The sequence below is a fragment of the Nonomuraea sp. NPDC049028 genome, from assembly GCF_043197735.1.
Taxonomy (GTDB): Bacteria; Actinomycetota; Actinomycetes; order Streptosporangiales; family Streptosporangiaceae; genus Nonomuraea.
In genome coordinates this window covers 227,841-339,384 of sequence record NZ_JBICTR010000001.1, presented here as the reverse complement: position 1 = coordinate 339,384, position 111,544 = coordinate 227,841, and the positions used below count along the sequence as shown (strand labels likewise).

At 70.4% G+C, this 111,544-nt stretch carries 112 protein-coding genes, 1 pseudogene and 1 riboswitch (2 of these 114 only partly in view); of the genes and pseudogenes, 55 read left to right on the top strand and 58 right to left on the bottom strand.

Translation table 11 applies throughout. From position 1 onward, the window contains the following. Window positions 1-774: the 5' portion of an ABC transporter substrate-binding protein gene (locus ACGFJ2_RS01565; RefSeq protein WP_393463552.1), read on the bottom strand. Its footprint begins 468 nt before the window's first position; 774 of the gene's 1,242 nt are visible here — the first part of the coding sequence; the start codon lies at window positions 772-774; the stop codon falls past the left edge of the window. A 102-nt stretch (window positions 775-876) separates the two neighbouring features. Next, window positions 877-2,025 (bottom strand): DegT/DnrJ/EryC1/StrS family aminotransferase, encoded by a 1,149-nt coding sequence (locus ACGFJ2_RS01560; RefSeq protein ID WP_393463550.1) that lies wholly within the window; start codon window positions 2,023-2,025, stop codon window positions 877-879. 30 nt (window positions 2,026-2,055) lie between these two features. Here ACGFJ2_RS01560 and ACGFJ2_RS01555 point away from each other — a divergent pair, with 30 nt between their 5' ends. Further along, window positions 2,056-3,291, top strand: coding sequence for a hypothetical protein (locus ACGFJ2_RS01555; RefSeq protein ID WP_358175462.1), 1,236 nt, complete (start codon window positions 2,056-2,058; stop codon window positions 3,289-3,291). Window positions 3,292-3,377: 86 nt separating this feature from the next. On the opposite strand, the gene ACGFJ2_RS01550 is transcribed toward ACGFJ2_RS01555, so the two are convergent. The 6 genes from ACGFJ2_RS01550 to ACGFJ2_RS01525 all read right to left on the bottom strand — a co-directional run bounded on the left by ACGFJ2_RS01550 (window position 3,378) and on the right by ACGFJ2_RS01525 (window position 10,800). Then, a complete protein-coding gene (locus ACGFJ2_RS01550; RefSeq protein WP_357941221.1) occupies window positions 3,378-4,433 on the bottom strand; it encodes a dihydrodipicolinate synthase family protein in 1,056 nt (351 codons plus the stop codon). A 37-nt stretch (window positions 4,434-4,470) separates the two neighbouring features. Then, on the bottom strand, window positions 4,471-5,475 hold the full coding sequence (locus ACGFJ2_RS01545; RefSeq protein WP_393463547.1) for an NAD-dependent epimerase/dehydratase family protein: 1,005 nt from the start codon (window positions 5,473-5,475) through the stop codon (window positions 4,471-4,473). Between the two features lie 179 nt (window positions 5,476-5,654). Further along, window positions 5,655-6,542, bottom strand: coding sequence for a Gfo/Idh/MocA family protein (locus ACGFJ2_RS01540; RefSeq protein ID WP_393463545.1), 888 nt, complete (start codon window positions 6,540-6,542; stop codon window positions 5,655-5,657). Between the two features lie 72 nt (window positions 6,543-6,614). Next, window positions 6,615-8,423, bottom strand: a complete 1,809-nt coding sequence (locus ACGFJ2_RS01535) for a hydantoinase B/oxoprolinase family protein (RefSeq protein WP_357941215.1) — start codon at window positions 8,421-8,423, stop codon at window positions 6,615-6,617. After that, window positions 8,416-10,422, bottom strand: a complete 2,007-nt coding sequence (locus ACGFJ2_RS01530; protein ID WP_393463543.1) for a hydantoinase/oxoprolinase family protein — start codon at window positions 10,420-10,422, stop codon at window positions 8,416-8,418. The genes ACGFJ2_RS01535 and ACGFJ2_RS01530 overlap by 8 nt, the downstream gene beginning before the upstream one ends. A 6-nt stretch (window positions 10,423-10,428) precedes the next feature. Beyond that, window positions 10,429-10,800, bottom strand: a complete 372-nt coding sequence (locus ACGFJ2_RS01525; protein WP_357642639.1) for a hypothetical protein — start codon at window positions 10,798-10,800, stop codon at window positions 10,429-10,431. A gap of 76 nt (window positions 10,801-10,876) precedes the next feature. On the opposite strand from ACGFJ2_RS01525, the gene ACGFJ2_RS01520 reads away from it, so the two are divergent. Beyond that, on the top strand, window positions 10,877-11,512 hold the full coding sequence (locus tag ACGFJ2_RS01520) for a thymidine kinase (RefSeq protein WP_357941209.1): 636 nt from the start codon (window positions 10,877-10,879) through the stop codon (window positions 11,510-11,512). A 107-nt stretch (window positions 11,513-11,619) separates the two neighbouring features. Here the strand turns inward: ACGFJ2_RS01520 and ACGFJ2_RS01515 are convergent, their stop codons facing one another. Continuing rightward, window positions 11,620-12,024, bottom strand: a complete 405-nt coding sequence (locus ACGFJ2_RS01515; protein WP_393463541.1) for a MarR family winged helix-turn-helix transcriptional regulator — start codon at window positions 12,022-12,024, stop codon at window positions 11,620-11,622. A gap of 59 nt (window positions 12,025-12,083) precedes the next feature. On the opposite strand from ACGFJ2_RS01515, the gene ACGFJ2_RS01510 reads away from it, so the two are divergent. Beyond that, window positions 12,084-12,953, top strand: a complete 870-nt coding sequence (locus ACGFJ2_RS01510) for an LLM class flavin-dependent oxidoreductase (protein WP_393463539.1) — start codon at window positions 12,084-12,086, stop codon at window positions 12,951-12,953. A gap of 32 nt (window positions 12,954-12,985) precedes the next feature. On the opposite strand, the gene ACGFJ2_RS01505 is transcribed toward ACGFJ2_RS01510, so the two are convergent. The 5 genes from ACGFJ2_RS01505 to tnpA all read right to left on the bottom strand — a co-directional run bounded on the left by ACGFJ2_RS01505 (window position 12,986) and on the right by tnpA (window position 17,328). After that, entirely contained in the window at window positions 12,986-13,657 is a 672-nt protein-coding gene (locus tag ACGFJ2_RS01505; protein ID WP_357941203.1) for a DsbA family oxidoreductase, read from the bottom strand. 172 nt (window positions 13,658-13,829) lie between these two features. Next, entirely contained in the window at window positions 13,830-14,726 is an 897-nt protein-coding gene (locus ACGFJ2_RS01500; protein ID WP_357941201.1) for a hypothetical protein, read from the bottom strand. 136 nt (window positions 14,727-14,862) lie between these two features. Further along, window positions 14,863-15,555, bottom strand: coding sequence for a carbon monoxide dehydrogenase subunit G (locus tag ACGFJ2_RS01495; protein WP_357941199.1), 693 nt, complete (start codon window positions 15,553-15,555; stop codon window positions 14,863-14,865). Between the two features lie 78 nt (window positions 15,556-15,633). After that, on the bottom strand, window positions 15,634-16,923 hold the full coding sequence (locus tag ACGFJ2_RS01490) for an RNA-guided endonuclease InsQ/TnpB family protein (RefSeq protein WP_393463536.1): 1,290 nt from the start codon (window positions 16,921-16,923) through the stop codon (window positions 15,634-15,636). 6 nt (window positions 16,924-16,929) lie between these two features. After that, window positions 16,930-17,328 carry an IS200/IS605 family transposase gene (gene tnpA / locus ACGFJ2_RS01485; RefSeq protein ID WP_357941194.1) on the bottom strand — a complete coding sequence of 133 codons (399 nt, stop codon included), beginning with the start codon at window positions 17,326-17,328 and terminating at the stop codon, window positions 16,930-16,932. Window positions 17,329-17,502: 174 nt separating this feature from the next. Here tnpA and ACGFJ2_RS01480 point away from each other — a divergent pair, with 174 nt between their 5' ends. The 3 genes from ACGFJ2_RS01480 (at window position 17,503) to cydB (ending at window position 20,818) form a co-directional block, all read left to right on the top strand. Further along, entirely contained in the window at window positions 17,503-18,441 is a 939-nt protein-coding gene (locus ACGFJ2_RS01480) for a polysaccharide deacetylase family protein (protein ID WP_393463534.1), read from the top strand. A 144-nt stretch (window positions 18,442-18,585) separates the two neighbouring features. Continuing rightward, entirely contained in the window at window positions 18,586-19,929 is a 1,344-nt protein-coding gene (locus tag ACGFJ2_RS01475; RefSeq protein WP_393463532.1) for a cytochrome ubiquinol oxidase subunit I, read from the top strand. A 1-nt stretch (window position 19,930) separates the two neighbouring features. Next, window positions 19,931-20,818: a cytochrome d ubiquinol oxidase subunit II gene (gene cydB, locus ACGFJ2_RS01470; RefSeq protein WP_393463530.1), complete on the top strand. Its 888-nt coding sequence runs from the start codon at window positions 19,931-19,933 to the stop codon at window positions 20,816-20,818. Window positions 20,819-20,822: 4 nt separating this feature from the next. Here the strand turns inward: cydB and ACGFJ2_RS01465 are convergent, their stop codons facing one another. Beyond that, the gene (locus ACGFJ2_RS01465) at window positions 20,823-21,731 is read right to left on the bottom strand and encodes a MerR family transcriptional regulator (protein ID WP_357941186.1); all 909 of its coding nucleotides are present in this window, start codon (window positions 21,729-21,731) and stop codon (window positions 20,823-20,825) included. 128 nt (window positions 21,732-21,859) lie between these two features. Then, window positions 21,860-22,621: a class I SAM-dependent methyltransferase gene (locus ACGFJ2_RS01460; RefSeq protein WP_393463528.1), complete on the bottom strand. Its 762-nt coding sequence runs from the start codon at window positions 22,619-22,621 to the stop codon at window positions 21,860-21,862. 83 nt (window positions 22,622-22,704) lie between these two features. Here ACGFJ2_RS01460 and ACGFJ2_RS01455 point away from each other — a divergent pair, with 83 nt between their 5' ends. Further along, on the top strand, window positions 22,705-23,442 hold the full coding sequence (locus ACGFJ2_RS01455) for a hypothetical protein (protein WP_393463526.1): 738 nt from the start codon (window positions 22,705-22,707) through the stop codon (window positions 23,440-23,442). A 402-nt stretch (window positions 23,443-23,844) separates the two neighbouring features. Here ACGFJ2_RS01455 and ACGFJ2_RS01450 read toward each other — a convergent pair. After that, a pseudogene (locus ACGFJ2_RS01450) lies at window positions 23,845-24,006 on the bottom strand (MarR family transcriptional regulator); the annotation flags it as partial. 370 nt (window positions 24,007-24,376) lie between these two features. Between ACGFJ2_RS01450 and ACGFJ2_RS01445 the strand changes: the two are divergent. Then, window positions 24,377-25,930, top strand: coding sequence for a PHB depolymerase family esterase (locus tag ACGFJ2_RS01445; RefSeq protein WP_393463524.1), 1,554 nt, complete (start codon window positions 24,377-24,379; stop codon window positions 25,928-25,930). A gap of 619 nt (window positions 25,931-26,549) precedes the next feature. Here ACGFJ2_RS01445 and ACGFJ2_RS01440 read toward each other — a convergent pair. The 5 genes from ACGFJ2_RS01440 to ACGFJ2_RS01420 are packed head-to-tail and all read right to left on the bottom strand — an operon-like array spanning window position 26,550 to window position 31,413. After that, on the bottom strand, window positions 26,550-28,523 hold the full coding sequence (locus tag ACGFJ2_RS01440) for an FAD-dependent oxidoreductase (protein WP_393463522.1): 1,974 nt from the start codon (window positions 28,521-28,523) through the stop codon (window positions 26,550-26,552). A gap of 13 nt (window positions 28,524-28,536) precedes the next feature. Then, window positions 28,537-29,076 carry a nuclear transport factor 2 family protein gene (locus ACGFJ2_RS01435; RefSeq protein WP_357941174.1) on the bottom strand — a complete coding sequence of 180 codons (540 nt, stop codon included), beginning with the start codon at window positions 29,074-29,076 and terminating at the stop codon, window positions 28,537-28,539. 20 nt (window positions 29,077-29,096) lie between these two features. After that, window positions 29,097-30,593 carry an aldehyde dehydrogenase family protein gene (locus ACGFJ2_RS01430; protein WP_393463520.1) on the bottom strand — a complete coding sequence of 499 codons (1,497 nt, stop codon included), beginning with the start codon at window positions 30,591-30,593 and terminating at the stop codon, window positions 29,097-29,099. A 15-nt stretch (window positions 30,594-30,608) separates the two neighbouring features. Next, entirely contained in the window at window positions 30,609-31,043 is a 435-nt protein-coding gene (locus ACGFJ2_RS01425) for a hypothetical protein (protein WP_393463518.1), read from the bottom strand. After that, the gene (locus tag ACGFJ2_RS01420; protein ID WP_357941168.1) at window positions 31,027-31,413 is read right to left on the bottom strand and encodes a hypothetical protein; all 387 of its coding nucleotides are present in this window, start codon (window positions 31,411-31,413) and stop codon (window positions 31,027-31,029) included. The genes ACGFJ2_RS01425 and ACGFJ2_RS01420 overlap by 17 nt, the downstream gene beginning before the upstream one ends. 207 nt (window positions 31,414-31,620) lie before the next feature. Here ACGFJ2_RS01420 and ACGFJ2_RS01415 point away from each other — a divergent pair, with 207 nt between their 5' ends. Both ACGFJ2_RS01415 and ACGFJ2_RS01410 read left to right on the top strand, forming a co-directional pair. Then, window positions 31,621-31,758, top strand: a complete 138-nt coding sequence (locus ACGFJ2_RS01415) for a hypothetical protein (RefSeq protein ID WP_393463516.1) — start codon at window positions 31,621-31,623, stop codon at window positions 31,756-31,758. Window positions 31,759-31,792: 34 nt separating this feature from the next. Next, entirely contained in the window at window positions 31,793-32,593 is an 801-nt protein-coding gene (locus ACGFJ2_RS01410) for a GntR family transcriptional regulator (RefSeq protein WP_357941164.1), read from the top strand. Between the two features lie 166 nt (window positions 32,594-32,759). Here the strand turns inward: ACGFJ2_RS01410 and ACGFJ2_RS01405 are convergent, their stop codons facing one another. Further along, on the bottom strand, window positions 32,760-33,785 hold the full coding sequence (locus ACGFJ2_RS01405) for a LacI family DNA-binding transcriptional regulator (protein ID WP_357941161.1): 1,026 nt from the start codon (window positions 33,783-33,785) through the stop codon (window positions 32,760-32,762). Between the two features lie 160 nt (window positions 33,786-33,945). Here ACGFJ2_RS01405 and ACGFJ2_RS01400 point away from each other — a divergent pair, with 160 nt between their 5' ends. The 6 genes from ACGFJ2_RS01400 to ACGFJ2_RS01375 all read left to right on the top strand — a co-directional run bounded on the left by ACGFJ2_RS01400 (window position 33,946) and on the right by ACGFJ2_RS01375 (window position 39,884). Then, window positions 33,946-34,761, top strand: coding sequence for an ABC transporter permease (locus ACGFJ2_RS01400; RefSeq protein ID WP_357941159.1), 816 nt, complete (start codon window positions 33,946-33,948; stop codon window positions 34,759-34,761). Window positions 34,762-34,800: 39 nt separating this feature from the next. Then, on the top strand, window positions 34,801-35,823 hold the full coding sequence (locus tag ACGFJ2_RS01395) for an ABC transporter substrate-binding protein (protein WP_393463513.1): 1,023 nt from the start codon (window positions 34,801-34,803) through the stop codon (window positions 35,821-35,823). Beyond that, window positions 35,820-36,608, top strand: a complete 789-nt coding sequence (locus ACGFJ2_RS01390; RefSeq protein ID WP_393463511.1) for an ABC transporter ATP-binding protein — start codon at window positions 35,820-35,822, stop codon at window positions 36,606-36,608. Before ACGFJ2_RS01395 ends, ACGFJ2_RS01390 begins: the two co-directional genes overlap by 4 nt. A gap of 40 nt (window positions 36,609-36,648) precedes the next feature. Then, entirely contained in the window at window positions 36,649-37,380 is a 732-nt protein-coding gene (locus tag ACGFJ2_RS01385) for a hypothetical protein (RefSeq protein ID WP_357941153.1), read from the top strand. 114 nt (window positions 37,381-37,494) lie between these two features. After that, window positions 37,495-38,949, top strand: coding sequence for a PQQ-dependent sugar dehydrogenase (locus ACGFJ2_RS01380; RefSeq protein ID WP_358175416.1), 1,455 nt, complete (start codon window positions 37,495-37,497; stop codon window positions 38,947-38,949). Beyond that, window positions 38,946-39,884 (top strand): hypothetical protein, encoded by a 939-nt coding sequence (locus ACGFJ2_RS01375; protein WP_393463508.1) that lies wholly within the window; start codon window positions 38,946-38,948, stop codon window positions 39,882-39,884. Before ACGFJ2_RS01380 ends, ACGFJ2_RS01375 begins: the two co-directional genes overlap by 4 nt. A gap of 44 nt (window positions 39,885-39,928) precedes the next feature. Here the strand turns inward: ACGFJ2_RS01375 and ACGFJ2_RS01370 are convergent, their stop codons facing one another. The 8 genes from ACGFJ2_RS01370 to ACGFJ2_RS01335 form a co-directional block, all read right to left on the bottom strand. Then, entirely contained in the window at window positions 39,929-40,384 is a 456-nt protein-coding gene (locus ACGFJ2_RS01370; protein ID WP_357941147.1) for a hypothetical protein, read from the bottom strand. 111 nt (window positions 40,385-40,495) lie between these two features. Next, the gene (locus ACGFJ2_RS01365; RefSeq protein ID WP_393463506.1) at window positions 40,496-41,548 is read right to left on the bottom strand and encodes a leucine-rich repeat domain-containing protein; all 1,053 of its coding nucleotides are present in this window, start codon (window positions 41,546-41,548) and stop codon (window positions 40,496-40,498) included. Between the two features lie 67 nt (window positions 41,549-41,615). Continuing rightward, the gene (cutA, locus tag ACGFJ2_RS01360) at window positions 41,616-43,994 is read right to left on the bottom strand and encodes an aerobic carbon-monoxide dehydrogenase large subunit (RefSeq protein ID WP_393463504.1); all 2,379 of its coding nucleotides are present in this window, start codon (window positions 43,992-43,994) and stop codon (window positions 41,616-41,618) included. Window positions 43,995-43,996: 2 nt separating this feature from the next. Then, window positions 43,997-44,479 carry a (2Fe-2S)-binding protein gene (locus ACGFJ2_RS01355; RefSeq protein WP_357941142.1) on the bottom strand — a complete coding sequence of 161 codons (483 nt, stop codon included), beginning with the start codon at window positions 44,477-44,479 and terminating at the stop codon, window positions 43,997-43,999. An 11-nt stretch (window positions 44,480-44,490) separates the two neighbouring features. Beyond that, window positions 44,491-45,414: an FAD binding domain-containing protein gene (locus ACGFJ2_RS01350; protein WP_357941140.1), complete on the bottom strand. Its 924-nt coding sequence runs from the start codon at window positions 45,412-45,414 to the stop codon at window positions 44,491-44,493. Next, complete coding sequence (locus tag ACGFJ2_RS01345; RefSeq protein WP_393463501.1) at window positions 45,411-46,775, bottom strand: uracil-xanthine permease family protein; 1,365 nt, start codon at window positions 46,773-46,775, stop codon at window positions 45,411-45,413. The genes ACGFJ2_RS01350 and ACGFJ2_RS01345 overlap by 4 nt, the downstream gene beginning before the upstream one ends. Before the next feature lie 277 nt (window positions 46,776-47,052). Beyond that, window positions 47,053-47,256 carry an RNA-binding S4 domain-containing protein gene (locus tag ACGFJ2_RS01340; RefSeq protein ID WP_357941136.1) on the bottom strand — a complete coding sequence of 68 codons (204 nt, stop codon included), beginning with the start codon at window positions 47,254-47,256 and terminating at the stop codon, window positions 47,053-47,055. Window positions 47,257-47,267: 11 nt separating this feature from the next. Beyond that, entirely contained in the window at window positions 47,268-48,908 is a 1,641-nt protein-coding gene (locus ACGFJ2_RS01335; RefSeq protein WP_393463499.1) for a PucR family transcriptional regulator, read from the bottom strand. Window positions 48,909-49,039: 131 nt separating this feature from the next. On the opposite strand from ACGFJ2_RS01335, the gene ACGFJ2_RS01330 reads away from it, so the two are divergent. From ACGFJ2_RS01330 to ACGFJ2_RS01315, 4 genes are all read left to right on the top strand, one after another. After that, window positions 49,040-49,969, top strand: coding sequence for a DUF2877 domain-containing protein (locus ACGFJ2_RS01330; protein ID WP_393463497.1), 930 nt, complete (start codon window positions 49,040-49,042; stop codon window positions 49,967-49,969). Continuing rightward, complete coding sequence (locus ACGFJ2_RS01325) at window positions 49,966-51,315, top strand: FdrA family protein (protein WP_393463495.1); 1,350 nt, start codon at window positions 49,966-49,968, stop codon at window positions 51,313-51,315. The genes ACGFJ2_RS01330 and ACGFJ2_RS01325 overlap by 4 nt, the downstream gene beginning before the upstream one ends. Continuing rightward, a complete protein-coding gene (locus tag ACGFJ2_RS01320; RefSeq protein WP_393463493.1) occupies window positions 51,312-52,694 on the top strand; it encodes a DUF1116 domain-containing protein in 1,383 nt (460 codons plus the stop codon). Before ACGFJ2_RS01325 ends, ACGFJ2_RS01320 begins: the two co-directional genes overlap by 4 nt. A gap of 226 nt (window positions 52,695-52,920) precedes the next feature. Further along, entirely contained in the window at window positions 52,921-55,242 is a 2,322-nt protein-coding gene (locus tag ACGFJ2_RS01315; protein ID WP_393463491.1) for a protein kinase, read from the top strand. A 67-nt stretch (window positions 55,243-55,309) separates the two neighbouring features. Here the strand turns inward: ACGFJ2_RS01315 and ACGFJ2_RS01310 are convergent, their stop codons facing one another. Further along, a complete protein-coding gene (locus ACGFJ2_RS01310) occupies window positions 55,310-56,092 on the bottom strand; it encodes an alpha/beta hydrolase family protein (protein WP_393463489.1) in 783 nt (260 codons plus the stop codon). A 122-nt stretch (window positions 56,093-56,214) separates the two neighbouring features. On the opposite strand from ACGFJ2_RS01310, the gene ACGFJ2_RS01305 reads away from it, so the two are divergent. After that, window positions 56,215-57,030, top strand: coding sequence for an MOSC domain-containing protein (locus ACGFJ2_RS01305; protein ID WP_393463487.1), 816 nt, complete (start codon window positions 56,215-56,217; stop codon window positions 57,028-57,030). Window positions 57,031-57,179: 149 nt separating this feature from the next. Next, on the top strand, window positions 57,180-58,469 hold the full coding sequence (locus tag ACGFJ2_RS01300) for an MFS transporter (protein WP_393463485.1): 1,290 nt from the start codon (window positions 57,180-57,182) through the stop codon (window positions 58,467-58,469). Window positions 58,470-58,480: 11 nt separating this feature from the next. Here ACGFJ2_RS01300 and ACGFJ2_RS01295 read toward each other — a convergent pair whose 3' ends face one another. Together ACGFJ2_RS01295 and ACGFJ2_RS01290 are read right to left on the bottom strand one after the other, a co-directional pair. After that, window positions 58,481-60,046: a bifunctional 3'-5' exonuclease/DNA polymerase gene (locus ACGFJ2_RS01295; protein ID WP_357941119.1), complete on the bottom strand. Its 1,566-nt coding sequence runs from the start codon at window positions 60,044-60,046 to the stop codon at window positions 58,481-58,483. A gap of 21 nt (window positions 60,047-60,067) precedes the next feature. Continuing rightward, the gene (locus tag ACGFJ2_RS01290) at window positions 60,068-61,555 is read right to left on the bottom strand and encodes a metallophosphoesterase family protein (RefSeq protein ID WP_393463483.1); all 1,488 of its coding nucleotides are present in this window, start codon (window positions 61,553-61,555) and stop codon (window positions 60,068-60,070) included. Window positions 61,556-61,702: 147 nt separating this feature from the next. On the opposite strand from ACGFJ2_RS01290, the gene ACGFJ2_RS01285 reads away from it, so the two are divergent. Further along, a complete protein-coding gene (locus tag ACGFJ2_RS01285) occupies window positions 61,703-62,113 on the top strand; it encodes a hypothetical protein (protein ID WP_357941115.1) in 411 nt (136 codons plus the stop codon). A gap of 53 nt (window positions 62,114-62,166) precedes the next feature. Here ACGFJ2_RS01285 and ACGFJ2_RS01280 read toward each other — a convergent pair whose 3' ends face one another. Then, on the bottom strand, window positions 62,167-63,807 hold the full coding sequence (locus ACGFJ2_RS01280) for an FAD-binding oxidoreductase (RefSeq protein WP_393465271.1): 1,641 nt from the start codon (window positions 63,805-63,807) through the stop codon (window positions 62,167-62,169). Window positions 63,808-63,838: 31 nt separating this feature from the next. Here ACGFJ2_RS01280 and ACGFJ2_RS01275 point away from each other — a divergent pair, with 31 nt between their 5' ends. The 4 genes from ACGFJ2_RS01275 to ACGFJ2_RS01260 all read left to right on the top strand — a co-directional run bounded on the left by ACGFJ2_RS01275 (window position 63,839) and on the right by ACGFJ2_RS01260 (window position 67,292). Then, window positions 63,839-64,348, top strand: coding sequence for a helix-turn-helix domain-containing protein (locus ACGFJ2_RS01275; RefSeq protein ID WP_357941113.1), 510 nt, complete (start codon window positions 63,839-63,841; stop codon window positions 64,346-64,348). Next, the gene (locus tag ACGFJ2_RS01270) at window positions 64,341-65,903 is read left to right on the top strand and encodes a glycerol-3-phosphate dehydrogenase/oxidase (RefSeq protein WP_393463481.1); all 1,563 of its coding nucleotides are present in this window, start codon (window positions 64,341-64,343) and stop codon (window positions 65,901-65,903) included. The genes ACGFJ2_RS01275 and ACGFJ2_RS01270 overlap by 8 nt, the downstream gene beginning before the upstream one ends. Before the next feature lie 106 nt (window positions 65,904-66,009). Next, entirely contained in the window at window positions 66,010-66,879 is an 870-nt protein-coding gene (locus ACGFJ2_RS01265) for a sucrase ferredoxin (RefSeq protein ID WP_357941109.1), read from the top strand. 101 nt (window positions 66,880-66,980) lie between these two features. Beyond that, window positions 66,981-67,292, top strand: a complete 312-nt coding sequence (locus tag ACGFJ2_RS01260; protein WP_080036407.1) for a WhiB family transcriptional regulator — start codon at window positions 66,981-66,983, stop codon at window positions 67,290-67,292. A gap of 293 nt (window positions 67,293-67,585) precedes the next feature. Here the strand turns inward: ACGFJ2_RS01260 and ACGFJ2_RS01255 are convergent, their stop codons facing one another. Further along, window positions 67,586-67,819: a DUF397 domain-containing protein gene (locus tag ACGFJ2_RS01255; RefSeq protein WP_225289364.1), complete on the bottom strand. Its 234-nt coding sequence runs from the start codon at window positions 67,817-67,819 to the stop codon at window positions 67,586-67,588. Window positions 67,820-67,935: 116 nt separating this feature from the next. Next, complete coding sequence (locus ACGFJ2_RS01250) at window positions 67,936-68,823, bottom strand: helix-turn-helix transcriptional regulator (RefSeq protein WP_357941107.1); 888 nt, start codon at window positions 68,821-68,823, stop codon at window positions 67,936-67,938. A 131-nt stretch (window positions 68,824-68,954) separates the two neighbouring features. Here ACGFJ2_RS01250 and ACGFJ2_RS01245 point away from each other — a divergent pair, with 131 nt between their 5' ends. After that, window positions 68,955-69,431 (top strand): ATP-binding protein, encoded by a 477-nt coding sequence (locus tag ACGFJ2_RS01245; RefSeq protein ID WP_357941105.1) that lies wholly within the window; start codon window positions 68,955-68,957, stop codon window positions 69,429-69,431. 221 nt (window positions 69,432-69,652) lie between these two features. On the opposite strand, the gene ACGFJ2_RS01240 is transcribed toward ACGFJ2_RS01245, so the two are convergent. Further along, complete coding sequence (locus ACGFJ2_RS01240; RefSeq protein ID WP_393463478.1) at window positions 69,653-70,285, bottom strand: phosphoribosyltransferase; 633 nt, start codon at window positions 70,283-70,285, stop codon at window positions 69,653-69,655. A 17-nt stretch (window positions 70,286-70,302) separates the two neighbouring features. Beyond that, entirely contained in the window at window positions 70,303-71,400 is a 1,098-nt protein-coding gene (rsgA, locus tag ACGFJ2_RS01235; RefSeq protein WP_393463476.1) for a ribosome small subunit-dependent GTPase A, read from the bottom strand. A gap of 323 nt (window positions 71,401-71,723) precedes the next feature. On the opposite strand from rsgA, the gene ACGFJ2_RS01230 reads away from it, so the two are divergent. The 6 genes from ACGFJ2_RS01230 to ACGFJ2_RS01205 all read left to right on the top strand — a co-directional run bounded on the left by ACGFJ2_RS01230 (window position 71,724) and on the right by ACGFJ2_RS01205 (window position 77,127). Next, window positions 71,724-72,245, top strand: a complete 522-nt coding sequence (locus ACGFJ2_RS01230) for a sigma-70 family RNA polymerase sigma factor (protein ID WP_393465268.1) — start codon at window positions 71,724-71,726, stop codon at window positions 72,243-72,245. Continuing rightward, window positions 72,242-72,964 (top strand): zf-HC2 domain-containing protein, encoded by a 723-nt coding sequence (locus ACGFJ2_RS01225; RefSeq protein WP_357941096.1) that lies wholly within the window; start codon window positions 72,242-72,244, stop codon window positions 72,962-72,964. The genes ACGFJ2_RS01230 and ACGFJ2_RS01225 overlap by 4 nt, the downstream gene beginning before the upstream one ends. Before the next feature lie 169 nt (window positions 72,965-73,133). Further along, window positions 73,134-74,435: a CHRD domain-containing protein gene (locus tag ACGFJ2_RS01220; protein WP_393463474.1), complete on the top strand. Its 1,302-nt coding sequence runs from the start codon at window positions 73,134-73,136 to the stop codon at window positions 74,433-74,435. A gap of 258 nt (window positions 74,436-74,693) precedes the next feature. Then, window positions 74,694-74,966, top strand: coding sequence for an IclR family transcriptional regulator C-terminal domain-containing protein (locus tag ACGFJ2_RS01215; protein ID WP_393463472.1), 273 nt, complete (start codon window positions 74,694-74,696; stop codon window positions 74,964-74,966). Further along, entirely contained in the window at window positions 74,963-75,967 is a 1,005-nt protein-coding gene (locus tag ACGFJ2_RS01210) for a serine hydrolase domain-containing protein (RefSeq protein WP_393463470.1), read from the top strand. The genes ACGFJ2_RS01215 and ACGFJ2_RS01210 overlap by 4 nt, the downstream gene beginning before the upstream one ends. Continuing rightward, on the top strand, window positions 75,964-77,127 hold the full coding sequence (locus ACGFJ2_RS01205; protein ID WP_393463468.1) for a hypothetical protein: 1,164 nt from the start codon (window positions 75,964-75,966) through the stop codon (window positions 77,125-77,127). The genes ACGFJ2_RS01210 and ACGFJ2_RS01205 overlap by 4 nt, the downstream gene beginning before the upstream one ends. A gap of 86 nt (window positions 77,128-77,213) precedes the next feature. On the opposite strand, the gene glyA is transcribed toward ACGFJ2_RS01205, so the two are convergent. From glyA to ACGFJ2_RS01180, 5 genes are all read right to left on the bottom strand, one after another. Next, window positions 77,214-78,467: a serine hydroxymethyltransferase gene (gene glyA, locus ACGFJ2_RS01200; protein WP_393463466.1), complete on the bottom strand. Its 1,254-nt coding sequence runs from the start codon at window positions 78,465-78,467 to the stop codon at window positions 77,214-77,216. A 25-nt stretch (window positions 78,468-78,492) separates the two neighbouring features. Further along, window positions 78,493-78,574, bottom strand: a riboswitch (ZMP/ZTP riboswitch). A 45-nt stretch (window positions 78,575-78,619) separates the two neighbouring features. Next, window positions 78,620-80,269, bottom strand: coding sequence for a serine/threonine-protein kinase (locus ACGFJ2_RS01195; RefSeq protein ID WP_393463464.1), 1,650 nt, complete (start codon window positions 80,267-80,269; stop codon window positions 78,620-78,622). Between the two features lie 15 nt (window positions 80,270-80,284). After that, window positions 80,285-81,220 carry a YihY/virulence factor BrkB family protein gene (locus ACGFJ2_RS01190; protein ID WP_357642581.1) on the bottom strand — a complete coding sequence of 312 codons (936 nt, stop codon included), beginning with the start codon at window positions 81,218-81,220 and terminating at the stop codon, window positions 80,285-80,287. 60 nt (window positions 81,221-81,280) lie between these two features. Beyond that, entirely contained in the window at window positions 81,281-81,655 is a 375-nt protein-coding gene (locus ACGFJ2_RS01185; RefSeq protein WP_357941088.1) for a YccF domain-containing protein, read from the bottom strand. A gap of 33 nt (window positions 81,656-81,688) precedes the next feature. Beyond that, on the bottom strand, window positions 81,689-82,465 hold the full coding sequence (locus ACGFJ2_RS01180; protein WP_358175978.1) for a TIGR03084 family metal-binding protein: 777 nt from the start codon (window positions 82,463-82,465) through the stop codon (window positions 81,689-81,691). A gap of 242 nt (window positions 82,466-82,707) precedes the next feature. On the opposite strand from ACGFJ2_RS01180, the gene ACGFJ2_RS01175 reads away from it, so the two are divergent. The 5 genes from ACGFJ2_RS01175 (at window position 82,708) to ACGFJ2_RS01155 (ending at window position 86,283) form a co-directional block, all read left to right on the top strand. Then, on the top strand, window positions 82,708-82,791 hold the full coding sequence (locus ACGFJ2_RS01175) for a putative leader peptide (protein ID WP_311132608.1): 84 nt from the start codon (window positions 82,708-82,710) through the stop codon (window positions 82,789-82,791). Window positions 82,792-82,899: 108 nt separating this feature from the next. Next, entirely contained in the window at window positions 82,900-84,573 is a 1,674-nt protein-coding gene (locus tag ACGFJ2_RS01170; protein ID WP_357941087.1) for a nitrite/sulfite reductase, read from the top strand. Next, window positions 84,570-84,740, top strand: coding sequence for an Insertion element protein (locus tag ACGFJ2_RS01165; RefSeq protein WP_357941086.1), 171 nt, complete (start codon window positions 84,570-84,572; stop codon window positions 84,738-84,740). Before ACGFJ2_RS01170 ends, ACGFJ2_RS01165 begins: the two co-directional genes overlap by 4 nt. After that, window positions 84,737-85,465, top strand: coding sequence for a phosphoadenylyl-sulfate reductase (locus ACGFJ2_RS01160; protein ID WP_357941085.1), 729 nt, complete (start codon window positions 84,737-84,739; stop codon window positions 85,463-85,465). The genes ACGFJ2_RS01165 and ACGFJ2_RS01160 overlap by 4 nt, the downstream gene beginning before the upstream one ends. A gap of 8 nt (window positions 85,466-85,473) precedes the next feature. Further along, entirely contained in the window at window positions 85,474-86,283 is an 810-nt protein-coding gene (locus ACGFJ2_RS01155; RefSeq protein WP_393465265.1) for a sirohydrochlorin chelatase, read from the top strand. Between the two features lie 3 nt (window positions 86,284-86,286). Here the strand turns inward: ACGFJ2_RS01155 and ACGFJ2_RS01150 are convergent, their stop codons facing one another. Next, window positions 86,287-86,847 (bottom strand): TetR family transcriptional regulator, encoded by a 561-nt coding sequence (locus tag ACGFJ2_RS01150; protein ID WP_357941081.1) that lies wholly within the window; start codon window positions 86,845-86,847, stop codon window positions 86,287-86,289. Window positions 86,848-86,933: 86 nt separating this feature from the next. Between ACGFJ2_RS01150 and ACGFJ2_RS01145 the strand changes: the two genes are divergently transcribed. Next, window positions 86,934-87,329 (top strand): nuclear transport factor 2 family protein, encoded by a 396-nt coding sequence (locus ACGFJ2_RS01145; protein WP_357941079.1) that lies wholly within the window; start codon window positions 86,934-86,936, stop codon window positions 87,327-87,329. A 5-nt stretch (window positions 87,330-87,334) separates the two neighbouring features. Here the strand turns inward: ACGFJ2_RS01145 and ACGFJ2_RS01140 are convergent, their stop codons facing one another. After that, window positions 87,335-88,039: a DUF1707 domain-containing protein gene (locus ACGFJ2_RS01140; protein WP_358175365.1), complete on the bottom strand. Its 705-nt coding sequence runs from the start codon at window positions 88,037-88,039 to the stop codon at window positions 87,335-87,337. A gap of 162 nt (window positions 88,040-88,201) precedes the next feature. On the opposite strand from ACGFJ2_RS01140, the gene ACGFJ2_RS01135 reads away from it, so the two are divergent. Continuing rightward, a complete protein-coding gene (locus ACGFJ2_RS01135; protein WP_357941075.1) occupies window positions 88,202-89,548 on the top strand; it encodes an ankyrin repeat domain-containing protein in 1,347 nt (448 codons plus the stop codon). Window positions 89,549-89,619: 71 nt separating this feature from the next. Here ACGFJ2_RS01135 and ACGFJ2_RS01130 read toward each other — a convergent pair whose 3' ends face one another. Beyond that, on the bottom strand, window positions 89,620-90,516 hold the full coding sequence (locus ACGFJ2_RS01130) for a maleylpyruvate isomerase family mycothiol-dependent enzyme (protein WP_393463459.1): 897 nt from the start codon (window positions 90,514-90,516) through the stop codon (window positions 89,620-89,622). Then, the gene (locus ACGFJ2_RS01125; protein WP_225289339.1) at window positions 90,516-91,073 is read right to left on the bottom strand and encodes a sigma-70 family RNA polymerase sigma factor; all 558 of its coding nucleotides are present in this window, start codon (window positions 91,071-91,073) and stop codon (window positions 90,516-90,518) included. Before ACGFJ2_RS01125 ends, ACGFJ2_RS01130 begins: the two co-directional genes overlap by 1 nt. A gap of 152 nt (window positions 91,074-91,225) precedes the next feature. Between ACGFJ2_RS01125 and ACGFJ2_RS01120 the strand changes: the two genes are divergently transcribed. Then, on the top strand, window positions 91,226-91,651 hold the full coding sequence (locus ACGFJ2_RS01120) for an OsmC family peroxiredoxin (RefSeq protein WP_357941071.1): 426 nt from the start codon (window positions 91,226-91,228) through the stop codon (window positions 91,649-91,651). A 33-nt stretch (window positions 91,652-91,684) separates the two neighbouring features. Next, the gene (gene glgX, locus ACGFJ2_RS01115; RefSeq protein WP_393463456.1) at window positions 91,685-93,790 is read left to right on the top strand and encodes a glycogen debranching protein GlgX; all 2,106 of its coding nucleotides are present in this window, start codon (window positions 91,685-91,687) and stop codon (window positions 93,788-93,790) included. A 199-nt stretch (window positions 93,791-93,989) separates the two neighbouring features. Here the strand turns inward: glgX and ACGFJ2_RS01110 are convergent, their stop codons facing one another. Beyond that, window positions 93,990-94,394: a hypothetical protein gene (locus tag ACGFJ2_RS01110; RefSeq protein WP_357941068.1), complete on the bottom strand. Its 405-nt coding sequence runs from the start codon at window positions 94,392-94,394 to the stop codon at window positions 93,990-93,992. A gap of 165 nt (window positions 94,395-94,559) precedes the next feature. Between ACGFJ2_RS01110 and ACGFJ2_RS01105 the strand changes: the two genes are divergently transcribed. The 5 genes from ACGFJ2_RS01105 to ACGFJ2_RS01085 all read left to right on the top strand — a co-directional run bounded on the left by ACGFJ2_RS01105 (window position 94,560) and on the right by ACGFJ2_RS01085 (window position 98,693). Then, entirely contained in the window at window positions 94,560-95,045 is a 486-nt protein-coding gene (locus ACGFJ2_RS01105) for an NAD-dependent epimerase/dehydratase family protein (RefSeq protein ID WP_393463454.1), read from the top strand. 47 nt (window positions 95,046-95,092) lie between these two features. Next, complete coding sequence (locus tag ACGFJ2_RS01100; RefSeq protein WP_393463452.1) at window positions 95,093-96,247, top strand: serine hydrolase domain-containing protein; 1,155 nt, start codon at window positions 95,093-95,095, stop codon at window positions 96,245-96,247. A 114-nt stretch (window positions 96,248-96,361) separates the two neighbouring features. After that, window positions 96,362-97,084 (top strand): pyrimidine reductase family protein, encoded by a 723-nt coding sequence (locus tag ACGFJ2_RS01095; RefSeq protein ID WP_357941064.1) that lies wholly within the window; start codon window positions 96,362-96,364, stop codon window positions 97,082-97,084. A gap of 167 nt (window positions 97,085-97,251) precedes the next feature. Continuing rightward, complete coding sequence (locus tag ACGFJ2_RS01090) at window positions 97,252-98,319, top strand: ATP-dependent DNA ligase (RefSeq protein WP_393465262.1); 1,068 nt, start codon at window positions 97,252-97,254, stop codon at window positions 98,317-98,319. A 26-nt stretch (window positions 98,320-98,345) separates the two neighbouring features. After that, complete coding sequence (locus ACGFJ2_RS01085) at window positions 98,346-98,693, top strand: hypothetical protein (protein ID WP_393463450.1); 348 nt, start codon at window positions 98,346-98,348, stop codon at window positions 98,691-98,693. Window positions 98,694-98,793: 100 nt separating this feature from the next. Here the strand turns inward: ACGFJ2_RS01085 and pgeF are convergent, their stop codons facing one another. From pgeF to ACGFJ2_RS01050, 7 genes are all read right to left on the bottom strand, one after another. Beyond that, complete coding sequence (gene pgeF, locus ACGFJ2_RS01080; protein ID WP_357941058.1) at window positions 98,794-99,501, bottom strand: peptidoglycan editing factor PgeF; 708 nt, start codon at window positions 99,499-99,501, stop codon at window positions 98,794-98,796. Between the two features lie 113 nt (window positions 99,502-99,614). After that, on the bottom strand, window positions 99,615-100,385 hold the full coding sequence (locus ACGFJ2_RS01075) for an enoyl-CoA hydratase/isomerase family protein (protein WP_393463447.1): 771 nt from the start codon (window positions 100,383-100,385) through the stop codon (window positions 99,615-99,617). Beyond that, window positions 100,382-101,875, bottom strand: coding sequence for a tripartite tricarboxylate transporter permease (locus ACGFJ2_RS01070; protein WP_393463445.1), 1,494 nt, complete (start codon window positions 101,873-101,875; stop codon window positions 100,382-100,384). Before ACGFJ2_RS01070 ends, ACGFJ2_RS01075 begins: the two co-directional genes overlap by 4 nt. Beyond that, window positions 101,876-102,355 (bottom strand): tripartite tricarboxylate transporter TctB family protein, encoded by a 480-nt coding sequence (locus ACGFJ2_RS01065; RefSeq protein WP_393463443.1) that lies wholly within the window; start codon window positions 102,353-102,355, stop codon window positions 101,876-101,878. Further along, window positions 102,352-103,329 (bottom strand): tripartite tricarboxylate transporter substrate binding protein, encoded by a 978-nt coding sequence (locus tag ACGFJ2_RS01060; protein WP_393463441.1) that lies wholly within the window; start codon window positions 103,327-103,329, stop codon window positions 102,352-102,354. Before ACGFJ2_RS01060 ends, ACGFJ2_RS01065 begins: the two co-directional genes overlap by 4 nt. Then, the gene (locus ACGFJ2_RS01055) at window positions 103,326-103,712 is read right to left on the bottom strand and encodes a thioesterase family protein (RefSeq protein WP_393463439.1); all 387 of its coding nucleotides are present in this window, start codon (window positions 103,710-103,712) and stop codon (window positions 103,326-103,328) included. The genes ACGFJ2_RS01060 and ACGFJ2_RS01055 overlap by 4 nt, the downstream gene beginning before the upstream one ends. Then, on the bottom strand, window positions 103,709-104,923 hold the full coding sequence (locus ACGFJ2_RS01050; RefSeq protein ID WP_393463437.1) for a CaiB/BaiF CoA transferase family protein: 1,215 nt from the start codon (window positions 104,921-104,923) through the stop codon (window positions 103,709-103,711). Before ACGFJ2_RS01050 ends, ACGFJ2_RS01055 begins: the two co-directional genes overlap by 4 nt. Window positions 104,924-105,041: 118 nt before the next feature. Here ACGFJ2_RS01050 and ACGFJ2_RS01045 point away from each other — a divergent pair, with 118 nt between their 5' ends. From ACGFJ2_RS01045 to ACGFJ2_RS01015, 7 genes are all read left to right on the top strand, one after another. Next, entirely contained in the window at window positions 105,042-105,779 is a 738-nt protein-coding gene (locus tag ACGFJ2_RS01045) for a GntR family transcriptional regulator (protein ID WP_393463435.1), read from the top strand. Further along, entirely contained in the window at window positions 105,772-106,179 is a 408-nt protein-coding gene (locus ACGFJ2_RS01040) for a MaoC family dehydratase N-terminal domain-containing protein (RefSeq protein WP_393463433.1), read from the top strand. Before ACGFJ2_RS01045 ends, ACGFJ2_RS01040 begins: the two co-directional genes overlap by 8 nt. A gap of 9 nt (window positions 106,180-106,188) precedes the next feature. Continuing rightward, window positions 106,189-106,569 carry a MaoC/PaaZ C-terminal domain-containing protein gene (locus ACGFJ2_RS01035; protein WP_393463431.1) on the top strand — a complete coding sequence of 127 codons (381 nt, stop codon included), beginning with the start codon at window positions 106,189-106,191 and terminating at the stop codon, window positions 106,567-106,569. A gap of 3 nt (window positions 106,570-106,572) precedes the next feature. Then, window positions 106,573-107,508 (top strand): hypothetical protein, encoded by a 936-nt coding sequence (locus ACGFJ2_RS01030; RefSeq protein WP_393463429.1) that lies wholly within the window; start codon window positions 106,573-106,575, stop codon window positions 107,506-107,508. A 155-nt stretch (window positions 107,509-107,663) separates the two neighbouring features. Beyond that, entirely contained in the window at window positions 107,664-108,128 is a 465-nt protein-coding gene (locus tag ACGFJ2_RS01025) for a hypothetical protein (protein ID WP_393463427.1), read from the top strand. A 120-nt stretch (window positions 108,129-108,248) separates the two neighbouring features. Further along, window positions 108,249-109,688: an aldehyde dehydrogenase family protein gene (locus ACGFJ2_RS01020; RefSeq protein ID WP_357941050.1), complete on the top strand. Its 1,440-nt coding sequence runs from the start codon at window positions 108,249-108,251 to the stop codon at window positions 109,686-109,688. Between the two features lie 17 nt (window positions 109,689-109,705). Further along, complete coding sequence (locus ACGFJ2_RS01015; RefSeq protein ID WP_357941048.1) at window positions 109,706-110,584, top strand: tetratricopeptide repeat protein; 879 nt, start codon at window positions 109,706-109,708, stop codon at window positions 110,582-110,584. A gap of 10 nt (window positions 110,585-110,594) precedes the next feature. Here the strand turns inward: ACGFJ2_RS01015 and ACGFJ2_RS01010 are convergent, their stop codons facing one another. Both ACGFJ2_RS01010 and ACGFJ2_RS01005 read right to left on the bottom strand, forming a co-directional pair. After that, window positions 110,595-111,224, bottom strand: a complete 630-nt coding sequence (locus ACGFJ2_RS01010) for a response regulator transcription factor (RefSeq protein WP_357941046.1) — start codon at window positions 111,222-111,224, stop codon at window positions 110,595-110,597. Further along, a protein-coding gene (locus tag ACGFJ2_RS01005; protein WP_357941491.1) for a sensor histidine kinase crosses the window boundary here: on the bottom strand, window positions 111,221-111,544 show its end. Its footprint extends 816 nt past the window's final position; the window shows 324 of its 1,140 coding nt (coding positions 817-1,140); the start codon falls outside the window, past its right edge — the gene reads right to left on this strand; it ends in the stop codon at window positions 111,221-111,223. Before ACGFJ2_RS01005 ends, ACGFJ2_RS01010 begins: the two co-directional genes overlap by 4 nt.

Sequence of the window (111,544 nt, the reverse complement as noted above, 5' to 3'; positions counted from 1 at the left end):
ACCCGCCAGGGCGCCGCCCTCGATCTCGTTGCCCTTGCTGGCGGCGTCGGCGGGCAGGCCGCCCGCGGCCTTCAGGTCGAGCAGGAGTTGCAGACTGTCGACGCCTTGCGGGCCGTTGAAGGCCACCTTCTTGCCGTCGGGGGCGAAGACGCTGCCGCCGTTGGCCCACAGGATGGGGTAGAAGCTCTGGTTGAGGCTGACCTCGGGCTTGCCGGGGTAGTCGAGCACGGCGACCTTCTTGGCGGCCAGCTTGGGCGCCGCCGCCTTGAGCTCGGCCAGCGTCTCGGGCACCTTGTCGACGCCCGCCTCGGCGAACAGCTTCTTGTTGTAGATGGGGGCGGTGATCGTCTGGTAGATCGGCACGCCGTACAGCTTGCCGTTCACGGTCAGCGCGGTGAGCGCGCTGGGCAGGTAGGTCGCCTTGTCCTTGCCCACCACGTCGTCGACGGCGTCGATGGTGCCCTGCTGGGCGTACTGCGGGATCTGGTCGGGACCCAGGACGACGAGGTCGAAGCCCTTCTTCGAGACCAGTGCCGTGGTGACCTTCTCCTGACGGCCCTCCCACGGCTGCTGGTCGATCTTGATGTCGATCGTCGCGTTCTTGGCCTCGAAGTCCTTCTCGACCTTGGCCCAGAACGCCTGGCTCTTGGCCTGGTCCCCGATGACGGGGTACATCCAGAGGGTCACGGTGCTCTTGTCCGAGCCGCTGGATCCGCACCCGGCGGCGGCGAGGGCCAGGGCGGCCGTCAGGCCGAGTGCCGCTGTCTTCCTCATCGGCGGATTCCTTTCGAGTAATACCGGTCCTGACCGAAACCTAATGACGAGGACCTCGTGCGGTCAATGGGCGATACCTGAACGTAACTACGGCCTCCACCGTTAACGCGCGGTGAATCGGGTGATCTCGCGGGCGACGGCGTCGGCGTGCTCGGCCGTGTAGTTCTCGTTCCAGTCGATGATCAGCAGCGTCTCGGCGACCAGCCGCTCGGCCTCGGGACACGGGTTCGGGACGTACCCGTCGAGCGGGTAGCGCGAGGAGCCGTAGATGGGCCGATCCCACAGTGGGGCGCGGTTCAGCGGCTCCTCCAGGTAACCGGCCCGCGCGGGTATCCCGGCCGCGGCCAGGTGCGCGGCCAGCTCCCGGGCGTCACCCTCCGGCCGCACGATGGGGAACAGCCACCAGGCGTGCCCCTCCGGGCGCGGCAGCCGTACCCCTGGCAGACCCTGAAGGGCGTCGAGCAGCCGTACGGCCGTGCTCCGGCGGGCCGCGACGACGCCGGGCAGCTTGGCGAGCTGGGCCCGCGCCACGGCGGCCTGCAGCTCGGTCATGCGGTAGTTCAGGCCGAAACCGGCGTGCGAGCGCCCGGCCGCCCGGTCCCAGCCCTTGTCGGCGAACAGCCGCATCCGGCGCGCCAGCTCGTCGTCCTCGGTGAGCGCCAGGCCGCCGTCGCCGCAGGTGATGTGCTTCCACTGCTGCAGGCTGAGGGTGGCGACGTCGCCCACCGTGCCCGCCGGCCGGCCGTCCGGCAGCTCGGCGAGCCACGCCTGGGCACAGTCCTCGATCAGCGCCAGGCCGTGCTCGTCGGCCAGCGCCCGCAGCTCGGCCACGCGGGCGGGCGCGCCGAACAGGTGGACGGCCATGATCGCCCGCGTTCGCGGGCCGATCAGCTTGGCCACCGCGCCGGGGTCGAGATTGCCGTCCGAGGGATCTACATCCGCGAAGACAGGGACCGCGTTCTGCGCCAGGATGGGGGCCACGGTCCCGAAGTCGGTGATCGGCGTCGTGATGATCTCGTCTCCGGGGTCCGGCGCAGCCGCCACGACCGACAGATGGAGGGCCGCGGTGCCGGAGCCGCACGCGACCGCGTGGCGCACGCCGTACAAGGCGGCGACCTCGCGTTCGAGCGCTCTGGTCTCGGTCCCCCAGACGGAGCTGAGCATGCCCGAGCGGATCACCCGCGCCGCGGCGGCGACCTCTTCGTCGCCGAGCGTACGGCCGGCGGCCTCGGCCATGGACGGGAACTTCACAGGGGCACCTCACAAGTTATAATTGCGGTCTTGACCGAAAACAGCGAGAGGGAGGCGTGGGTGGGAATCGTCATCGGGGTCGTCGGCCCGCATGATCTGGTCGACGACGTCGCGGCCACCTGCGAGGAGCAGCCCGGGGTCACCGCGCTGCGCCTCGACTACGACCACGAGTCGCAGGCGCCCGCGATCGTCGAGGCGCACGCCGCCGCCGTGGAGGGATGGCTGTTCACCGGCATCGTCCCCTACATGCTCTCCCGCGACGCCGAGGTGCTGAGCCGGGCCGCCGCGTTCGTCGACTACTCGGGCGCGACGCTGCTCAGCGCCCTGGTACGCCTGCAGCACGAGGGCCAGGACGTCACCGGGCTGTCCATCGACACGCTGCCCGCGGCCGACGTGGTGGCCACGTTCGCCGAGGCCGGGCTGCCCGCCGACACGCTCAGGACGCTGCCCTACCGGCCGGAGATGACCTCCAAGAAGGCGATCGCCTTCCACCGGCGCGGCCCCGCCCATCCGGTGATCACCTGCCTGAGCTCGGTGCACGAGGCGCTGCGCGGTGAGATGCACGTGCTGCGCCTGGCGCCGTCCGTCCACTCGGTCCGGGTGGCGCTGCGCCAGCTGCTGCTGACCGCCGAGGGGCAGGCGCAGGAGGACGCGCAGATCGCGCTCGGGCTGATCGAGGTCGAGAACGAGGAGGGACTGCTGCGCGAGGCCACCGCGCTCGGCGGCACACTGGCCGCCTTCCGGGGCGGCACCCATCTCCTGGTGACCACCCGGGGCCCGCTGTACGACGCCACGGGCGGCTTCACCGGCCTGCCCATGCTGAGCCGCCTCGCGGCGCAGAATCAGGTGGTACGCGTGGGTTTCGGGCTGGGCCGCAGCGCGGCGGAGGCCGAGAGCCTGGCCCGCCGGGCCCTGGCCCGCGCCCGGCGCATCGGCGAGGTCGCGGCGGTGCTGTCGCTGCGCGCCGACACCGACATCGTCCTGGAGTCGGTCGCCGGCGTCCCGGAGTCGGAGCGCAACCTCTCGGTGATCGCCCGCCGCGTGGGGCTGTCGGTGGCGACGATCGAGCGGCTGCTGGAGGCGCGGTCGGCGGCGGGTGACGAGCCGCTGACCACCAGGGAGATCGCCGACCGCCTCGACGTCCAGCAGCGCACGGCCCGGCGCATGCTGCACCGGCTGGAGCTGGCCGGGCTGGCCGAACGCACGGGCAACCTCACCAGCGGCTCCAGCGGCCGCCCCCTGACCCTGTACCGCCTCACACTCTGAGGCGGCAGGCTCGGGGACGGCCGTTTTGGGGACGGCCGGCTCGGGGACGGCCGGCTCGGGGACGGTGCCGCTGGCTCGCATGAGGGTCAGGCGAGCCAGCGGGACAGGCCGGCGCTGACGAAGTCGTCGTCCCGTAGCCACGGGTAGGCGGCCCAGATCCGGTCGAGCTCCGCGAGCTGCCCCGGTGAGAGCTCCTCCGCCGGGTCCAGGCACCAGCGCCCCGCCAGCAGCCCCTGGCGGCGCAGCACCTCGTGGATGCCGGGGATGCAGCCGTGGAAGGCGTTGGCCGAGTCGAAGATGGCGGCGTTGGCGTCGGTGAGGTGGCCGTCGAGGGTGAGCAGCCGCCGCATGGCCGCGTCGTCGCCCGAGCGGGCCAGCTTGGCCTCCTCCAGCAGTTCGACCGCCCGCCGTACCCAGACCGCCCACTGACCGAGCAGCCCGCCGACGAACTCGATCTCCACCTCGTGGCCGTCCACGACGACCCGGTGGGTGGTGACGAGATCGGCCAGGATGTGGTCGTCGTTGCCGGTGTAGAGTGCGACCTCGGCCGCGCGACCGGCCCGGACCACGCCGTGGAGCACGTCGAGCGTGCGATAGCGGTCGAAGGGGGCGACCTTGATGCCCACCACGGACTCGATCGCCGCCAACCGGGTCCAGAAATTTCGTGACAAAGGGCGTCCGCCGACCGCGGTCTGCAGGTAGAAGCCGATGACCGGCAGCACCTCGCCCACCGCCCGCGCCCGCTCGATCAGCCCGTCCTCGTCCAGCTCCCGGCACGGGCTCAGCAGCACCATGTGGTAGCCGAGCGACCTGGCCAGCTCGGCCTCCGCCACGGCCTGCCGCGTGGTCCCGGTCGCGCCCGCCACCAGGACCACCTCGCGCTCGTACTCCCCCGCGGTCCGCGCGGCCAGCTCCAGCACCGGCGGCAGCAGGTCGGTGCCGTGGATGGCGAACTGCGTGGTGTGCACGCCCACCGCCAGCCCGCCCGCGCCGGCCTCGACGTAGTAGCGGGTCAGCGCCCGCTGCCGCCGCTCGTCCAGCTTCCGGTCCTCGGTCAACGCCAGCGGGTGCGCCGGAATCACCAGGCCGCGCCGGAACAGCTCGCGCACGGACGTCTGCGCCTCTGGAATCGTGCTGAGCACGTCGGATCCCCCTTGGGTCAATGAACCGGGCACGCGGTTAGAAGCGGCCGTCACGGCGTTCGAACTTGGTGGGCTTGCCGAGCAGCGGGCCGCCGTCGGCCACCCAGCGCGCCGTGTGCTCGATCAGCTCGGCGGGCGTGAGCTCGGGGTAGCCGAACAGGCGGTGGCACTTGCCGGCGTTCGACAGCAGCGCCGTGGGCGCCTCCTCGCCGCTGAACACCGGCTCCTTGCCCAGGGCCGCGCCGAGGTCCAGCGCCGCCTGCCGGACCGAGACCAGCTCGGGCCCGGTCACGTTGAGCACGTACGGCGGTGACTCGGCGAGCAGCAGCGAGCGGAGCACGACCTCGTTGGCGTAACCCTGCCAGACCACGTTGACCTGGCCGGTGGCCAGATCGATCGGCTCCCCGGCCAGGATCTTCCCGGCCAGGTCGACGAGCACGCCGTAGCGCAGCTCGACGGCGTAGTTGAGCCGCAGCAGCGACATGCGGGTGCCGTACGCCTCCGCGAAGTGCGACAACACCCGCTCCCGGCCGAGGCAGCTCATCGCGTAGTCGCCGACCGGCCCGGTCGGCGAGCCCTCCGTGCTGCCGCCGCCCACGGGGACCAGCGGGTAGACGTTGCCGGTGGACAGGGCGGCGATCCTGGCGTCCCTGAACCTGTCGGCGACCCTGCCCGGCAGGTACGCGTTGGTGAACCAGGTGGCGTGCTCCCGGCCCTCGGTGCCGAACTTGGCGCCGACCAGGAACACCACGTTCGGCGCTTCGGGGAGCTCGCGCAGTGCCCCCTCGTCGGCCACGTCGGCGGCCACCACGGTCGCGCCGTCGTCCTGGAGCGCCTGGGCCAGCCCGGGTTCGGAGAACCGGGACACCGCGGTGATCCGCCGGTCGCCACGCGTGGCGTTGAGCGCCAGCCGGACCAGGCTCGGGCCGAGCTTGCCGCCCGCGCCGAGGATCAGGATGTCGCCGTCGAGCCTGCTCAGGTCGTCGACGAGGGCGGCGCTCGGCCGCGCCAGCCGTTCCTCGAGTTCCGCTGTCGTCCGCACGCGGTCTACCTCCGTTACGTCATTTACGGTCCAGACCGTAACTGCGGCGGAGTTCGGCTGTCAATGGGCGCCCTCGGACGCCTGTCGGCGGGCGTCCTCGGACGCCTGTCGGCGGGCGTCCTCGGACGCCGGGCAACGGGTGGTTCGCGCGCCGGTCGTTGGGCGCTCTCACGAGCCGGTCATTGGGTGGTTTCGCGGGCCGCGACCAGTACCTCCAGGATGGCCCGGGTCTGCGCCCACGGGACCGGGCTCGGCGCGCCCCCGATCATCGCCAGGAACGCCTCGATCGTCCCCTCGTAGCCCAGGCCCTTGACGTGGTCGTCGCCGCCTTCGATCACGACGGTGTCGGTGCCGCCGCGCCGATGGATGGTGACGGAGTAGGACTCCTCGTCGGAGACGCCGAGGATCTCGACCGTGCCGGTGACGCCGCTGTCCCAGCGCAGGGCCATGACGCCGGTGTCCTCCGAGCGCAGGCCCGCGTAGTGCCTGGTGGCCGAGGCCGCGCCGGCCAGCCGTACGTCCGGGCCGAACAGCGAGACCAGCAGCTCCACGCCGTGGATCCCCATGGTCACCATCGTCCCGCCGCCCTCGCCGGGGGTGTCCTGCCAGGCGTTGTAGCCATTGGCCCAGAGGCCGACGTCATGCCGTACGGTGGCCCGGACCGCGAGCACGTCGGCGGGGTCCACCCGCAGCCCCGCGAAGGCCGGGGCGAAGCGGAGCACCGAGCTGGACAGCACGCGGTCGTGGATCCGCAGCCGGTCCAGCTCGCGCAGCTGGGCGCGGGTGGCGACGGCGGGCTTGTTCACGAAGCAGGCCGCGCCGGTGTCGAGCACGGCCGCCAGCGCCCCGGGCACGCGCGGGCTCGGCACGGTCAGCACCACGCCGTCCGGCTCGGCGGCCAGCAGCGCGGCCAGGCTCGGCAGCACCTCGGCGCCGGGGTGCTCGCCGGTGAAGCGGCTCAGCCGTTCCGGGTCCTCCTCCCACACCAGCAGGTCCGCGTGGCGGGCCAGGGTACGGGCGTCGGTGAAGGGATGGCTGGTGGCGAGACCGGCTAGGGCGACACGCATGGCTGGCTCCATTTCACGACATTTCAGGAAATCTCAGAAAATCTCAGGAAATGGAGCCCATCATGGCATCCGCTAGAGCTCGTCCACCTCCGCGTGGGAGCGGCCGCCCGACAGCTTCGGGTAGCCGGGGCCGCGGTCGAAGAAGCGGCCCGCCGGCGGGCGCAGGTTGGCGCGGAGCTGGGCGGTGCCCTGCTCGTCGATGCGGTCGCCGTCCAGCACCACGCCGTAGTCGCCCAGGGCGCCGGCGATCGACACCTTCCCGTCGCGGACGTCCGCCGCCACGGCGCGCGGGTCCCGGTCGTACGGTGAGCCCCAGCCGCCGCCCCCGGTGGTGCGGATGCGGATGGTCTCGCCCGCCTGCACCTGGTAGTCGTCCACCAGGCCTTCCATCTCCTTGCCCGCGATCTCGACCCGGAACGGCCGCCCGGCCAGCCCGCCGTTGACGCCCCAGCACGACAGGATCGACCGGTCGGCGATCGACATGTACGAGGCGTCCCTGAGCATCCTGATGTGCTTGTCGTAGCCGAGCCCGCCCCTGAACATGCCCGGCCCGCCCGAGTCACAGGCCAGCGCCAGCCGCTCGACCCGGAACGGCCAGCGCGCCTCGGCGAACTCCACCGGGATGTTGCGCGAGTCGGGCACCACGTGGATGGTGTCCTCGCCGTCGGCGTACCAGCGCCCGCCGGAGCCGCCGCCGAGGACCTCCCTCATCAGGTACGGGACGCCGTCGGCGTCGGCGCCGTGGACGCCGGTGTAGCGGATCGTCTCCTGGTCGGCCGGCATGCGGCCGCCGGTGGCCTTGGCCAGCACGCCCGCGAGCACGCCGAGCAGGCGCAGGATCACGAACGTCCGCGCGTTGGTTGGCGCGGGGAAGATCGGGGTGAGCAGCGTCCCCTTCTCCGGGAAGACCATCTCGATCAGGGGGACGACGCCCTCGTTGACGTCCAGCTCGGCCATGCGCTCCGGGGTGTCGGCGAGGTTGCGCAGGATGGGGGCCAGCCACTTCTTCAGGAACACCCCGTCGGCGTAGTCGCCCGCGTGGTTGATCGGCCCCTTGGCCTGCGGTGACGTGCCGGTGAAGTCGATCTTCAGCGGGGCGTCCGCCGCGTGGTCGACGGTGAGCGTGATCCGCTGGGCGTGCAGCCGCGGCTCGTCCACGCCGTCGTGCTCGGCGTAGTCCTCCCAGGTGTAGGTGCCCTCGGGGATCTTGGCCAGCAGCTCGCGCCGGAACGTCTCCGTCGTCTTGCCGATGATCGCGTCGAAGCACGCCTCGACCTCGGCCCGGCCGTACCTGTCGAACAGCTCGCCCAGGCGGCGCGCCCCCATGAGGCAGGCCGAGCACTCGGCGTCGAGGTCGCCCGCGAGGGAGTCGGGCATGCGCGAGTTGCGGGTCATGATGCGCAGCGCGGCCTCGTTGGGCACGCCCGCGTCCCACAGCTTGATCGGCGGGACCATCAGCCCCTCCTCGTACACGCTGCGCGCGTGCGAGGGCATCGAGCCGGGCACGGAGCCGCCGATGTCGTCGTGGTGCCCGAACGCCTGCACGAAGGCCACCACAGAGCCCTCGTGGAAGACCGGGACGGTGACGCACAGATCGGGCAGGTGGCCGATCCCGCCTTCTGACAGGTAGACGTCGTTGTGGAAGAAGACGTCGCCGGGGTTCATCTCCTCGATCGGGAAGTCGCGGACGATCGGCTGGACGAGCGCGCTGTAGGAGCGGCCGGTCAGCTTGCGCAGCCGCGCGTCGTGGATGCCCGCGCGGAAGTCGTGCGCGTCGCGGATCATCGGCGAGCGGGCCGTACGCGCGATCGCGGTCTCGACCTCCTTCTCCACGGAGGCCAGGGTGCCCTCGACGATCTCGACGAGAATCGGGTCAGCCACGCCGCACCTCCACGTTGCCGTAGTCGTCCACCTGGGCGGTGAAGCCGGGATGGATGGGGATCGTCGAGCCGTACTCCTCGATGACCGCCGGACCCTCGACCACGGTGCCCGGGTCCAGGTCGGACCGCTGGTGGATCGGCGTGTCGGCGGCCGAGTCGAAGTGCACGCTCCTGGTCGCCGCCGCGGGCCGCTCACCGGCGCCGGGCTCCCTGCGGCGGATGGCCGGGCGGGTGATGGGACCGATGCCGGAGACGCGCAGGTTGACCCATTCGACGCCGTGCCGCTCGTCGTCGCGGTAGCCGTAGCCGTAGAGCTTCTCGTGCGCCTGGTGGAAGCGGTCCAGCACCTCCCGGCGCCACTCCTCGTCCACCTCGCCCGCCGGGGCGGCCACGCTCACCTCGTACGCCTGACCGTAGTAACGCAGGTCGGCGCTGCGGGCGTAGACCGGCTCGTCGAAGCCCTCCCGGTCGAGCGCCTGCGCCGCCTCGCCCTCCAGCTCGCGGAAGATCTCCCCTGCCGTCGCCGGTGACAGGTCGCGGGTGACGTGCGTACGGACGTAGTCGTTCTTGACGTCCACCGTGAGCAGGCCGAACGCCGAGACGTTGCCCGGATCGGGCGGGACGACCACCGCGGGCAGTCCCAGGATGTCGATCAGCCGGCAGGCCAGCAGCGGCCCCGAGCCGCCGAACGTCACCAGCGGGAAGTCCCGCACGTCGAGCCCGCGCTTGACGGTGAGCTGGCGGATGGCGTTGCTCTGGTTGAACGCGCTGATCTCCAGGATGCCCGTCGCGGTCCGCTCGGCGCTGAGCCCGAGCTTGTCGGCCAGCGCCTGGATGCCGGTGCGCGCGGCCGCCACGTCGAGCGGGATCTCCCCGCCGAGCAGGTGCGGCGGGATGCGGCCGAGGAAGACGTGCGCGTCGGTGACCGTCACCTCGGTGCCGCCCCTGCCGTAGCAGAGCGGTCCGGGATCGGCCCCGGCCGACTTGGGGCCGACCTTCAGCGTGCCCTCGGGCGAGATCCAGGCGATCGAGCCGCCGCCCGCGCCGACGGTGACGATGTCGATCATCGGGATCTTGCACGGGTAGCGCCCGATGACGCCCTCGGTGGTGATGGACGGCTCGCCGTCGATCACCACGGAGACGTCGGTGGACGTGCCGCCGCCGTCCAGGGTGATCACCGACGGGTGCCCCGCCGTGGACGCGATGAGCGCCGCTCCCAGCGCCCCGGCAGCGGGCCCCGACAGCACCGTGGTGATCGGCTGGTTGACGACCTCGCGGGCCGACAGCACGCCGCCGTTGGACTTCATCACCGAGAACGGCATGCCGAGCCGGGCCGACAGGTTGGCCAGGTAGCGGCGCATCGTCGGCTTGACCGCCGCGTCCACGAGCGTGGTGACCGACCGCTCGTACTCGCGGTATTCGCGCAGCACGTCGCTCGACAGCGAGACGATCGCCTCGGGGTGCTCACGGGCCAGTACGTCCCGCATGCGCCGCTCGTGGTCCGGATTGGCGTACGAGTGCAGGAAGCACACGCCGATCGCGGTGACGCCCTTGGCCTTGAACCAGCGGGCCACCTCGGCGGCCTGCTCCTCGGCGAACGGGCGTACCTCGGCACCGGTGTGGTCCAGCCGCCCCCCGACGGTCTTGACCAGGTGGATCGGGACGATCCGCGGTGGTTTGACCCAGAAGTAGGAGTTGCCATAGCCGTCGGGCACGCTCTGCCTGGCTATCTCCAGGATGAACTCGAAGCCCTCGGTCGTGATGAACCCCAGGTTCGCGATCCGGTCCTCGAGCAGTTGATTGGTGGCCACAGTGGTGCCGTGCACGACGGAACTCGCGTCGAGCGGCCCCAGCTTCTCGATGCCCCTGACGAACCCGTCGGCCGGGTTCGCGGGGGTCGAGGGGGTTTTGGTGGTGACGATCTCACCGGTCTGGTCGTCCACGGCCACCACGTCGGTGAACGTGCCCCCGGTGTCGACTCCAATACGGACGCTACGCATGGCTCCTCAGCTTCGGCGCCGGCCGAGCACTTCATCGATGACCCGGGGCGCGTTCTCAGTGCCAACATAGGCGGCCAAGCGCACCACTAGCTCCTGTGACCTGGCAAGTTCGGCCTCGACCCTGGCCTTACCCGACTGCCCAGCCTGCACGCCGAAGTAGGCGCCGATGATCGTGCCCACCACCCCGGCCACGCCCGCGAACAACGCCGCGAACTCCTTCGTGGCGAACACGGCGGCCCCGAAGGCCACCAGCACCGCGACGATCCCCGCCACGACCACAAGGAAGCCGTACCGCCACCTCGTGGCGTCGGCCTGCGCCGCCGTGAGGTCGTCGGTCGTCATCATCGCGTCGAGCGAAGGGGGCTTCTCTGTGACCACGGTTCCTCCTGATAACTCCAGGGGAGAAATCTCCCACGAGGTCAGGTAACAAGCCAAGCCGCTAAGGTGGCCCCCTGTGACCGACACGTTTGCCCTGTCCGCCGTCCCGTCCGGCGCCCGTGATGCCGTACTGAAGTTCTACTTCGGTCCCATGGACTGCGGGAAGTCCACGCTCGCGCTGCAGATGAACTACAACCACGGCCGCCAGGGCCGGCGCGGGCTGGTCCTGACCAAGCACGACCGCTCGGGCGGACCCCAGGTCACCAGCAGGATAGGGCTCGGCCTGGACGCCATCGAGGTCGTGGACTCCCTCGACCTGGTGACGCTCGTGACCGGCCACGACAGGATCGACTACCTGATCTGCGACGAGGTCTGCTTCTACACCGTCGACCAGATCGAGCAGCTCGCCGACCTGGTGGACGACCACGGCATCGACGTCTACGCCTTCGGGCTGGCCTCGGACTTCAGATCCGTGATGTTCCCGGCGGCGCAGCGGCTGTTCGAGCTGGCGGACGAGGTGTGCCGGTTGCAGGTCGAGGTGCTGTGCTGGTGCGGGCGCCCCGGCCAGCTCAACGGGCGGATCGTGGGCGGGGAGCTGGTCCGTACGGGCGAGCAGGTCGTGATCGGCGACACGGACGCGTCCCCGGTCCGCTACCAGGTCCTCTGCCGCCGCCACCACCGCGCGGGCCTCCTGGGCGAGGGCACTGCCTGAGCCTGGCCACCTTCTTCCACGGCCCTTAAAGGGGCCCCAGCCACGACAGACCGTCTACCCTCGCTCCCCCGGAGGGGGTATCCCACCCTAAGGACCCCAGCCCGAGCCTAGATCAGCTTGTCGAGCAGCTCTCTGAGGCGGGCCGCGTCCTCAGGCGTCAGCTTCGCCAGGAACGCCCGCTCCGCCTCGTCCACGGCCTGACCCCCGTCGCGCAGCGTGTTGCGCCCACGCGGGGTCAGCTCGACCATGTTCTTGCGCCGGTCGGCCGGATGCGGCCGACGGCTGACCAGCTTCTTGCCCTCCAGCGTGTCGATCATCGCGACCATCGTCGTCCTGTCGATCCGCAGCCGCGTCGCGGCCTCCTGCTGGGACAGCGGGTCGGCCGAGTCGAGCACGTTGAGCACCGCGAGCTCGCGGCCGTCGACGCCGTACGGCTCCAGGGCCGGGCCGGTGTGCTGGGCCAGGCGCAGGTTGGCGTGCTTCAGCAGGTATCCAAGGCGGCGTCTCGACACCTCCCGATTCTCGCACTAGCCTAATCGTCAGTAGAGCTGACAATCAGTGGAGCTGTCATATGCTGAGCTTCGGAATGAAGACCGTCCCTGTCGGCGTCACGTACGACACGCTGCTGCGAACCTGGCAGCAGGCCGACGCGGTCCCCGCCATCGAGCACGCGTGGCTCTGGGACCACATGCTGCCGCTGTTCGGGCCGGTGGACGCGCCGATCCACGAGGGCTGGACGATGCTCGCCGCCCTGGCCGCGCGGACCTCCCGGCTCCGGCTGGGGCTCATGGTGACGAGCAACCTCACCCGGCCGCCGGCCGTACTCGCCAAGATCGCGGCGACCGTGGACGCCATCGCGCCCGGCCGGCTGGTCCTCGGCCTCGGCGTCGGCGGCACGCACCAGCCGGGCGACACGCTCGTACCCAGGGAGTACAACGCGTACGGCCTGCGCATCGCCTCACCCGGTGAGGGCGTGGCCCGGCTGGCCGAGTCGTGCGCGATCATCAAGCGGATGTGGACCGAGGACCGCTTCGACTTCGACGGCCGCTACTACCAGTTGCGCGAGGTGGTCTGCTCGCCGAAGCCGGCCGTCCCGCCGCCGCTGCTGATCGGCGGGTGGGGCGACAGGACGCTCGGGGTGGTGGCCGAGCACGCCGACATCTGGAACGTACCGGGGCCGCCGCACAACACGATCGAGTTCATCCGGGAACGGAACAAGGTGCTCGACGAGAAGTGCGCCGCCATCGGCCGCGATCCGGCGGAGATCACCCGCTCGACCCAACTCGTCGTCTCCACCGAAGACCCCGCCGCCGCCCGGTCAGCGATCCGCGAGCTCGCGGACGCCGGCCTGACCCACTTCGTCCTCGGCGTCCGCCTGCCCGGCCCGGCGAACGTGGCCGAATGGCTGGCCGAAGAGCTCATCGCCCACATGACGCGGTAGCCGTTAGGCGGCGCAGCAGCCGCCACCTTCCCTCAAACGGCGCAATAGCCGTCGTCGCAACCGTCGGCCGGGGGCGCGAGGATGGTCACCGGGGTCTGGCCGGTGCGGGCCGCCACCTCGTCGAGAGCGGCGTCGAACGTCTCCGCCGGCTGCGCTCCCGACACCGCGAACTGCCCCTCGAACAGGAACAGCGGCACACCCGTTATCCCCAGCGCCCGCGCCCGGCCGAGCTGCTCGCTTACCTCCTGCGCGCCCTCACCCGGCGGGTGATCCACACCCAGCTCGGCGGCCAGCTTCGTGAGCACGTCCTGGTCACCGACGTTGAGCCCGTCGGTGAAGTGCGCGTGGAACAGCCGATCGACCGCCTCCAGCCCGCGCCCCTGCCGGGTGGCGAGTTCGACCAGCCGGTGCGCCTCGAACGTGTTCGCGCTGATCGCCTGCGAGAAGCGCAGGTCCAGTCCCTCTTCCGCGGCGACGGTGGTGACATGGGAGGTCATCTGCGCGACGTTCCCGCCGAACTTCCGCTCCAGGGACGGAAGCAGCGGTTCGCCTTCGGCGGGGGCGTCCGGGTTCAGCTGGAACGGGCGCATGGTGATGTCCACGGTGCCGCCCTTGGCGCGGAAGCGGTCTGCCGCTCGGCCGAAGCGGGTGTGGCCGATGTAGCACCAGGGGCAGACGATGTCCGAAAATATCTCGACTTTCACGCTCGACCACAACCTCTACGACCCCGACCCCATTCCACCAGTATTGGCCGGGTGTGAGCGTGACCTTGGCCGTGCTCCCGCGCGACCTTGGCCGTATGTGCGCACGGCCTTGTCCGGGGCCCGCTCCCCCGCCAGGCCGGTGACCTGCCGGGCCAGCCGCCTGGCGGGCCGGTCACCCGGCCGCCAGTTCCTCCAGCCGGTACGGGAGGTACGCCGAGTCGTCCACCAGGGCGGAGGCGCCGCGCCACCAGCCGAACCACTCCCCGCTGCGCCACATCCAGTCGACCCGCTCGATGGCCGCCACCACGTCGCCGACCGTCTGCCACCGCTCGCCCAGTTGCTCGCGGGTGGCGCCGTGCCGTAGCGCCCAGGCGCGCAGGATGCCGACGGCGGTGCCGGGTACCTCACGGGCGTACGGGTCGGGATCCTCGTCCGGCAGCCGGTGCGGTCCGAGCCCGGCCGCCACTCCCCAGCTCCACTGGGCCTCGGCGGGACGCGAGTAGCGCAGCGAGTGGAAGTCGAGGTTCGACCCCAGGTCCTCGTCGGGCCGCCGGGTGACCACCGCGTCGAGCCGCCCTCCGGCGTCGAAGTGGACGACGAGCCGCTGCCCCGGCTTCGCCCCGTCCGGCAGGTCGAAGCGGTCCTCGGCCTGCCACGAGTTGAGGTCCACCTGGGCGACGGGCTGGCCCCACAGCTGGTCGGCCGCGTCGTCGGAGATCCAGGCGGCGAGCATCTCCAGGGCGGTCAGGTCGGTCCACGGCTCGATCGCGACGGCCGTACGCAGCACCTCGTCGGGCGCGGGCAACTTGCCGCCCCTGGGCCGCGTCCACCACTCCTCACCCAGCTCCCGCGCCCCGACCAGCAACGCGGCGATGGCGGCCAGCTCGGCGGACCGCCTGGTGAGAGACGCGCCGAGCGCCAGGCTCAGGCAGCGGCCGAGCCGCGCGTCGCCGAGCACGGAGCGCGCGTCGCCGATCAGCGCCTCGGCGGTCGGGCGCTCCTCTCCAAGTAGGTTGCGGATGATTCGCCGGGCCTCGGTTCGTGCGTCTTCAGCATGTGCCTGCCGCATATAGCCACGCTACGCCTGGAGATCCTTTTCCGCGAGAGGCCAGATCCGCGCTCATGAGCAGCCCGTTTGACGACATCGACCGCCCTCGGACAGCGGGCGGTCCGAGGGCACGACCGCCCTCGATCGCAGGCGACCGTCAGCGGCGTGGACGGCGGCCTGCCCGGCCGAACAGCCAGCCCACGGCGACGCCGGTCAGCGCGATGCCCGCTCCCATGCCGAACGACGCCAGCATCACCCAAGGCCTCGTCTCGGTGTGGCTCTTGGGCGGGCGCTCGTACACGCCGGACGGCCGTTCGTACACGGCGGGCGCCCGACGCCCCTCCGCGACCTCGTCGGCCGTACGCGCCATCGCGGCTCGCCGGGCGGCCAACTCGTCCACCCCCGTACCGTCCGGGGCGAGCAACGGACCCTCCGGGAGGCGCAAATGGTCCTCGACGGCCGCGAAGAACTCCCCCGCCGTCCTCTTGGCCACCGAGCCGAGCATGCGCTGCCCCACCCCGCCGATCATCCCGCCGACGACCGCGTCGGCGTCGTAGTCGACGCGGGTCCCCCCGTCGACCTCGCTGAGCCGTACGAGCACCGTGGCCTCCACCGTCCCCGGCGCGCCCTGGCCGCGCGCCCGCAGCACGAAGCTCTCCGGCGCCGACGGTTCGGACAGCGACACCTCGCCCTGGTAGACGCCCTTGATGGAGGCGACCCCCGCCGTCACCGTCATCCGGTACGTGTCCGGCCCCGTCTCCTCCAGGCGCTCACAGCCGGGGATGGTGCGTACCAGCACCGCCGGATCCTGAAGCGCGTCCCACACGCGATGCCTCTCAACGCCGATCATGGCGCTACCTGCCACCTTCACATCGCCACTCTAGGGATCCGTCTGGCGAGTGTTGCCCTTTTGAAGCGCTCCCCACGACTAAAGTCGGGGGATTCCAGCCAGCTCGGGCTCCGGCTGCGCGGTGGCCTGGGCTGCTGTTGCTTGGCGGTTCGCCTTCCGGCCCACGCGGTTGCGTGGTTTGCGCGCCCCAACCCGCACACCCGGTCTGGGTTGTGCGTGCTCCGCCCTCCCGGCGGTGAGGATGTTCTTGGCGGCGTTCACGTCGGCGTGCTCGGTGTGTCCGCACGAGGTGCACCGGAAGACCGCTTGACTCTCGCGGGACTTGCGATCCACCACCGTGCACACGTTGCACGTCTGACTCGTGTACGCCGGATTGACAGTGATCACGTTGGTGCCCGTGTACCGGGCCTTGCTCCGGGTGGCCAGTTCGATCCGATGCCAGCCCTTGTCCAGAATGCTGCGGTTCAAGCCGGACTTGCCCGCGGCCCCGTTAGGCAGGAAAACGCCCGGCCGTTCGGGATCCGGCCGGGGCGCGACACGGGCGGCCATGTTCCTGGTCGCCAGCGCCTCGAACACCACCAGTTCGAAGCTCGCGGCCAGGATGCAGGCGGTCTTGGCGGCGAAGTCCTCCCGGCGACGGCGGATCTTCCGCGCCAGCTCGGCGGCCCGCGCGGCGGCTCTCCTGCGCCGGGCCGATCCCTGGGTAGTCCGGGCGAAGTCCCGCTGGAGCTTCTTGGCGTGCCCGGCCTCCCGATCGCGGGCGAACACCTGATGGTGGAAACGCCCGTCCGAGCGGGTCACGACCTTGACCACACCCCGGTCGACACCGACCGCACTGCCGGGATGGGCATGCCGCCAGGGTGTGATCACACCGTCTTCGACGAGGAAACTGATGTGCCAGTGCTTGCCGTCCCGGCTGACGGTGGCGTTCTTGACCCTGCCGCCCAGCGGGCGGGTGATGCGGAAGCGGACCCAGCCGAGCTTGGGCAGTTTCGCCCGCGCCCAGCGCCGGTTCAACCGCTCGATGGCGATCTTGGCGCCCTCGGGAAACCGGAACGACGGCGGATTCTTGACCTTGGACTTCCAGCCGACCTTCCACGTGCCGTGCCGGGAACACGCCTGGTCCAGATCGATCAACGTCTGCTGAAGGCAATGGCCGGGCGCCTCGCCCAGCCACGCGAACTCCCGCTTGGCCTCGGCGAGCTGGCGGGCCTGGGCGTGGTAGCCGATCAACGCGCCGCGTCGCCGGTAGGTGCGGCGCTGCTCCAGCCCGGTGTTCCACACGCTGCGGCACGCCCCGCCGATCCGCTCGGCGAACTCCGCCTGGCCGGCAGTCAGATCCAGGCGGTACTTACGCCCGGTCAGCATCCGCGATCACCGGTTCTTCTGGTTCTCGACATACCGCTCGACGACCTCCGGGGGCGCCGCGCCGACGGTGGCCACGAAGTAGGAGTTGGTCCACAGCGTCGGCAGCTTCGACTTCAGGCTCGGGAACTCCTGACGCAGGACGCGAGAAGAGCGGCCCTTGATGGCCTTGACCAGCTTGTGGATCCCGAGCTGGGGATCCACCTCGACCAGCAGCCGCACGTGGTCAGGCACGACCTCCACGTCCACCAGCCACGCCCCCTTCTCCTCGACCACCTCGCCGATGAGCTGCTTGAGTCGTTCCTCGATCCCTCCGCCCAGCACCCGCCTGCGGTACTTGGGACACCACACCACGTGGAAGGCGCACTGGAAGGCGATATCGCTGTTCGCGCGCAAGGTCACGGCCACATGGATCAATATACAGCAGCGACCTATCTACCGCTCAAAGATTCGACAGAAGGGCTCACCGCCAAGGCTAAAGCCAGGGGTCCGCGCCCTAGATCACCGATCGGATGCGCCCGCCTGGCGATCAAGACTGGCAGGATGGGACCGGTGTGCGAGGGGCGAGCCGGGGGACAAAACATGACGATCGTTGCCGATATGGCACGAGCGGCCCGAGTGGGCGATATGACCCCTGTGGCGCGGCCCGTCCGCGTTGCCGCCGTGGCGGCGGTCGCGGTCCTGCTGGCCGGCTGCGCGGCCAACGGCGGGTCAAGCGGTACGGCGGACGGCCCAGGAGGCGACACCACCGGCGCCACCCCGGGCAGCACGGCCACCCCTGCCGCCCAAAGGTCCGACGCGACCACGCGGCCGCTCGACGGACCGCCCGGTGCGGTGCCCCGACGCGGCGAAGTAAGGGAGATCCAGGCCACGGGCTCCTTACCTCCGGTGATCAGCTCCATTCCCACCAAGCGCAAGGTCGTCTTCCTGACCATCGACGACGGGTGGGAGCAGGATCCCGGCTTCCTGGCGCAGGTACGTGACCAGCGCATCCCGATCACGGCGTTCGCCATGCGGGACGCGGTGGAGGCCAAGGGCACGCCCGACCCGGCCGGCGGGCCCGGCCGCTTCGTAGGAGCCGGGAAATGGGGATATTTCCGCTCGCTACGTGACGCCCACGTACCCGTCGAGAACCACACCCTCACCCACCCGAACCTCCGCCTCCTCGGCTACGACGCCCAGCGACGGGAGATCTGCGGCTCCTCCACCATCATCAGGAGGCAGCTGGGGACCAGGCCGACGCTGTTCAGGCCACCGTTCGGCAACTACAACACCGACACGCTCAGGGCCGCCAAGAACTGCGGCCTGAAGTCGGTACTGCTCTGGACGGCCACGGTGCAACCGGGCGGCAAGATCGCCTACCAGGTGCCCGACAAGCGCCTGCGCCCCGGCGACATCCTGCTGCTGCACTTCCGCCCGAACCTGGCCAGAGACTTCCGCATCCTGGTCGACAAGATCAAGCGCCGGGGCTTCGAGCTGGGCAACCTTCAGGCGTACCTGGACGCCGCCACCGCCCGCTGAGCCCCGCCGGCCCCCGTACGCCATCGTGGGACCACCGATCCGCAGGCTTGTGACAAAGATCGCATAGCCGTGCTCTACGAGCTGTAGTACTACTTTAAGTAGATGCACTACAGCTTGTAGAGCTAAGCACCCGGTGGGGGGAAGATGGACGCGCTCGATCTCGCGCGGTGGCAGTTCGGGGTGACCACCGTTTACCACTTTCTGTTCGTGCCGTTGACGATCGGCCTGGGCGTCTTCGTGGCCGGCCTCCAGACCGCCTGGCACCGGACGGGGAAGGAGCAGTATCTCCGGCTGACGAAGTTCTTCGGCAAGCTGTTCCTGATCAACTTCGCCATGGGCGTGGTCACCGGCATCGTGCAGGAGTTCCAGTTCGGCATGAACTGGAGCGAATACTCGACCTTCGTCGGCGACGTGTTCGGGGCGCCCCTGGCCATGGAGGCGTTGCTGGCGTTCTTCATGGAGTCCACGTTCCTGGGGCTGTGGATCTTCGGCTGGGAACGGCTGCCGAAGAAGGTCCACCTGGCGTGCATCTGGGCCGCCGCCATCGGCTCTAACTTGTCCGCGTATTTCATCCTCGCGGCCAACGCCTGGATGAAGCACCCGGTCGGCTACGAGGTGGTCGACGGCCGGGCCAGGATGACCGACCTGTGGGCGGTGCTCACCAACCCCACCGCGATCGCCCAGGTGCCGCACGTCGTCGGCGCCGCCTTCATCGTGGCGGGCGGGTTCGTACTGGCGGTCTGCGGCTACTGGCTGCTGAGGACGAAGGCCCCCATGTGGCGCAGCGCCGCCCGGGCCGCGCTGGTCATGACCGCACTGGCCGGCGCCGTCGTCGCGGGCACCGGCGACACCTCGGCCCGGCTACTGTACGAGCAGCAGCCGATGAAGCTCGCCGCCGCCGAGGGCCTCCAGCACGACACCGCCGGAGCCCCGTTCTCCATCGTCCCCGGCGTCGAGATCCCCAGCCTCCTCAGCCTCCTCGCCAGCCACGACCCCACCGCCACCGTCCAGGGCACCGAGGACCTGCAGGCCCGGCTCGAGCAGCAGTTCGGCCCCGGCGACTACCGGCCCGACCAGACCGTGGTGTTCTGGTCGTTCCGGGTGATGATCGTCTTCGGCCTGACCACGGTGACGCTGTCGGTGCTCGGCCTCTGGCTCACCCGCCGCAGGCGCGAGTTGCCCCCCTGGCTGGCCCGGATCATGGTGCTGGCCCTGCCGCTGCCGTTCCTCGCGATGATCTCCGGCTGGCTGCTGAGCGAGATAGGCCGCCAGCCGTGGACGGTGACGGGCGAACTGCTCACGGCCGCGAGCGTGTCCCCCGGCGTGAGCCTCGCCGAGGTGGCCACCTCACTCACGATCTTCACGCTTCTGTACGGCGGGCTCGCGGTGGCCGAGGCCGTACTCCTGACCAGGCACGTACGCAAGGGCCCCGAGCAGACGGAGCCCGTCCCCGCGACCGAGCGACTCCAGCCGTCGCTGATGTACTGAGGTGGAGACAGTGGTCAACCTGTGGTTCGTCATCATCGCCTTCCTCTGGACCGGCTACTTCGTGCTGGAGGGCTTCGACTTCGGTGTGGGCCTGCTGGCGCCGTTCGTGAGCAGGGGTCCGGAGCAGCACCGGCAGAGCCTGGAGACGATCGGCCCGGTCTGGGACGGCAACGAGGTGTGGCTGATCACCGCGGTCGGCGCCATGTTCGCCGCCTTCCCCGCCTGGTACGCCGGGATGTTCAGCGCCTTCTACCTCCCGGTCGTGCTCATCCTGGTGGGCCTGATCGTGCGCGGCGTCGGCCTTGAGTGGCGCGGCAAGGTGACCAATACGCTCTGGTGCGACCTGGGCATCGTGGCGGGCAGCGCCCTCCCGGCGTTCCTGTGGGGCGCGATCTTCGCCGACGTGCTCTTCGACAGCGCTCTCGCGGCGCTCGTGGGCGGCCTGTTCACCCTGGCGACCTGCGTACTCCATGGCGCCGTCTTCCTGTCCCTCAAGACCGAGGGCCCCGTACGACGTCGCGCCCGCGCGGTCGCCCTGGCCGCGAGCGCCGTGGTCCTGCCGCTGGCCGTGGCGGCCCTGTCCAGCCTGGGCTCGATCCCCGCCCTGATCTCCATGGCGGCGCTGGCCGCCGGGGCGGCGCTGACGTACCGCCGCAGGGAAGGCTGGGCCTTCACCGCCACCGCCGGCGCCATCGCCCTTGCCTCGGTGGCGGTCTTCGCCGAGCTCCGATGGGCCCCGCTACCGGGCATCACGCTGACGGACGCGGCCTCGGGGCCCTACACGCTGACGATGCTCAGCTGGATCGGGCTGATCACGCTGCCGTTCGTACTGGTGTACCAGGGCTGGACCTACTGGGTGTTCCGCAAGCGGGTGGCCCTGACGCACTGAAGGATCAGCGGTGAGTGCACAGCGCGGTGAGCAGCCATTGGAAGGCCGGGACCGCCGGCGGATCCGGCGGCAGGCCCTGGAGGAGCTGGAGAAGCTGCCAATACCGCTCCACCCTGGGCTCGGCGACCAGTCCCAGCCAGTCCGTCAGGGAGGCGGTTTCGTCGGCGGGGAGGTCCACGGGGATGATCCGGTCAAGCGTCGCCCTCGCGCCCGGCGACTCCGGCGGGATCCCCTTCTCCAGGGCGGCGGCCGCGTGCTCAAGGACCAGGGGCCGGAGGTTGAGGCCGAACTCGAGGCGATTGTCCTGCCGGCCGCTCAACACCAGCTGTCGTACCGTCCGCTGGAAGCTCTCGTCGGCGACCAGCTCGGCCAGCTCTATCCAGGCGTTCACCTGCTCGGCTGTCGGATCCTCGGGAAGGTCGGCGGGGATGTCACGCATCCAGTCCGCGACGAGAGCGGCGTCCTCGTCGAGGATGTCGGCGAATGCCCCGTCAACGAACTCGTCGATGATCTGCTGGCGTTCCCGCGCCGACAATCGGGCTAGCGCGTGCATCAAGGTGATCTCCTCTGTGGTGCTGTCACGTTGGGCGAGAACGTGCAGGACGGCGCGCCGTACCTTCAAGGTGCGGATCTCCGCGTCGAGGGCTTTGACGTGGGTCTGCGCAAGTTCCCGCAGTGCGACCCGCTTTTCCACGATCTGCTGGATGGCATCGAGACTGAGCCCGAGATCGCGAAGGGTCCGGACCAGGTCCAGCCGTGCGACCGCCTCCGCGTCATAAAGCCGGTATCCCCCACTCGACCTGTGGGCCGGTGGGACAACGCCACTGTCGGACCAGAAGCGGATCGTGCGCGCCTGCAGCCCGGTGCGCTGGGCCAGCTGCCCAATCGTGTACAGATCGGTCGCATCGCTCATGGCTCGACTCTGCACCTTCCACCCACTGGAACCTCAAGCGATACGGCACACGTTCTCGCCTCAGCCCGGCGGCGGCTTGATCCGACGGTAGGTAGCCGCACCGGAAGAGGGCGCCTTCCGGTGCGATCTCAGCCGGCCAGGACGAGCAGGTCGCAGTCTTCCTCGACGGGGCCGGCGTCGGGACGCGTGGCGAGGTCGGCGTCCAGCGCGGCGAAGCCCTCGGTGATTTCCCGCTCCGTCATGTGGTCGAAGATCGAGCTGGCGCGCAGCCGCAGTCGCGCGGCGTAGTCGGCACGGCCGGCCGCGAGACGGTGCCGAACCGAGGTGAGGGCGACCGGGCGCAGGTTGACCGTGGCGAAGGCCGCCGCCACTTCGGCGACGGTGGGAAAGACCTCTTCCTCGATGGTCCGGGCGCGTGGAAACCAGCGGTGCCACAGCGGGTTGGGCGACCGATCGGCGAAGGCGTTGCGGATGAGCACCCGGCCATCTGGGGCCAGCACGCGAGCGATCTCCGCGGCCGCCGCCGGTAGGTCCTGGATGTGGTGGATCACCAGGTAGAGCAGGGTCAGGTCACAGGCGTTGCCGGGCAGCGGGATCTCGTCGGCGGCGCCCTCGAGATAGCTGACCGACGGGTGGGCGGAGATGTTCGCCGCTACCTGACGCATCCGGACGGAGGGCTCAACGCCGTACACCGGGCCGCCGAAGGTGTCGGCGAGGGCCGGGGAGAACCGGCCGGTACCGCTGCCCAGGTCCAGGACCGTCAGTGGCCGCCGGGACGGCGCGTGCCGGGCGAATTCCGCCATCCAGGCGGCGACGACGTCGGGAGGCAGCGCTCGGCCACGGGCGTACACCAGGTGCTGGCGGTCGTCGTAGTTGATTCGTCTCAGCACGCTCCCGAACCTACCCCGGCATTTCTCCTCACACGGGATTTCTAGCCGGAAATTCAGCGGCTTTCCTTCTGATTTCGGGGAGGTTGGGCTCCATCCGGGACGAAGACAGGAGCTTCTCCGCAGGGTCCAACGCGACCGAATTCCCCGTTCAACAGGAACCGAAAGGAGAATCGCATGCCAAGAAACGTGCCACGCGCCATTCCGGCGCTCGTGGCAGCCGGATTGTGCCTGGCCAGTTCAGTCACTCCGGCCTCGGCGACGTCGAGAACCGCGTCGACCCAGCACGTGCTCTACATCACGACGCAGCACCGGGAGAAGACGAGCTGGTGCTGGGCCGCTGCGGGCGCGACCATCGCCGCCAACCACGGCGACTACGTGTCGCCTTACGCGTTCTGCAACCTGGCCAAGGACTATCCGGTTACCGGAGTCTGCCCAATGACGCCGGTAACCCGTATCGCGTACAGCACGCACTGGAAAGACGCGGCTTCTACTGGCCCGGCGAGGTCATCGAGACCTCGATCAGCTGGACCGCCCTCAAGGGCCAGATCGACGTCGAGCGTCCCTTCTACGCCGGGATCAGCTGGGCGGCAGGCGGGGGACACGCGCTGGTGGTCTACGGCTACGACACGGCCTCTTGGTGCCGAGCTCGGAGGCTTGCCGATGTCCAGCGCCGCGATCCGTTCGATGATCTCCTCGCGGTCTTTGATTTCCTCCAGCATGTCGTTTCTCCTGCCGTCATCACGCGCGAGGACCCTGCACAGGCTGCCCGCAAGAGCCGCCAGGACGGAGCGAATCTCATCCGCGTGCTCGAAGCACAGTGAAGGGCCCATGACGCGGCTCCGGCGTCCGACCAACAAACGACCTCAACGGGTCAAGCACCTACGACGTCGGCGGGCAACCACCCCGATTTTCAGTCCGGAATGGGCATCCCGCCAGGGATATCGAGGACTGACAACTGGATTCGGCGGAATCGCCTACCACTACATCTCCGACACCTACGTGGAGCTGTTCTCCCAGTTCATCCCGTGCGGGGCTGGGGTCACGGCCCGCGTGTCCGGGTGGAGGGCTCGGGCGCACAGCGTGAGCGTTTCCGCGAGTGTCGTGCGGTCCGGGTCGTCGATCTCGGCGAGCATGACGGCTTCGATGCTGTCGAGGGAGCGGTCACATCTCCGGAGGGTGCTCAGGCCCTTCGGGGTAAGGCGGGTGCGCAGAGCGCGGCCGCCACGGGGATGCGGGTCGCGGCGGATCAGGCCGCGTTGCTCGAGATCGCGGATGACCAGGTTCATCGCCTGCGGGGTGACGAAGGCGATGCGGGCCAGGTCGGCCGAGGATGGGGCGTCGCGCAGGCGCAGCTCGCTGAGCGCCATGTATCCGGTGGTCGTCATGCCGTGCCGGGCGAGCGCTTCATCCAGGCAGGCGCGGATGCGGCGTTCCAGCCGGAACACCAGGTAGCTCACACGGGGCGGCGGTGCGTCGGGCGCAGCGGCCGCGGGGACACCCGGATCGGTCACCAGGAGACGATATCGCGCCCCGTCAGAACGGGCCCCATGTAAGTTTCCCACACCGCTATCAAGAACCTTGATAACAAGTTACTTGATAACCAGGGGAAACAGCTCTCTGCCCGGTGAACCGGCGGACATGCACACCAAGCGTGCATTGACGGTGGATTGTGGCTCTTCTATTTTCCAGCGACCGATGTCAATACGCGGCGGACCGGTCCGCGGCGCGCCGCGGCTGTGGAGAGGAGGAGCGCGAATGACACGATTGACCACGGTGCTGGCTCGTGCCTGCACCGCGGCGCTCTTTGCCGTCATGACCGTGGTACTCGGATCGCCGGCCGTCGCCGCCGCCCTGGTGGAGGTGACCAGCTTCGGCAACAACCCGGGCAACATGCGGATGCACGTCTATGTGCCGGGCTCGCACCCGGCCTCGCCGGCGATCGTGGTGGCGATGCATGGCTGCGGCGGCTCCGGTCCCGGCTTCTACCAGGGCAGTGAGTTCGCCTCGCTGGCGGATCGATATGGCTTCATCGTCATCTACCCGACCGCCACCCAGTCGGCAGGGTTCGGCAACTGCTTCGACACCTGGTCGGACGCGGCCAAGCGGCGCGGCGGCGGCAGCGATCCGGTCTCGATCGTCTCAATGATCGACTATGTCGAGCGGACCTATCAGGGAGACCCGAACCGTGTCTACGCCACTGGAAGCTCGTCCGGCGGCATGATGACCCAGCACATGCTCGCCGTCTACCCGGACCTGTTCAAGGCAGGGGCCTCCTTCATGGGCGTGCCGTTCAACTGCTTCGCCGGCGCCTCCGACTACCCGCCCGGAAGCAGCAGGTGCACCGGCGGGAGCATGGACCGAACACCCCAGCAGTGGGGCGATGCGGTCCGCCAGACGTACCCGGGATATTCCGGCCCCCGCCCGCGCATGCAGCTGTGGCACGGCACCAGCGACACCCTCGTGCCCTACTCGCTGCTGCGAGAGTCGATCGAGCAGTGGACCAATGTGTTTGGGCTGAGCCAGACCCCGACCGGCACCGACACCCCGCAGGCAAACTGGAACCGCAGCCGATACGCCAATCTGTCCGGCACCGTGCAGGTGGAGGCGTACAGCATCCAGGGCGCCGGGCACACTCTTCCGCAGAGCGGTATGGCCCTCTACGCCATCGAGTTCTTCGGCTTGACTACCAGTCCGACCGACACCACGCCGCCGACCGCCCCGGCCGGGCTCACCGCCTCGGGCACCAGCACAACCGGCACCAGCCTGACCTGGACGGCCTCCACTGACGACACCGGTGTGACCGGCTATGACATCCTGCGCGCTACCGGCGCGATGGGCGGCACATTCCCCCAGGTCGGCACCTCGGCCACGACCTCGTTCACCGACACAGGCCTGACTGCGAACACCACCTACCGCTACCAGGTCCGAGCGCGCGATGCCGCTGGTAACGTCTCACCGGTCTCCAACACTGTGCAGATCACCACTCAGGGAGGCACGACCGGTGCCTGCTCGGCCACCCCGACCGTGCAGTCCCAGTGGGGGACCGGGTATGTGATCCAGCCGCTGACCATCACCAACACCAGCACCTCGACGATCACCAGCTGGACCGTCACCTTCACCCTGCCGGCCGGGCACACCCTGACCGGCTCGTGGAACGCCACCATCACCACCAGCGGCCAGACCGTCACGGCCAGAAGTGTCAGCCACAACGGCACGCTCGCGCCGGGAGCCAGCACCACCGGCTTCGGCTTCCAAGCGAGCAGGCCCGACGGCAACACCGCCCTGCCGTCCGGCTACACCTGCGCCTGACCGTCAGCGCGCTTCCCTGATCACGGCCCCGTCATTGACAGGTGGGACCGGCGAGGTAGCGCTCGATCCACCCCGCCATACCGAGCTCGTCGACGAGCTTCACCTCGGCATGTCCCGCAAGCTGCTCGCGTCTGCGAGCGCCTCCGCGAGGAAGACCTCGCCATCGCCCAACACACCCCGGGGCTGCGCGCCGAGGACCAGCCGCCTATGACCAGGAACTCAGCGATGAGGCTCAGGAAGAACACCGGCTCACCCAGCGGCGGATCTCCCGCGAGCAGCAGGAGGAAGCCCGGCCCCGGCTGACCGTCAGGCGCTACGGCCTCTCCCAGCACGCGCCTGGCTATTGGGGCTCGCATTCGATCAGGGGTGACCTCAGGTCAAGTGTCCGGAGTACGGGGAAGCTCCGGGGTGAGGCCGGTCGGCGGCGCGATGAGTGTTCTTCGTCGATGCCGCTCGCAACCTGTATCTCGCAACCTGTATGAGGTGATGTCCCCGGTCCGAACGTCACCAAGTCCCGGCGGCGGGGCGCCTGGTGCGCGCGGAGCCGCAACTCGCCGTGGGCGCCGGCGCGGGCCTTGCCCGCGCGCCGCGTCCGGCGTCCCCCTCCTGAGCTGGGAGATCACCGGGCGCGCGCGACCGGGCGAGCGAGCAGCGTCATGGCGGTGGCACGTCCCTCCGCCACCGCGTGCGACATCCGGCGGGGCACCACGCAGTCGCCGATCGCCACCACGGTCCGCCCGGTCCGTCCGTCCGCCGGGAGGGGCCACGGCGCGCGCGGGATCCGTTGGCCGACGACGACCAGCAGGTCGGCCTCGATCCGGCGCGCCCTGCCGCTGAGCACGTCGCGTACCTCGATGGCGGCGGTCAGGGTGGCCGTCACCGTCGTGAACGGCATGACCCGCAGCGGCGCGCCCTTCAGCCTGTGCAGCAGTTGCACCCTGTTCTCCACCGACACACCCGTGGCGAAGCCCGCTGCGGGAGTGAGCAGGACGACCTCGGCCGCCTCCCGCTCGATCGCGGCCTGCACCGCGCCGATCCCGGGCCACCATCCGAAGCCGTCGTCGAGCACGGCGATGCGGCCGCCCGGCGCTGCGAGCCCGGGGTCGCCGAGGAACTCCGTGCTGGACGTGACCGGCAGGTCGCCGGGCAGCTCCGGGGCCTCCTCGACGGCCCCCGTGGCCACCACCACGGCGTCGAACTCACGCAGATCGGCGGCCGACGGCGCCGCGCCCGGGCGTACGCACACGCCAAGGTCGGTGAGCTGTGCGTACTGGTAGTCGACGAACCGCTGCCAGCCGCCGCGCTGCGGCGCGAGGCTCGCCAGCGCCGCCTGCCCGCCGACTGACGGCTCCGCCTCGAACACCGTTACGGCCACGTCGTGCCGGGCCAGCGTCAGCGCGCACTCCATGCCCGCGGGCCCCGCCCCGACCACCGCCACCGGCCCCGACCCGCCGGCCCGTGCTCCTTGACGGCCGTCACCGTGGAGAAGGATGAGCGGCGCCGCGGGCCGGCTGGTCTCGCCGGGGGGCGCGAGCTCCGGATTGACCGCGCACAGGCCCGTCGGCTCGAACGTGCGGCAGTCCTCGTTGCAGGAGGTGCACGGCCGGATGCCACGCTCGTCGCCGGACAGCAACTTGTTCGCCACGTCGGGGTCGGCTATGAACGGCCGCGCCATGCCGACCAGGTCCGCGCCCAGCCGCAGCGCCCGCCCGATGTCGGCGGCTGTCCGGAACGACTGGCTCACCAGCAGCGGGACGGAGGCCGCCCGGCGCAGCGCGGCGACCGATTCCAGCAGGGGCGGCCCGGTGGTGGCCATACCGGGCACGTAGGTGTTGCGCACGCCCGTGGTGACGTTGAGGTAGTCGAACGGGGACGCGGCGGACACACGCCGGGCGATGTCGAGCAGGTCGTCGAGCTCCAGCTCGGGCTCGGCACCGTTCGCGATCGACAGGCGCACCCCGATCGGCCGCCCGCCGATCTCGGCGCGGACCGCGTCGATGACCTCGCACAGCAGCGCCGCCCGCCGGTCGGCGTCCCCTCCGTAGGCGTCGTCGCGGTCGTTGGTGACCGGCGACAGGAACTGGGCGAGCAGGTACCCGTGCGCCGCGTGCAGCTCGACGCCGTGGTAACCGGCCTCCACGCAGTTGCCCGCCGAGACGCGGAACCCCTTCACCACGCCCCGCACCTCGGCCGCGGTCAGCGGGCGCGGGGCGGTCGGCTCCCGCGGGGAGCGTACGCCGCTCGCGGACACGGGGTGGAAGTGGTTGCCGGCGCCGAGGGTCTCCCGGCCCAGGTGGAGGAGTTGGGAGATCGCCACTGCGCCCTCGCCCGTGATGGCCTGGGCGCGGCGCCGCAGCGCCTCGCGGATCGGCGGCCGGTACGCCTCGGTGAGGTAGCGTTGCCGCAGCGTCGACTCCCTGGCCACGACCGTGCCGCCGGTGATGACCATGGCCGCGCCTCCCGAGGCGAGCCGCCGCCAGTAGGCCGCGTCGGTCTCGGTCGGCGCGCCGTCGCGCACGTCCGCCAGACCGTGCGCGACCGCCACCAGCCGGTTGCGCAACCGTAGCCCGGCGAGATCGAGCGGGTCCCTCATGCCGCCGGCCATGTCAGAGCCGCCCATCCCCGTGGCCGGCTCCCGCCGCCGCGGGAGCGTCCGCCTGGGCCCGGTGTCCCAGCTCGGGCCCCCGGCCGCCGACCGCGGCCAGGTAGCCGGTCGTGTCCGTGCGCCGCTCGCCCCACAGGATCTCCAGTACCAGACTGCTGATCCGCCAGCCGTCCGGCTCCCGGCGCAGCCGATTGTGGTACCGGCCGACCAGGACGTGAGCCGTGTCCGGGGCGGCGGCGAAGCACTGGTGTGAGGTGTGGTAGACGAGCGCGCTCGCCTCGTCCCCGGTGACGTCCACGTGGTAGACGCTGAGCAGGTGGTGCTGCCACAGGCAGTCTCGGGTGGCCTCGTCGATCCACCGCGCGACGGCGTCGCCGCCGGTGATGGGTTCCGCGTTGCCGTACTGCGCCCGCAGGTCGTCGGCGAGCGTGGTACGCAGCCCGCCGAGGTCCCTTCTGTCGATGCACGAGGCGTACCGGTACAGCACGTCGGTCACCTTGGCCCGGTCCAGCATCGCCGCCACCTCTGACTGGGTCCTCATGGTCGCTCCCTCCACGTTCGTCAGCCGACCTTCATCCACACGCTCTTGACCTGGGTCAGGTCGTCCAGCGACGCCGCGCCCAGGTTGCGGCCGTGCCCGGACAGCTTCACGCCGCCGTAGGCCACCGTCGGATAGACCATCTGGTAGGTGTTCACCCACACGGTTCCCGCGCGCAGCGCCCGGCCGGCACGGTGGGCCCGGCCGAGGTCGTTCGTCCAGACGCCGGCCGCCAGGCCGTAGTCGGTGTCGTTGGCGATCGCGTACGCCTCCTCCTCCGAGCCGAAGTCCAGCACCGACATCACCGGCCCGAAGATCTCCTCCTGGGCGATGCGCATATCGTTGCGCACCGAGGTGAAGACGGTCGGCTGGTGGAAGTAGCCGACGTCACCGTGCCGATCGCCGCCGAGCACGAGCTCGGCGCCGTCCTCCAGGCCGTAGCCGACGTAACGGCGCACGCGCTCCAGCTGCTGCGCGGACACCAGCGGGCCGAGCTGGCTGCCGGGGGCGAAGCCCGAGCCGATCCGCAGATCGCGCGAGCCCTCGACGATCCTGCTCACCAGTTCCTCGCGCACGTCGCGGTGGACGAGCACCCGGCTGCCGGCGGTGCACACCTGGCCGGACGCGCCCCACACGCCCATCATCGCCGCCGCGGCCGCGGCCTCCAGGTCCGCGTCCGGGAAGACGATCAGCGCGCTCTTGCCGCCCAGTTCGAGGCCCACCCGCTTGACCCGGGCAGCGGCCGCCGCCTGGATCGCCGATCCGGTGGCGACCGAGCCGGTGAAGGAGACGGCGTCGACGTACGGTGACGTGACGAGCGCGGCGCCCGCCGACTCGCCGGACCCCTGCAGCACGTTGAACACGCCGGGCGGGATGCCCGCCTCCAGCGCCAGCTCGGCCATGAGCACCGCGGACATCGGGGTCTGCTCGGCGGGCTTCAGCACGACGCTGTTGCCGGCGGCGAGCACCGCGGCCACGAAGGCCAGCACCGAGGTCGGCCCGTTCCACGGTGTGATGAGGCCGATCACGCCGATCGGCTCGCGGTGCTGGTAGACGACCAGGTCGGACGGCACCGACGGGATCGTTCCCTCCAGCTTCGTCGGCCAGCCCGCGTAGTAGTCGATGCCGTCGACGGCGAACTGCACGATGAAGCTCTCGTACCACCGCAGCAGTCCCGAGTCGATCACGTCGAGCTCGGTGAAGACGTCGGCCCGCTCCGCGAGCAGGGCGGACAGGCGGCGCAGCCGCCGCTCCCGCTCCAACGGCGCGAGGAAACGCCACCGGCCGTCGTCGAACGCGGCCCGCGCCGACCGCGCAGCCCGTTCGGCGTCCGCAGCGGAGCCTACGGCCGCGATGGCCACCTGCCGTTCTGTCGCCGGGTCGACGACCGGCATGGTCGCGCCGTCGGCGGACGGGACCACCTCGCCGTCGATCACGTGACCGAACAGCTGGCGGGACAGCTCGCGGACGGTGTCCGCCGAGATCGGGTAGACAGAGGGGTCGGTCAACGTGCTGCTCATCCGGCAACACTCCTTTCAGGTGACGGAAGCATCGTCGGGGCCGGTCCGGCGTGCCTGTGCCCGCCGGCAGCGCCGGGTGTGAGTGATCTGCCTGCTCGCCAGGGCCACCGCGATCATCAGCGCCGCGCCCTGGAACAACGGCTGGATCCAGAAGGTGCCCGGCCCGAACGACAGCTGCAGGCCCTTGACGCCGAACGCCGGGGCGAAGTACGCGAACAGGAACACCGCGCTGTAGCGGCCCAGGGTCGCGCCGATCGGGGTGTGCGGCGCCTCCTGCGGGGCGCCGTCACCGCCTGAGACGGCCACCTCGGTGCGGTCCGCCAGGTCCTGGTGGACGAAGCGGATGCCCGCCTCGTGCGCCGCGACCGCCGGTCGAGCACGACCTGGCCGGCGAACGTCTTCGAGACCGTGTGAAGATCCAGTGCGGGGCCGCTCACCTAGACGCCCCACAGTTCTTGAACGTGTCCGTGAACCCGGCGAGGCCGGGCCAACCGTCCTTCTCTCCCTCGATCTCCTTCGCCGCCTCCGGCGTGGTGACCAGGTAGTCCACGCCGGCGTCGATCGCCTGCTGGACGGCGGCGCCCGGGTCCGTGGCCGTGGCGCTCACCGTGACCAGTTCCCAGCCTCGGGCCTTGACGGCCTCGTCGAGGTATCCGGCCAGGATGGCGCAGCTCGGGTCCGCGCACTGGACGAAGGCGACCTTCTGCGAGGCCGGCTCCGAAATCGTCCCGCACGCCGCCAGAGCGGTCGCGAGCACGCCTGTGGCGAGGAGCGTCAGGGTCTTGGTGCCGTACATGTGGCTACCCGTCGTAGTGATCAATTGGGGGTGGTCGAAACGGGTCTACGGGGAGTGGCGGCCGGAGCGGCACGTCGCACCGGGGCATGCCTCGGACCATAAATGTCATGAGGATTAACCGCAAGTACCAGAATCCTTGTCGTTATTTCTCATGAGGATTATGGTTCGGTACATGCTCGAAACAACAGTCCGGCCCGGTCCACGCCTGTGTCGCGTGAGGGAGAGGAGGAGATGGACGTGAAGACGTGCGCGGCCTTGACCCTGTGCGACGACGGCGCCGTGGCGCTGGTCGGCACGATGGACGAGATCGGCCAGGCCTACGAGGACGAGCGCGCCTGGCACGGCATCCGGGACATCATCCGGTTCTGATCCCCGAGTCTTCCTCAACGGTAGCCTTGACGTCATGTCCATCAGGCGTGACAGCGCTGAGACCCCCGCCATGAGCCGCGTCGCGATCGGACGTGGCGACGGCCTGATGCGTGTTCTCAAGACGTCCGAGAGCATGGCCCGCGATCTCGTACGCGACATCATCGCATCCGGACGGCAACCCGGTGACGCGTTGCCGGCCGAGGCGGCCATGCTGGCCGAGTACGGCGTCAGCCGCGAGTCGCTGCGGGAGGGCCTGCGCCTGCTGGAGGTCCAAGGGCTCATCTCCATCCGCCGGGGGCCCGGCGGCGGCCCCGTGGTCGGCATGGTGGACCCGGCCAACCTGGGCCGCACCGCGACGCTCTACTACCAGATGGCCGGCGCCACGTACGAGGAGCTGTTCGAGGCATGGGTGTTCGCCGAGTGCGAGCTGGCCGCGCGCGCGGCGCGCCACCCCCTGCGCGACGCGCGGTTGGCCGCGATGGCGCCCTTCCTCGGCTCCGACGACTGTGCCGACGACGAGCAGGCAGGGGTTGAGGACTTCGTGGCGCAGCACTCGTCCTTCCATGCCACCATCGCCTCGCTGGCCCGCAACCGCGTCCTGGAATTGACGTTGCAGACCATGGGGCAGGTCGTCACGCACCATGTCGCGGTGAACGAGGATCCCAGAGCGATCCGCGACCTCATCGCCACCAGCCACCGGCGCCTGGCCAAGGCGATCGTCGGCGGCCACGGCACGCTGGCCCGTACCCTCATGCAGCAGCACATCGAGGACATCAGCAGCTATCACCGCGAGCAGAGCAGCGTCCAGATGGACGAGGTCATCGAATGGCAGTGAGCCCGGAGCGCACGGCGTGTGCGGTTCCAAAACGCGAACACTGCTGCTGAGCTGGGCGTTCGCCGGACGATCAGGCTGCTGTGCGGTACGTGGTACGCGAGAGAAAGAAGAACGTCCGGAGCGAAGCGAAGGCCCTTTGTGGGCGGGTGCACAGGAAGAACGCCCTTTAGGGCGGCCCGATGGTGCTGGCGCGCAAGATGACCGTGCCCGGCACCCGTTCGATTCGCCGTCGTCCCCGGCTCCCGTCCCGCAGGGCCAGAGCGATCACCCGCTCCCCCATCTCCTCCAACGGCAGCGACACCGTCGTCAGCGGTGGTGTCAGGTCCCGTACCACCGGGATGTCGTCGAAGCCCGCCAGCGACACGTCCTCCGGCACCCGCAGCCCGCGTTCCCGCAAGGCGGCCAGCGCTCCCACCGCCATCACGTCCGTGGCGGCGAACAGGCAGGTGGCGTCGAGACCGCGGTCCAGGAGGGCGGAGGCCCCGGCGTAGCCGCCTTCACGGTTGAACGGGCCCTCCTCGATCTGGTCGACCGTCACCCCGGCCGCCGCCAGGGCGTCGCGGAAGCCGCTGACCCGGTCCACGACGGTGCTGAGGCCGGGCGGGCCCGACAGGATGGCGAAGCGGCGGTGGCCGAGGGCGAGCAGGGCGCGGGCCAGGGCGGCGGCGCCCTCGCGGTTCTCCGGAAGTACGGTGTCGACGCGCAGGCTGCGGTGCCGGCTGACCACGGCGACCCGGCCGCCGGCGTTCAGGTAGGGGCGTAGTTCGACGTCCATGGCCCGTTCCCAGCCGCGGTCCTCGAAGCCGGAGCCGATCAGCAGGATCGCGCGGGCCCGCTGGGCGCGCAGCATGGAGACGTAGGCCACCTCGCGCGTGCTGTCGCGGAACGTGCTGGCCAGCATCACCAGCAGGTCGCGCTGCGCGGCGGCGCGCATGACGCCCCTGGCGATGCCGGAGAAATAGGGGTCGCTGACGTCGTGGCAGATCACGCCGACGGTCTCGTTGGAGGCCCGGACGAGGGCCTGGGCGTGGGCGTTCGGCGTGTACGCGAGCTCGGAGGCGGCGGCCTCGACCCGGTCGCGCAGGTCTTCGCGGACCTTGGCGGTGCCGTTGAGGACACGTGAGGCGGTGGCTAGGGAGACTCCGGCGGCCATGGCCACATCCCGGAGAGTGACGTGAACGCGATCGGCCACTCGCCCTCCTGTAACAGGAAGTTAACGACCATTGACCCCTGGACCATGCCGGGTTAGCGTACCGCAGGAAAGCGCTTTCAGATAGCGCTTTCTCGCATTTGGCCTGATGGCACGCGATGGAGGGATACCTTCGATCGTGGTACAGACCGCTGATGGAATCGTGCGGCGCGAGAGTCCGAGCTCGCGCGACCGCGTCGTGGAACTGGCGGACCGGTCCTGGCGGCCGTTCGCCCTGCTCGCCGCCTGCTACGCGATCTGGTGGGCGATCACCGAGTTCGAGATCGTGCCCAGGTTCCTCGTGCCCTCGCCCGGAGTCACCCTCCAGGTGATGGCCGACAAGGCCGGCTACCTCGCCCACCACACCTTGGTGACCGGCTACGAGACGGTGCTCGGCTTCGCGATCGCCGTCGTCGTCGGCGTCGCCGCGGCGGTGCTCATGGTGGCCTCGGCGGAGGTCGAGAAGACCCTCTATCCGCTGCTGCTGTTCGCGCAGGTCGTCCCGAAGATCGCGATCGCCCCGCTGTTCGTGGTCTGGCTCGGGTTCGGGCTGACGCCCAGGATCGTGGTCGCCGTGCTGATCGCGTTCTTCCCCGTCGTCATCTCCATGGTCACCGGCCTGAAGTCGGTGGATCCGGAGATGCTCCAGCTGGCTTCGACCATGGGAGCGAGCCCGGCGAAGACCTTCGCCAAGATCAGGTTTCCCGCCTCCCTGCCGTTCCTGTTCTCCGGGTTGAAGGTCGCCGTGACGCTCGCCGTCACCGGGGCGGTCGTGGGCGAGTTCGTCGGCGGCAACGACGGGCTCGGCTCGGTCATCCTGCAGGCCAACGGCAACATCGACACACCCATGCTCTTCGCGGGACTCCTCGTCATGTCCCTGCTCGGCGTCGTGCTCTTCGTCGCCGTCGAGTTCGCCGAGCGGCTGCTGCTGCCCTGGCACGCCAGCCGCCGCGGCGACGCCGTCACCGTCACGTACTAAGGAACGACCCCGCCGAAGACCTCACCCCCTGAGGACGCCATGAAGACACGCACGCTGATCGCCGCCATAGCCCCGGCTCTGCTCCTGTTCGCCACCGCGTGCGGCTCCGGCGGCGGCGAGAAGACCACCAGTTCGTCGGGCAAGCAGCTCGACAAGGCCACGCTCACCCTCAACTGGTATCCGTACGGCGAGCACGCGCCCTTCTACTACGGCAAGACGAAGGGCATCTTCGAAAAACACGGCATCGACCTGACGATCCAGGCCGGGCAGGGCTCGCAGAAGACCGTCCAGGCCACCGGCGCCGGCCAGACGGACTTCGGCTGGGCCGACACCCCCGCGCTGCTCGGCGGAGTGAGCTCGGGCGTGCCCGTGAAGAGCCTGGGCGTCTTCCTGCAGACGACCCCGGCCTCGGTGCAGTTCTTCCAGGAGAAGAACATCACCAAGCCGGCCGACCTGAAGGGCAAGACGATCGCCTCGACGGCCGGTGACGCGCTCACCAAGACCTTCCCGGTGTTCCTCAAGGCCAACGGGATGAGCGACGCCGACGTCAAGCTGCAGAACACCGACCCGGCCGGCAAGATCGCGGCGGTCATGTCGGGGCAGACGGACGCGCTGCTCGGCTACGCCTCCGACCAGGGCCCGACGATGCAGAACAAGGCCGGCAAGCCGGTCGCGTACCTGCGCTTCTCCGAGTTCGGCCTGAACTACTACAGCAACGGCCTGCTCACCTCCTCCTCCTTCCTGCAGAGCAAGGCCGACCTGGTCAAGCGGATGGTCGCGGCCACCAGCGAGGCGTGGGCGGCGGCCGAGAAGGACCAGCAGGCCGCCGTGGACGCCATGAAGGGCGCCTCGGAGCAGCTGCCGCCGGCTCAGGTACTGCTCGACCAGTTCAAGACCACGACCACGCTGCTGCACACCGACGCCACCCAGGGACAGGCGCCGGGCGTCAACACCGAGGCCGACTGGCAGAAGACGATCGACACCTTCGCCAAGGCCGGGATGGTCTCCAACCCGCAGGCGCCCAGCGCCTACTGGGACGCCAGCGTGGCGCCGAAGGGATGACCGTGACGCAACAGGCACCCGCCGTCGAGATCGACAAGGTGGCGGTGCGGTTCCGATCGAAGAAGCGCGACGTGGTCGCGCTGGAGAACGTGTCGATGGACGTCCGCCCCGGCGAGTTCGTGTCCATCGTGGGCCCGTCGGGATGCGGCAAGTCGACGCTGCTCAAGCTGGTCTCCGGGCTGCTCAAGCCGTCGGCGGGCGCGGTGCGGCTGCTCGGCGGCACGGTCGGCGGCCCGCGCCACGACGTCGGGTACGTCTTCCAGCGCGCCGCCCTGCTGGAGTGGCGTTCGGCGCGCAAGAACATCCTGCTGCAGGCCGAGATGCGTGACATGCCGCAGAAGGAGGCCGCCGCCAGGGCCGACGAGCTGATCGAGATGACCGGGCTGACGGGCTTCGAGGACGCGTTGCCGCATGAGCTGTCCGGCGGGATGCAGCAGCGGGTGGCACTCTGCCGCGCGCTGCTGCACCGGCCGCCCGTGCTGCTCATGGACGAGCCGTTCGGCGCGCTGGACGCCCTGACCCGCGAGCAGATGAACATCGAGCTGCACCGCATCTGGCACGAGACCGAGACCACGGTCCTGCTCGTCACGCACTCCATCGCCGAGGCGGTCTACCTGGGCAACCGGGTGATCGTCATGACGCCGCGGCCCGGCACGATCGCCGAGGTCATCGACGTGGCGCTGCCACGGGTACGTGACTACGCGGCGACCATGTCCCAGCCCGCCTTCGCCGCCGCGACCAGCCACATCCGCGACCTGCTGGGGGCCGCCACGCACAACGATTGACCGCTCGGATCCGCCCCCTCCCCCCACTGAGAGGATTCCGATGCCCACATTCGTCCGCTTGTGCGCGCTCGCACTGGTGCTGGTCCTGGCCCAGTTCATCGCGCCCACCGCCCACGCCACCGCCGCCGACCAGGCGGCACAAGCTCCCGACTGTACGTTGGGCCGCACGGTCGTCCGCAAGACCAACGCCGCCACCAGCTGGGCCCCGGTGACCCCCGCCAAGTGGCAGTTCCCCGGTGACCAGGTGATCCTCGCCGAAGCCGGGGAAGCGCGCCCCGGCCCGCGCCGCCCCTTCGAGTACGCCGTGCTGACCAAGGGCCCGGTCTTCGGATCGGTGCAGATCGACGCCGAGGTACGGCTCGACACCCCGACCAGCGTCAGCAACCGTGACGTGATCATCGTGTTCGGCTACCGCTCCGATCTGCAGTTCAACTACGCCCACCTGTCGCAGGACAACACCATCTATCCCCACAACGGGATCTTCGTGGTGAACAACGCCGACCGCCTGCGCATCGACGACCAGTGGAACGGCCAGGTCGGCGCGCCGCCCGCGGTCACCGATGAGGCGTGGCACAAGGTCCGCGTCCGCTACTGCGCGGACACCGGCCGCATCTCGGTCTTCATGGACGGCTCGACGACACCGCTGATCACGGCCACGGACCGGACGTTCCCCTCGGGCCGTGTCGGCTTCGGCTCGTTCGACAACATCGGGCGGGTGCGCAACCTGACCGTCACCGGCACACCGGCCTGCGCCGACCGCTCCCAGCCCTGACCGCCTGCGCCGAGCACCCAGAACCCCTGACGTCACCCTTCTTGACTGCTCCCACTTCTCCCTTTACCGTCCCCGGTAAGCGCTTTCCAACAACCCCTCAGGTGGTGCACAGGAATGCCGAAATCCCCCCTCCGGTACCTCTTAGCCGCACTGCTGGCGACCGCGCTCTGGGCGCCGCCGGCGGCCGCGATGGACTCGACCCCGATCGACGACCCCATTCCGGAGAATCCCACCGCGTCCGGTCTCACGCTGACGCTGACCGAGTACGCGACCTTCCCCAAGACCGAACCGGTCCCCACGCCCACCGACCAACGGCTGATGCGCTGGGCCAGGATCAACAACATCGGCGAGATCCCCGACGGGTCGCGGCGCCAGTTCGTCAACGACCTCAACGGCAAGCTGTACCTGCTGAAGAACGGCCAGCCGCAGGAATACCTCGACGTCGGTGCCACGTTCGCGCCGGACTTCCTCTCCGGCCGCGGTCTGGGATCCGGGTTCGGGTACGTCGCCTTCCATCCGGACTTCGCCCGTAACGGCAAGTTCTACACCGTACACACCGAGTGGGGCGCGGCTCTCACCACCAAGACGCCGGACCTGACGCCTCAGCCCGACACCAAGTTCCACGGCGTGATCACCGAGTGGACGGCCACGAACCCGAAGGCCGACACCTTCAGCGGCACCCACAGAGAGGTGCTCAGGCTCGGTTTCAACGGCCAGGTCCACGGCATCCAGCAGATCGACTTCAACCCGTACGCGCGGCGCCGGGACGCCGACTACGGCCTGCTCTACGTCGCCTCGGGCGACGGCGGCCGGGGCTCGTCGAGCGACGACCCGCAGAACCTGGCCATCCCGCAGGGCAAGGTGCTGCGCATCGACCCCTTGGGCACGAACGCCGCCAACGGCAAGTACGGCATCCCGGCCAAGAACCCGTTCGTCACCAAGGCCGGCGCGATCGGCGAGATCTACGCGTACGGCATGCGCGACCCGCACCGCTTCAGCTGGGACCCGCAGGGCAACCGGCTGTTCCTCGGCCACATCGGCGAGCACGCCATCGAGGCCATCTACGAGGTCAAGGCCGGTGACAACCTGGGCTGGAGCGAGCGCGAGGGCTCCTTCGTGTTCAACAAGGCCGACCGCTGCCATCTGTACACGCTGCCCGACAACGACGCGTCGTTCGGCTACACCTACCCGGTCGCGGCCTACGACCACGACCCGCCGCCCGGCCACTCCTGCACGGCCGACAGCGGTCACGCGGTGGCCGGTGGGTTCGTCTATCGCGGCACGCGGCTGCCGCTGCTGTACGGCAAATACCTGTTCGGCGACATCGTCGACGGCCGCGTCTTCTTCACCATCGCGAGCCAGATGCGGCAGGGCGGCCCGCGGGCCACGATCTACCAGCCCAAGCTCGTGAACGCGAGCGGCGCCACGGTCACCATGAAGGATCTGGCCGGGGACGCCCGGGTGGACCTGCGCCTGAGCCGCGACGGCGCGGGCGAGCTCTACCTGCTGTCCAAGGCCAACGGCAAGATCTGGAAGGTCACCGGCGCCTGCATGACGGCGACGCCATGAGGCACCGCTATCTGGCCCCGGCGGTGGCTCTCGTCCTGACGGCGACGCTCGCCACCCCGGCCGCCGCCCACGACCGGCCCGGCGTACTGCCCACGCTGCGCCACAACCTCATCGCCGCCTACGACTTCGAACACCCGGTCCCCGGAAACCCGGCGCAGGAGCGCGACCAGGGCAGATCGGGCACGGACATCACGCTGATCAACGGCGGTGCCGCCATGCGCAACGACGACGGCGCGCATCGGGGCAGCCGCCACTCGATCCAGCTCCAGCAGGTGAACCCCGCCACGATGGGCAACGACGACTGGAAGGCCGGGATCTACTCCGAGACCGGAGTGCCCACCCTCCACGCCTTCAACGCCGTCAAGGGCGCCACCGTCATGGGCTGGTTCAAGATGACCGGCGAGAACCCCAGCCTCAACTCCAACACCGCGGACCCGGCCGACCGCTACGGAGCGATCGGGCTGGCCGGGGTGCTCACCGGCAACTCCCAGGGCCATGACGTCAGAGCGCTGCTAGAACTCATCACGGTCAACGGGGAGCTGCGCGTGGTCGCGCTGGGCAGGCGAGTCGACGGCAGCAGTTCCCAGACCTTCGCCGCGAGCGAGCCGTGGCAGAGCGTGCTTCCCCAGGATGAATGGGTCTTCCTGGCGGCCACGTTCGACTACGACAACGCCGCGATGAAGCTCTACAAGAACGGCCGCCCGCTCGACGGCTTCTACACGCTCACGGGTGATCCGTGGGGCGTGGAGGGGGCGCCGGAGCCCGATCTCACCTCGGCCACCGACCCCAGAGGCATCAAGATCGGAGGTAGCTATCCGCAGAACACCAGAGAGAACAACCCCTGTAACTGCCGGATGGACGATTTGATGTTCCTCGACAGGGTCGCGGCCCCCCTGGAGATCTGGGCCCAGTACAAGCTGGCGACCCGAGGCTGAACGGCTGGGGCTGGGAGGACTCCCACCGCCTTCCCAGCCCTCCGTCAGCCGTTAGTCTGCATCTGTTTGGTCCTGTGGTCCTTGAGATGGAGCTCACCGTGGAGACGCTCCTTCAAAGCGTCAAGCACCTTGCGGCTGGACAGCACGGTCCATCGGTTGCCGACCAGGTGCGGGTTGTATTCGGGCGCGGTGTCCATCCAGGCGTCCTTGCCGGCCTGGGTGGCGAACGTCGACACGAAGAACTGACCCTCGTCGGTCTGGCAGAAGCCCGTACGAATGTCCTTGGCGTTGACCTGGATCTTCGGCTTGCACCCGACCTTCTCGGCCAGTTGCTCGACGGTGTAGACGTTGTTGTCGACCGTGGCGGGCTTCTGCACGATGGGCTCGCCCCCGGCCATCGCGGCGCTCTGGCCGGCTCCTACGGAACCGCTGGCGTTCGTACAACCGGCCACGAGCCCGACCAGCAGCGCAGTAGCGGCCAGACGTGGAAATGTCGTCATGTGCCGAGATACGCAACCCCCGTAGGTGGGGTTCACTCCGGCCGAGATTAAACCGAGATTCACCCGAGACCTCAGCCCGAGAGCCGCAATCCCGGCCGAAGAACCGCGATCTCAGCGCAGGACGACGCAGCCGCGCTCCACCAGGCGGCGCAGCGCGTCGGGCTCGCCGTCGAGCTTGTTCCAGCGCAGGTCGAGCTTCTCCAGCGCGGGCAGCTCGCCAAGGCTCTCGGGCAGCGTCCTGAGCCGGTTGTTGCGCAGATCCAGGTGCGTGAGCCGGGCCAGCCCCGCGACCGCGCCGGGCAGCGCGCGCAGCTGGTTGTTGCGCAGGTCGAGCACGCGCAACTCGCCGAGCCCGCCGATCGAGTCAGGCAGGGCGGTCAGCCGGTTGCCCTGCAGATGCAGCTCGCGCAGCCGGCCCAGCCCGCCGATGGAGCCGGGCAGCGTCTCCAGCCGGTTGTTGTAGAGCCGCAGCTCGACCAGCGACGCCATGCGGCCGAGCGCCTCGGGCAGGCCGGTCAGCCGGTTGTCGGTCACGTTGAGGTAGGCGAGCCGGTCGAGCCGGCCGATCGCGGCGGGCACCTCGGTGAACCGGTTGTCGCTCAGGTAGAGGTAGTCGGTCAGGCCCAGGTCGCCGATCTCCGGCGGTATCGTGGCGAGGTCGTTGTGCCCGAGGTCGAGCATGCGCAGCCCGGTCAGCCCGCCGATCGCCGCGGGCACCTCGGTGAGTGCGTTCTCGGCCAGGTTGAGCGATTCGAGCCGGGTCAGCTTCCACAGCGCGTCGGGCACGCCGGTCAGCCGGTTGCCGCCCGCCGCCAGGTGCCGCAGCCCGCCGCCGAGCCGCGCGGGCAGCGTCTCGATGGCGTTGCCGTACAGGTACAGCGTCTCCAGGTACGGCGGGCAGCCGGGCACCTCGGTCAGCAGGTTGCCATCGAGGTGCAGCGCCCGCAGCGCGGTGAGTCCCGTCAGGTCCGGCAGCGAGCGCAGGCGGTTGCCGTCGAGCCGGAGCTCGGCCAGCGACGTCAGGCCGCCCAGCCACGCGGGGAGCTCGGTGAGCTCGTTCCAGGCCAGGTCGATCAGCCGGACCTCGCCGAGCTCGGCGGGGTCGGAGCCGGGGAACGTGGTCAGCCCCGCGCCGGGTGCGCGCAGTTCAACATGGATCGTCACGGCGCCGATCCTCGCACGCCGCCACCGGAAGCACGCCGCCGCCGGAAGCACGCCGCAGGAAGCCCGGCTAAGTGCCCGGCGCGGCGTCCTGTCCGGCGAGGTTCCTGAGGTCGAACAGCTCGGACGGCGAGATCGGCATGCGGTCGATCTCGATGCCCTCCGCGTCCTCGATCGCCCCCGCGATCACCGCCGAGACCGGGATCACCCCGGCCTCTCCCGCCCCCTTGATGCCGAGCGGGTTGAGCGGCGACGGCGTCTCCAGGTGGGCGGTCTCGATGTGCGGGATCTCCGTGACGTACGGCATGAGGAAGTCCATGAACGAGGCGTTGAGCAGCTGCCCGTGCCCGTCGTACACCATCCGTTCGTACAGGGCGCCACCGATGCCCTGGGCCACTCCCCCGTGGATCTGTCCCTCCACGATCATCGGGTTGATCAGCCGGCCGCAGTCGTGCACGACCGCGTACCGCAGGACCTTGATCTCGGCGGTCAGCGGGTCGGTCTCGACGATGGCGGCGTGCATCCCGGCCGCGAACGTGGACCTGATCGGCGAGTAGTAGTCACGGCCCTCCAGCCCCGGCTCGTCGCCCTCGGCCACCGGCGGTTTGTCGGGCGAGGAGACGCCGGAGAACTGGGTCGCCTTGGCCGCCTCCTCGTCGAAGGCGTACCGCAGCGGGTTGGCCAGGACCGCGACCGTGGACAGCGGGATCGAGGCGGTCGGGGCGCCCACGACGTGCACCAGGCCGTCGGCGATCTCCAGGTCGGCCGGGTCGGCCTCCAGCGCGTCGGCGGCGATGCGCAGCGCCTTCTCCCGCACCTTGCGGCAGGCCAGGGCGATGGCGTTGCCGCTGACCACGGCCGCGCGGGAGGCGAAGGTGCCGACCGCGTACCCGAACCTGCGCGTGTCGCCGGTGACGACCGAGATCCGCTCGATGGGCACGCCCAGCTCGGTGGCGGCGATCTGGGCGAACACGGTCTCGTGGCCCTGCCCCTGCGAGGTGAGCCCGGTGGAGACGTGTACGCGGCCGTCGGAGGTGATCTGGACGTGGCCGCCCTCGTACGGGCCGACGCCGGTGCCCTCGACGTAGCAGCCGATGCCGATGCCCCGGTGCCGGCCGGGTTCGAAGTCGTCCCAGCCGATGAGCTCCTTGAGCATGCGGAGCATCTCGGGGTAGTCGCCGCTGTCGTAGATCAGCGGGCGTCCGTCCTGGAAAATCAGGCCCTGGTCGTAGGGGAACTCGTCGGGGCGGATGAAGTTCGCCGCGCGCACCTCGGTGCGGTCCTTGCCCAGGTAGCGGGCGATCTTGTCCATCGTCCGCTCCATGCAGAACACGGCCTGCGGCCGCCCCGCCCCCCGGTACGGGGTGACCTGCACGGTGTTGGTGTAAACGGCGGAGAACTCGGCCCGGTAGGCCCCGATCCGGTACGGCCCGAGCAGCTGCGTCGAGGTGATGATCGGGACGATGATCCCGTACGGCGTGTAGGCGCCGTGATCGTGCAGGATCGTCACATCCAACCCTTGAACCACCCCGTCGTCGTCGAAACCGACCTTGACGTGCTGCACCTGACCCCGCTCGTGGGCGGAGGAGATGAAGTGCTCGCGCCGGTCCTCGGTCCACTTGACCTCCTGGCCGAGCCGCATCGCCGCCCACGGCACCAGGATCTCCTCCGGCCACGGGTGCACGATCTTCACCCCGAACCCGCCGCCCACGTCGGGCGCGATCACCTCGACGTGCGGCAATGGCAGGCCCAGGGCCGCGGCGACGGCCATGCGGACGCTGGTCGAGGTCTGGGTGCTGGTGTAGACGCGCAGGTCGGAGCCGTCCCAGCGGGCGTACACGCCGCGGCCCTCCAGCGGCATGCTGGCGCTGCGCTCGATGTCGAGCCGGAAGCTCAGCGTGTGCGGCGACGCCTCGATGGCCTCGCGGGCGCTCCGGCCCGCCTGGTTCGGCACCTCCTGCACCAGATGGGCGCCCACGTTGCCCGGTACGTCCTCGTGGACCAGCTGCGCGCCCTGGACAGCCTCCTCGATGCCCACGACCGGCTTGAGCGGCTCGTAGTCGACCTCGATGAGGGCGCAGGCGTCCTCGGCGAGGTAGCGGTCCCTGGCCACGACCATCACCACGGGCTCGCCCACGTGCCGGACGACGTCCCTGGCCAGGGGGTAGGCGGTGCGGCCGTGAGTGAGGGCGGGATGCGGGATCAGCAGGGGCAGGGGACGGCCCACGCGCTCGGGCAGGTCCTCCCAGGTGTAGATGGCGACCAGGCCGTCCACGTCGAGCGCGGCGCTCACGTCGACGTCGCGGACGCGGGCGTGGGCGTGCGGCGAGCGGACGAACGCCGCGGCCAGCGCGCCGGAGCCCAGGTCGTCGAGGTAGCGGCCCCCGCCGGTGAGCAGCCTGGGGTCCTCCCGGCGCTGGACCGGCTCCCCGAACAGCCTGGTGGTCATCCCTAGGTCTCCTCGGCGATCAGCTCCGCCGCCCGGTGGACGGCCTTCACGATGTTCTGGTAGCCGGTGCAGCGGCACAGGTTGCCGGAGATGCCGTCGACCACCTCCTCGTCGGTGGGCGCCGGGTTGTCACGCAGCAGCGCGGTCACCGTACACAGGAAGCCCGGTGTGCAGAAGCCGCACTGCAGCCCGTGGCACTCCGCGAACGCCCGCTGCACCGCCGACATCCCCTCCGGCCCGGCCAGCCCCTCCACCGTGGTGATCTCGCTGCCGTCGACGGTCACCGCGAACGTCAGGCACGAGCGCACCGGCTCGCCGTCCAGCAGCACCGTGCAGCAGCCGCACACGCCGTGCTCGCAGCCCACGTGCGTGCCGGTCAGCCCGAGGTCGTGGCGCAGGCAGTCGGACAGCAGCCGCCGTCCCGGCACCCGCACCCGCCGCGCGGCTCCGTTCACCACCAGCGTGATCTCGCGCTCGCGCTCCAATCCGGCCTCCCTCACGTACCTGCTGGGCTGCTACCCCACGGTCCCGCCACCTCACGGGCCACGTCCTTGAGCGCCGCCTCACGGGCGGCGTCCTTCAGCGCCTGCTCGGCGAGGACGCCGACCAGATGCAGCCGGTACGCGGCGCTCGCGTGGATGTCGTCGTCCGGCTCGGTCGCCTCCCGTACGGCCCGCGCCACGCCCGCCCAGTCGACGCTGGAGGGGGGACGGCGCTCGCACAGCCCGCCCACGTCCACGACCACCGGCACGGGGCCGACGCTGACGCAGGCCACCCGGGCGGCGGTGACGCGCAGGTCGTCGTCCAGCGTGACCAGCGCGCACACCCCGGCCAGGGCGTAGTCGCCGTGCCTCCTGGCCACCTCGCGGAACGCCGTACCCGACCGTTCCGGCGGCATCGGGAAATATGCGGAAACGGCGAGTTCGCCCGGCTGGACGGCCGACTCCATCGGCCCGACGAAGAAGTCGGCGGCCGTCACCTCCCGGCTCACCACGCCCTCGGCGGCGTCCAGCCGGGACAGCCGTACCGACCCGCCGAGCAGGGCCAGCACGGCGGGCAGCTCGGCGGCCGGGTCGGCGTGCACCAGGCTGCCCACCACCGTGCCCCTGTTGCGGATCACCGGGTGGGCGACCAGCCGGAGCGCCTGCCGCAGCAGCGGATGTCCGGCCAGCCGCTCCACCTGGGCGTGCCTGGCCAGCGCGCCCACGGTGACGCCTTCGGCGGCGAGGTCGAGGCTGGCCAGCGACTCGACGCGGTTGATGTCGACCAGGTGCTCGGGCGCCGCCAGCCGCATGTTGAGCATGGGGATCAGGCTCTGGCCGCCCGCGAGCACCTTGCCGCGCGGACCCACCTGGGCGAGGACGTCCAGGGCCTCGCCGAGGTCGCGCGGCGCGTGGTGTTCGAAGGGCGGCGGCTTCACCCGGCCTCTCTCCCCGCGGCGGCTGTGTCGGCGGGCCGCCCGGCGATGACGCGCAGCAGGTGGTAGCCGCCCACCACGACGATCGTGCCGAACGCGATGCCCTCCAGCCGGAAGTCGCCGCTGATCAATTGCTTCACCGGTCCGATCGCCAGGATGATGCCCGCGCCGATGGGGACCATGTTGACCGGGTCGGCGAAGTTCACCCGGTTCTCGATCCAGATCTTGGCGCCGAGCAGGCCGATCATGCCGTACAGGATGACCGTCACGCCGCCCAGAACGCCTTCCGGAGTCGCGGAGACCAGCGCGCCGAACTTCGGGCTCAGGCCGAACAGGATGGCGATGAGTGCGGCGATGTAGTAGGCGGCGGTGGAGTAGACCTTGGTGGCGGCCATGACGCCGATGTTCTCGGCGTAGGTGGTGGTGGGCGAGCCGCCGACGGCGCTGGTCACCACGGTGGCCAGGCCGTCGGCGGCGATGGCGCGGCCGATGTAGGGATCGACGTCGGTACGCGTCATCTCTCCCACGGCCTTGACGTGACCGATGTTCTCCGCGATCAGCGCGATCACCGCGGGCAGCACGAGCAGCACGGCCGAGAACTTGAAGTCTGGCAGATGAAACGGCGGCAGGCCGAACCATGGCGCCGCCTCCAGCTTGGAGAAGTCGACACGCAGATGCGGGGCGATCTTGAGCGCGCCGTCGGTGTAGGCCGGGACCTGGCCGAACAGCTGGTCGGCCACCCAGGACAGCGCGTAGCCGACGATCAGGCCGAGCAGGATGCCGATGCGCCCGATGAAGCCCTTGAACGCCACCACGATCACGAACGTCACCAGCATCGTGATCAGCGCCATCCACTGGTCCTTGGGCCAGTAGACGTCCGCCACCACGTAGGCCAGCCCGAACCCGATCAGCATGACCACCGCGCCGGTCACGATCGGCGGGAAGATCCGGTGGATGATCTGTACCCCGAGGAAGTGCACGGCCAGCCCGGCCAGCGCGAGCACGAACCCGACGATGAGGATCGCGCCGGTCACGATGGCATCGGCGCCGGGGGTGTCACCGCCGAACACCGCCCTGATGGCCAGCACGCCGCCCACGAACGACGCGCTGGTGCCCAGGTAGCTGGGGATCTTGCCCTTCACGATCAGCAGGAACATGATCGTGGCCACGCCGGACATCATGATCGCGACATTGGGGCTCAGCCCCATCACCAGCGGGAACACGAACGTCGCGCCGAACATCGCGATCACATGCTGCGCGCCGAACCCGATCATGCGCGGCCAGGTCAGCCGCTCGCCGGGTTTGACGACCTCTCCGGGAGCCAGATGCTTGCCGTCGCCGTGTTTGGTCCAACCGAAAACCATGTGAGCCCCTCTTCACCCGGGCTGCCGCTTCCAGTGCCGCCCCGCAGGCTCCTTCCGCATCCCGCTCCAGATTCGTGCTGCCGTTGCGGGCACATTAGGCCCGCAGGCGTGCTCGTACACGGGCATGATCTGCCAAATTCGCTTTCCTGACCAGAGGAGTGGTCGCGCACTACCTTCAGGTGGTTCCGGTGAGCGCTCAGTTCCAGTGCGGCGGCCGGTGGTAGGTGGCACCACCGGGCCCGCTCGCTTCAGCGCGGCCAGGTAGGCCCGCCAAACCTCAGTGCACCCGGATCGAGAACCCCTCCCCCGTCACCACCTGCCCCGTCCGGATCTTGCACGTCTTCCGGAGCTCCACTTCCCCATCCACCGACACCATTCCCTCGGCGATCAGGTGTTTGGCCATGCCGCCCGTCTCCGTGACCCCGCAGTACTTCAGCAGGTCACACAGCGGGATGAAGTCGGAGCGCAGTTCGAAGTCCACGACCACTCAGCCTAGATGCCCCGCATGCGCAGCACGTGCAGGGCCAGGGTCAGGTTGAGGCGCAGGTGGGGGTCGTCGGTGAAGTTGCCGAGCAGGCGCTCCAGCTTGCCGATGCGGTAGCGCAGCGTGTTGTAGTGGAAGTGCAGCCGCCTGGCCGTCTCCGCCACGTTGAGGTTGGTCTCCAGGAGCACCTGCAGGGTTCTGCGCAGGTCGGAGTTCTCGGCGTCGTCGTCCAGGGCCAGCGGGCCCAGCGTCTCGCGGACGAACGCGTGCAGTTCCTCCGTGTCGTTCACCAGCGACAGCAGCCGATAAACGCCCAGCTGGTCGAAGTGGGCCACCGCGCCGGGGCCGTGGAGCTGGCGGCCGACGCGGGCCGCCTTCAAAGCCTGCGAATACGCCTCGGGCAGCAGGTCGGCGCCGGGCGACGGGCGGGAGGTGCCGGTCGAGAACGTGGCGGGCGGCACGTCGGCGAAGGAGGAGGCGGCGTCCTTGGCCACCCTGGCGGCGTCCACCGTGGCGTCCAGTACGGCCACCACCTCGTGCGAGAAGCCCGCGACCGCGCCCTGGGGGTCGTGGCGGCGCATCGCCGCGACCCAGCACGCGACCAGGCGGTCCTGGGTGGCGCGTTCGTCGCCGTCCGGGTCGAGTTCGGCGACCAGCACGGTGACGGGCCGTTCCAGATCCCAGCCGAACGCCCTGGCCCGCGCCGTGACGCGCTCGGCCGTGCCCGCCCGGCCGGTGAGCACGTCGCGCAGGAAGTCGGCCCGGTACTTGCTCTCGACGGCGTTGACCGCCTCCTGCCTGGTGACGACGAGCGCGGCGACGGTCGCGGCGCGCTCCAATATGCCGACGTCGCTGTCACGGAGCGTCCCGGCCGGGCTGTAGGCGACGATGCGGCCGTGGTGGTGGCCGCCCGCGAGGACGGGAACGGAGGCGAACGCGCGCGTGCGGCCCGCCGTACCGAAAGCGGGCCTGCCGGAAGGAGTACGGCCCGAGGCGGGGACGAGCGGCGGCCCCTCGTGCGCGATCGACTCCCACAGGAGGGTCACGTGGTCGGGCGGCCCGGCCGTGGCGAGCACCCGCCCGCCGCCGTCGACCGCCGCCACCGCCACGTCGAGCAGCGCGGCCACCTCGGCGGTCACCTCGTCCAGCCCGCCGCCGGCCAGCACCACCTGGACCAGCGCCCGGTGCGCCTCCTCGGCGCGGGCGAGCACGGCGGCCTGGCGGTTGAGGATGTCGGTCAGCACCTGGTTCAGGATGTCGTCGAAGCCGACGTCGTTCGGCAGCAGGATGAGCGGGAACCCGAGCCGGTCGGCCTGCTCGACCATCTCGTCGGGCAGCTTGTCCACGTACCTGCCGAGCTTGATCGCCAGGGCCGCCAGTTTGCGCTCGTCGAGGTCGGCCACCAGGCGGCCGAGCGACTGGGGGGTGTTGCGCAGCGGGTAGCCGGTGGTCAGCAGCAGCTCGTGCGGCTTGACCCAGGCCAGGATGTCGGGCACCTCCATGACGTTGAGGCGCTGCACGATGCGGCCCAGCCCGCTCTCGCCGGCGATGAGGCGGGCGTCCGCGAGGGTCGATACGCCCAGCACCTCCCCCACCGAGACGCCGTGGGTGATCGTGCCCGTGCTCGCGAGACGGACTGGGGGCTCCATGTGGAGATTGTGACCCCAGAAGCGGTCTGTCAGGAAGAGCCAACCTTCACGCTGACTCTTGGCAAATTTCTCCGTACGGACGGTTGTGCGGCACGTTCTACGGTCAGGTCCAGAGCCGGTAGGGAGGTTCGGTGACCGTCGGTATTCATGCGAGGCGCCCGCGTACCCCTGTGACAGGAGCGGCCAGCGCGGCGGTACGCCCTGTGCTGGCGGCGCCGCGCAGCCCCGCGCGGGTGCTGGCCGTCTTCCCCGCCGGGGTGTACCTGGAGGTCAGGACCGAGCTGGAGCCGTCCGTGCTGGCCGTCATCACGGGCGCGGCGACGCGGCTGCCCAACTCCGTGCTGCTGGCCGCCGAGCTGCCGCGCGTCACCGTGGGTGACGAGGCCGCCGTGGGCGACGGCGCCATCGAGCTGGGGCGGCTGAGCGTACGGGCGCGCCGCTGGTGGGATCCCGCGCCGCCGCTCGGCCGGGTCGATCCCGTACGGCTCAGGCAGGCCGCCCCTCGCCTGACCCCCGGCGAGCCCGGATTGGCGGGCAACGACGCCATCGAGCTCCTGGCGGCCGGCTGCGCGAGCGGCCGGTTGCTGGGCGCGGTCACGGCGGCCGAACGACTGGTCGGCCTCGGTCCGGGGCTGACGCCGAGCGGGGACGACGTGCTGGCCGGGCTGCTGGTGACGCTCAGGCACCTCGGCGCGGCGGCCGGGGCGGAGCGGGCGGTGTGGCTGGCGGACTGGCTGGCCGCGACCGTGACGTACGACGCCCGCACCCGTACGACGCCGATCTCGGCGACACTCCTGCACTGCGCGGCCAGAGGCGAGGCCAGCCCCGAGGTGATCGCCGTGCTGCGCGGCATCGCCGGGCGGCAGGAGCTCGAACCGGCGCGGCGGCAGCTGCGGCGGCTCGGCCACACCTCCGGGTCCGACCTGCTCCAGGGCATCTCCATCGGTCTCGACACCGTCCTGGCCATGGCGGAGGCCCCGAGCCCGCCCCAAAGCCCGCCCCATGTCCCGGCCATGACGGAGGCCCCGGCCCCGGCCCGCGCCTTGAGCGTGACCGGATGACCCGCGACGCGGTGCTGCTGCGCAAGGGCGTCTACCACGACTCCGTCACCCTCATGCGCGTCAGCCGCTCGCTGTCGGACCTGCCCGGCATGCGGGTGGCCATCGTCGCCATGGCCACGGAACTGAACCTCGCCCTGGCTCGCGACCTGGGCTTCGACCTGCCCGCCGCCGACCCGGGCGACCTGCTCGTCGCCCTGCGCGGCGACAGTGTGGACACCGCCACCGGCGAGCTCGACCACGCCCTGGCCCGGCTGTCCGCCTCCCGGACCCGGGCGGCCGCCGACCAACCCCCGCTCACCACCCTCTCGGCGGCCAGAAGCCCGGCCGACCTGGTGCTCGTGTCGGTTCCGGGAGAGCACGCGTTCGCCGAGGCGCTCGACGCGATCCACGCGGGACTACCCGTGATGATCTTCAGCGACGGCGTGCCGGTCGCCCGGGAGCGGCGGCTCAAGCTGCTGGCCGAGGAGCGTGACGTGCTGGTCATGGGCCCCGACTGCGGCACCGCCGTGATCGCCGGGGTGGGGCTGGGGTTCGCCAACGTGCTCAGGCCGGGCCCGATCGGCGTCGTCGCGGCCTCCGGCACCGGCGCCCAGCAGGTGACGTCCCTGCTCGACCAGGCGGGCGCCGGGGTCAGCCATGTGCTCGGCGTGGGCGGCAGGGACCTGTCGGCCGAGGTGGGCGGGCTGTCGGCGATGCGGGCGCTGCGCATGCTGGACGACGACCCGGCCACCGAGCTGATCGTGCTGGTCTCCAAGCGGCCCGACCCGGCGGTGGCGCGGGCCGTACAGGAGGTGGTGGAGACGCTGAGCACGCCGGTCGTGTCGGCGCTGCTCGGGGAGCGCGATCTGACGGCGGCCGCGGAGGAGGCGCTGCGCGCCATCGGCCGGCCCGTTCCCGCCTGGGAGTCGTGGCCCGGCTGGTCGCCCACGTCGGCGTACACGAAGCTCAAGGGCGTCTACTCGGGCGGCACGCTGTGCGCCGAGGCGAGCCTGATCGCCGGGGCGGGCGAGTTCACCGACTACGGCGACGACGCCTACACCAGGGGCCGCGCCCATCCGATGATCGACCCGACGCTCCGTCTGGAGGCCCTGGCCCAGGTGGAGCCGGGCGACGTGATCCTCATGGACGTCGTGCTCGGGCACGGCGCCGACCCCGACCCGGCCGCCTCCCTCGCCTCGGCCGTCGCCCACGCCACCCACCATGGAGCCACCGTCGTCGTCGCGCTCATCGGCACCGAGGGCGACCCCCAGGGCCTGCACCGGCAGGCCGCGGCGTTCCGCGAGGCGGGCGCCACCGTCTTCACCTCCAACGCCCAAGCCGCCCGGCACGCCAGGAACCTCCTTTGACTCTGCTCTCCGGTCCGCCCCACGTGATCACCGTCGGCGCCGCCCTCCTCCAGGAGTCGCTCGACGCGCAGGCCGCGCCGACGACCGCCGTCGCGTGGCGGCCGCCCCTGCCCGGCACCGCGGACGCGCTCGCGCGGGTGCTCGCCGACCCGCGCCTGCCCGCGGCCAACGAACGGGCCGTCGGCCGCCTGACCTCGGCCCGCCCCCAGCTCGTCGGGGTACGGCGGGCCTCGGAGGTGCTCGACCTGCCGGAGCGGATGTTCCTGCACGCGGGGCCGCCCATCGACTGGGAGCGCGCGTCGGGCCCGATGCGCGGGGCGCTGATCGGCGCGATGCTGCTCGAGGAGTACGCCCATGACGTGCCGTCGGCCGAGGAGCTGCTGGCCACCGGCCGGGTACTCCTGGAGCCCTGCCATCGGCACGCCACGGTCGGCCCGATGGCGGGCGTGGTGAGCCCGTCGATGTGGATGCTGGAGGTACGCGACGCCGAGCACGGCGGCACGGCCTACTGCTCGCTCAACGAGGGCCTGGGCAAGGTGCTGCGTTACGGCGCGTACGGACCCGAGGTGCTGGAGCGGCTGCAGTGGATGGACCGGGTGCTCGGGCCCGTCCTGTCGGCCGCGATCGAGCTGGGCGGCCCGATCGACCTGCGCGCGATGATCGCGCAGGCGCTGCAGATGGGTGACGAGCTGCACAACCGCAACCGCGCCGCCACCTCGCTGTTCCTGCGCGAGCTGGCCCCCTGGGTGGTCGAGGCGGCGGCCGGCAGCGCCGCCGAGGTGCTGCGCTTCGTCAACGGCAACGACCACTTCTTCCTGAACGCCGCCATGGCCGCGGGCAAGGTGAGCACCGACGCGGCCAGGAACGTACCCGGCTCCTCGATGGTCGTCGCCATGGCCCGCAACGGCACCGATTTCGGAGTACAGGTCTCGGGGCTGGGCGATCGGTGGTTCACCGGGCCGGCGGGCGTGCCGGACGGGCTCTACCTCGGCGCGTACGGCCCGGCGGACGCCAACCCGGACATCGGCGACTCCACGATCACCGAGACGTCGGGCCTGGGCGGGTTCGCGATGGCGGCGTCCCCGGCCATCGTGCGGTTCGTCGGCGGCGAGGTGGCGGACGCGGTGGCGGCGACCCGGTCCATGTACGAGATCACGCTCGCCGAGCATCCCGCCTACCAGATCCCGGGGCTCGGCTTCCGCGGCACACCGGTCGGCATCGACATCACCCTGGTGGCCAGGACCGGCGTGTTGCCCGTCGTCAACACCGGTATCGCGGGCCGCGTGGCGGGCACCGGCCAGGTCGGTGCGGGCCTGGTGAAGCCCCCGGTAGAGGCATTCACCGCCGCATTGCTCGCCCTGGCCGCCGACCGTAATTGATCCAATTGATGGGCGATATTGCGACACGTCAAGGCATTTGTAAGAGCCGAGTTGTGGTTCCCTTGGGAATGACCTGCCTATATCGTGGCCAACGCTCATAATCTTGACGTATGGCGGCGCGACGCTTGTGACCGATGAGGCTGGAGATTGGGGCGGGAACATGGCAGCCGACCGCTTGCTCAGCGGACCCGGTGCGGAGGGAAACGCTTCACAGAGCCAGGGTCGTTTGATCGGCAGGCGCTACCGGTTGATGTCACCGGTCGGCCGGGGCGGCATGGGGATGGTGTGGCACGCGCATGACGTGCTGCTCGCCCGCGACGTGGCGGTCAAGGAGCTGATCCTGCCGTACGGGCTCGACCAGGCGGGCAAGCAGGTGGCCCACCGGCGCATGCTGCGCGAGGCCCGGTCCGCCGCCCGGCTGACGCACCCCGGCATCGTGACCGTGCACGACGTCGTCGAGGAAGACGGCCGGCCGTGGATCGTCATGGAGCTGGTCCGGGCGTGGTCCCTGGAGCAGGCGGTCCGCCAGAGCGGACCCCTCCCGGTGATCCAGGCCGCCGAGATCGGCATCCGGGTGCTCGACGCGGTCCGGCACGCGCACGCGGCCGGGATCCTGCACCGTGACATCAAGCCGGGCAACGTCCTGCTCACCTCCGACCGTGTGGTGCTGACCGACTTCGGCATCGCCGCGATCGAGGGCGACGTCACGATCACGCAGACCGGGCTGCTCATGGGCTCGCCCGCCTACATCCCGCCGGAGCGGCTGTCCGGGCAGTCGATCACCCAGGCGGCCGACCTGTGGTCGTTCGGGGCGACGATGTACGCGGCCGTGGAGGGACGCCCGCCGTACGAGGGGCCGGACCCGATCGCGGTGCTGGGCGCGGTCCTCACGCAGGACCCCGTCACGCCGCAGCGGGCCGGCGCGCTGGCGCCGGTGATCGAGGGCCTGCTGCGCAAGAACCCGGCCGAACGTCTCACCGCCGAGCAGGTCGGCGATCTGCTGGAGCGGATCCTGCACGCCCACGGCTCGACCCGCCCGCGACCCGCCGAGACCTCACGGTCCCTGCCCACGGAGGCGGACTCGACGCCCGCCGGGTTGCTGCCGCCGTTCGACTCGCTGTCCGGGCCGATGCCGTCGCGGATCGTGGAGACGCCCTCGGGGCCGGTGCGCGTGCCGTACGACCCGCTGAACAGCCCGTCGGGCGGCTACTCCATGCCCTACGAGGGGATGTCGAGCCCGTCGGGCAGCCACCGCACGGACGCGCTGCCCTCGCTGCCTCGGGCGGACGGGTTCGAGGCGTTCACCAGCCAGTCGGGGTCGCACCGGATACCGGAGGCCGGGGAGCGCCCGCCGACGGGGCCGCACCCGTCGCTGAGCGATCCGGCCGGACCGTCCTTGGTGCGTCCTCTGCCGGGCAGCTACCCGTCGGGCAGCTTCCCGTCGGGCAGCTTTCCGTCGGGCAGCTTTCCGTCCGGGCCCGTGTCCTCGCCGGGCTCCCCGCTGGACGGGCCGCCGTCGTCGCCGGGCTACCCAGCGAGTGGGCCACCGTCGTCGCCGGGCTTCCCGTCAGGCGGGCCACCGTCGTCGCCGGGCTTCCCGCCCAGCGGGCCGCTCGGCGCGCCGCCGTCGTTCGGCGGGCCGTCGGGATCCCATCGGGCCTCTGACAGCGGGGCGTTCGGGAGCCCTTCGGGGCCGCGCCGGATCCCGGAATCGCGTGCGGACTCCCCGAGCCCGTCGGGCCCGCAGCCGATCCTGCCCCTGACCAGTGACAGCCGCGCCGCCGCCCCCTGGCCGCTGGCCTCGCCGGACCACCTGCGCGACCAGGCCATCGACCTGTCGCGCGACCTGACCCACGACCGTCTCACCAAGCTGCCCAGCGCCACCTCGGAGCGCCTGACCAAGAGCAGGCGCAGGCACGAGGACGACGATGAGGGCGGCTGGCTCCGCGACGGCCGCCCCACCCCGCGCCTGATCGTCACGGGCATCGCCACCATCGGCGTGATCGTGGCCGTCGTCCTGTACGTCCGCACGGGCAGCGCACCCGCGCCGGTGCCGAGCGTGGCGATCACCCAGGAGGTGTCGTCGCCACCCGCCGCCGATCCCCTGACGGCGACCGTGCCCAAGGGCTTCAGCGAGCAGACCCCGCCCGGCTTCTCCGCCGCCGTCCCCGACGGCTGGAAGCTGACCGCGTCAGGCGGCGACGCCACCTTCACCGGGCCCAAGGACTCCGGCATGACGACCCGCATCGAGCAGACGACCCCGCAGCAGGACGGAGGCCTGTCGGAACTGACCCGCGAGGAGGCGGCCGGTCGCGTCGACGGCTACATCCAGGTACAGCTCCAGGCGACGCGGTATCGCGACTGGAAGGCCGCCGACTGGGAGTACACCTACACCCTGGCCAACGGCGTCCCCATGCACGCGCTGACCCGGTTCGTCACGATCGACGACACCAACGCGTACAAGATCACCTTCAACATGCCCGAACTCAAGTGGGACGACCAGGCCGAAACCCGCAAGGTCTTCTTCGACACCTTCCGCCAGACGTGACCACCTGAGACCCAGCCACCGCGTCATGAGCGCGGCCGGGTGGAGCGCGCGGCCGGGATCTGAACGGTTACCGCACGCCGAGAGCGCGGTCGAGGAAGTCGCGGACCGTCGTGGCCAGTTCGGCGCGGTGGTCGGACAGGGCGTGGTCGGTGGCCCATTCGTGGTGTTCGAGCGCCGCCCCCGCGTACGCGGGCAGCAGCGGCCGGTGGTGTACGGCGGCGGGCGTCACGGGGTCGAGTCCGGTCCCGATCAGCATCACCGGGCGCCCGGCGAACGCGGGTGCCAGCGAGGCCAGGCTCCACTCCTCCCCCGCGGCCTCCATCTCGGCCACCAGCGCTTCACCGCTGGTGCCGGTGAGCGGGAGCAGTTCACCGTCGAACGCCTCGACCCACTCCCGCCGCCCTTCGGCGTCGAGCCCGCGGGAGATCGTGCCGAAGTCGACGCCGGACACCGACACGGCGGCCGCGATGCCCGGATCCGCGGCGGCAGTCATCAGCGCGACGAAGCCCCCGAAGCTATGTCCGACAACGGCGACCCGCTCCGGGTCGAGCCGGTGCTCGGCCGCGAACGGCTTCTCCCGGACGGCCGCCACCACCCGCGCCGCGTCCGCCAGGCCGTTCCCCCACGACCAGTCCCCACCGACGCCCCAGGAGCCCCGGTAATGGAAGACCAGGCTGGCGTACCCCGCCTGGCGCAGCGCCTGGGCCAGATCGAAGTTGCGCTCATTGCCGGGAAACCCGTGCAGCACCACCACGGTCGGATGCGGCCCCTCGCCGGCCGGCAGGTGCAGCACTCCCATCAACGGGACCCCGTCACTGTCGAAGGTCACAGCAGGTGTGGCAGCTCTCACAAGGCTCTCCTCGCTCGGAATGATCGGTACGCTAACAGCCGCCCGACGGCCGCTCCCCAGCGCCTCAGCCCTTGGCCGGTCGCCGAATCCCCCGCAGGTGGGCGTCATGTACCGTCGGCCGCATGAAGCTGGCGAGCATCCACATCTATCCCGTCAAATCGACGACCGGGCACGAGGTACATGGGGCCGAGGTGCAGCCCTGGGGCCTGGCCGGTGACCGGCGCTACCTCATCGTCGACGAGCACGGCGAGATGCTGACCGCCCGCGAACTCCCCCGCCTGCTGATGTGCGTGCCGGAGCCGGACGGCGAGACGCTCAAGCTCACCGGCCCGCACGCCGCGCCGCTGCGGGTCACTCCCACCGCCGGCCGTTCGGTGATCAAGATGCGGAAGACGTCGATAGAGCTGACCGACTGCGGCGACGACGCGGCCGCGTGGCTGAGCGCGCTGATCGACCGCCCCGTCCGGCTGGCCTGGCAGGACGACCCCACCCGCCGTCCCGTCGATCCCGAGTACGGCCGGCCGGACGACCGGGTCAGCCTGGCCGACGCCTATCCGCTGCTGCTCACCTCCACGGCTTCGCTGGCCCGGCTCAACGACTGGATCGCGGAGACGGCGGTCGAGAGCGGCGAGGAGCTGCCCCAGCCGCTGCCCATGAGCAGGTTCCGGCCGAACGTGGTCGTGGACGGCGTGCCGGACGCCTTCGCCGAGGACGGATGGAGGCGCGTCCGCGTCGGCGACACGGAGTTCCGGGTGGTCAAGGGCTGTGACCGATGCGTACTGACCACCGTGGACGCCGCCACCTACACCAAGGGCAAGGAGCCCATCCGCACCCTGGCCAGGCACCGCAGGTGGGACGGCAAGGTCTGGTTCGGCGTGAACCTCATCCCGGACGCGCCTGGCCGGATCGCGCAGGGGGATCCGGTGACGATCCTCTGAGCCGGGTTCTCGGAGCCAGGCGGGCGAACCTCCGAGCCGGGCGGCGAAAACCCCATCCCACCCGAAAGCAGCCTTAAGTAGTCGAATAATGCCGCGTGGGGTGATTTGGGCCTTTGGGGGGATCTCATGGGCTATGCGAGACTTCACAAGTGACCAGCGCCCCTATAAAGCCCGATATTTCATCCCCTGACCGGATCCGGGCCGTCCAGCGGCGCACTCTCGTGATCCTGTCCGCCGCGCAAATAGTAGGCGGCGTAGGCGTCGCAGTCGGCCTGGCACTGAGCTCCGTCGTCGTCGACGAGCTCTCCGGATCCACCGTGATCAGCGGCTTCGCGGGCACCGCGACCGTACTCGGCGCGGCCCTCCTCGCCCTGCCGACCGCCAAGGCGTCCGGCAGGGGCGGCCGGCGGACGGGCCTGACGCTGGCGTACGTGGCCGCGCTGGCGGGCTGCGCGTTGTCCGTCGGCGCCATCAGCCTCGGCAACTGGCCGCTGCTGCTGGTCGGACTGGTTCTGGTGGGCGGCGGCAGCGCGGGGAACCTGGCGGCCCGCTACTCGGCGACCGACCTGTCACCACCGGGGCACGCCGCCAGGCACCTGTCCCTGGTCGTCTGGGCGGCCACCATCGGCTCCGTCGCCGGCCCGAACCTGGCCAAGCCCGCCGACCAGATCGGCATGAGCGCGGGCCTCGTGGAGAAGGCCGGGCCGTTCGCGTTCGCGGCGCTGGCGTTCGCGCTGGCGATGCTCATCATCCTGGTCGGCCTGCGCCCGGACCCGCTCAAACTGGCCCGCCGGTTGAACGACACGCAACCCCCCGCCGCCGGTCAGAACCGGACGATCAGGAACGCCTGGACGACCCTGCGCACCACCCCCATGGCCCGCAAGGCCCTGGTCATGATCGCGGTCAGCCACACCGCGATGGTGTCGGTCATGTCGATGACCCCGGTCAAGCTCCACCACGACGGCTCGAATCTGGACATCATCGGCCTGGTGATCAGCCTGCACATCGCCGGGATGTACGTCATGTCTCCGGTGGTGGGCTGGCTGGCCGACAAGGCGGGCAAGGTGCCGGTGCTGCTGCTCGGCATGGCGTTGCTGCTCAGCTCCGCCGTTCTGGCGGGTACGGCCGGGCACCGCGTCTGGCAGGTGACCAGCGCGCTGGTGCTGCTCGGCCTCGGCTGGTCGTGCGGCCTGGTGGCGGGATCGGCGCTGGTCAGCGAGTCGGTCCCGGTCGGGAGCCGGCCCGCCGTGCAGGGCCTGTCCGACCTGCTGATGAACGTGTGCGGCGCGACCGGCACGATCGTCGCGGGCGCGATCGTGGGCGGGCTGTCGTACGGGGTGCTCGGGCTGGTGGTGGGGGTGATGGTGACACTGGCCGGGGTCTGGCTGGCGATCACCTGGCGCCACGTGAACAGCGGCCCGCTGACACCCGCCATGTGACGTGCGCGGAGTCACTTGGCGTCGGCGTAGCAGGAGACCGCGACCGCCTCCATCGGGAAGCGCACCGGCGTCCCCCCGAACAGCAGGCGGCTGGCCTCGGCGGCCGACTCCGACACCGCGGTCATCACCTCTTCGGCCTGGTCGAGCGGGCAGTGCACCATGATCTCGTCGTGCTGGAAGAACACCAGCCGGGCCGGGCCGGACAACCGCCCCCGCAGCACCGCCATCAGCACCAGCGCCCACTCGGCGGCGGTGGCCTGTACGACGAAGTTGCGGGTGAACCGCCCCCGATCCCGGATCGCCCGGCTCCCCTCGGGCCCCGACACGAGGGACTTCCACCCCTCCGACGGCGGCGGGCTGGTGCGGCCGAGCCAGGAGCGCACCAGCCGCCCCTCCTCTCCCGCCTTGGCCGCGTCCTCGACGAACTGGTAGGCCTTGGGGAAGCGCTGCCGCATCACCGCCAGCAGCTTGGACGCGTCACCGCTGGTGCCGCCGTACATGGCGGACAGCATCGCGATCTTGGCGTTGGCGCGCTCGCCCCCGAACGACTTGGCCAGCGCCGAGTAGAGGTCGATCTCCCCCGCCGCCCGCGCCAGCCCTCCGTCGGCGGCCATCGCGGCCAGCACCCGCGGCTCCAGCTGGGCGGCGTCGGCCACGATCAACGTCCAGCCGTCGTCGGCGACCACCACGCGGCGCATCACCTTGGGGATCTGCAGCGCGCCGCCGCCGTCGGTGGCCCACCGCCCCGACACCACCCCGGCCACCACGTATTCGGCACGGAAGCGCCCGTCACGCACCCACTGATCGGCCCAGACCCACCCGTGGAAGCTGTACAGCCTGGCCAGCTCCTTGTAGGCGAGCAGCGGCGCGACCGCCGGGTGGTCGAGCTGCTTGAGCTCCCACGACCGGGTGGTCTTGAGCGCGACGCCCGCCCCCTTGAACGCCTTGACCAGCTGCTGCACCGAGTCGGGATTGACCGGATGCCCGAACGCCGCCGACACCTCGTCGGCCAGCGCCTGGAGCTTGGCCGGCCGCATGCCGTGCACCGGGCGCGGGCCGAGCAGCTCGGTGAGCAGGGCGTCGTGTACGTCCCGGCGCCACGGCATGCCGTCGTGGCCCATCTCGGCGGCGATCAGCGCGCCCGCCGACTCGGCCGCCACCAGCAGCCGGAACCGGCCCGGCTCCGGCAGCGCCTCGATCCGGCGCAGCTGGTCGGCCAGCACCTCCGCCACCGCCTCCGCGCCGAGCGGCTCGGGCGCGAACAGGGTGTCGGGCACGCTGGGCTGATCGTCGGGCACCGGCAGGCCGTGCAGCCTGGCGTGGGCGGCCTTGGCCGAGCGCGGCTGGCCGTATCGTCCCTCGTACGCGAGCAGCAGCCCCTCGGTGAGCGTCAGGTCGTGGCAGCGTGACACCCGCACACCCTTGGACAGCAGGGACGGATAGATCTCGCGGGCGTCCGCCCAGACCCAGCGCGGCCGCTCGGCTTCGAGCTCGCGCACGGCCCGCGCCAGGTCGTCGACCCGGCGAGCCGGACCACCGACCGGCAGGATCGTCCCGTCTGCCACCACTACGTGCACGCCGTCCAGAGTGCCAGGTGACTACGACAAACTGATGTGCACCTCGTCCTCCATCGGCGGATCCACCTCCTGCGGCAGGCAGCCGGTGGCGGCGAAGCAGCGCACCGAGAGCAGCTCGGGCGTGACCGAAAGGTGCAGGAACTGCTTGAAGAACGGTGGTGTGTCCCAGTCGGACAGCTCGGAGAGGTAGCGGTGGAAGACCGTGCCCACGGGCAGCCGGAACGGCATCGGCCAGGCTCCGAGCAGCCGGGCCGCCCACCTCATCCTGCGAGTGATCTTGATGGGTCCGGCGACGGGCCGGACCGGGGTGTTCTTGATCTGGTCCGCCATGATGCAGGCGGCCTCGGCCGGGGTGAGGTAGATCCACTTCATCCGGAGCCGCTTGGCGTACAGCTGGCTGTAGAAGGACAGCGAGTCGCCGCGCAGGGGGTAGCACTTGAAGTCGTCCTCGTGCACGCCCGCCACGTCCACCCGGCGGGTGGTGTGGGTGGCGTGCATGAACGCGCCGCCGCCCCCGGAGACGATGTACTGGATCACCCGGTCGCCCACCCTGACGGGATAGCGCTGGTAGTTGTGCACGTCGCCGCCGATGGCGGCCACATAGCGGTGTTCGGGGGCGCGGATGATGTCGTCGATCGTGCCGCCGCCCTCCAGCGGGGACGGCTTGTAGTCGTTGCGCGTGTAGATCGGCTTGCCGGTGACCAGGATCTTCGGGCGCGGGTCCAGGGAGGTGCGCCGCAGCCATTCGGACTGCTGGGCGTCGATCTCTCCCTGGATGCCGGTGTCGACGCCCACGATGAGCAGGCTCGGGGTCTCGATCGCCCAGTACGGCCCCGGCTGCGCGGCCCGCTGCGCCGGACGGTCCCTGAACGCGCGGGCCTCGGCCAGCAGCCGCTCGTCGATCGTCTCCGACCTGCGCCAGAGCAGGCCACGTAACCCCGCATCCCGCTTGGGCGGGAGCGCCGGGGCGTCGCAGAACACGCGCATGAAACCGCCGAGCCCGTCGTACCAGTCGTGGTTGCCGGGGATCGCGTAGATCGGCGCGTCATAGTCCTTGTACGGGCGGAAGAACTTGTTCTCGTACTCGTTGCCGGACCCGGCCGGATAGAGCACGTCGCTGGCGATGACCGCGAAGGAGGTGCCTTCGCCCACCTTGAGCAGGCCGGGCACGACCGCGTACTGGGAGGCGTCGCCCTCGCCGGTGTCGCCGAGCAGCAGGAAGCTGAAGCTCTCCCCCACCTCCGGCTTGACGCGGAAGTCCGGGTCGGCGCCACGGGCCTCCTGCTCGGCGATCCACCTGCGGCGCACCTTCCCGGACGGGTCGCCGAAGAGCCCGGCGACGATCTGGTTGCGCGAGTGCCACAGCGTGCGCGGGCTGAGCCAGGTGAAGCCCTTGTTGTCGGGTCTCAGGTCGTTGAACGTGCCGATCCGCTGACAGGCCCACCCCGCGCCTTCCTCCGACACCCGGGAGGAGAGCTGCTTTCCACGCTCAGCCGCGACTTCCACCATGACTCCATCTTTACGCGATCTTCCCCAAGCCGCACCCACTTCCCGAAGCGCGTCCGAACGCAGCGTGCCGTTGGGAACACAATCGGTTCGCGATGGTGTAGCCTCACGCCCCAAGCAAGCGGTTCGTCGCCGCGATGGGGGGCTGCCATGGCCCGGAACGGTTCGGACGACGCCACCCGGAGGGGCACCGCGGGGGTGGCCGCCGTAGAGGGGTTGCTGGCGTACGCCGGCAGACGGTCGCGTTGGGGTGGTGGGGCGCTCGACAGGGTCCACCAGGCGATCGGGCTCAGCCGGGAGCTGGCCGCCGCGGACCCCGACGAGCACGCGGTGCTGCTCGCCCGCTGCCTGCTGGCCGCGGCCAAGCTGCTGCTCAAGCGCGGCCGGGCCGCGGAGGCGCTGCCGTACGCCGAGGAGGCCGTCGAGCTCTGCCGTCCGGCGGGTGGCGCGCCGCTGGTGTTCGCCCTGGCCTGCCTGTCGGACGTGTACGAGGCGCAGCAGCGCTATGGGGAAGCGGCGGCGGCCATGACGGAGGCCGCCTCGGTCGACCCACCGGACTGACCCCCAGACTCAGACCTAGGCCCGCGCCCCAGGCCCGCGGCCCCAGGTCGACCTCAGGGGATCAAGATGCCCGGGTTCAGGATGCCCGTGGGGTCGAGCCGGGCCTTGACGGCGCGCAGGATGTCGACGCCCACGGGTCCCAGCTCGGCCGCGTACGCCTCGCGGTGGTCGCGGCCCACGCCGTGGTGGTGCGAGATCGTGCCGCCCGCCGCCACGATGGCCGCGTTGACCGCCTCCTTGGCCCGCTCCCACTGCGCCACCGGGTCGCCCTTCTGCGCGGTGACGACGGTGAAGTACAGCGAGGCCCCGGTCTCGTACACATGCGAGATGTGGCACATGACCAGCGGCGACTCCAGCGCCCCGAGCAGGGCCAGCCGTACCGCGTCGTACAGGCGTGGCAGCGCGGACCAGAACCCGGCCGTCTCGATGGTCTCCACCGTCGCGCCGGCGGCCAGCAGCGAGTCGCGCAGGTACGGCGCCGAGAACCGGCCGTGCTCCCACGCCCGTCCGGGCTCGGTCCCGAGCGGCACCCCGCCCATCCGCGCCAGCACCACCCCGGCCCCGGCCCTGCGCCCTTCGACGGACGTCGCCGGGGAAGACGTCGCCGGGGAAGACGCCTCCTGCCCGTCGGTCGGCCGGTCAGTCGGCCCGTCGGCTGGACCGTCAACCGGGCCTTCGTAACCCGCGATCACCAGGCAGCCGCTGGAGCCGCCCCCGATGTCGTCCGGCCGGGCCAGCCCGATCATGGTCTCCGTCTCGTCCGAAAGCCGCAGCACCGTGGGCAGCGGCCCCTCTTGCGCCAGCGTCCGCAGCGCGGCCATCCCCTCCCGGAACGACCCGAACCGCCACCCTTCGTACACCCGCCGCCCGGGCACCCGCCGCACCCGCAGCCGCAGCGCCGTGATCACCCCGAACACCCCCTCGGACCCCAGCAGGAGCTGCCGCAGATCGGGCCCCGCCGCCGACTTGGGCGCGCGACCCAGGTCCAGATCGCCGGAGGGAGTGGCGACGGTCAGACCCACCACCATGTCGTCGAAGCGCCCGTAACCGGCCGAAGCCTGCCCGCTGGACCGGGCCGCCGCGAATCCGCCCAGCGTGGCGTACTCGTACGACTGCGGGAAATGCCCCAGCGTCAGCCCGTGCCGTTCGAGCAGCCGTTCGGCCTCGGGCGCCCGCAGTCCCGGCTCGGCGGTGACGACCATCGACTCGGTGTCGACCGAGACGAGCCGGTCGAGCCGGGCCAGGTCCAGCGCCACCACCCCGGCGAAGCCGGACCTGGACGCCGCCAGCCCGCCCACCACGGAGGTGCCGCCGCCGAAGGGCACCACCGCGATCCGCTCGGCGGCGCACAGCCGCAGCAGCGCGGCGACCTCGTCGTGCGAGCCGGGCAGCAGCACGGCGTCGGGCGCGGCCGAGCCGTCTCCCGCGCGCATCCGCAGCAGGTCGGGGGTCGACTTGCCGCGCGTGTGCCGGATCCGGGCCGCGCGCGAGGTCAGCACCTGTTCGTGGCCCACGACGTCGGCCAGGGCGGCCAGGTGCGCGGGCGAGAGCGCGACTGGGGCCAGCCGTACGGACTCGAACGAGGCGGCGGGAGCGGCCGGCTCGCGTACGCCCAGCAGGTCGTGGAGCAGCTCGCGGATCTGCGGGGGCAGTTCGCGGGCCTTGGCGGGGTCGCCCCAGCCCGACCACAGCATCGGTTCGTTCAGCACGTCTACACTGTGACATATGACGTCGATTCGTCACAATGACGGCGTGCTAGACGCGGCCCGCGACTGCGTGCTCGCCTACGGGGTGCGGCGCACCACGCTCACCGACGTGGCGCGGCGGGCGGGGGTGTCCCGGATGACGCTCTATCGCCGCTGGCCCGACGTGCGGAGCCTGGTCGCCGACCTGATGACGCGGGAGTGGGTGCTGGCCGTCACCGAACTGGACCTGTCGGACCCGGTCGCCGCCGTGGTCGAAGGGGTACGGCGGCTGCGCGGCCATCCGCTCTGGCGCAAGATCGTGGAAGCGGACCCGGAGCTGCTGCTGCCGTACCTGCTGGATCGGCGCGGCGCCACCCACGAGGCGGTGCTCGGCGTGCTCGAAGCCGCCGTCGGCGACCGCCGCAAGGCCAGGGCGGTGCTGCTCGTGGCGCAGTCGTTCCTGCTGTCGGCGCCCACCATGCTCGACCCCGTGACCCTCGACGAACTCGACGCCGAACTCGCCACTCTGCTGGAGGCCTACCTTGGATAGCCCGCCGAACGCCGCGCGCCCCTCAGACAGCTCGCTGAACGCCGCGCGACGGACCCGCGAGCTGGCCGTGGTCGCGGAGGAGACAATCGACGTGCTGGTCGTGGGCCTGGGCGCGACAGGTGCGGGCGCGGCGCTCGACGCCGCTTCGCGCGGTCTCAGCGTCGCGGCGATCGACGCGCACGACCTGGCCTTCGGCACGTCGAGGTTCAGTTCCAAGCTCATCCACGGCGGCCTCCGCTACCTCGCCAAGGGGCAGGTGGGCATCGCCCGCGAGAGCGCGGTCGAGCGCGGCGTCCTGCTGCGGCGGACGGCTCCGCACCTGGTCAAGGCGCATCCGTACGTGCTGCCGCTGACGCCGGAGGTCTCCAGGTCCCGGGCGGAGCTGCTGATGACCGGCTACCGGCTCGGCGACGGGCTGCGCGCCGCCGCCGGCACGCCGCGCCGCCTGCTGCCCGGGCCGTCCCGGCTGACGGCCGCCCGGGCGCACACGCTCGCGCCCATGCTGAGCGAGGACGGCCTGCGGGGCGGCCTGCTGTCGTGGGACGGCCGCGTGTACGACGACGCCCGGCTGGTGGTGGCCATAGCCAGGACGGCGGCGGCGTACGGGGCCCGGATCCTGACCCGGTGCCGCGCCCTGGAGCTGACCGGCGCGGGCGCCAAGGTGCGCGACGAGCTGACCGGCGCGGAGTTCGGCATCCGGGCCAGGACGGTGATCAACGCCGCGGGTGTGTGGGCGGGCCTGCTGGACCCGCGGGTGAGCCTGCGCCCGTCACGCGGCACGCACCTCGTGCTCCGCCCCGGAACCCTGCCGGGCCTCCTGTCCGGGCTGCACATTCCGATTCCCGGAGAGAGCAGCCGATTCGCGCTCGTACTCCCCCAAGCCGACGGCCGCGTGCACGTGGGCCTGACCGACGAGCCCCTCGACGGACCCGTCCCCGACGTGCCCGAGGCCCCCGAGGAGGACATCAGGACGCTCCTGAGCGTGCTCAACACGGTTCTGGCGGCACCGGTGACCCGCGAGGCCGTCGCGGGCGCCTACGCGGGGCTCAGGCCGCTTCTGGCGGCGGACGGGCGGACGGCGGACGTCTCACGCAGGCACGCCGTGTACGCGGATGGCGGGAAGGCGGACGGAGGGGTCGTCACGGTCGTGGGCGGCAAGCTCACGACATACCGGCGGATGGCGGCCGACGCGGTGGATCGAGCGATCTCGGTGGGGAACCTCCCGGCGGGCCGGAGCCGTACCGCCTCGATCCCGCTCGTCGGAGCCGTCCGGGATCACGGCGCCGTGACCCCGCGAACCGGGGCGGGCGCGGGCCGCCCACCCGAGCGGCTGGTCGCCCGCCACGGCGTCGAGGCGGCGGCCGTGCACGAACTCGTCCGGGCGCATCCCGAGGAGGTCGGCCTCGGCATCACGATGGGCGAGCTGATGTGGTCCGTCGCCCACGAGGGCGCGCTCGACGCGGACGACCTCCTCGACCGCAGGACCAGGATCGGCCTCGTCCCCGAGGACCGGGCGGCGGCGCTGCCGGCCGCCAGGGCGGCTTTCAACCGATAACCCGTACATCCCTCTTACCGTTAGGTTAGTCTTACCTAATTCGCAAGAGGGGAGCAAGGCGTTGGCCAGGGGCTGCGAGCATCCGGATGGCTGCCACACGGGCGGGGTGCCGAATCTGGCCAGCGCCACCGTGGGGGCCCGGCTGTGGCTACTCGTCGAGTACGACGGACCGTGGCCGTCACATCTGGAAACCTTCGAGCTTCCTGAAAAAATCTCGAACCTCGTGCGCCGAGCCCAAGAACGTGGCATCAGACCCCAGCTCATCCGCCGCCCCGGCAGACGGGTCCGCCCACAGGAGCAGGACTTGCGTGTGCTAGTGGGCTACGCCACGGGCCCCAACCCCTGGCTGGCCAGCGGAGTCATCGCAGGTACCGAGGATCTTGACCTGGACGCGCTGGTGGCCGGAGTGGTCCCGGAGTCCTGCATACTTGAAGACGAGCCGGTATTTCTGGTCTGCACGCACGCCAAGCGCAATGCGTGTTGCGCCCGCATTGGACTGCCCATCGCTCGAAGCCTGGCCGAAAACTGGCCGGACAGAGTATGGGAAACGTCACACGTTGGCGGCGATCGCTACGCCGCCAACCTCGTGTGCTTGCCACACGGAATTTTCTACGGCAGCATGTCTCAGGCTGCTGCGATCGCAGCGGCTAACGCGTACCGGTCGGGCGAGATCATTCTCGACCGTTACCGGGGACGCGCAGGCATCCCTGAGCCATTGCAAGCCGTCGAGCACTTCGCCCGAACCCATTCGGGAGAGTGTTCTGTCGGCGCAGTGGCCGTGGAATCCTCCAGGTCGGACGGCGACGTCACCGAAGCCATCGTGCGCTGCGGCGACGTCCGGTTCGAGGTTGTGGTTGAGCCATCGGTGTTCCAAGCGCCGTGTGGTACGGCTTGCGCCGAGAAGATCACCACCTACCGGCTGGTTTCGCTGGACAGGCTCACGCCTGTGCGGTACGCCACGCCCGCCCTTACCTGATCACGGGAACACTACGGCCCACCTTTGCGTTGGAACAGTGACGCCGAAAACGTCCAATGCGGCTCAATTACTGAAATACCTCTCACGAAGGTGGTTTTCTCATGTCTCAGGTACGTCGGCAGCTCGCCCGCCCGCGCCCCAGCTGGGGTTGGCAGGATGATGCCGCGTGCCGGGGTGAGGACCTCGTGCTCTTCTTCGGCCCCGATGGGGAGCGGCAGCCCGAGCGTGACGTGCGCGAGCGGAAGGCCAAGGCGATCTGCGCCCAGTGCCCTGTCCGCAACGAGTGCCTGGACTACGCGCTGTCCCGTCCGGAGAAGTACGGCACGTGGGGTGGCCTGAACGAGGACGAGCGCGCTTCCGAGCGTCGCCGTCGCATGCGCCGCGCCGCCAGCGCCGGCATCTCCGCCGCCTGACTCCACCCGGCAGCGATCACCGCGTGATCATGCAGTTGCCCCGATGAACCGGGGCCTGGCCAGCCAAGTCCAGGCTCCGGCGAACCCGGTCGGGGCAACTGCTTGATCAGGCAAAAGACCTCAGCCCCCAGCACGCGCTTCAGCCCGGCGTCATCCGTGACGCCGGGCTGAAGTGGTTTCCGGATCGCTGCTCGCCGAGCTTCGGGGCCGGACCGCTCTGAGTCGGCGCCGCGCCTGGCTCTGGGCTCTTGGCTCAGACGAGTCGGCGCTGCGCCTGGCTCCGGGCTCTTGGCTCAGACGATCAGATCGTCGAACTCGCCGTCCTTGGCGCCGAGCACGAACGCGGTGATCTCATCCCGCGTGTAGACCAGGGCGGGCCCCTCGGGGAAGCGTGAGTTACGCATCGCCACCTCCCCCGTGGGCAGATCGGCCACCTCGACGCAGTTGCCGTTGGGGTTGCTCCGCCTGCTCTTGCGCCAGACGGCGGGAAGGCGACCGGCGGGCGTTCCGTTGCGGAACTCATGCATGGGCGAAGCTCCCTCGCGCGCTTACGGATGCACGTGCAGCCGTGGTTGCGAGATCACGTTACGGCATCGCCAAGATCGCCATATACGGGACGACCAAAACCCTGATATGGGGTGGATCACACTGACAGCAGGCGCTCCAGGAAGCGTTGGGTCTGCTCAGGGGAGTCGGCCTGGACGCTCAATCGGTCCATGACCTGCATGTAATGCTCGGACTCAGCCGGCTTGTCCAGATAGAGGGCGCTCGTGAGCTGCTCCAGGTACACGACGTCGGGCAGGTCACGCTCGGGGAAGCGCAGGATGCTGAACGGCCCGCCGGCGGCGGCGTGCCCGCCGCGCTCGAACGGGATGACCTGAACGGTGACGTTGGACCGTTTCGTCATCTCCAGCAGGTGCTCGATCTGCCGCCGCATCACCTCACGGCCGCCGAGCGCGCGCCGCACCACGGCCTCGTCGATGACCGCCCACAGCTTGAGCGCCCGGCCACCGGCCAGGCGCTCCTGCCGCCTGGTGCGCAGCGCCACACGCCGGTCGACCTCGGCCTCGGGAGTCGTCTCGTGCGCCAGCTTGATCACCGCCCTGGCGTACTCGGGCGTCTGGAGCAGGCCGGGGATGAACTGGTTCTCATACGTACGGATGACCGAGGCCGCACCCTCCAGCCCGATGTAGACCTCGAACCAGCCGGGCAGCAGGTCGCTGTACTTGTGCCACCAGCCCGGGGCGTTCGCCTGCCGGGCCAGCTCCAGCAACGGCGCCCGCTCGGCCTCGTCGGTGACGCCGTAGAGGGTGAGCAGATCGGCGACGTCGCGTTCCTTGAAGCTGACCTGCCCGAGCTCCAGGCGGCTGATCTTGGCGTGAGAAGCGCGAATCGCATACCCCGCGTCCTCCCGCGAGATACGCTTCTCCGTGCGGAGCCTGCGCAGTTGCGTACCCAGCAGGATCCGCAGCACCGTCGGGCTTCCCGGCGAGTAGCCGACCACATTCCCTTCCGCACTCAGTGCGCTCACACCTATCGCTCCCAGATCATCTGCACGTGCAGATGCTATTTGCATCTGTAAAACACGAAAAGTCTTGCATCGGTAAGCACACGCCGTAAAGATGGGCATTGGATCACCTAGACCGCGCTTCGGGGGCCAGGATGACGACTTTCGACGCTCGGCCGCAAGCCGCCACGTGTGCCCAGGCACCCGAATGGCTGCTGCCCATTCTGCTCGACGGGCGGCGCGGACCGTGTGACGAGGTCTTCCGCTTTCATGAGCTGAGCACGTTCGAGCCCGTCTGCGTGGCCTCTGCCAGGCGGTTCGTCGACCGGACGCTCACCTCGTGGGGCTCCGACGACATCGTCTTCGACGCCCAGCTGGTGGTCTCCGAGCTCGTCACCAACGCGATGCGGCACGGCGGCGGCGCCATCCAGCTCCGGCTGCTGAGCCGGCGGCCCGAGGTGGCGTGCGTGGTGAGCGACTACAGCCGGCACGCGCCCGCGGCCCCGCCCACCACCGACGTCTTCGCCGAATACGGCCGCGGCCTGCGCCTGGTCGAGGCCCTCACCACGGGCTGGGGCTGGCTCACCCCCGGTGCCCAGGGCAAGCTCGTCTGGGCCGTACTCTCCAACTGACCCCACGCCCATCGGGACCCCGGCCACAACGGACCACCTTCGTCCGCTCCCCCGAAGGGACCCCGGCTCTCCACGGACCGGCCTCTTCCGCTCCCCCGCAGGGACCCCGGCTCTCCACGGACCGGCCTCTTCCGCTCCCCCGTAGGGGGTATCCCTCCCAAGGGACACCAACCCCGACGGACCGTCACAGAGTCCGAAACGGTCGTGTGACGAAACACCCCTCACTGCACACCCGCCAGCAGATCCAGCACGTCGGCGTCGCTGAGCTGGTCGAAGTGCTCGTACCACTGCCCCACCGCCCGGAAATCCGCCGGGACCCGCAGCACCACCACCTCGTCGGCCTCCTCGCGCATGGCCTCGACGGTGTCGCGGGCGCCCACCGGCACGGCCAGCGTCACCCGGCCCGGCTTGGCCGCGCCGACCGCCCGGAGCGCGGCCCGCGCGGTGGCGCCGGTGGCCAGGCCGTCGTCGACCACGATCACCTCGCGTCCGGCGAGATCGGGCAGCGGGCGGTCGCCCCGATAGACCTTGACCCGGCGGGCCAGCTCGCGCCGCTCCTCCGCGACCACGTCCGCCACCGACTCGGGCGTCATCCCGAGCCTGCGCAGCAGCAGCAGGTCGAACACCGGCTCGCCGCCCTCGGCTATCGCGCCGACGCCCAGTTCGGGCGTCGGCGGATAGCCGATCTTCCGGGTCACCAGCACGTCGAGCCGGCCACCGACACTGCGGTGGATCGGCACGGCCACCGCCACGCCGCCGCGTGGGAGCGCCAGCACCACCGGGTCCTGCGCGTCGAGCAGGCGCCCCGCCAGCATGGCCCCCGCTTGCGCGCGGTCCGCGAACAGCAGCTCCATGCAGTGGTGTTACCCGGTCAGGGGCGGTTTCTGCCCGTGCGCCGCATTTCCTTGTGGATGACCTTCCACTTGTTCTGCTGCTCCTTGCGGAGCCGCGCGTCGGTGCGCGAGGCCATCCAGGCGGCTTCGCGCTGGAGCTTGCGCCAGCTGATCAGCCGCCGCTCGGGGAGTTCGCCGCACTCCAGGGCGGCGAGCACCGCGCAGCCGGGCTCGCTCTCGTGGCCGCAGTCGTCGAACCGGCAGCCGGCCGCCAGCTCCTCGATGTCGGAGAAGACGAGGTCGACACCCTCGCTCATCTCGTAGAGGCCGACGCGGCGGATGCCCGGCGTGTCGATGACGAGGCCGCCGCCGGGCAGCGGGATCAGCTCCCGGTGCACGGTGGTGTGGCGGCCCCGGCCGTCGGCGGCGCGCACCTGCTGGGTCTCCATCGCCTCGCCGTCCGCCATGGCGTTGACGAGCGTGGACTTGCCGGCGCCCGACGGGCCGAGCACGACGGCCGTACGCGAGCCTTCGAGATAGCCGCGTACGAGCTCGACGCCGTCGCCGAGCACCGAGGAGACGGCGTGCACGTCGACGCCCGGCGCGGCGACGCGTACGTCGGCGAGCAGGTCGTCGAGGCCGCGTTCGAACAGGTCGGACTTGGTGACGAGCACGACCGGCGTGCCGCCCGACTCCCAGGCCAGCGCGACGAGCCGTTCGATGCGGCCCAGGTCGGCGAAGTCCGTGGCTTGCATGGACGGCTCCGCGACGAAGACGATGTCGATGTTGGCCGCGAGCACCTGGCCCTGGCCGTCGCCCGACAAGCCGCCGCGCGAGTCGCGGCTGACGCCGCCCCTGACGAAGGCGCTGCTTCTCGGCAGGACCGCGTCGAGCTCGTAGCGGCCCTCTGGGAGCTCCTTGAGCGCGACCCAGTCTCCGACACAGGGCAGCGCCACCGGGTCGTCAGCGGACGCCCTGCGGACGCGCGCGCCGTATTTGACGTGATGCTGCCCATCGGCGGCGATCACTTCGGCCGCACCGCGATCGACCCGGGACACCCGGGCGGGCACGGTATGTAGTGGTAGCTCGGCGGCGCGGGATTCGGTCCAGCCGAGCGGGAAAAGCGTGGAGAACAACGGAGTGACACCTTTGTGGTCGAGAAGGACCCGGGTGACCTCTAAGCGGGCCCCCGGAGGATGACAAACGGCAAGCCGAACAGAACAGCCCGCATGGTCGTCACCTCCTCACTCGAGTTCTCGGTGCAGCTGGGAAGTGACTCTACGCATCCCTCCTGCGACTTCGCAACGACTTTCTTCTCGATCTGTTGAACCGCACCAGGGAATCTGTCCGTACTTCCTGCCGACTGCACTTTGAAAGGGGAATGATGCGAGTCAGCACGTGTCCCCCGCCCTCGGCCGAGGGAGCCGCCCCCATGGGCAAGCCACGCTCACGCCACCGGATGAGACGAGTACGTCCGGATGACGAAGTGGTCGTCTCCACTCTCTACCGGGAGTACCACCGGCCGCTGCTGGCCTTCGTGATCCGGCTGACGGCGGGCGATCGGCAATGGGCCGAGGACGTCGTGCAGGAGACCATGATCCGTGCCTGGCGTAGTTCCGAGCAGCTTGATCCGGATTCGGCTTCGCTCATGCCCTGGCTAGCCACCGTCGCACGCCGTATCGTGATCGATGACCGGCGGCGCAAGGAAGCCCGCCCGCCGGAATCAGGCGACGGCCCGCTGGAGAGCATGCCCGTGCCGGACGAGATGGAGGGACTGCTGCACCAGGTGGTCGTATCCGAGGCGCTGATGGCGTTATCCCCGGCCCACCGCGAGATCCTCAACGAGACGATCTTGCGAGACCGGTCGGTCAACGATGCTGCCATAGCGCTCGGCATCCCCGTTGGCACAGTGAAGTCCCGGGTTTACTACGCGGTCCGCGCGTTGCGCGTCGCACTGCAGGAGAGAGGGGTGACGGCGTGAACAGAGTCGAGCATACGGACGTGGGCGCCTACTCCCTCGGCCTGCTGGACGACGACGACAGGCTGGCCTTCGAAGCGCACCTCTCCCTCTGCCCGTCGTGTCGGGCGGAGCTGTCAGAGCTGGCCGGAGTGGCCAGTGTGCTGACGGGGATCGGGCCGGTGCGAGAAGAGCCCCCTCCTCCCGATTACGGGCAGGCCGATGTCATCGACCTGCTCCGGCGTAAGAAGGCGGAGGACCGGCGGTCGAGGCGGGGCACATTCGTGATCGGGCTGGCGGCCTCGGTCACGCTGGTGGCCGGCGGGCTCGCGGTCGGCACCCAGCTCGGGGGCGGTGACGCGGCGCCGCCCGTGGCGGCGGGCCATCCCACGCAGCATCTGGGTCCGGCCGAGCAGTTCTACGCCGACGGCAAGCCCATCGAGGGCGTCGGCGCCGACGGCGTGACCGGCGGGCTGGTGCTGGAGTCCAAGGGCTGGGGCACACATGCCGCGCTCAAGCTCTCGGGCATCAAGGGCCCGCTCGAATGCGAGCTGATCTCGGTGTCCAAGACGGGCAAGCAGCGGATCATGACGGGCTGGTCGGTGCCACCCGCCGGATACGGCGTGCCCGGGTCGCCCGATCCGCTCTACATGCACGGCGGCAGCCCGTGGAAGCTCGAGGACATCGATCATTTCGAGGTGGTCACCACGACTGGTAAGACTTTACTTACCGTCAGAGCCTGAATTCCCCGGGACTCACCTCTCAGAAGCCCTTCCACCGCAGGTGGGAGGGCTTTTCTGTGCGCACTTCCCTATGTGTAAATTTACGGATTCAGCGGTTGAACCTCTTCGGACCGGGTCGCGTACTGCTTGCCGTACCAACCCCAATGACAATCCTTGAAGAGGTTTCATCATGTCGATTCGTACGCTCGCCCTGTCCGGGGCGCTGCTCGCCACCGGCCTTCTCGCTCCGGTCACCGCTGCTCAGGCGACTGTCTCGGCCTCCGGTGACGACGTGTATCTCGCCGCCGGTCTGCGCGGTGCCAACGAGGTGGGCGTCAAGGGTGACGCCGATGGCCGGTCGACCGTCGTCATCAAGATCAGCGGTAACGAGGTCACCTTCGCGGCTCGCTGGAACAAGATCGACTCACCTACCGCCGGGCACATCCACCAGGCCGCCAAGGGCGCCAACGGCGACGTCAAGCTCGAGTTCTTCACCAAGCCGCTGCCCAAGTCCGTGCTCGGCGTGACCGGCACGGTCACCGCCGACCCGGCGCTGGTCAAGGCGCTGATCGACGACCCTGGCGGCTTCTACGCCAACCTGCACGACGCCGCCCACCCCAAGGGCGCGGTCCGCGGCCAGTTCCACCGGCTGAACAAGCCGATCGACCTCAACGGCGTCCTGCAGGGCAGCAACCAGGCCACGCTCTCCGCCCGCGCCGACGGCACCAAGGAAGTGCCCGCGAACGACGGCAAGAAGCGCGGCGACCAGGACGGCCAGGCCACCTGGTGGCTGCGTCCGGCCGGCTCGGTCATCGGCTACACCGCCTTCTGGACCGGGCTCGCCCCGGTGACCAACGGGCACGTCCACAAGGGCGCGAGCGGCAAGAACGGCGACGTGGTCGCCGACCTGTTCGCCGACGCCGCGGGCCTGCCGTCGAACCTGACGGGGGTCGCGGGTGAGGCCAAGGTCGCCGCGCCGGTCGTCAAGCGCATCGCCGCCAACCCCGGCCGGTACTACACCAACCTGCACACCACGGAGTTCAACGGCGGCGCGGTGCGCGGCCAGCTGTCCGGCGACCCGTTCGACCACCCCCGCGCGGTCACCGCCGAGGTGCTGAAGGGCGCCCAGATCTACGCCTGCACCCAGCAGCCCGGCGCGGCAGCGGCCTTCACCCAGTACGGCGTGGCGGCCAAGCTGCGGCGCGGCATCGACCACTCCTTCGTGACCCCTGCCGCGGGACCGCCGCAGTGGGTCGCTCCAGACGGCAGCGCGGTACGCGGAGCGGTCGTCACCAAGACCCCCAACGGTGACGGCAACATCCCCGAGCTGGTCCTGGACGCCACCCAGTCCGGCAAGAACACCGGCCTGCTGGCCCACGCCACCACGATCCTGCGCCTCAACACCGAGGGCGGCGTGGCCCCCGCGGGCACCTGCACGGTCGGCGCCCAGACCCAGGTCGACTACAAGGCCGACTACCTCTTCCTGGGCTGATCACTCTAAGGAAGTCCATAAGACCAACTGAAGAGCAGGTCCGCGCGGGCGATTCGGTCCCGCCCGCGAGGGCCGCCCCCGGCCGGTAGCGGCGCCACCCGCCACCGGCCACCGCCTCCGGGGACCTCCGGCCCGTCCCCGAAGGCACCCGACGCCCCGCCGTAACCCTCCGTACGGCGGGGCGTCCTCATGCCCGGAGCAGGTCCGAACGGCGGGGCGCCCTCACGCCCGGAGCAGCTCCGAACGGGGGGCGTCCTCATGCCCGGACCTCAGCCCCGGTCGGCGGCGGCTTTGCCGCTTCAGGAACTGGAGGCGGTACGCTCACGCGGCTACGCGATCGACAAGGAGCAGAATGAGGCGAACGTGCGCTGCGTCGGGGCGTTGGTCCGCGACGCGAGTGGGACGGCGGTGGGCGCGGTGAGCGTCGCGGGTCTCACGCTCAGCCTGGGTCAGGACGACATACCGCTGCTGGGACCGCTGGTGGTGGCCGCCGCCGCCCGCGTGCCGGCGGCGATCGGGAGGAACGTATGACGGACGTGCTCGCGCGGGCCCGAGCCCTCGGGGAGTTCTCCGGCGCGGCCTGGGCCTACGGCAGGTCGAGCGGCCCGGTTTCGCGCGGCCGGCTCGGCACGCTGGCGTGGAACGGCGACCCGGTCAGCGACGACACCCTGTGGGACCTGGCCTCACTCACCAAGCCGATCGTCGGGCTGGCCGTCATGGCGCTGGTCGAGTCGGGCGAGCTGACCCTGGACGATCCCATCGCGCTGCACCTGCCGGAGTACGCCTCGACCGACAAGTCCGGCATCACCGTCTTCGAGCTGCTGACGCACACCTCGCGCATCCCCGGGCAACAGCCGCTCTACCGCGACCACCCGACCCGCGACGAACTGCTCGCGGCGGTGGCCCGGCTGCCGCTGCGCTCCTCGCCCGGGGTCGAGTACAGCTCCCAGGGGTTCATGATCCTCGGCCTGATCGCCGAACGCGCCGCCCGGACCCCGCTCGACCAGCTGGTACGGGAGCGGGTGACCGGGCCCGTCGGCATGGACGAGACCCGCTTCCTGCTGCCCGAGGCCGACCGGGGTCGCGCGGCCGCCACGGAGGACTGCCCGTGGCGCGGCCGGATCGTCCAGGGGACCGTGCACGACGAGAACGCCGAGGTGCTGGGCGGGGTGGCCGGGCACGCGGGGCTGTTCGGCACGCTGGACGACCTGGCGCGGCTGGGCCGGGCGCTGTGCCGGGGCGGCGGCTTTTTGGGCGCCCGAACGCTCGAGGTGATGACCCGGACGCGGACCGGAGGCAGGGCGCTGGCCTGGGAGGGGTGGGCGCGGCCCGGCTGCAGCGGGGGTGATCTGCTGAGCCCGGCGGCGTATGGGCACACCGGGTTCACGGGGACGAGCCTGTGGGTGGATCCGGAACTGGACGTGTTCGTGGTGCTGCTGACCAACCGGGTGCACCCCAGCCGGGGGTCGGACGCGATCAACCGAATCCGCCGCGCCTTCCACAATGCGGCTGTCGCGGAGGTCCTGGCGTGATCGGTGATGCGCTTCGGGTGGTCGGTTCGGCTTCGGTGGTGCGGCTGGTTCCGGGAGGCGGCGGGCTGGTGCTGGAGCCGACCCGGGAGCGGCCCGGGGATCTCTGGATCGGGCCCGGCTGGGTGGACCTGCACGCCCACGTCTACGACGGGATGACGGTGATCAGCGTGCCCCCGGACGGGGTCGGCCTGGACCAGGGCGTGCACGTGGTCGCCGACGCGGGCAGCGCGGGCCAGGCGACGATCGACGGTCTGGCCCGCTATGTCGTTCCGGCCGCCGAGACCGAAATACGCGCCTGGGTGAACATCGGCTCATACGGCCTCGTTCATCTACGCGAAACGGCCGACCCGAGTTTCATCGACGTGGACGCCACACTGGCTGCCATCGAACGGCACCGGGGCCTGGTCTGCGGCGTGAAGGTCCGCTCCAGCGGCGCGGTCGTGGGCGCGATGGGGCTGCAGCCGCTCCAACTCGGCCGGCTCGTCGCCCGGCAGGCGGGTCTGCCGCTGCTGGTGCACGTCGGCGAGGCACCGCCGCTGATCGAGGACGTGCTCGACCTCCTGGACGAGGGCGACGTGATCACCCACTGCTACCACGGCAAGACCGGCCATCCGTGGCGGCCCGACGGCACCCCTGTCCCCGCGCTGGCCCGCGCGCTCGACCGGGGCGTGCTGCTGGACGTGGGGCATGGCGCGGCCAGCTTCAGCTTCGACGTCGCCGAACGCGCGCTCGCCGCCGGTTACCCACCGCACTCGATCAGCACCGACATCCACGTACGCAACATCGGCGGCCCGGTGCACGACCTGGCCACCACGATCACCAAGCTGCTGGCCTGCGGCCTGCCGCTGGAGAACGCGATCACGGCGGTGACGGACGCACCCCGCCGCGTCCTGCGCATGGACTCGCCAGACTCGGAATGGCTGGCGAACGACGGCACGATAAGGCACGCCACGGTATTCCGGCTGGTCGGAGAGGCCACGGCGCCCCGGTCGACCGCAGAGACCACGGAGTTCCGGCTGACCGGGGAGACGGAGCGGGTCTATGTGGATTCTCGCGGAACCCACCGCGAGCCCACCCAGCGCATCCTCCCGGTGGCCACCATCCGGGAGGGACGCCTCCGGCCCACCGAACCGCGCCACCGGTCAACGACACGCACGTAACGGCGCCGAGCCCTGTGCGGGGCTCAGCGGCCGTTTTCCTGGAGACCTACAGCCACGTATGGCGGGCGGCTGTGCCGAAACGGAAATCAGGAGAGACCAGGCGCGGGGAACTGCGCGGTCAGCTCACTCACCTCGTGGTGCACCCGGCTGATGACGTGCTCGGCGTCGCCCTTGGCCAGGGCGGTGACGACCTCGTCCATCCACGCGCCGATCTGCCGCATCTCCTCCGGCCCCATCCCCCGGGAGGTGACAGAGGGGGTGCCGATGCGGATGCCGCTCGGGTCGAACGGCTTGCGGGTGTCGAAGGGGACCGTGTTGTAGTTGGTCTCCAGGCCCGCGCGGTCGAGCGCCTGGGCGGCCGGCTTGCCGCCGATGCCCTTGGGCGTGAGGTCGAGCAGGATGAGGTGGTTGTCGGTGCCGCCCGAGACCAGGTCGAAGCCGCGGCTCGACAGCTCCTCGGCCAGCGCCTTCGCGTTGGTCACCACCTGGTGCGCGTATGCCTTGAAGTCGTCGGTGGACGCCTCGTGCAGGGCCACGGCGATGGCGGCGGTGGTGTGGTTGTGCGGGCCACCCTGCAGACCGGGGAAGACGGCCTTGTTGAGCGCGGTCGCGTGCTCGTCGGTGGTGGCCATGAGCATGGCGCCGCGCGGGCCGCGCAGCGTCTTGTGCGTGGTCGTGGAGATCACGTCGGCGTGGCCCACCGGCGACGGGTGCGCGCCGCCCGCGACGAGGCCGGCGATGTGCGCGATGTCGGCGGCGAGTACGGCGCCCACCTCGCGGGCGATGGAGGCGAAGCCCTCGAAGTCGATCGTGCGCGGGATGGCCGTGCCGCCGCAGAAGATCAGCTTCGGCCGGTGCTCCAGCGCCAGCGCCCTGACCTCGTCGAGGTCGATGCGGCCGGTGTCCTGGCGCACGCCGTAGCGGACCGGGTTGAACCACTTGCCGGTGGCCGAGACCGACCAGCCGTGCGTGAGGTGACCGCCGAACGGCAGGCCCATGCCCATCACGGTGTCGCCCGGCTGCAGGAAGGCCATGTAGATGGCCAGGTTGGCGGGCGAGCCCGAGTAGGGCTGGACGTTGGCGTGGTTGACGCCGAACAGCGCCTTGGCCCGCTCGTTGGCCAGGGTCTCGACCTGGTCGATGACCTGCTGGCCCTCGTAGTAGCGCTTGCCGGGGTAACCCTCGGAGTATTTGTTGGTCAGGACGGTGCCCGTGGCCTCCAGAACGGCCTTGGACACGTAGTTCTCCGACGCGATGAGCTTGACGGTGTCGGCCTGGCGGCGCTCCTCCGCCTTGATGAGCTCGGCGATCTGCGGGTCTACGCTTGTGAGAGAACTCATGACTCTCCTGTCATCGTTGACAATGTGCGAAGACCCAGGCGCACGGCCTTCTGCCCTTCCGCTCCCTGGTGGTTCGCCCCACCTAACGCGCCAGTCGCGACGTTCTAGACGATAGCGGATCGGGCAGGGGGGACCGGGCACGGATCAGGTGATCAGGCAGATGAGAGGGCCACGTTCTTGATCGTTCCCAGCGGCCCGAGGTTGACGTCCACGTGCTCCGCGTCCTGGGGCACGCCCTCGAAGACCGCCCAGAGCTGAAGCTGCATACCGCCCCCGAACGAGGCCGTGGGGACGTCGGCGCACTGACAGGCGTTGTCCTTCCTCGCCGGGTACAACGGCTTGCCCACGCCAGGAGGAACGATGCTGACCTTCGACACGGTGTTGTCGAGGGTGCTCGCGCCGAATTTGTCGTACAGGGGTGCGTTGTTCTTGCCGACGTTCTTGACCGTCCACTGCAGGCGGGCCGTGGTGCCCTGCCGCACGAGGGAGTCGATCCGCACCTGGAAGGTGGTGTCCAGGGCGTCGAGCGTGCGGGTGACGGCGGGGGTGCCCGGCTCGGCGACGCGCTCCTGCCATGGGCGCAGTACGGCGAGCGTGGCGCCCACGCCGAGGACGGCCGCGAGCGCGGCGGCGGCGACCGGGCCCAGCCAACGGCGCCGCCCGGCAGCCCGCCTCCCGCCGAACGACCCTTCACCCGCCGCAGCGGGCGGGCCTCCCAGCGCTCCGGTGGACGGCCCGCCAACCGACCCCGGGGACGAACCTGCCACCACTCCAGCGGACGGACCTTCCGCCGGACCAGCGGACGGACCTGCCAACCGGCTGTCGGGCCGCGTGGCACCGGGCGTGGTGGCTGACGACGGGCTGGCTGAGAACGGGCTGGCCAACGATGGGGTGGCTGACGACGGAGTGGCTGACGACGGAGTGGCGAAAGGTGGGGCGGCGGAAGGTGGGGTGGGGGCGAGTGGGGTCCAGGTGTCTGAGACGAGTCTGGTGGCGGCGGCGACCGGCACCTCGGTGCGGCCGAGCAGCCGGTCCAGGAGTTGCTGCGCGGTCGGCCGCCGCACAGGGTCCTTGTCCAGCGCCCGCTCGACCAGCGGCCTGATCCGCTCGTCCAGCCCGTCGAGCACCGGCGCGTGGTTGATCACCCGGTAGACGACCTCGGCCACCCCGCCGGACCCGAACGGCGGCCGGCCGATGCCCGCGTACGCCACCAAGGCGGCCCACGAGAAGATGTCGCTCGCCGAGGTCACCTGCTCGCCCTTGGCCTGCTCGGGCGACATGTACGCGGGCGTCCCCATGCTCTGGGCGATCGTGACGGGCGCTCCCCCGGCGTCGGCGAGCTGGGCGATGCCGAAGTCGATGACCCGCGGCCCGACCGCGCTGAGCAGCACGTTGGACGGCTTCAGATCGCGGTGCACGACCCCGGCCTGGTGGATCGCGGCCAGCGCGGTGGCCACGCCGACGGCCAGCGCCTCCAGGTTCGACCCGGTCAGCGGCCCCTGCCGGACGACCACGCCGGACAGGTCGGGGCCCTCGACGTATTCGGTGACCAGATAGGCGGTCCCGCCCTCGAACCCGGCGTCGAGCACGGGGGCGGTGCAGAATCTGGCGACCCGCCTGGCGGCCTCGGCTTCCTTGCCGAACCGGCGCCTGAACTCCTCACGGGCGGCCAGCTCGGGCCGCATCATCTTCAGCGCGACGCGCCTGCCGGTGGGGTCCTCCGCGAGGTAGACGAACCCCATGCCACCCTCGCCCAGCTTCTTGACGAGCGTGTAGGGGCCGACTCTCCGCTGTGCGTCCACCGGGGGGATTATTCCCTATTTGGTACGACTGGCGCCGGGCCAGAGCCGATCGACCTCGGCGTTCAGAATGGCTCCGATCAGCACGGCGAGCGCGGTGATGTAGAGCCAGAGCAGCAGCGCGATGGGCGCGGCCAGCGAGCCGTAGACGGACACGGGCGAGAACCACGCCGCGAGCACGGCCCGCAGCACGGCGGCACAAACGATCCACAGGAACAGCGCCAGGATCGCCCCCGGCAGCTCCCGGTACCACTTCGTCCGGACCGGCACGCTCACGTGGTAGAGCACGGTCAGGAAGAGCACCGAGCCGATGACCACCACCGGCCAGTACAGCAGGTCGACGAGGACGCCGTACTCCCCCGGCAGCGCGTCCTTGAGCAGCGTCGGCCCGATGACCAGCACCGGCATCACGATGATCCCGATGACCAGCCCGATCACGTAGAGCCCGAACGACATCAGCCTGGTCCTGATGATGCCGCGTTCCTCGCCGAGCCCGTAGGAGACGGAGATGAGGTCCACGTAGACGTAAAGTGCCCGCGAGCCCGACCAGAGCGACAGCAGGAAGCCCACCGAGATGATCGACACCTTGCTGGCGTCGTCGCTGAGGACGTCGGTGATGAGCGGGTTGACCACCTTGTGCACCGCGTCGTCGGTGAACAGCAGCCCGGCCTGGTCGATCACCCAGGTCTTCACCTGCACGACAACCTGGGGCCCCAGCCAGGTGCCGAGCTTGGCCAGTACCCCGATCAGTCCCAGCACGAACGGCGGGAGGGACAGCAGCGCGAAGAAGGCCGCCTCGCCCGCGAGGCCCGTGACGCGGTAAGTGACTCCCGCGTTCGTGGTCGCGCGGACGGTCGCCCACGAATTCGTGTCGAGCACCCAGTTCAGCCTGGCACGGGCGTTGGAGGCGAGCCGCCTCCTCATCGACCGGCTAGGCGCATCGGTGGACGTCATGGCACCCAACGGTTATTAGCAGTGACTCTTCGGGACAGCTTACGTCCCCCGGGCACTGCCCTAGTCGACGTCGACGATGCGCGCACCCAGCGGGAGCAGGGAAACCGGGATGAGTTTGAGGTTCGCGATGCCCAGCGGGATGCCGATGACCGACAGGAACAGCGGGATCGAGGTGACCACGTGCCCGATCGCCAGCCAGATGCCCGCGAAGACGAGCCAGATGACGTTGCCGATCGTGGAGAGCGCCCCCGCGTCGGGGTCGCGCACGACGGTCCGGCCGAACGGCCAGAGCGCGTAGGCCGCGATCCTGAACGAGGCGATGCCGAACGGGATCGTGACGATCAGGACGCAGCAGATGACGCCGGCGATCGCGTAGCCGATGGCCAGCCAGACACCGGCGAAGATCAGCCAGATGACGTTCAGGATTGTCCGCATGCTTACAGCATGTCACCGGGGCTGCCTCTCACATCATCGGGAATACCCCTGGCCTTTCCCTGATCGACCCTTACCGGGTGGTCCGGCGAACGCCTGCGCTATCTCCATCCAGGCGCGCGCGGTCTCGCCGGTGATCTCCAGGTCGGTGTCGTCGCGGTGGACGCGCTGGGTGACGAGCAGGCAGAAGTCCAGCATCGGCCCGCGGACCGTGTCGGCGGCCTCCTCGGGGCCCGCCGCCCATGGCGTCCCGTCGGGCATGGTCAGCTCCACGCGCACCGGCCGCGCCGGAAGGGGCAGATTCCGTACGGCGAAACCGTAGGGCATGGCCCTGAACCCGATCATCGCCACGTGCCGCAGCCTCGGGGTGGGCTCCCTGGTGACGCCGAGCGCGTCCGCGACGTCCTGGCCGTGCGCCCAGGTCTCCATCAGCCGGGCGGTGACGAAGGACGCGGCCGACATGTCGGGGCCGTACCAGGGCAGCCGGTCCCGGGCCGACAGCCCGGTGAACGCCTTGATGCTGCGGGCGCGCGCCGTACGGAACCATTCGAGCAGTTCGTCGGGGGCGAGCCCGCGGAACTCCGCGGCCAGGTCGTCGGTGGAGGTGAAGTGCGCCGCCGCCGCCCGGAAGACGTCGGGATCGGTCACGGCGGTGCGCGCGGCCTCGTCGAACCAGGCCAGGTGGCTCACCTGGTCGCGCACCGCCCATCCCTCGGCGGGTGTGCCGAGCTCCCAGTCTCCGGCCTCCAGGGGCCGTAACAGCCCGTCGAGTGACGCGGTCTCCGCACGCAGGTCGCTCAGCAACTCGCCCATGAGGTCCACGGGCGCCAGCCTAACCGAACAAGGTTCTACGAGGAATAATGCAAGGGTGATCTGCGAGAAGTGCAAGGAGAAGCGCCACGAGGAGTGTCGCGGCGGATCCTGGTGCGATTGCCAGCACCAGCAGGCCGAGGAGCCGGCCGAGTCGGACCTGGACTGGCCCCGTCAGGGGTGAAGAGCGTCCACAGTCTGGACCCAGTCTTGGACATACCGGATACCTAGCGTATCTTCGAACTATGCCAGCGGACCCCATGCTTGTCGGTCGACGACACGTCGATCTTCAGCGTGTCCGCAGTGCCATCTGTTGCGACGCCCGTTAACCCACCCGTTTTCTCCGTTGCGCGCGTCGCAAATCTCCTCCTTCACCCCTGCCCTCAATGATGAGGCGGGAGGAAGCCTGCGCGCGCCCATGAACCGAAGGACGCGCAATGAGCACCCCTGCCAGCCGGCATCACAAACGCCCGCGCGGCGAAGGCCAGTGGGCTCTCGGTTACCGGGAGCCGCTGAACAAGAATGAAGAGAACAAGAAGAACGACGACGGCCTCAACGTCCGCCAGCGCATCATCGACATCTACTCCAAGCGTGGTTTCGACTCGATCGACCCGGCCGACCTGCGCGGCCGGATGCGTTGGTACGGCCTCTACACCCAGCGCAAGCCCGGGATCGACGGCGGCAAGACCGCGATCCTGGAGCCCGAGGAGCTGGACGACCGCTACTTCATGCTGCGGGTGCGGATCGACGGCGGTCAGCTGAGCATCCCGCAGTTGCGGGTCATCGCCGAGATCTCCAACGAGTACGGCCGGGGCACCGCCGACCTGACGGACCGGCAGAACGTCCAGCTGCACTGGATCGAGATCGAGTCGGTGCCCGACATCTGGGCGCGGCTCGAAGCGGTCGGGCTGTCGACCACCGAGGCGTGTGGCGACACGCCGCGCGTCATCCTGGGCTGCCCGCTGGCCGGGATCGACACCGACGAGGTGCTGGACGCCACCGACGAGATCCACGTGCTGAACGAACGGTTCATCGGCGACCCGGCCTACTCCAACCTGCCGCGCAAGTTCAAGTCGGCGCTGAGCGGGTGCCCGTCGCACTGCACGGTGCACGAGATCAACGACGTGGCGTTCGTGGGTGTCGAGCTGCCCAGTGGGGAGAAGGGCTACGACCTGTGGGTCGGCGGGGGGCTGTCCACCAATCCGATGTTCGCCAAGCGGCTCGGGGTGTTCGTCCGGCCCGAGCAGGTGGCCGACGTCTGGGCCGGAGTGATCGGGATATTTCGTGATTACGGATATCGGCGGCTGCGGCACCGCGCGCGGATCAAGTTCCTGGTCAACGACTGGGGCGTGGAGAAGTTCCGGGAAGTCCTGGAGACCGAATACCTCAAGGAGGCGCTGCCCGACGGGCCCGCGCCCCAGGCGCCCCGTGGCTCCCGCCGCGACCACGTCGGGGTCTACCCGCAGAAGGACGGCAACTTCTACGTGGGCTTCGCGCCCAAGGTCGGCCGCCTCGACGGCGACAAGCTGCACGTGATCGCCGACCTCGCCGAGCGGCACGGCTCCGGCCGCGTCCGCACCACGGTCGAGCAGAAGATGGTCATCCTCGACGTCGCGCCGGACCAGGTCGACTCCCTGGTCGCCGAGCTGGAGGCGAACGACCTCCAGGTCAACCCGTCGACGTTCCGCCGCCAGACGATGGCCTGCACCGGCATCGAGTACTGCAAGCTGGCCATCGTCGAGACCAAGGCCACCGCCGCCAACCTCATCGACGAGCTGGAGCGGCGCCTGCCCGACTTCGCCGAGCCGCTCACCATCAACGTCAACGGCTGCCCCAACTCCTGCGCGCGCATCCAGGTGGCCGACATCGGCCTCAAGGGCCAGCTCGTCGTGGACGAGCACGGGGAGCAGGTGGAGGGCTACCAGATCCACCTGGGCGGCTCGATGGGCGTCAACCCCGGCTTCGGCAGGAAGGTACGCGGACTCAAGACCACCGCCGAGGCCCTGCCCGACTACGTCGAGCGGGTCGTGAAGCACTACGACGCCCAGAAGAAGGAAGGCGAGGCCTTCGCCGACTGGGTGCAGCGAGCGGACGAGGCGGACCTGCGATGACCACGCGAGCCGTCCCCTTCCACTGCCCCTACTGCGGCGACGAGGACCTCGAACCCTACGAGGGCGACCCCGAAGCCCCCGACTCCGCGGCGCACGGCGGCTGGTACTGCCGGTCCTGCGCCCGCGCCTTCAAGCTGAAGTTTCTTGGAATCGGAGTGAAGATATGACACTCGTCGACATCGAGGTCGGTTTAAGAGAGCAACGCGGCGCGCTCGACCTGCAGGACATCGTCGAGTCCGCCGCGGTCTTCCTGGAAGACGCGTCCGCCCGCGAGATCATCCGGTGGGCGGCGGCGACGTTCGGCGACCGGCTGTGCCTGACCTCCTCGATGAGCGACGCGCTGCTCATCGACCTGGTCAGCCGGGTCAAGCCCGGGGTGGACGTGTTGTTCATCGACACCGGGTTCCATTTCGCCGAGACGATCGGCACCCGTGACGCGGTCCAGCAGGTCTATGACGTCAATGTGATCAACGTGCAGCCGTCGCGCACGGTGGAGGAGCAGGAACGCGAGCTCGGGCCGCGCCTGTTCGGCCGCAATCCCGACCTGTGCTGCTACCTGCGCAAGGTGGAGCCCCTCAACCGGGCGCTCGAACCGTACCTGGCGTGGATCTCGGGCATCCGCCGCGACGAGGCGAGCACCCGCGCCGAGACCAAGGTCGTGGAGTGGGACGCCAAGCGGCAGATGGTCAAGGTCAACCCGATCGCCAAGTGGACCCAGGACGAGGTCGACAACTACATGGCCGACAACGGGGTGCTGATCAACCCGTTGCACTATGACAACTACCCCTCGATCGGCTGCGCCCCCTGCACCCGGCAGGTCGCGGAGGGCGAGGACCCGCGCAGCGGCCGCTGGGCGGGGCTGGGGAAGGTCGAATGCGGCATTCACCTGTAACCCCCAGCATGTGGCCCGTCCCGTTGGCAGACGGGACGGGCCAGGACATCCCACTGGTCGCGGTGGCGCACGGGTCTCGCGATCCGCGCGCCGCCGCGACCGTGGAAGCCCTGCTCGACGAGGTACGGCTGGCGCGGCCCGGACTGCCGGTGCGCACGGCGTACCTCGACCACGCGACCCCGTCCTTGGGGCAGGCGCTGAGCGGGCTGGACGCGGCCGTGGTGCTGCCACTGCTGCTCACCGAGGCCTACCACAGCCGGGTGGACCTTCCCGCGGCGCTCAACGAGGCCAGGGCGCGCGACCCGCGGCTGCGCGTGCGCTACGGCGCGACGCTGGGGCCGCACCCGCTGCTGCTGGCGACGCTCGAACGGCGGCTGGCGGAGGCCGGGGTGTCGCCGGGCGATCCGGACACGGCGGTCGTGCTCGTGTCGGCGGGTTCGAGTGATCCACGGGCCAACGCGGTGATCACCGGGATGGCGCGCTCCTGGTCACGGGCGACGGGCTTCCCGCGAGGGCTGTCCGCGGGCCCGCGTGCCACGGGAGGGTGGTGGGCGGTGACCGCGGCGTACGCGTCGGCGGCCGAGCCGACGCCCGCGCAGGCGGTGGCGCTCCTCCGCGAGGCGGGCGCGCCCCGGGTGGCCGTCGCGCCGTACCTGCTGGCGCCCGGCTATTTCGCCGACAAGGTGCGGCGGAGCACCCTTGAGGCGGGCGCCGACGTGGTCGCCGACGTGCTCGGCCCGGCTCCCGAACTGGCCGAGGTCCTGCTGGAGCGCTATGACACCGCGGCCCGCGCCCCGGCCGGTGCGGCGGCCTCGTAGACCTCAGCGCGTCTCGCCCGCCAAGCTCTCGAAGCACGGCCGCAGCAGGGCGATGATGTCGTCGGCGGGCGCGTCCGCCAGGGAGCTCAGCTTGAGCAGGTAACGATCGATCACCACCCCGTGGATGATCGCGCTGATCAGCGCCGCCCGCAGCCCGGCGTCGGCGGCCGGGATGGCCGCGCTCATCCGGTCGAGCCAGGTCGCCGCCGCCGCTCGGAACTCCCCCGACGCCTCCGCGTGCGTGAGCACGGAACGCAGCACGACGAGCGACGCGACCGGTTCGTCGTCGAGCCGCCGGCGCAGCGAGGTGAGCAGGGCCTCCGCCGGATGCCCCACCGGCAGTTCCTCGTCCGGCAGCTTGGCCGCGCGCGAGAACAGCTCCTCCTTGCTGCCGAAGTAGTGCATCACCAGCCCCGCGTTGACCCCCGCGGCGGACGCCACGTTCCGGATCGTCGTGCGCTCGTATCCGAGCTCGGCGAAGGTGGCACGGGCGGCGGCGAGAATGCGGGCCTCGGTCTCGCGGCGCTGCTCGGCTCGGGTGCGGCGCGGCTTCTCGTCGGACACCAGTTCATTGTACGGGCGTTGACCGAATCACCAGATTCGTTCTACGGTTGTTCAATGAACGCACGTTCAACGAATGCGGGGTGGCCGTGAACGCACGTGAGGTGGCCGAGCGGGTGCTGGAGACGAGCCTGTCGGCGGACATGGAGGGGTTCGTGGCGTTGATGGCCCCCGACGGGGTCATCGAGTGGCCCTACCGTCCCGAGGGCGTCCCGGAGACCCTCAACGGGCGGGACGAGATCCGGGCGTTCATGGCCACGGGTGGGCGGCTGATCGAGTTCGAGAGGCACGTCGATGTGGTGATCCACGAGACGGCCGATCCCGAGGTGGTCATCGTCGAGTACACCGTCCACGGCCACGTCGCCGCCACCGGCGCGCCGTTCACCCAGCGGGTCATCGCCGTGATCCGGGTGCGTGACGGATTTATCGTGCACTATCGCGACTACATCAACCCGCTGCCGTTGATGGCGGCCATGGGTTCGTGAGCGCGTCAGTAGCCCCGGCGCAGATCGCGGCGCATGCTGCGGTGGTCGTCGCGGAGCTGCCTGCGCATGCTGCGCCACTCGTCGCCGTGCAGCATGCGCCACTGCTCGCGCCACGCCGCCAGGCCGCGCCGTAGCGGTTGCGCCTGGGAGTCGCCGATCACCTTCACGTCGCCCATGACCGCGTACGCGTGCACCCGGATGACCGGTGCGTTGGTGCCCGGAGCCGCTTCCAGGACGTCGACCCGCTTGTCGCCCATGATGGCCATGCCGTCGAGGTCCACGTTGACGCCGTCGGGGACGATGATCTTCACGTCGCCCATCACCGAGACGGCCATGATGTCGACCACGTTCGTGCGGACCTCGGCCTCACGCAGGTCGAGCAGCACGTCGCCCATCACGGCGACCGCCCCCAGCTCCTGGTCGATCCGCCAGGTGCCGCGCCGCTTGGAGTCGCCCATGACGCCGACGAACCAGCGCCGCTTGCGCGCGGGCCCCTCCTGATGGACCGGTGGCACGGGCACGGCGCCCGAGGCGGGCAGGTCCTGGACGAGCATGGCCAGCTCGGCGTGCGTGGAGGCGGTGTAGGCGGCCTCGGTGCGGTCGGTCAGCTCGACGAGCGTCAGCCGCCCGTCGACCGAGGCGACGCGGAGCTGCTCCACGACGGCTTCACGTTCGGCGTCCGAGGCCCTAACCTCGCCAGGGTCAGTCATAGTCGCAACATATCGCGTTTCCGGACGATCGGGATCCTCCCGGAGAAGGAACAGCCCTACTCCGAACTGCTCACCTCGCCGAGCCGCTCACCTCGCCGAACTGCTCATCGCGCTTGCGAGGGGCTGACACGGCCGGCGCCCGATCCAAGCTAGGGTCCAGTCATGCATGAGGAACAGCTCTACCGGGCCGCGTTGAACGGCGAGTCGGAGAAGGTGAGCGAGCTGCTCGCCGGTGGCACCGACCCCAACCAGGCCAGCGCGGGCGATGAAGACGGGCTGCCGCTCTGCGCGGCGGCCGCCTGGGACCGGGCCGAGGTCGCGGGCCTGCTGCTGGCCGCCGGGGCCGACGTCAACGGCCGGGAGAGCGGCGGCTGGACCGCGCTGCTCTGGGCCGCGGCCAAGGGGCACGCCGAGACGGCCGAATTGCTCATCGAGGCGGGTGCCGAGATCGACGCCGCCAACGACGTCGGCGACACGCCGCTCACGCTGGCGGCCCGGCGCGGCGCCCTGGGCGTCGTACGCCTGCTGCTGGACAGCGGGGCCGACGCCGCCAAGTACGACGGAGACGGCGACACCCCGCACGAGATCGCCGTCGACTGGGTGGGCGTGCACCTGGAGAGCGCGCTGCTCGACCAGATCGGCCAGGACGACTGGGAGTACGTCGTGGCCCGCCAGTTCGCCAAGGACGGCACCGAGCTCGTCACCGTGGCCGGGCGCTCCCCCGACGGCGAGCAGACCGAGCAGGTGCAGGCACAGCGCGGCCACGCCGCCATCGCGACGCTGCTGGAGGACGCCACCGGCATCTACGCCCCGGCCGACCAGCTCGTGGCGCGGGCCCTGGCGCACCGCGACACCGACGAGGACGCCGAGACGTGGTGGATCGTCGCCGACTCGCTGGGCAAGCGGGCCGACGACGAGACGTACGAGGTGCTGGCCGGGCTGTGCGTGAGCGAGGACGCCAGGGAGCGGGAGTTCGGCGTCGACGCGATCGCCCAGTTCGGGTTCGCCGACGACGACAAGCCCTACCTCGAGCAGACGCTGCCGCTGCTGCAGAAGATGGCCACCACGGAGGGCAACGCGCAGGTCCTGCGCTCGGTGCTGGCCGCGCTCGGCCATCAGGGCGACCCCCGGGCGCTGCCGCAGGTGCTCGACATCATCGGCCGTCCTGATCACCGGCGCACCATGACCGACGCGATCGCGCTGGCCGATGTGCTGCCGCCGGACCACGAGGAGGGGCTGGAGCTGCTGATCGGCATGACGCGGGACGACGAGGCGGAGGTCCGCGACTGGGCCACGGCCGGGCTGGCCTCGCTCAAGGCCGACACGCCGCAGATCCGCGAGGCACTCGCCGATCGCCTCGACGACGCCGACTTCCGTACGGTGGCGGAGGCCACGCGCGGGCTCGCCGAGCGGGGCGACCCGCGGGCCGAGCAGGGCGCCAAACGCGTGCTGGCGGAGAGCGACGACGAGTACGCCAGGGACCTGGTCACCCAGACCCAGGCGCAGTAGGGACGTGACACGGGCCCGGCCCTGACCGCCTCGGATGGACCCGGCCCTGACCGCCTGCGGGGAAGCGGGCGTCAGGGGCCCGAAAGGGCCGGGGCGGTGTTGAGGACGTCGTGAGCCAGGGCGAGGTCGCCTTCGAGGTCGGCGGGGAAGGACCCCGGGTCGCCCCGCCCGCCCAGCAGGAAGCAGAACTCCACCACGTCCGCCGTGATGTGCGCGTCCGGGACGCCGCCACCGTCGGCGGCGTCCGTCACGCCGAGCGGAACGTGCCACTCCCCGCCTCCCGGCCCGGTCAGCGTGAGCAGGAGCGTGCGCCCGCTGCCGTCCAGGCCGGACAGGAGCATCGTCCACGGCAGCAGCCGCGCGCACAGGTCGGCCGTCGGGTGGATGTGCTCGGGGATCGGGTCGGGCAGCCGGAGGCCGCCGGTGCGGGCGGCGTCGTCGGCGTGCACCCACGTCTCCAGGCATCGGGCCAGGATGTGGTCGGACACCGGCGCGTCGAGGCCGTCGAGGTGCGCGGCGGTGCCGGGGTCGAGGTCGGCCAGGTGGCGGCAGAGGGCGTCGGCCTGGGCGCGCCAGTCACGCCTGGTCTGTTCGGGGCTGCGGGACCGCTCGTAGTTCTGGACGTCGGCGGTACGGCTGAGCGAGTCGTTCGCGCCGATGGCCGGACCCAGCACGGGGGCGCCGACGGAGGCCGCCAGCAGGCCGTCCTTGGCGGCGAGGTGGGCGACGAGTTCCTGGAGCGTCCAGCCCTCGACGATGACCCGTGACCAGTCGTCCTCCACGGCGGAGGCGAGCAGCGCGTCCAGGGCGGCGACGCGCCCGGCGTACGGCCGCACCCAGGGGGCGGTGGGCGCGGCGGGCCGGCGCCGGGCCCTGGCCCCGGCCAGGAGCTGGGGCCGCAGGGAGCGTTCCGGTACGGCCGGGTCCTCCATCAGCGCGTCCAGGTAGAGACGCTCGACGGGCTCCATCACACCTCTTCCTCTGCCAGCGCGTCTGCCAGGCGGCGTAGCGCCAGCCGGATCCGCGACTTGGCCGTGCCCTCGGGCACGCCCAGCTCCTCGCCCACCTGGCGGTATGTCCGCCCACCGTAGTAGGCCAGTTCGACCGCTTCCCGCAGGCCGTCGGGTAACGCCATCACCGCCTGCCGTACCCGCTTGGCCTCGTCGGCCGCGAGCACGTTGTCCTCCAGCCTGGCGGGCTCGGGCTCGTACAGGCGGGGGCCCAGCGCGGAGACGCGCCTGCGCTCCTCGGCCCGTACGTGGTCGACCGCGCGGCGGTGGGCGATCGTGGCGAGCCACGCGCGCAGGGTGCCACGATCTGGGTCGTAGGCCAGCGGCCGTTCCCAGAAGACCAGGAACACCTCCTGCGTGATGTCCTCGGCGATCACCCGGTCCCTGGTGACACGCAGGGCGAGACCGAAGATCAGCGAGGAGAGCCGATCGTAGACCTCCCCGAGCGCGGCCTCGTCGCCGCCGACCACCCGCTGATGCAGCAGGCGGTCGTCGTACGGTGCCTCCACTGGCACCACACTCCCGTGATCCGGACCAAGGCGGCGGGTGCGCCGCGACCCGAGCATGTCATTATTCGCCGGAAATGTGCACACGGATGACCGAGCCGCAGAACTTTCTCGGGCTCGCGATAGGGTCGGAATTCCTACGACCAGAGGGAGCAACCACTATGGCCACCACTCGCACCGCCACCACTGAGTGGAAGGGCGCGCTGCTCGACGGGTCGGGCACGGTGTCGCTGAACACCTCGGGTGTCGGCACGTTCGAGGTCACCTGGGCGTCCAGGTCCCAGGACGCCGGCGGCAAGACCTCGCCCGAGGAGCTCATCGCGGCCGCCCACTCCTCCTGCTTCTCGATGGCGCTCTCGCACGGCCTCGCCGGTGCCGGCACGCCCCCGGAGTCGCTGGAGACCAGCGCGGACGTGACGTTCCAGCCCGGTGAGGGCATCACCGGGATCGTCCTGACCGTGAAGGGGCAGGTGCCCGGGATCACGGCCGAGCAGTTCCAGGAGGCGGCGGAAACCGCGAAGGCCAATTGCCCGGTGAGTAAGGCGTTGACGGGCACGACGATCAGCCTCAACGCCGAACTCCTCTAGCGGGACCGCGATCGCGTGCGACAATTGGGTCACATGCGCGAGGTCTGGCCGGGCGAGCCCTATCCACTTGGCGGCACCTGGGACGGCGTGGGCACCAGCTTCTCGCTGTTCTCCGAGGTGGCCGAGCGAGTCGAGCTATGCCTCTTTCACGATGACGGCTCCGAAGAACGCGTGGATCTGCCGGAAGTCGATGGATTCGTCTGGCACGGTTACCTGCCGGGCATCGCGCCGGGACAGCGCTATGGCTACCGCGTGCACGGCCCGTACGAGCCGTCACACGGGCACCGGTGCAACCCGGCCAAGCTCCTCCTCGATCCCTACGCCAAAGCGATCGACGGTGATCTGACGTGGAACGAAGCGCTGTTCCCGTACCACTTCACCGACCCGACGCGGCTCAACTCGGCCGACAGCGCGCCCTTCATGCCGAAAAATGTGGTCGTCAACCCGTTCTTCGAATGGGGCAACGACCGGCCGCCGCGCACTCCGTACCACGAGACCGTGATCTACGAGGCGCACGTGCGGGGGCTCACCATGCGCCACCCGGCGGTGCCCGAGGAGCAGCGCGGCACGTACGCGGGCGTGGGGCACCCGGCGATCATCGACCACCTGCTCTCGCTCGGGGTGACGGCGGTCGAGCTGATGCCGGTGCACCACTACATGCCCGAGCACTTCCTGGTGGCGCGGGGGCTGACCAACTACTGGGGCTACAACACGATGGCCTACCTGGCCCCCCACGGCCGTTACAGCAGCGCGGGCACGCGGGGCGAGCAGGTGCTGGAGTTCAAGGCCATGGTGCGGGCGCTGCACGAGGCGGGCATCGAGGTCATTCTCGACGTGGTCTACAACCACACGGCCGAGGGCGACCACATGGGGCCGACGCTGGGGTTCAGGGGGATCGACAACTCGGCCTACTACCGGCTGCACGACGGTGACCGGCGCTACTACCTGGACTACACCGGCTGCGGCAACTCGCTGAATGTCCGCTCGCCGCACGCGCTCCAGCTCATCATGGACTCCCTGCGTTACTGGGTGCTGGAGATGCACGTCGACGGGTTCCGGTTCGACCTGGCGGCGGCGCTGGCGCGGGAACTGCACGACGTCGACCGGCTGAGCGCCTTCTTCGATCTGATCCAGCAGGATCCGGTCATCTCGCAGGTGAAGCTGATCGCGGAGCCGTGGGACGTCGGCCCCGGCGGCTACCAGGTCGGAAATTTCCCACCCTTGTGGACGGAGTGGAACGGGAAATACCGCGACATAGTGCGAGATTTCTGGCGCGGCACCCACTCGGCGCTCCCCGAGTTCGCCTCCCGCCTGACCGGCTCCGCCGACCTCTACGCCTCCTCGGGCCGCCGGCCCGTCGCCTCCATCAACTTCGTGACCTGCCACGACGGCTTCACCCTCACGGACCTGGTGTCGTACGACCGCAAGCACAACGAGGCCAACTGCGAGGACAACCGCGACGGCACCGACGACAACCGCTCCTGGAACAGCGGCGCGGAGGGGCCCGTCGAGGACCCCGAGATCGTCCGCCTCCGCCACCGGCAGCGCCGCAACTTCCTGACGACGCTGTTCCTGTCGCAGGGGGTGCCGATGCTCTCCCACGGCGACGAGCTCGGCCGCACGCAGCGGGGCAACAACAACGCCTACTGCCAGGACAACGAGCTCGCCTGGATCGACTGGTCGCAGCTCCACACCGAGTCCGACCTGCTGGAGTTCGTCTGCGGACTGTCGCGGCTGCGGCGCGAGCACCCGGTCTTCCAGCGCCGCCGCTTCTTCCACGGCCGCCACCCGGACGACGGCAAGCGCGACCTGGTGTGGCTCACGCCGGGCGGCACGGAGATGACGGCCGGAGACTGGCACATCGGCTACGCCAAGTCGCTGATGGTCTACCTCAACGGCGAGGCGATCACGGAGCCGGGGACGCGGGGTGAGCGGATCGTGGACGACTCGTTCCTGTTGCTGATCAACGCCCACCATGAGGACATGACGTTCACATTGCCGGGCGGGGAATTCGGCGACCACTGGCTGCCGATCCTGGACACGGACGACAAGGGGGTCTGTGATGGCGAATACGCCTCCTCCTCCCAGGTGACGGTGACCTCCCGCAGCATGCAGGTGCTCCAGCGTCCCCTTTCTTAAGGGCTGGTTTTAGGAGCGGTTTTTACGGCAGGCACGGTGAGCCCCACCCGCCGTACGGGGTCGGCGTCTGTCCAGGGGGACGCTCCTCCGGTGGAGGTGGCCGGGCGCCGTGACGAGACGGTGAGACCGGGGCCTTCACAACCCGCCTCATACCGCCCGTAGAAGGCCCACCGCGGTCGTAGAGGGCTCATCGCGGCCCCTAGAGCAGCCCCGCGACGCTCACCGTGAGGATGACCAGGACGAACGTGGCCACGCCCGCCAAACCGTGTAGCAGCACCGCGAGGAGGGGAAAGCGTCGCTCCGCGCCTCGCGCGTGGCGGCCGGCACCCAGCCAGCGGGTGAACATCACGAAGCCCAGCAGCGCCGCCGCCGCCAGGACCCCGAACGCCGTCCATGCCAGCGCGCGGTTGCCCGTGAGCAGGAAGGCCACCCAGCAGGCCAGCGCGGACACCCCCAGCACCGGATGGGAGAAGATCAGCGTCACCGGGAAGCGCGTGACCTTCGCCGCCTGTTGCCGCAGCCCACCACCCGACAGCCACAGGTAGAGCAGATAGATCCCCACGAGCGCGGTGAACAGCCATGTCACAGCGGTGACCAACCCCACTGGGCCCTCCCTCAAGTGCCCGATTCCCCTGCCGCCACGTTATGCGCGTCACGCTGCGTACGTCCCTAGATACGCCAAAGTGCTATCTCTGGCGGTGCGACGAGCCACTTTTAACCGCGTTCAGCCAGCCAGTTAGCCTTGTCCTACGTTGTTAGGGGAAGCCGGATGAAGATCGTGATATCCGGGGGAACCGGGCAGGTAGGCACCATCCTCAGTCGCGCGCTGACCGCAGCGGGCCATGACGTTGTGGTCCTGACCAGGCGCCCGGTGCGTGATCACGACGTCCGCTGGGATGCCGAAGCCCTGGGCCCATGGGCGAAGGAACTCGACGGCAGCGACATAGTGATCAACCTGGCCGGGCGCAGCGTCAACTGTCGCTACACGCCTGACAATCTGCGGGCGATGATGGATTCGCGGGTGGGAGCGGGCCCAGGAGCAAGCCCAAACCCCGCACACGCGCAAGGTCAGCATGCGCGCCGCCATGGTGATGAGCCCCGACCGCGGCGGCGTCTTCGATGTCATGCTGCGGCTCGCGCGCCTCGGCCTTGGCGCCGGTGGGGCTGCCGCCGACGACCTCGTGCGACGTCTGCGCGGCAGGCCTGGCTCATACCGGCTTCCGAGGAAACGCTGAGGAAACGCTCTCCTGCCTAGAACTGGAGCTCCGCATCGGGACTTCGATCTTCTAGGAGGAGCGCCTCATGGTTTCGCGTCAATCGGCAGTCGCCCGCGTCATCTTGGCGGCATGCACGGCGTTGGCTCTGAGCGTGTCCACGCCCGCCGTCGCAACGGCGGACAACGCCGTCGAGGTAGGGGACGTGCAGAAGGCGATGGCCGCCTTGGTGAAGACAGGCCACGTGGTGGGCGCCATTGGCGAGGTGTACGTGAACGGCAAGCGGGTCAGGACGGGATCGGCCGGATCCCGGCTGCTCGACGGCAGGGGCGGCGCCATCCCCTCCACCGCCCGCTACCGGATCGGCTCACAGACCAAGAACATGACCGCCACCGTGGCCCTGCAACTCGTACAGAGCGGCAAGCTGAAGCTGGAGGACACTCTCAGCGAGGTGCTCCCCGAGATGGCGGAGAAGGATCTGGTGGAACGGGCCGAAGAGATCACGGTACGCGACCTGATCCAGCTCACCTCGGGCATCCCCGACTTCCTCGGTCCCGACATCCGCGCGCTCGACCCCACGCTCACGTATCGCCCCGTCGACCTGGTGGCCGCCTCCCGCAAGCGGCAACGGCCGTCGCAGATCGGGACCTTCAACTACTCCAACACCAACTACATCCTGCTCGGCATGATCATCGAGAAGCTGACCGGGCGTTCGCTGGCGACCGAGCTCAACCGGAAGATCTTCACCCCGCTGGGCATGCGGGACACCTACCTGCCGGTCAAGGCCGGCGCGGGGATCAAAGGGCCGCATGGGCACGGCTACATGCCGGATGAGACGGGCAAGCTGCTCGATGTCGACATGCTCAACGCCACCACCATGCTGGGCGCCGGCGGCGTGATCTCCACCGCGCGAGACGTCAGCGCCTTCCAACGCGCCTTCGTTCAGGGCAAGCTGCTGCCGGACTCCCTGCGCAAGGTGATCACCGATCCGGTGCCCGGCCAGCAGCCGCCGCCGCAGGGTGGTCCGTGCGCGGACAACCCCGGCTTCCAGCCACGCGGCGGCAGCGCCCCCGGCTTCGTCGCCGCGACCTACACCTCCCCGGACGGGCGGCTGCAGTTCGCGGTCTCCGTGACGGTGGCCATGGATGATGGCGAGCGCGCCGCTGTGGCGAGACGCATCGACCAAGCCCTCACGTCGGTGTTCTGCCCCGCATCCGCCCCCAGCGGGAACCGCCGTCTATAGCCGGGGGTGGCACGCGAGGCCCAGATTGGCCATCTATCGTGCACAGCCTCACTATGCCCGCTGTCGAGGGTCCTTCGTCGGCTGGTTGTCGGAGGCGTGTGCCAAGGTAGAGGAGTGCGTCGCATCCATCCCGACATTCAGGACGATCCAGATATCCAGCAGGCCTACGCCTATCCGGCGGACCGGCCGTGGCTGCGCCTCAACATGGTCGCCAGCGCCGACGGGGCCGCCTGGCTGAAGGGCCTGTCAGGGGGGCTGTCCAGCCAGGGCGACCGGCGGATCTTCCGGATCCTGCGCGGGCTGGCCGACGTGGTCATGGCGGGCGCCGCGACCGTGCGTACCGAGGGGTACGGCGCGGTCAAACCACGCGACTCCTGGAAGGAGTTGCGGGGGGACCGGCCGCCGGCTCCGCCCCTCGCGGTGGTCACCCGCCGACTCGATCTCGATCTGGGCAGTCCACTGTTCACCGAAGCCGTGAGCCGGACGATCGTCATCACCTGCGAGGCCGCGCCCGCCGAGCTCCGCGCCGAGGCCGCCCGGGTGGCCGACGTCGTCGTGGCGGGCGGCGACCAGGTCGACATGTCGGTGGCCGTACGCGAGCTGCACGAGCGCGGCCTGACGCGGATCCTGTGCGAGGGCGGCCCCCGGCTCAACGGGCAGCTAGCGACGGCCGACCTGATCGACGAGCTCTGCCTGTCGATCAGCCCGCTGCTGGTCGGGGGCGGGGCGGCGCGCATTCTCAACGGCGAGGCGGCACAGGTCGAGCTACGGCTCAGCCAGGTGCTGGAGGAGGAGGGGGTCCTCTTCTGCAAGTACACGAGGGAGTCGACGACATGACCGAACCCACCCAGCCGCCCACCGAGACACCGGTCGACCCGCCGATCGAGGCGGCGGCCCACCCGCCGATCGAGCCACCAGCCCACCCGCCCGTCGAGGCGCCGGTCGCCGAAGCGTCGGAACCGGAGCCGGTGCCTAATCTGCCGGTTCGGCCGCCGGTGGCGCCGATGCTGGCCAAGCCGGTCAAGAAGATGCCCGAGCAGGACGGCACGCTGTTCTACGAGCCGAAGTGGGACGGGTTCCGGTGCATCGTGTTCCGCGACGGTGACGAGGTCTATCTGGGCAGCCGCAACGAGCGGCCGTTCACCCGCTACTTTCCCGAGCTGGTCGAGGCCGTCAGGGCGGAGCTGCCGGACAGGTGCGTGGTCGACGGCGAGATCGTGCTGCCGCAGGGGTCGCAGCTCGACTTCGACGCGTTGCAGCAGCGCATCCATCCGGCCAAGTCGCGGGTCGCGATGCTGTCGGAGCGGACTCCCGCGTCGTTCGTGGCGTTCGACCTGCTGGCGCTGGGCGACGAGTCGCTGATGGAGGCGCCGTTCAGTGAGCGGCGGGCGCGGCTGGAGCAGATCTTCCCGGAGAAGGGCAGGTCAATCCGGCTGACCCCGGTGACGACCAACACCGAGCAGGCGGGCGAGTGGTTCGAGATGTTCGAGGGGGCGGGGCTCGACGGCATCATCGTCAAGCCCGGCGACCAGCCGTACATCCCCGACAAGCGCACGATGTTCAAGGTCAAGCACGAGCGCACCGCCGACGTGGTGGTGGCCGGTTACCGCGAGCACAAGACCGGGCCGATCGTGGGCTCGATCCTGCTCGGCCTCTACGGCGACGACGGCAGGCTGCATCACGTGGGCGTGGCGGCGTCGTTCCCGATGGCGCGCCGGGCCGAGCTGGTCGAGGAGCTCAAGCCGTACATCGCCGAGCTGGGCGAGCATCCCTGGGGCCACTGGGCCGAGCAGGCGGCGGCCACCGTCGGGCAGCCGGCGGCCGGGCCCGCCACCGGCGGGCAGCGGGTTCCCGGCGCGGTGTCGCGCTGGAACGCCAAGAAGGACCTGTCGTTCATCCCGCTCCGGCCGGAGCTGGTGATCGAGGTGGCTTATGACCAGATGGAAGGCGACAGGTTCCGGCACACCGCGCAGTGGCGGCGGTGGCGGCCGGACCGCACGCCGGAATCGTGTACGTACGAGCAGTTGGAGAGGCCGGTCTCGTACAACCTTGACGATATCCTTGCCCGATAGCCCTTTATCCCGTTATATCTCGACATATGAGTACCGGTGATGAGCTGCGGGCGGCGGTGGGCGCCCGGCGGGACCTCGGTCCCGATTTCGAGGATGCGATAGTCGAGTCGTTCCTCGACAAAATGGGGCAGGAGGTCGACCGGCGGGTCGACGAGCGGCTCGCCGCCGCAGATCCCAAGGGCAAGAAGGTCAAGCAGCAACTGCAGCGACCCGCCGACGGCCAACGGCTGGCTCTGGCGATCGTCTCGATGGCTCTCGGCACGCTCCTGACGTTGGCCGTGATCATGGGCCAGAAGGAGATGTGGGTGATCGCGCCGATCTGGTTCGCGATCATCGTGGTCAACGGCATCTTCTCCGGTAACGGCAAGGGCTGACCCAACCACCCGGCCGATCCCGGGCGCAGGTCCCAGGGGGTGCAGGTTCCAGAGCGGGGTACAGGTCCCAGGGAGTGCAGGGTTTGGTGGGCGCTGGTGGTCAGGTGAGCCAGATGAGGCCGGCGAAGCGGCCGCCTGGCTGCTCTCGCCGGTGGGAGTAGAGCTCCTGCGACTCGATCGTGCACCGGGCGTCGTGTCGTACGTCGGCGACGCCCGCCGTACGCAGCTGAGCCTCGATGCCCGCCCGCAGGTCCAGCGCGGGCGTGTCCCACGAGGTGGTCGACCAGGTTTCCGGCACCCGAGACGCGACCCGTTCGCGCAGGTCGGCGGGCACTTCGTAGCAGCGGCCGCATGCGCCGGGCCCGATCAGCGCCACCATCCGCGCGGGTTCCGCACCCTTGGCCGTCATCGCCTCGACCAGGGCGGTCGCGATGCCCGCCTCGGTGCCCGGACGGCCGGAGTGGGCGGCGGCCACCATGCCCGCGACCGGGTCGGCGACGAGCACGGCCGGGCAGTCGGCGCCCAGGGAGGCGAGCGCCAGCCGCGGCTCGGTGGTGAAGACGCCGTCGAGCGGCGGCGCGTCGTCGCCGAACGGCTCGCTGACGTAGGCGACGTCGGCGCTGTGGACCTGCCGCATGAACACGACGGCCCGCACACCCAGCTCGGCCGCGACACCCGCCCGGTTGGCGCGCACCGCCTCGGGGTCGTCACCGACCAGCCCGCCGAGATTGCGCGACGTGTACGGCGCGGCGCTCACGCCCCCGTGGCGATCGGTGATGGCGACGTGCACTCCGGGGGCCAGCTCCATGCCCCGATCTTAGGCCCCACCCACCGGTAGCCCACCTCCGGCGTCCCGATCCGCCCAGCCGGTGACCGCCCGCTGGGACTCGCCCGCCGAGGCTGCACCTGCTGGTGGTCCCGTCAGTGTCCCTGCCAGTGGGGTTTCTGCTTGGCCAGGAAGGCAGGGACGGCCGCGTGGAAGTCGTCGCTGCCGAAGACCGTCGCCACGATGTCGTCCCCCTCGGGCAGGTTCGCCACGCGGAGCCGCCTGACCGCCTCCTTGGCGGCCCACATCGACAGCGGCGCGTGCCCCAGCAGCCGCTCCTCCACCTCGGCCTGTCGTACCGGAAGGTCATCGGGCGCGCACAGCTCGGCGGTGAAGCCGGCCGCGTGTGCCTCCTCGGCGGTGTACATGCGCGCCCGCAGCAGCATGTCGAGCGTGCGCGCCGGGCCGAGGTGGTGGAGCAGCAGCGAGTAGGTGTTCATCGACAGGCAGTTGCCCAGCGTCTTGGCGATCGGGGCGCCGAACCGTGCCCCGTGTACGGCCAGGCGCAGGTCGCAGGCGGCGGCCACGACCAGCCCACCGCCCACGCAGTAGCCCTGCACCACGGCCACGGTCGGCACCTTGACGCGCTCCAGCCGGTCGATGACGCGCTGTACCTTGCGCTCGTACGCGATCCCGTCCTCGCCGCTGGTGAAAGTGGCGAACTGGGAGATGTCGGTGCCCGCGACGAAGGCCCGGCCGCCCGCGCCCGAGAGCACCAGGAGCCTGATGTCCGGGTCGGAGTCGGCCTGTTCGCAGGCATCGTGCAGTCCCTCCCACATGCCCCAGGTCAGCGCGTTGTGCTGGTCGGGCCGGTTGAAGACGACCCGCAGCACGGGCCCGTCGGTCGAGACCAGGAGCTCGCTCATACCTTCTCCTTATCGGAAATTTTGCGGCGTACCAGCCTCGATAGCGTGGGTCCGGCCGCCAGCAGGACAGCGAGTGCCAGCACCACGAGCGCGATCGGCCGGGTGAAGATGATCGTCAGATCGCCGTCGCCCATCGCAGACGTCTGCACCAGCGCCTTCTCGAACAGCGACCCGATCACCAGCCCCAGCACGAGCGGCGCCATCGGCAGATCAAACTTCTTCATGAAATATCCGACCAGACCGAAGGCGAACACCACCCAGACGCTGAACATGTTGTTGTCGATCGAGTACGCCCCGACAAAACTGGTCACCAGGATCAGCGGATACAGGTACGCGTACGGAATGCGCAGCATCTGCGCGAACAGCGGCGCCAGCGGCAGGTTCAGGATCAGCAGCAGCACGTTCCCGATGAAGAACGACGCCAGCAGCCCCCACACCAGCTCCGGCTGCTCCTCGAACAGCAGCGGCCCCGGCTGGATCCCGTACATCGTGAACGCCCCGAGCAGCACCGCCGTGGTCGCGCCGCCGGGGATGCCGAGGGCGAGGGTGGGCACGAAGTTCGCGTTGGCGGCGGCGTTGTTGGCGCTCTCGGGCGAGGCCACACCCTCGATCGCGCCGTGCCCGAACTCCTCCTTGTGCCGCGAGACGCGCTTCTCCACGCCGTACGCCAGGAAGGAGGCCAGCGTGGAGCCCGCGCCCGGCAGGCAGCCGAGCAGGTAGCCGATCACGCTCCCGCGCAGGATGGCGCCCTTGGACCGCGACAGCTCCGCCCTGGTGATCATCAGATCCCTGAACCGCGCGCGGATGGGCTCGGCCGCGCCCTGCCTGATCTGGAAGAGCACCTCCCCCACGGCGAACAGCCCGATCATGACCTGGACGAACGGCAGGCCGGACAGCAGGTCCACGTCGCCGAAGGTGTAGCGGGGCAGTCCGGTCGCCGCGTCGACGCCCACGGTGGCCAGCAGCACGCCGAGCACCGCCATGGCCAGCCCACGCGTCCGCGCGCCTCCGGAGAAGCTGACGATGGTCGCCAGGCCGAGCACCATGACCGCCAGGTTCTCCGGCGGCCCGAAGTCCAGAGCGAGCTTCGCGAACGGCGGCGCCATCGCGACCAGCAGGATCAGCGAGATGATGGCCGCCACGAACGACCCGATGGCCGCGATCGACAGCGCCGCGCCCGCCCGGCCCTTCCTGGCCATCTGATAGCCGTCGATCGCCGTCACCACGCTGGCCGCCTCGCCGGGTGTGGAGATCAGTACGGAGGTGATCGTCCCGCCGTACTGCGCGCCGTAGTAGATGCCCGCGAGCATGATGAGCGCGGTCAGCGGTTCGAACGAGAGGGTCAGCGGCAGCAGTACGGCCACACCCGTCGTCGAGCCCAGTCCGGGCAGCAGCCCGATGATCGTGCCCGCGAGGACGCCGACGAAGCACCAGAGCAGGTTGGCCGGGGTCAGCGCCGCGCCGAACCCCATGAGCAGGTTGTCCAGCATTCAGCCCTCGCCTCCGATCCCGAGCAGGCCACCGGGCAGGGGCACGTTCAGGAACAGGACGAACACCGCGTAGATGACCAGCGTCGCGACGACGGCGACCACGAGGGCGGGCACCGGCCGCCGCCGCTCGACAAAGGCCGACACCGCGAACACCAGCAGCCCGAACGCCACCAGGAACCCCGTCACCGGCACCAGCAGCAGCGCCGCGAGCAGCATCGCGAACACGATCCACAACGTCCGCACCCGCCGCCGCTCCGCCTGCTCCACCGGCTGCTCGGGAGCGGTCCGGCGCAGCGTCCCGACCAGGGTGGCGGCCGAGAGCCCGGCGAGCAGCACCCCGCTCACCAGCGGCAGGAACCCGGGCCCGACCTGCCCGCCCTCCCTGGTGATCCCGAAGCCGAAGGAGGCCGCCGCCATCCCCAGCGCCAGGCAGGTCAGCAGCGCCCACACGGCCGCCTCCCCCTGGACCAGCCGTCTCATGACGACTTCTTCAGCACCGGGGCGAGCGCGGTGTCGAGCTGCTCCAGGTAGGTGCCGAACGCGGGCCCGTACAGCTCCGCCTGCTGCAGGTAGTTGTCCTTGAGCCACTTCTGGAACTCGGCGGTCTTGGCGACGCCCTTCGCCGCCTCCTGCCAGTACGCGGACTCCCGCTCGTCCAGCCCGCCGGGCGCGAGGAAGCCGCGAAACTGAACGTACGAGACATCTATCCCCTGCTCCTTGGCGGTGCCCAGGTCGGCGAACTCGGGGTAGGTGTAGCGCTTGTCGGTGGTCACGCACAGGCCCCGGAGGTCGCCGGACTTGAGCTGGCCGATCACCTCGCCCGGGTTCAGCAGCGCGACCTGGATCTGCCCGCCGAGCACGGCCGGTACGAGCTCACCGCCCGACTCGAACGGCACCCGCTGAAACTTCACCCCGGACTTCTGCTCGATCATCGTGAAGATCACGTTGTCCACGCCGTACGCGCCGGACATGCCCACGCTGACCCGCCCGCTCTTGGCCGCGGCGACCACGTCCGCGCAGGTCTTGTAGGGCGCGTCCTTCTTGACCACGAGGATGCCGCCGTCCTCGGCCAGCTTGGCGATAGGGGTGAAGTCCTTGCGGCTGAAGGTCACCTGGCCGCTGAGCGGGAGCGAGAGGATGGCGTTCTCGGTGGCGAGCAGGTAGTTGCCGTTGCCCTTCTTGCCGAGCAACGCCGAGTAGCCGACCGCGCCGGAGCCGCCCTCGCGGTTCTCCACGGTGACCTTCAAGCCCGGCTCGGCCTTCTCCAGCGCGCCCGCGATGGCCCGGCCCGCCAGGTCGCTGCCGCCTCCGGCGCTGAAGGGCACGATCATCCGTACGTCGCCGCGCGGCTTCCACGCCCCTCCGGCGTCGGCGGCGCCGCTGCCGTTGCACGCCGCGGTCGCCAGCAGTACGGCCAGCAGCGCCGCGACCCTTTTGGGAAGAACGCCCCTCATGACCGGAGCTCCGCGAGCTTGGCGGTGAACTTGGCGACGTCGATGACGAAGCGCTCGTGAGTGCCGGCGCCGATCGTGCCGTTGCCGTCCTCGGCGGTCACGGCGAACGTGACGCGCCGCCGGTCCACTTCGGTGACCGTGGCCGTCGCGGTCACCGAGTCGCCCTTGAGCGTGGGCGCCACGTGCGCGATGTCCACTTTGCTGCCGACACTGCCCTGGCCGTCGCTCAGGTACGGGGCCAGCGCCTCGATCGCGGCGTCCTCCAGCAGGTGGACCAGGTTCGGCGTGGAGAAGATGTCGTAGTCACCGCGGCGGGTGCAGTGCCGTTCCTCGACGACCCAGGTGAGGACGGCGCTCGCGCCAGGGGCCGGCTGGTCACTCATGAACTCTCCAAGGGGGTGGGGGATTGAGCCGCGACGCCTTCGGCGAGCAGCCGGTCGATCTCCTGCTCAGGCAGGCCGCACTCGCGCAGCACCGCGACGGTGTCCGCGCCGAGCAGCGGCCCGGCGGCCCCGCGCTTCGTGGGGGTGGCCGAGAAGCGCATGGCCGAGCCGAGCTGGCGTACGGGGCCCATACCGGGATGTTCCGCGTCCCAGAAGAACCGCCGCCGGTCCAGGTGTTCGTCGTTGAACACCTGGGAGTAGTCGGAAATGGGGGCACACGGCACGCCGTGCGCGTCGAGGGCGGCCACGACCTCGGCCGTGGTCCGCTGGCTGGTGACGGCCTCGATGGCGGGAATCAGCTCGTGCCGTAACCCGTGCCGGTCGTGGGCGTCGCCGTACCTGTCGTCGTCGAGCAGGGCGGTCAGTCCAAGCGCGGCGCAGAAGCCGTGCCAGGTCTTGGGAGTGACGGCGCCGACCGTGCACCAGCCGTCGGAGGTACGCACTGCCTGGTAAGGGGCGGTGCTCTGGTGCGCGGAGCCGAGGGGGCCGCTGACCTCGCCGGTGGCGAAGTACTTGCCCGCCTCCCAGATCGCGAACGACACGGCCGACTCCAGCAGCGACACGTCCACGTGCTGGCCTTCGCCGGTCAGCTCGCGGGCGTGCAGCGCGGAGACCGCGCCGAGCGCCCCGTACAGGCCGCAGACCAGGTCGGCGATGGGCACGCCGACCTTGACGGGGTCTCCGCCGGGCGGCCCGGTCACGCTCATCAGCCCGCCACGGGCCTGGGCCATGATGTCCAGCCCCGGCAGGCCGGCCAGCGGCCCGTCCTGTCCCCACCCGGAGGCGGAGACGTAGACGAGCTTGGGGTTGACCTTCTTGAGGTCGTCATACCCGAGGCCGAGCCTGCGCATGGCGCCGGGCCGGAGGTTCTCCACGAGGACGTCGGCCTTCTCCACCAGGCGACGCAGCGCCGCCACGCCGCCCGGCGACTTCAGGTCGAGCGCGACGGAGCGCTTGTTCCTGTTGATCCGGGCGAACGGCGAGCTGTGCCCGGCCACGAACGGGCCGATCGCCCGTACCTGGTCGCCCCCGGCTGGGTTCTCGACCTTGACGACGTCGGCGCCCAGGTCGGCGAGCTGCATGGCGGCGAACGGGGCGGCCATGAAGGCGCCCACCTCGACGACACGGATGCCTGACAGCGGAGCAGTCATAGTGTTACAAAAACCTCACTTCGGCCGGGGATGGACTATTGTCTACAGAAGACAACTCCGCTAGACAAGGGTTCGGCCGGAACTTCTTCGGCACTATGGCGTCAGACACTGATCGCCTATGACAAGAGAGACCACGATGCGCATCGAGGCACCCCCCAGCATGGTCCAGCTCGCCACCGAGGCGTTGATGCGCATGCTCCTCGGCGGCACGCTCCGCCCCGGCGACCGGGTGGTGGAGAACCAGCTCACCCAGGAACTCGGCGTCAGCCGGCCGCCGCTGCGCGAGGCCATGCGGGTGCTGGAACAGCAAGGGCTGATCACCCAGCTGCCGCGACGCGGCGCCTTCGTCACCCAGCTCACGCTGCACGACATCTACGAGATCGTCACACTCCGCCGCGAACTCGAGCGAATGGCCGTGGACCTGGGCGTTCCGGTCCGCTCCGCCGCTCGCCTCGAACGCTGCCACGCCGCGCTGCACAAGCACGGCGAGGCGGCGCAGGCGGGCGACTGGCTGGGCGTACTGGAGCGGGCGGTCGACTTCCACAGCTCGGTGATCGGGCTGTCCGGGCATCGGCGGCTGGAGGAGGCGTACCGGTCGATCCAGTTCCAGATGCTGCTGTGCATGGGCATGAACCGGCAGGCGCGGGCGTCGGACGAGTCACTGGTCGAGGACTGGCACCGGCACCGTCGTCTGCTGGGCGTGATCGAGGCCGGGGATCCGGAGGAGGTGCACCGGGAGCTGGCCGCGCATGGGGACATGGCGTTCCTGGACGGCATCGAGGACCGGGTCGGCGGGCACTCACCCGAGTCGCTGGCCTGGCTGCACCGCCTCAGAGAGGACCTTCAGAATGAGTGATCGTCTAGCGGAGCTCAGGGCCGCGATCGGGTGGACGGGGCCGTCGCGGGAGGACGTGGTGGAGCACCGCCATCTGGCGGCGTACCAGCACGCCATCGGGCTCGACACCGGGCCCGATGATGAGGTGCCTGCGACGTTCACCGCCTGTTTCCTCGACGAGCCGCCCTCGCTGCCCGCCGCCGCCTCCTACGGCGACGGATGGCTCAACGGCGGGGACCGGTTCGAGTACCACGCACCGCTCCGGCCGGGCGACGTGATCAGGTCCCGGCCGCGCTTCACCGGCATCGTCGAGAAGTACGGCTCGGCGGGGCCGATGGCGCTGCTCACGTTCGAGACCGAGTTCATCCGGCCGGACGGCGAGCTGGTGGTCAGACACGTCGGCACCCGCATCCGGAAATAAGGGCCTTTCATGACCGATCTCCCATCCCTGACGGAGACCACCACGCTGCGCAGGCTCGTGGAGTACGCCGGAGCCTCGGGGGACTTCTACGACATGCACTACGATCTCGACTTCGCCCACGCGCTCGGCCACCCGGACCTGGCGGTCCACGGCCTGCTCAAGGCCGCCTACCTGGGCCGGCTGGTCACGGGATGGCTGGCCGGGCGCGGCCGCCTGACCGTACTGGAGGTCAGTTACCGGGGCATGGACTTCCGCGACCGCCCGCACACGTGCCGCGGCCGGGTGGTCTCGACCGACGGAGAGCGGGCGGAGCTCGAACTGTGGGGCGAAGACGACCAGGGCCGCCGCACCACTCTCGGTCGCGCCGAGATCATCTATGAGGGGAACTAACCGATGACCACTCTTGCCGACCTGCACGCCCTGATGGCTCGCCTGGGACATCCGGTGGTGACCGCCCCCGCCCCCTCCGTCGCCCGGTTCGCGGACGGCGCTCCATACCGGTTCGAGATTCCCAGTGTGGAGGGGCCGGAGGTCCTGGAGGCCGTCGTCGCGGAGGGGGACCTCCTGAACGTACCGGTGCACCGGACCTCGCAGGGCAGCGGCGTGATGATGCTGACGGACGCGGAGATCACCCGCATGGCGCGCATCGGCGCCGAGCGCGGCATCGAGATCAACCTGTTCCTCGGCCCGCGCGCCGCCTGGGACACCGGCGGCCAGGCCAAGGTGACCCAGGCGGTCGGCGCCGCGGCCAGGGGCAACGCGATGGTCGCCGCCTGCGTGGCCGATGCGCTGCGGGCGTGCGAGCTGGGCATCCGCAGCCTGCTCGTCGGCGATCTCGGCACGCTGGAGGTGCTCACGACGATGAAGGCCGACGGCGCGCTCCCGTCCTCCCTGGTGCTGAAGACCTCCGTACTCCTGCCGCTCACCAACGGCCCCACCGCCACGATCCTGGAACGGCTCGGCGCGAGCACGCTCAACGTCGGCACCGACCTGACCGTCCCGCACCTGGCCGAGATCCGTGCCGCCACCGGCCTGCCGATCGACCTGTATCTGGAGGTGCCCGATGACCAGGGCGGGTTCGTCCGCTTCTACGAGGCGGTGGAGATCGTCCGGGCGACGGCCCCGGTCTACCTGAAAATGGGCCTGCGGAACGCGCCGAACATCTACCCGTCCGGCGCCCACCTGGGCGCCGTGCCCCGCGAGCTGGGCCGGGAGCGGGTACGCCGAGCGGCCCTGGTCCAGCGTTTGCTGGACCAACTCGACCCCGACCTCGCCAAGCGCCCCACCTCAGCCCAGCGCCCCTCGGACCTCGGCATCCCGCAGCCGTAGCGAGCTGAACCTAGGAGCGGCGCGGGCCACCCTCATCGCCCTTCACCTGCGGAAACGTTCTACTTTGCCCCACAGGCATGGGTGCGGCCCGTTCCGATCCTGGGTAGCTACTCTCTGAACATGAAGGAATGCACAAAGTAGCTAGCGAGGGATCCATGGGACTTCCACAGGGACGGTTCTCCATCTACCGGGGCACGGAGCTGCACCCCCAGAGTCGGCTGGACTTCGCGTACGGCACACAGCCCGCCCCCGACCACCCTTCGCGCCTGGTGGACACCAAGTGGTTGTGCTGGGGCGCCGTCGAGTCCACCCAGGCACGCTTCCGCGCGGTAGACGGCCAGGAAGAGGACGACGGCTGGAGCTGCCGAATGAAGATCGACGACGGCCCCTACGCCGACTACTGGCTGGACTCCAGCGACGGCTACGTCTGCGCCGTAGGCTCCTCCAGCCAGCGGTGGAGGTTCCTGGGCGACGGCGACCAGTGCGAATGGTGGCAAGACGCACGGCCGGTAGTGATCAGCGACCACAAGCCCGCCTCCAACGTGGGCAGTGGCCGGCAACTGCGCGCCCAGCTCGGCGCCACCCCGCAGATGTACACCATCAGCCGGATCGACGGCTGAGCACCGGTCGACAAACCCCCGCCCATCGTGATCACAGCGGTTTCTGCGATCACGATGGGCACCCGGCCCACCGCGGTGCCCGCTAGCCCGCGCGAGGCAAGCAAGCATATGCTTGGCCACGTGGCTGACTATCGCAACTTGATCGGCGGCAAGCTCGTCCCGGCCGCCGACGGCAAGACCATGGACTCCGTCAATCCGGCCACCGGCGAGGTGTGGACCAGGATCCCGGCGAGCGGCCCCAAGGACGCCGAGGCGGCCGTGGCGGCGGCCCAGGAGGCGTTCCCCCGCTGGTCGGCCATGCCGGCGCTGGGCAGGGCGCACTTCCTGCGCAAGGTCTCCGAGCTCTTCGTCCAGCACGCCGAGGAGCTGGCCAGGCTGGAGACGCGCGACAACGGCAGGATCCTGCGCGACACCCTGAAGAAGGACCTGCCGGGCATGGCGCACCTGTGGCAGCTCGCCGCGGGCCAGTGCCTGGACGCGGTCAAGGGCGACACCGTCATCCTGGGGCCCGACGCCCTGGGCCTGACGCGGCGCGAGCCGTACGGCGTGGCCGTCTGCATCATCCCGTGGAACTCCCCCATCTCGACGTTCTCCGCGAAGGCCGCCTTCGCCCTCGCGGCCGGCAACACGGTCATCGTCAAGCCCGCCGAGCAGGCGAGCGTGTCGGTGTTGCGGCTGGGCGAGCTGCTGGCGGAGGTGTTCCCGCCCGGGGTGCTGAACATCGTCAGCGGCCTGGGCGAGGAGGTGGGCGACGCCCTGGTACGGCACCGGGGCGTCGGCAAGATCAGCCTCACCGGTTCGACGGCCACCGGCCAGGCCATCACCCGGGCCTCCGCCGACTCGCTCAAGCCGATGACCTTCGAGTTGGGCGGCAAGTCGCCAAATATCGTCTTCCCTGATGCTGATCTGGAGGCGGCCGCCCAGGGCATCACCGTGAACTCCATCTTCACCGGCAACGCCGGGCAGGTCTGCGTGGCCGGTTCGCGGATCCTGGTCCACCGGTCCGTCTGGGACGAGGTGCTGGAGCGTACCCGGCAGATCGCGGAGAGCCTCATCCTGGACGACCCGCTCGACCTGGCGACCACGATGGGCCCGATCGTGTCGGCCGGCCAGTACGAGCGCGTCGTCTCCTACCTGGAGGTGGCCGAGAAGGAGGGCGCGGAGCTGGTGTTCGGCGGCCGGGCGGGCGCCGAGGTGGTGCCGCATCTGCCCGGTGGCTACTGGGTGGCGCCCACCCTCTACACGACCGGCGACAACGCGCTGCGCATCTGCCAGGAGGAGATCTTCGGACCCGTGGCGGTGGCGATCCCGTTCGAGACGGACGAGGAGGCGCTGACGATCGCCAACGACTCGCCGTACGGGCTGGCGGCCGGTCTGTGGACGCGTGACCTGCGCCGCGCCCACCGGTTCGTCCGCGATCTGCGGAGCGGGACGGTGTGGGTGAACACCTTCCGGCAGATGCCGCCGGGGCTGCCGTTCGGCGGCGTGAAGGACAGCGGCTACGGGCACGACTCGGTCCTCGAATACACCCGGGAAAAGGCGGCCATCATCCAGATTTAGTTAGATAGATTCCCATCATGAGCGAGGGGATCAACGAAAAGCCGGAGCTTTCCGAGGCTGCCGCACAGTCTCGGGCCTCGGTGCTGCGCAGCCGGGCCGAGTCGTACATCGCGCTGTCGAGACACGACGCCGCCATCGCCGATCTTACGGAGTCGATCGCGCTCGTGCCGGACAATGCCCGAGCCTGGCGGCTGCGGGGTGAGAGCCACCGGATCATCGAGCGCTACGAGGCCGCGCTGTCCGACTTCGACGAGGCGCTGCGGCTGGAGCCGGACAGCGGGTACGCCCTGGGCTCGCGCGGCCAGGCGTACGCCTCGCTCGGCCGCTTCGAGGAGGCCATGGCCGACTTCGAGCACGCGCTCACCCTCTCGCCCGAATCGCTGTGGATCCTGGAGGCGAAGGCGGACACCCTCGCCGATCTCGGCCGCCTTGACGAGGCGCTGGAGGAGCACGCGAAGATCATCGCCCTGAACGAGGAACTGGCGTACTCGTGGCTGGCCAGAGGCGAGCTCTACCAGCGCATGCACCTGTACACCGAGGCCATCGACGACTACACGCGGGCGCTGGAGGTGGAGCCCGAGTACGTACGGGCGTTCAGCAGGCGCGGCGAGGCCCTGCGCATGGTCGACCGCTACGACGAGGCCCTGGCCGACCTGAACCGGGCCATCGACCTTGACCCGGACAACGACCGGGCGCTGGGCAGCCGCGGGGCGGTGCTCAGCGAGATGGGCGACAACGAGGGCGCGGTGAAGGACCTGGACCGGGCGATCGAGCTGGACGGGGACTACATCTGGGCGTACCGGGTGCGGGGGGAGGTCCTGCAGGAGATGGAGCGGCACGAGGAGGCGGTGGCCGACTTCACCCGGGCACTGGACCTGGAGTTCGGTGACTCCTGAAAACCCCTTACTACCTGGACAGGTGCAGGGCGAGTTGGGTGCGGTCGCGTAGTCCCAGTTTGCGCAGCATGCTCGACACGTGGTTCTTCACCGTCCCCTCGGTGATGAACAGCCGGGCGGCGATCTCCCGGTTGGTCGCACCCACGGCGATCATCCTGGCCACCTCGAGTTCCCGGCTCGACAGGAGTTCCTGGCCGCGAAAGCGGCTCGGTTCGCGCGGCTGCCCGCGCAGCTCGGCCACGAGCCGGGCGGCCACGGGCCCGTCGAGCACGGTCTCGCCCTCGTACGCCTTGCGGATGCCGTCGATCAGCTCCTCGGGCGAGCAGTCCTTCAGCAGGTAGCCGCAGGCTCCGGCGCGCAGGGTGCCGAAGATGTACGCGTCCTCCTCGAAGGTGCTGAGCACCAGCGCGGCGACGCTCGGGTGTTCGGCGGCGAGCCGGGCGGTCAGCTCGACCCCGTCCATCCGCGGCATCCTGGCGTCGACGAGCACCACATCGGGGGCGCAACCCGGCACGGCGGCCAGTGCCTCCCTGCCGTCGGCGGCCTCGCCCACCACCTCGATCCCGTCCTCGATCTCCAGCAGTTTGCGCAGTCCGCGGCGCATGAGCTCCTGGTCGTCCACGAGCAGTACGCGGATCATGGCCGGGCCACCGGCACCTCGGCCCGCAGCTCGAACCCGCCGTCGCGGGCGTTGGCCGCCAGGAAGCTACCGCCGACCGACCGCACCCGCTCGGCCAGCGAGGACAGGCCGAACCCGGCCGCGCGCGCCGCGCCCTTGCCGTCATCGTCGATCGTCAGCACCACCCGATCCTCGCCGAAGTTCAGGTGGGCACGCACCCGGCGGGCTTCGGCGTGCCGCAGCGCGTTGGTGAGCCCTTCCTGGAGTACGCGGTAGAGGACCAGCTCGGAGTCGGGGTCGATGCGGCGTTCGTGCCCGTCGACCGTGAAGCCGACCTCGAT

Bases quoted from the DNA above. Each gene is read 5' to 3' on its own strand.
- ACGFJ2_RS01075 (WP_393463447.1), bottom strand. From the start codon at position 100,385: ATGAGCGAGCTCCTGGTCTCGACCGACGGGCCCGTGCTGCGGGTCGTC.
- ACGFJ2_RS01280 (WP_393465271.1), bottom strand. From the start codon at position 63,807: ATGCTGTGGTCGGGCTGGGGCGACCCCGCCAAGGCCCGCGAACTGCCC.
- ACGFJ2_RS01490 (WP_393463536.1), bottom strand. From the start codon at position 16,923: ATGCTGACCGGGCGTAAGTACCGCCTGGATCTGACTGCCGGCCAGGCG.
- ACGFJ2_RS01215 (WP_393463472.1), top strand. From the start codon at position 74,694: ATGCCCGGACCTCAGCCCCGGTCGGCGGCGGCTTTGCCGCTTCAGGAA.
- ACGFJ2_RS01440 (WP_393463522.1), bottom strand. From the start codon at position 28,523: ATGAGGGACCCGCTCGATCTCGCCGGGCTACGGTTGCGCAACCGGCTG.
- ACGFJ2_RS01100 (WP_393463452.1), top strand. From the start codon at position 95,093: ATGGTTTCGCGTCAATCGGCAGTCGCCCGCGTCATCTTGGCGGCATGC.
- ACGFJ2_RS01185 (WP_357941088.1), bottom strand. From the start codon at position 81,655: ATGCGGACAATCCTGAACGTCATCTGGCTGATCTTCGCCGGTGTCTGG.
- ACGFJ2_RS01190 (WP_357642581.1), bottom strand. From the start codon at position 81,220: ATGACGTCCACCGATGCGCCTAGCCGGTCGATGAGGAGGCGGCTCGCC.
- ACGFJ2_RS01285 (WP_357941115.1), top strand. From the start codon at position 61,703: ATGGCCCGGAACGGTTCGGACGACGCCACCCGGAGGGGCACCGCGGGG.
- ACGFJ2_RS01055 (WP_393463439.1), bottom strand. From the start codon at position 103,712: ATGAGTGACCAGCCGGCCCCTGGCGCGAGCGCCGTCCTCACCTGGGTC.
- ACGFJ2_RS01155 (WP_393465265.1), top strand. From the start codon at position 85,474: ATGTGGCCCGTCCCGTTGGCAGACGGGACGGGCCAGGACATCCCACTG.
- ACGFJ2_RS01120 (WP_357941071.1), top strand. From the start codon at position 91,226: ATGGCCACCACTCGCACCGCCACCACTGAGTGGAAGGGCGCGCTGCTC.
- ACGFJ2_RS01090 (WP_393465262.1), top strand. From the start codon at position 97,252: ATGCTGGCCAAGCCGGTCAAGAAGATGCCCGAGCAGGACGGCACGCTG.
- ACGFJ2_RS01335 (WP_393463499.1), bottom strand. From the start codon at position 48,908: ATGGAGCCCCCAGTCCGTCTCGCGAGCACGGGCACGATCACCCACGGC.
- ACGFJ2_RS01105 (WP_393463454.1), top strand. From the start codon at position 94,560: ATGAAGATCGTGATATCCGGGGGAACCGGGCAGGTAGGCACCATCCTC.
- ACGFJ2_RS01230 (WP_393465268.1), top strand. From the start codon at position 71,724: ATGAGACGAGTACGTCCGGATGACGAAGTGGTCGTCTCCACTCTCTAC.
- ACGFJ2_RS01170 (WP_357941087.1), top strand. From the start codon at position 82,900: ATGAGCACCCCTGCCAGCCGGCATCACAAACGCCCGCGCGGCGAAGGC.
- ACGFJ2_RS01430 (WP_393463520.1), bottom strand. From the start codon at position 30,593: ATGAGCAGCACGTTGACCGACCCCTCTGTCTACCCGATCTCGGCGGAC.
- ACGFJ2_RS01220 (WP_393463474.1), top strand. From the start codon at position 73,134: ATGTCGATTCGTACGCTCGCCCTGTCCGGGGCGCTGCTCGCCACCGGC.
- ACGFJ2_RS01445 (WP_393463524.1), top strand. From the start codon at position 24,377: ATGACACGATTGACCACGGTGCTGGCTCGTGCCTGCACCGCGGCGCTC.
- ACGFJ2_RS01140 (WP_358175365.1), bottom strand. From the start codon at position 88,039: ATGACTGACCCTGGCGAGGTTAGGGCCTCGGACGCCGAACGTGAAGCC.
- glgX (WP_393463456.1), top strand. From the start codon at position 91,685: ATGCGCGAGGTCTGGCCGGGCGAGCCCTATCCACTTGGCGGCACCTGG.
- ACGFJ2_RS01175 (WP_311132608.1), top strand. From the start codon at position 82,708: ATGCCAGCGGACCCCATGCTTGTCGGTCGACGACACGTCGATCTTCAG.
- ACGFJ2_RS01435 (WP_357941174.1), bottom strand. From the start codon at position 29,076: ATGAGGACCCAGTCAGAGGTGGCGGCGATGCTGGACCGGGCCAAGGTG.
- ACGFJ2_RS01010 (WP_357941046.1), bottom strand. From the start codon at position 111,224: ATGATCCGCGTACTGCTCGTGGACGACCAGGAGCTCATGCGCCGCGGA.
- ACGFJ2_RS01160 (WP_357941085.1), top strand. From the start codon at position 84,737: ATGACACTCGTCGACATCGAGGTCGGTTTAAGAGAGCAACGCGGCGCG.
- ACGFJ2_RS01410 (WP_357941164.1), top strand. From the start codon at position 31,793: ATGTCCATCAGGCGTGACAGCGCTGAGACCCCCGCCATGAGCCGCGTC.
- ACGFJ2_RS01065 (WP_393463443.1), bottom strand. From the start codon at position 102,355: ATGAGACGGCTGGTCCAGGGGGAGGCGGCCGTGTGGGCGCTGCTGACC.
- ACGFJ2_RS01305 (WP_393463487.1), top strand. From the start codon at position 56,215: ATGAAGCTGGCGAGCATCCACATCTATCCCGTCAAATCGACGACCGGG.
- ACGFJ2_RS01035 (WP_393463431.1), top strand. From the start codon at position 106,189: ATGACCGATCTCCCATCCCTGACGGAGACCACCACGCTGCGCAGGCTC.
- glyA (WP_393463466.1), bottom strand. From the start codon at position 78,467: ATGAGTTCTCTCACAAGCGTAGACCCGCAGATCGCCGAGCTCATCAAG.
- ACGFJ2_RS01540 (WP_393463545.1), bottom strand. From the start codon at position 6,542: ATGCGTGTCGCCCTAGCCGGTCTCGCCACCAGCCATCCCTTCACCGAC.
- ACGFJ2_RS01370 (WP_357941147.1), bottom strand. From the start codon at position 40,384: ATGACGACATTTCCACGTCTGGCCGCTACTGCGCTGCTGGTCGGGCTC.
- ACGFJ2_RS01060 (WP_393463441.1), bottom strand. From the start codon at position 103,329: ATGAGGGGCGTTCTTCCCAAAAGGGTCGCGGCGCTGCTGGCCGTACTG.
- ACGFJ2_RS01465 (WP_357941186.1), bottom strand. From the start codon at position 21,731: ATGAGCGATGCGACCGATCTGTACACGATTGGGCAGCTGGCCCAGCGC.
- ACGFJ2_RS01415 (WP_393463516.1), top strand. From the start codon at position 31,621: ATGGACGTGAAGACGTGCGCGGCCTTGACCCTGTGCGACGACGGCGCC.
- ACGFJ2_RS01130 (WP_393463459.1), bottom strand. From the start codon at position 90,516: ATGGAGCCCGTCGAGCGTCTCTACCTGGACGCGCTGATGGAGGACCCG.
- ACGFJ2_RS01135 (WP_357941075.1), top strand. From the start codon at position 88,202: ATGCATGAGGAACAGCTCTACCGGGCCGCGTTGAACGGCGAGTCGGAG.
- ACGFJ2_RS01385 (WP_357941153.1), top strand. From the start codon at position 36,649: ATGCCCACATTCGTCCGCTTGTGCGCGCTCGCACTGGTGCTGGTCCTG.
- ACGFJ2_RS01375 (WP_393463508.1), top strand. From the start codon at position 38,946: ATGAGGCACCGCTATCTGGCCCCGGCGGTGGCTCTCGTCCTGACGGCG.
- ACGFJ2_RS01245 (WP_357941105.1), top strand. From the start codon at position 68,955: ATGACGACTTTCGACGCTCGGCCGCAAGCCGCCACGTGTGCCCAGGCA.
- ACGFJ2_RS01085 (WP_393463450.1), top strand. From the start codon at position 98,346: ATGAGTACCGGTGATGAGCTGCGGGCGGCGGTGGGCGCCCGGCGGGAC.
- ACGFJ2_RS01240 (WP_393463478.1), bottom strand. From the start codon at position 70,285: ATGGAGCTGCTGTTCGCGGACCGCGCGCAAGCGGGGGCCATGCTGGCG.
- ACGFJ2_RS01495 (WP_357941199.1), bottom strand. From the start codon at position 15,555: ATGATCGGCGTTGAGAGGCATCGCGTGTGGGACGCGCTTCAGGATCCG.
- ACGFJ2_RS01475 (WP_393463532.1), top strand. From the start codon at position 18,586: ATGGACGCGCTCGATCTCGCGCGGTGGCAGTTCGGGGTGACCACCGTT.
- ACGFJ2_RS01345 (WP_393463501.1), bottom strand. From the start codon at position 46,775: ATGGTTTTCGGTTGGACCAAACACGGCGACGGCAAGCATCTGGCTCCC.
- ACGFJ2_RS01025 (WP_393463427.1), top strand. From the start codon at position 107,664: ATGGGACTTCCACAGGGACGGTTCTCCATCTACCGGGGCACGGAGCTG.
- ACGFJ2_RS01290 (WP_393463483.1), bottom strand. From the start codon at position 61,555: ATGGTGGAAGTCGCGGCTGAGCGTGGAAAGCAGCTCTCCTCCCGGGTG.
- ACGFJ2_RS01070 (WP_393463445.1), bottom strand. From the start codon at position 101,875: ATGCTGGACAACCTGCTCATGGGGTTCGGCGCGGCGCTGACCCCGGCC.
- ACGFJ2_RS01395 (WP_393463513.1), top strand. From the start codon at position 34,801: ATGAAGACACGCACGCTGATCGCCGCCATAGCCCCGGCTCTGCTCCTG.
- ACGFJ2_RS01380 (WP_358175416.1), top strand. From the start codon at position 37,495: ATGCCGAAATCCCCCCTCCGGTACCTCTTAGCCGCACTGCTGGCGACC.
- ACGFJ2_RS01045 (WP_393463435.1), top strand. From the start codon at position 105,042: ATGACAAGAGAGACCACGATGCGCATCGAGGCACCCCCCAGCATGGTC.
- ACGFJ2_RS01040 (WP_393463433.1), top strand. From the start codon at position 105,772: ATGAGTGATCGTCTAGCGGAGCTCAGGGCCGCGATCGGGTGGACGGGG.
- ACGFJ2_RS01015 (WP_357941048.1), top strand. From the start codon at position 109,706: ATGAGCGAGGGGATCAACGAAAAGCCGGAGCTTTCCGAGGCTGCCGCA.
- ACGFJ2_RS01210 (WP_393463470.1), top strand. From the start codon at position 74,963: ATGACGGACGTGCTCGCGCGGGCCCGAGCCCTCGGGGAGTTCTCCGGC.
- ACGFJ2_RS01255 (WP_225289364.1), bottom strand. From the start codon at position 67,819: ATGCATGAGTTCCGCAACGGAACGCCCGCCGGTCGCCTTCCCGCCGTC.
- ACGFJ2_RS01050 (WP_393463437.1), bottom strand. From the start codon at position 104,923: ATGACTGCTCCGCTGTCAGGCATCCGTGTCGTCGAGGTGGGCGCCTTC.
- ACGFJ2_RS01165 (WP_357941086.1), top strand. From the start codon at position 84,570: ATGACCACGCGAGCCGTCCCCTTCCACTGCCCCTACTGCGGCGACGAG.
- ACGFJ2_RS01390 (WP_393463511.1), top strand. From the start codon at position 35,820: ATGACCGTGACGCAACAGGCACCCGCCGTCGAGATCGACAAGGTGGCG.
- ACGFJ2_RS01275 (WP_357941113.1), top strand. From the start codon at position 63,839: ATGACGTCGATTCGTCACAATGACGGCGTGCTAGACGCGGCCCGCGAC.
- ACGFJ2_RS01260 (WP_080036407.1), top strand. From the start codon at position 66,981: ATGTCTCAGGTACGTCGGCAGCTCGCCCGCCCGCGCCCCAGCTGGGGT.
- ACGFJ2_RS01180 (WP_358175978.1), bottom strand. From the start codon at position 82,465: ATGGGCGAGTTGCTGAGCGACCTGCGTGCGGAGACCGCGTCACTCGAC.
- ACGFJ2_RS01530 (WP_393463543.1), bottom strand. From the start codon at position 10,422: ATGCGTAGCGTCCGTATTGGAGTCGACACCGGGGGCACGTTCACCGAC.
- ACGFJ2_RS01030 (WP_393463429.1), top strand. From the start codon at position 106,573: ATGACCACTCTTGCCGACCTGCACGCCCTGATGGCTCGCCTGGGACAT.
- pgeF (WP_357941058.1), bottom strand. From the start codon at position 99,501: ATGGAGCTGGCCCCCGGAGTGCACGTCGCCATCACCGATCGCCACGGG.
- ACGFJ2_RS01480 (WP_393463534.1), top strand. From the start codon at position 17,503: ATGACGATCGTTGCCGATATGGCACGAGCGGCCCGAGTGGGCGATATG.
- ACGFJ2_RS01325 (WP_393463495.1), top strand. From the start codon at position 49,966: ATGACCCGCGACGCGGTGCTGCTGCGCAAGGGCGTCTACCACGACTCC.
- ACGFJ2_RS01510 (WP_393463539.1), top strand. From the start codon at position 12,084: ATGCTGAGCTTCGGAATGAAGACCGTCCCTGTCGGCGTCACGTACGAC.
- ACGFJ2_RS01500 (WP_357941201.1), bottom strand. From the start codon at position 14,726: ATGCGGCAGGCACATGCTGAAGACGCACGAACCGAGGCCCGGCGAATC.
- cutA (WP_393463504.1), bottom strand. From the start codon at position 43,994: ATGACCACCAGGCTGTTCGGGGAGCCGGTCCAGCGCCGGGAGGACCCC.